Source organism: Streptomyces sp. NPDC001750, from assembly GCF_042892615.1.
GTDB lineage: Bacteria > Actinomycetota > Actinomycetes > Streptomycetales > Streptomycetaceae > Streptomyces.
Genome location: NZ_JBIAUE010000004.1, coordinates 1 through 114,782 on the forward strand (window position 1 = coordinate 1; position 114,782 = coordinate 114,782).

The window sequence follows — 114,782 nt, forward strand, 5'->3', positions numbered from 1 at the left end:
CGCATCCTCATGCGATCCCTCGACCACCGAACTACCAACCGGCAAACCACCCAAAGCGACCTCACTGAAGCCGCTTGACATCCATAGGAGCATCCCCACCGGCTCCGCGCAGGGGCCCCGCGACGGCACCTGAGCCACGAACGGACGAGGCCCGCACCCGGTCGAACCGGTGCGGGCCTCCCCCGTACGCACACACGGGCTACTCGGCTACTCGCCCGCCTCCTTCTCCTCGGCGGCCTGCTCCTCCGCGGCCTTCTTCTCGGCCGCATCCGCGATCAACGCCTCGGCGAGCTGCTGCATCGACATCCGCCGGTCCATCGACGTCTTCTGGATCCACCGGAACGCGGCAGGCTCCGACAGACCGTAGTCCGTCTGCAGAATGCTCTTTGCCCGGTCCACCAGCTTGCGCGTCTCCAGCCGCTGCGCGAGATCCGCGACCTCGCTCTCCAGCGCCTTCAGCTCCGCGAACCGCGACACCGCCATCTCGATCGCCGGCACCACGTCGCTCTTGCTGAACGGCTTCACCAGATACGCCATCGCCCCGGCGTCCCGGGCCCGCTCGACGAGATCACGCTGCGAGAACGCGGTCAGCATCAGGACGGGCGCGATGGACTCCTCCGCGATCTTCTCCGCGGCGGAGATCCCGTCCAGGACCGGCATCTTCACATCGAGGATCACCAGATCGGGGCGGTGCTCCCGGGCCAGCTCGACCGCCCGCTGCCCGTCCCCGGCCTCGCCGACGACCGCGTAGCCCTCTTCCTCCAGCATCTCTTTGAGGTCGAGACGGATCAGCGCCTCGTCCTCGGCGATGACGACACGGGTCGTCAGCGGCGGAACGTGCGACTTGTCGTCGTCGGTGGGCTGGGGCGACTCGGGGGTGGTCACGTGGCTCCTCGTTCCAGGACAGGTACGGCTGCGAAGCAGCCTACCTACCTGACGCTCGCTTCCGTCACCAGGTACACTGCTGACCGGTTGATGAGCCGGGTTGGCGCAACTGGTTGACGCGGAGGTCTCAAACACCTCTGTCCGAAAGGACGTGTGGGTTCGAATCCCATACCCGGCACCACCTCATAAAAGCGGATGTTCTCGTTCTCGTGAACATCCGCCTTTTGCTGCTCAGAGCCGCTCGAAGTGGCCCAAAGTGGCGACATGAAATACCACGGCTCAGAGGTGCGGCAAAAAGCACTCACCCTTCTCAGGTCAGGCGCGAAAGGCGCCGATGTCGCTCGTCAGCTGAATGTTCCTCGCGGCACTGTCTCCTACTGGCTCCACATGGACCGCTTCAAGCGGGGCGAATGTCCGGGATCACACCACCCGACGTGCCACCGCTGCGACGGCGCCGACCTCAATGGGTCGGCCTACGCCTACCTGCTGGGCCTCTACCTGGGCGACGGCCATGTAAGCCAGTACGCGCGACACCGAGTACCGAACCTCGTCATCACTCTGGACGACTCCTGGCCCGGCATTCAGGACGAGGCCGAGACCGCGATGCGCGAGGTGTTCCCGGACAATGCCACGTCCCGGGTCCGCAGAGCAGGCTGCCACAACATCAAGGTCCACTCGAAGCACCTGCTCTGCTTGTTTCCCCAGCACGGCCCTGGCAAGAAGCACGACCGCGAGATCGCGTTGGAACCCTGGCAGCAAATGGTCGTCGATTCCAATCCCTGGGCCCTCATCCGGGGGCTCGTCCACTCCGATGGCTGCCGTATCACCAACTGGACCACTCGCCTCGTCGCGGGTGAGCGAAAGCGTTACGAATACCCTCGGTATTTCCTTGCCAACAAGTCGGACGACATCCGCAAGCTCTTCGGCGACACTCTCACCGCTGTGGGCGTTCAGTGGACGACTCTCGCGCGCGGCAGCGATCCGTTCGCCATCTCCGTCGCCCGACGGGCGTCCGTCGCTCTCATGGACGCCCATGTCGGGCCGAAGCACTGAACGACCGGCCTACTTGCCCCCGTCGTCCTCGCCGATGCGGTGCACCCGCACCAGGTTCGTCGAGCCCGGGACCCCCGGCGGGGAGCCTGCGGTGATCACGACGACGTCGCCCTCCTTGCAGCGGCCGATCTTCAGCAGCTCCTCGTCGACCTGGGCCACCATCGCGTCCGTCGAGTCGACGTGTGGGCCGAGGAAGGTCTCGACGCCCCAGGTCAGGTTGAGCTGGGAGCGGGTCGCCGGGTCCGGGGTGAAGGCCAGCAGCGGGATGGGCGAGCGGTAGCGGGAGAGGCGCCTGACGGTGTCGCCGCTCTGGGTGAAGGCGACGAGGAACTTGGCGCCCAGGAAGTCGCCCATCTCGGCCGCCGCGCGGGCCACCGCGCCGCCCTGGGTGCGGGGTTTGTTGCGGTCGGTGAGGGGCTTGAGGCCCTTGGCGAGGACGTCCTCCTCGGCGGCTTCGACGATGCGGGCCATCGTACGGACCGTCTCGACGGCGTATCGTCCGACGCTGGTCTCGCCGGACAGCATCACCGCGTCGGTGCCGTCGATGACGGCGTTGGCGACGTCGGACGCCTCGGCGCGGGTGGGACGGGAGTTCTCGATCATCGAGTCGAGCATCTGAGTCGCGACGATGACCGGCTTGGCGTTGCGCTTGGCGAGGTTGATGGCGCGCTTCTGCACGATCGGCACCTGTTCCAGGGGCATTTCGACGCCGAGGTCGCCGCGGGCGACCATGATCCCGTCGAAGGCGGCGACGATGCTGTCGATGTTCTCGACGGCCTGGGGCTTCTCGATCTTGGCGATGACCGGGAGGCGGCGGCCTTCCTCGTCCATGATGCGGTGGACGTCCTCGATGTCGCGTCCGCTGCGCACGAAGGAGAGGGCGACGACGTCGGCGCCGGTGCGCAGGGCCCAGCGGAGGTCCTCGATGTCCTTGTCGGAGAGGGCGGGGACGGAGACCGCGACGCCGGGGAGGTTGAGGCCCTTGTGGTCGGAGACCATGCCGCCTTCGAGGACGGTGGTGTGGACGCGGGGGCCGTCGACTTCGGTGACTTCGAGGGTGACGCGGCCGTCGTCGACGAGGATGCGTTCGCCGGGGGTGACGTCGGTGGCGAGTCCGTCGTAGGTGGTGCCGCAGGTGTGGCGGTCGCCTTCCATGGGCTCGACGGTGATGGTGAAGGTGTCACCGCGTTCAAGGAGTACGGGTCCTTCGCGGAAGCGTCCGAGTCGGATCTTCGGGCCTTGAAGGTCCGCGAGGATGCCGACGCTGCGGCCGGACTCGTCGGAGGCCTTGCGCACGTGGCGGTACCGCTCTTCGTGGTCGTTGTAGGTGCCGTGGCTGAGGTTGAGGCGGGCGATGTCCATTCCCGCCTCGACGAGTGCCTTGATCTGTTCGTACGAGGTGGTGGCGGGGCCCAGGGTGCAGACGATTTTGGCTCGGCGCATGGTTCGACCCTAGACCTTACCTACGGGTAGTTGATTGGCCACGCGTGACTACCCAACGACCTTTGAATGAAGGGTTGTTGACAAGTGTTGAATTGGGCGCCGATGCGCTCGGATGAGCATTCCTCCTTTCGGTATTCCTTTTTGAGGGTCGCGCCTCACAGTTCGGGCGGCGACATGATGAAGCGGGCGTTCACCTGGGCGCAGACGGTCTGGCGTCGGGGTTCGAGGTCGAGGGCGGGGGCCGGCGCCGCCGCGGCGCCGTAGCCGGCGCTTCTCGGGAATCCCGCGGGCGGAGCGGGCAGGGCCGGGGCGACGTTCTCGGCTCCGAGGTCGGCGAGCTCGACGAGAGCTGTGAGGTGGGAGCCGAGGGCGTCGGCGTATTCGCGCGCTCGCTGGACGGCTTCGTGTACGGCCTGGCGGCGGGCGTTCGCGTGGGCGGGTGAGTCGGGGCGCAGGGCCCACCAGGGGCCGTTGACGCGGGTCATGTCGAGGGCTGCCACACGGGTGACCAGTTCGCCGAGGGCGGTGAAGTCGTTGACGACGGCGGTGATGTGGACGCGGCCGTGGTAGGCGCGGATTTTTTCGTCGCGGCCCTTCTCGGCGAGTTCGGGGTTGATGGAGAGGGCGCCGGTTTCGAGTTTCTCGACCGCCGGGCCGTAGGAGCGCAGGAGTTCGAGGACGGTTCCGTTGCGGCGGGTGAGGTCTTCGAGGGCGGTGCGGCGGTCCTTGCCGCGGGCGGTGACGGTGATGCCCAAGTGGGCGATTTCGGGGTCTACTTCGATGCGGGCTTCGCCCCGGACCGCGACGCGGGGGTGCTCGGGGGTGCCGTAGGGGGCCGTGGTGTCGGTCATGGTTCCACTGTGGCACGCGGGTATGACAGCGGCTGGTCACCGGATCGCAACCCTGTGGGGGGTGTTGCTCGGTGTGGCTCCTGCGCCATTATCTACGCGCGTTGTGCGCTGTATGTGCGCTGGGCGGGGTGCGGTGTGGGGGCGGTGCGGTGTGCCGGTCGTCCTCCGGGCCGTGCCGGGCGCGCTGTGGGGTGTGTCGCCGTGCGGGTGCCGGGCCGCACGGCGACGGGGCTGCACGAGCACCGCGCTGGACGAGGTCGAGCTGTACGAGAACCGAGATGTACGAGAACCGAGATGTGGGAGACGAAATGCCGCTGAATCGTAGGACGTTCCTGGGCACGTCGGCGGCCGTGGGTGCCGGGGCGGCGATGGCGGGTGGTTCCGCCGTCCCCGCCGCGGCCCATGGTCATGGGCACGGCCACGGTCACGGGCGTCCGCCGAAGCGGTACTCGTTCACCGTGATGGGCACGACCGATCTGCACGGGAACGTCTTCAACTGGGACTACTTCACGGACAAGGAGTTCGACGACAAGGATCACAACGATGTGGGTCTGGCGAAGATCTCCACGTTGGTGGAGCAGGTGCGTCGTGAGAAGGGCCGTGGGAACACCCTGTTGATCGATGCGGGTGACACGATCCAGGGCACCCAGTTGTCGTACTACTACGCGAAGGTCGATCCGATCACGGCGAGGCGTGGTCCGGTGCATCCGATGGCGCAGGCGATGAACGCGATCGGCTATGACGCGGCGGCTCTGGGCAATCATGAGTTCAATTACGGGATCCCGGTGCTGCGGAAGTTTGAGGAGCAGTGTGATTTCCCGTTGCTGGGTGCGAACGCATTGGACGCGAAGTCGTTGCGGCCGGCGTTCGCCCCGTATGTGATCAAGCGGATGCGTACGCCGTTCGGCCGGGATGTGCGGGTGGCGGTTCTGGGGTTGACCAATCCGGGTGTCGCCATCTGGGACAAGGCGAATGTGAGCGGGAAGATGGTGTTTCCCGGTCTGGAGGAGCAGGCGGCGAAGTTCGTGCCGAGGCTGCGTTCCATGGGTGCGGACGTGGTGATCGTTTCGGCTCATTCGGGGACGAGTGGTACGTCGTCGTACGGTGATCAGGTTCCGCATGTCGAGAACGCGGCGGCTCTGGTGGCCGAGCAGGTTCCGGGTATCGACGCGATTCTGGTGGGGCATGCGCACCTGGAGATTCCTGAGTATTTCGTGGAGAACGAGCGGACGGGCAAGAAGGTGGTGTTGTCCGAGCCGTTGAAGTGGGGGCAGCGGCTGACGCTGTTCGACTTCGATCTGGTGTGGGAGCGGGGTCGTTGGGTGGTGGAGCGGGCGGGTTCGCGGGTGCTGAACTCGAACGCCGTGGCCGAGGACCCGAAGATCACGAGGTTGCTGGCGGACGAGCACCGGAAGGTCGTGGCGTACGTCAACCAGGTCATCGGTACGTCGTCGGCGGCGATGTCGACGGCCGAGGCGGCGTGGAAGGACGAGCCGATCATCGATCTGATCAATGTGGTCCAGACGGAGACGGTGAAGGCGGCGCTGGCGGGCGGGGCTTATGCGTCGCTTCCGGTGCTCTCGCAGGCGTCGTGTTTCTCGCGTACGGCGCGGATTCCGGAAGGGGACGTGACGATCAGGGATGCGGCGGGGTTGTATCCGTTCGAGAACACCCTGGAGGCTCGGGTGTTGACGGGTGCGCAGGTTCGCGAGTATCTGGAGTTCTCGGCGCGTTATTACGTGCGGACGGCCGCGGGTGCTCCGGTGGACACGTCGAAGCTGACGAACGCGGAGAACATTCCGGATTACAACTACGACGCGGTGTCGGGTCTGACGTATGAGATCGATATCGCGAAGCCGAATGGTTCGCGGATCGTGAATCTGTCGTTCGAGGGGAAGCCGATCGATCCTGCGGCGGAGTTCGTGCTGGCGGTGAACAACTACCGGGCGAGTGGTGGGGGCAATTTCCCGCATGTGGCGGGTGCCAAGCAGGTGTGGGCGAATTCGGAGGAGATCCGTAACACGATCATCTCCTGGGTGCGGGCGAAGGGTTCGGTGGATGCCGCGCAGTTCGCTTCGGTGGACTGGCGTCTGACGCGGGACGGCTCGCCGGTGTTCTGAGGGCTGTTCGGTGGTCGGTGGTGGCGCGTCCCGTGCGGGGCGATCGTCGCCCGGGGACGTGGTGGGAGTTCTTCGGGCCGTATCCGCCGGTCGGCGGGTACGGCCCGTGGTCCGAGCGGCTGCGGCGGTGGTCCGAGGGGCTGGTCGGACGGTTCGGGAGGGGCGGGGGGCGGCGATCCGTCGTCGTGCGCCCGCCAGGATTGCGGGACAGCTCTTCAGGGCCTCTCCAGACGTGCTGCCAGCCGTTCCGGGAGGGTGTCGCGGTTCGCCGGGGTCACCTGGAGGAGTTCGATGTCGGTGCGGTGCTTGAGGGCGTCGGTGAGCGGGCCGTGCTGTGCCTGGACGGTGGCGACGACATCGATGTCGGCTGCGAACAGTGCCCGGACGGCGTCCTGGAACGGGCGGTGGGCCAGTTCCATCTTTCCGAGCTCGTCGATGAGGACGAGGCGTCCGGGGGCCGGCGTGGCGGTGGGGGTCGGAGGCGGCCAGGACAGGGACGGCAGGGCCAGTCGTTCCATGACTTCGAGGTCGACGCCGTAGCGTCCGACCCGTGGTGGGCCCGGGAGGTCGACGTGGGCGAGCACGGCCCGTCGGCCGGCCAGTGTCTCCAGGGCGAACCCCACCCGTGTACCGCCTTCGCGGATCTCCTGGGTGGTGAAGCCGGTGGCCGGCCGGGCGTGCAGCAGCTCCGCCAGTCGGCGGATGGCGGTGGTCTTTCCGCTGCCGGGGCGTCCTTCCAGCAGGATCCTCGTCGGCATCGTGTGCTCCGAGATGTGGGCGGGAGCGGGTGGCCGGGTGGTGCGGCCCTGCTGCCAGTGTCCCATCGGGGTGGGTGGCTGGGCCTCCGCGCGTGCCGGGCGGGGTGTTCCCGGGGCGTCCGGTTCGTGGGGCCCGGGCCTGCCCGGCCCGGGTGGTCGGATCGGCTCCGGCTCGTTCGGCGCGCGCGATCGGGCCGGAGCTGTTCTGCTGGGGAGGTGGGGGCGTCGCGTGTTTTCGGGAGTGTTGTGGATGAATACGTACCGAGTCGCTCAGGTCGCCACGGCGGGCGGACCCTTCGAGCTCGTCGAGCGTGAGGTGCCGCAGCCGGGGCCTTGTCATGTGCGGATCGCCGTGGACGCTTGCGGGATCTGCCACAGCGACGTGCTCTTCGTGGATGCCGGGGTGCCCGGCGTGCGGTTTCCGCTGGTGCCCGGGCATGAGATCGCCGGTCGGATCGAGGCGCTGGGCGAGGGGGCGCAGGAGAGTGGTTGGCGGGTGGGGGATCGGGTGGCCGTGGGGTGGTTCGGGGGCAGTTGTGGTCACTGCACGCCCTGTCGGCAGGGTGATTTCATCGTGTGCGAGAACCTCAAGGTTCCCGGGTGGGCGTACGACGGGGGCTTCGCCGAGTCCGTGATCGCTCCGGTCGATGCCTTGGCGCGGATCCCCGACGCGCTGGCGGCGACCGATGCGGCGCCCATGGCGTGCGCGGGGGTGACCACGTACAACGGGCTGCGGCGCAGTGGCGCCCGGCCGGGTGACCTCGTGGCCGTTCTCGGTATTGGTGGTCTGGGTCATCTCGGGGTGATGTACGCGGCCGCGATGGGTTTCGAGACCGTGGCCATCGCGCGTGGGGGCGAGAAGGCCGATCTGGCCAAGCGGCTCGGGGCCCGGCATTACGTCGACAGCACGGGGAGCACGGGGGTCGCGGATGCGCTGCGGGCTCTGGGTGGTGCCAAGGTGGTCCTGGCCACGGCTGCCAATGCCGATGCGATCGCGGCGACCGTGGACGGGCTGGCGCATCGGGGTGAGCTGGTGGTGATCGGTGTGAGTCCCGAGCCGCTGGGGATCAGTCCGGTTCAGCTGATCATGAGTGGCAGGGTCGTGCGTGGTCATCCGTCCGGGACGGCGCGGGACGTGCAGGACACGATGGAGTTCAGTGCTCTGCACGGTATCCGTCCGATGGTGGAGGTCGTGCCGCTGGACCGGGTTGCGGAGGGGTATCGGAAGATGGTTTCGGGTGCTGCCCGTTTCCGTGCGGTGCTCGCGGCTCGTTGATGCGGCTCTCCATCATGACCACGTCACGCGACCTGTTGTTCGTCAGCCTGGACCAGGTGTCCGGTGGTGCTGTGGAGCAGGGTGACTTGTCGCTCGCTCTGGCGGGGGCCGAGGTGATCGATCTGCTCGGTGTCGAGGCCGTCGCTCTGGATGGTGATCGCATCGTGCCGGGTCATGTCCCGTCCTTGCCCGATCCGTTGCTGGATCGGGCCGCGTCGTCGCTTGTTCGTGACGCGCCGTACGAGTCGGTGGGTGACTGGTTGTGGCGCAGGGGGCGGGGTTTGTTGGCGGCGTATCTGGCCGTTCTCGAGGCGGAGGGGAAGCTCGCTCGGCGGCACCGTCGCGGGGTGCGTTTCGGGGCGGGTCGGATCGTGCCGGAGGATTCGCCGGACCGCAGTGACGCGGCGAGTCGTTGGGCGTCGGGGGAGCCCGTCCTGGTCGGTCTGGCGGCGGCTCTCGGGATCCGTGGCGGGGACGGTGGGGAGGGTGAGGAGGATGAGGAGGGCGTGGGTGTTGCCGACTCCCCCGGCGTGGACGACGACGCCGTGGACACCGTGCTCGCCGCCGTCCATGAGGCGTTGACGCGGTTGGAGGCCGTGCGGTTGCGGCGTTCCGTCGAGCAGGCCGCGTTCGACAACATCTGGCGGGGCGAGTGATGCGGTGGGGGGTTCTTCGGTGGGTCGGTGCGGAGCGGCCGTCTGGAGCGGCCGTCTTCTCCTGGGGAGGGGCGGCCGCGTTGTGTGGCGTGGTGCGGGGTCAGTGGTTGTGGGTGAGGGGGATGCGGTCGGGGTTCTGGGTGGGGACGGGTGGGGGGGTGGGGGTGAGGCCGAAGGTGGTGAAGGCGGTGCGTTGTGGGAGTGGGTAGGGGGTGGTGCCGGTGAGGTGGTTGAGGATGGTGGCGCTGCGCCAGGCGGCGAGTCCGAGGTCGGGGGTGCCGACGCCGTGGGTGTGGCGTCCGGCGTTCTGTACGTAGATGTTGCCGGTAATGGTGGGGTCGAGGGTGAGGCGGAAGTGGTGGTCGATGCGGGGGCGGGCGGAGTCGTCGCGGTGGAGGTGGGGTGCGAGTCCGCCGAGGATGCGGTCGAGGGGGCGTTCGTGGTAGCCGGTGGCGAGGATGACGGCGTTGGTGGTGAGGGTGGTGCGGGTGTTTTGTTGGGTGTGTTCCAGGTGGAGTTCGATGCGGGTGTCGTCGATGCGCTCCGCGGTGCGGACGGTGACGCCGGGGGTGAGGGTGGTGCGGGGCCAGCCGCCGTGGAGGGTGCGGCGGTAGAGCTCATCGTGGATGGCGGCGATGGTGTCGGTGTCGATGCCTTTGTAGAGCTGCCATTGGTGGGGAACGAGTTCGTCGCGTACGGCTTCGGGGAGGGTGTGGAAGTAGTGGCTGTAGTCGGGGGTGAAGTGTTCGAGGCCGAGTTTGGAGTATTCCATCGGGGCGAAGGCGGGGGTGCGGGCGAGCCAGTGGAGGTTTTCTCGGCCGGTGGGGCGGGCGCGGATGAGGTCGAGGAAGATCTCGGCGCCGGATTGTCCGGAGCCGATGATGGTGATGTGTTCCGCGTCGAGGATGCTCCGGCGGTGGTGGAGGTAGTCGCCGGAGTGGAGGACGGGGACCGAGGGGGCTTCGGCGAGGGGTTTGAGGGGTTCGGGGATGTGGGGTTCGGTGCCGATGCCGAGGACGATGTTGCGGGTGTGGGTGCGGCCCAGGGCTTCGGCTTCTCCGTCGGCGTCGAGTTGGGTGTAGTCGACTTCGAAGCAGTCGTGCCGGTCGTTCCAGCGGATCGCGTCGACCTGGTGGTTGAAGTGGAGTCCGGGGAGTTGGTGGGTGACCCAGCGGCAGTAGGCGTCGTATTCGGCGCGTTGGATGTGGAAGCGTTCGGCGAAGTAGAAGGGGAAGAGGCGGTCGCGGGTGCGGAGGTAGTTGAGGAAGCTCCAGGGGCTGGTGGGGTCGGCGAGGGTGACGAGGTCGGCGAGGAAGGGGACTTGGAGGCTGGCTCCGTCGATGAGGAGGCCGGGGTGCCAGTGGAAGGCGGGGCGTTGTTCGTAGAAGGCGGTGGTGAGGGGGCGGGTGGTGGCGGGGATGCCGTGGGCGAGTGCGGCGAGGGAGAGGTTGAAGGGGCCGATGCCGATGCCGACGAGGTCGTGTGGCTGGTCGGTTCGGGGGGTGGGTCGGTCGGTCATCGGGGGGTGTTGCCTTTCGTGAGTTCGTCGGTGAGGTCGTCGACGAGGTCGAGGAGGGTGTGGAGGTCCTCGGGGGTGGTGTGGGGGTTGAGGAGGGTGGCTTTGAGCCAGAGGCGGTCGCCGGTGTGGGCGCGGCCGAGGACGGCGTGGCCTCGGGTGAGGAGGGTGCGGCGGATGGTGGCCACGGTGTGGTCGTCGGCGTCGGTGGGGCGGAAGAGGACGGTGGTGATGGTGGGGTGGTCGTAGAGGTCGAGGGTGGGGGTTTTGGTGATGAGGTCGGCGAGGTGGTGGGCGGTGGTGACGGTGCGGTCGATGAGGTCGGCGAGTCCGTCGCGGCCGAGGGCTTTGAGGGTGACGGCGATCTTGAGGGTGTCGGGGCGGCGGGTGGTGCGCAGGGAGCGGCCGAGGAGGTCGGGGAGGCCAGCTTCGGTGTCGTCGTCGGCGTTGAGGTAGGGGGCGTGGTGGTGAAGGGGGTGGAGGTGGGTGTGGTGGGGGACGGCGAGGATGCCCGCGGGTGCGGGTTGCCAGCCGAGTTTGTGGAGGTCGAGGGTGACGCTGTGGGCGCGGTCGAGGCCGTGGAGTTTGCCGCGGTGGGTGGGGCTGAGGAGGAGGGGTCCGCCGTAGGCGGCGTCGATGTGGAGTTCGGCGCCGTGGATGGCGCAGAGGTCGGCGATGTCGGTGAGGGGGTCGATCTGGCCGGTGTTGGTGGTGCCGGCGGTGGCGGTGACGAGGAGGGGGCGGTGGTGGTGTCGGGTGAGGGTTTCTTGGAGTGCGGCGAGGTCCATGACGCCGGTGGGGGCGGGGATGACGACGGGTTCGGGGAGGCCGAGGAGCCAGGCGGCCCGGGTGATGCTGTGGTGGGCGTTGGTGGCGTGGATGGTCTGGACGGGGCCGTTGCGTTCGCGGGCGAGGAGGAGGGCGAGTTGGTTGGCTTCGGTGCCGCCGGTGGTGAGGAGCGCGTCGGGTGAGGGGTGGTGGGGGTAGACCTCGGCGGCGAGGGCGGCGGTGGTGTCGGCTTCGAGGGTGGAGGCGGCGGGTGCCTGGTCCCAGGAGTCCATGGAGGGGTTGAGGGCGGAGGCGGCGAGGTCGGCGGCGGTGGCGAGGGCGAGGGGTGGGGTGTGGAGGTGTGCGGCGCAGAGGGGGTGTGCGGGGTCCGCGGCGCCTTCGGCGAGGGCGGTGACGAGGGTGCGGAGGGCTTCGTGGGGGCCGGTGCCGTGGTCGGGGATGAGGGGGTGGGTGCTGGTGCGGGTGTGGTGGGTGACGGTGTCGGGTCCGCCGGTCGGGAGGGGGCCGTCGCGTCGGTGCGCGCCGTCCTGGAGTGCGGTGAGGACGGTGTCGAGGAGGGGGCGGAGCGCGTCGGGGCCGGTGGTGGAGCCGGCGAGGGGTGGGGTGGGCATGACGGCGGGGCCCTTCGGATGTGGTGCGTGGCATGGGTGGACATGCCAGCTTGTCCGGGATTCGGAGGGCGCGGCCGCGGAGCGCGGTGATCTGAACTCGAAAGGGGGATGTGAGGTGCGTGTGGGGTCGATGTGGCAGGTGGTGGTGGTAGTGGGGGCGTGATGGTCGTGGGAGGCGCGGGTCATGGGTGTGCCCGGCGCCTCCGTGGGTGGAGGGTGCGCCGGGCACGGGTGGTTGGGCGGTGATGGGTGGTGCGGGTGATGTTGGTGATGTGCGGATGTGGGTGTTGTACGTGGTGTGGGTGGGGCGAGTGGGTCGGGTGCGGCTGGTGGGCTGCCGCGGGTCGGTGGGTGCCGGTGGTTGGGCGGTTGGTGCCTGCCGGCGGGCGACCGTTGATGGATCGGCGTCGGCCGGCACCAGTGGTGACGGGTTGGTGCCGGCCGGCGGGTGACGGTGGTGGGTTGGTGCGGATCAGTGGGCTTCGCGTACGGCGAGGGCGCGGCGGAGGTCGTCGAGCTGGTCGATGAGCTTGCGGCGCAGGGCCGGGATGAGGTCGGTGTCGTTCAGGGCCTGCTCGCCGAGGTGCAGGTTGTCGGCGTCGACGGCGTACCCGGGGAACGCGTAGCGGCCCGCGGCTTCGGCGATGGCGGGGCCGCGGCGGGAGGCGAGGCGGGTGGCCTCGGGGTAGTAGCGCGGCACGTAGTCCCGTACGAGATCGGCCTGTTCGGGCTGCCAGAAGCCTTGGGCGGTGGCGGTGAACAGGTAGTTGGAGAGGGTGTCGTCGTTGAAGAGGGTGTGCCAGGCGGCGGCCTTGGCCTCGGGGGTGGGGAGGGCGGCGCGGCAGCGGGCGGCGCCTTCCTGTCCGGTGGCGCTGGGGTCCTGTTCGAGTTCGGTGGCGATGTGGGCCTCGTCGATGGCGCCGAGGACGGCGAGACGGGTGAGGATGCGCCAGCGCAGTTCGGGGTCGAGTTCGGGTCCGCCGGGGACGGATCCGTTGGTGAGCCAGTCCTGGATGGTGTCGGGCTGGGTGGCGGCGTCGATGAGGTGGCGTACGGCGACGAGGCGGAGGCCGGGGTTGTGGCCGTCCTCGGTGCGGCGGATGAGGTCGCGGCAGAGTGCGGTGATGGTGGCGAGAGCGGCGGGCCGGTTCTCGGGGGTGAGGTAGTGGCCGGCGATGTGGGTGCCCGCGAAGGCGAGTACGCCCTGGGCGAGGGCGAGGTCGGTCTCGTGCGGAAGGTGGGTGCGGGCGGTGTCGAGATAGGTGGTGGGGGCGAGTTCGCCGTCGCGGACCATGTCGCGGGCGGCGTTCCAGACGACGGCGCGGGTCAGCGCGTCGGGGATGCCGGACAGGTGCTGAAGGGCGGTGTCCCAGGAGGTGGCGTCGAGGCGGACCTTGGCGTAGCTGAGGTCGCTGTCGTTGAGGACGACGAGTGCGGGACGGCGGCCGGGCAGCGGGTCGGCCGGGCCGTCGCCGGGGACGTCGGTCTCGAAGCGGTCGCGCAGGACCAGGCGGCCGGGTCCGGTGTGGGTGGGGGTTCCGGAGAAGTCGGGGGCGTGGTCGTAGGCGCCGACGGCGATGCGGTGGGGGCGGCTGCCGCCGTGGTCGACGGTGACGGACCAGGTGCCGTCGGACTCCTGGACGCGGGAGGTGAGGGTGTCGACTCCGGTGGTGCGCAGCCATGTCTCGGCCCAGGCGTGGACGTCGCGGTCGGTGGCCGATGCGAGGCTGTCGATGAAGTCGGCGAGGGTGGCGTTGGCGAACTTGTGGCGGGCGAAGTGGGTGTTGATACCGGCCAGGAAGTCCTTCTCGCCGAGCCAGGCGACGAGTTGGCGCAGGGCGGAGGCGCCCTTGGCGTAGGAGATGCCGTCGAAGTTGAGCATCGCGGAGGCGGTGTCGGGGACGGCGGCGGGATCGGGGGCGACGGGGTGGGTGGAGGGGCGCTGGTCGGCGTCGTATCCCCAGCCCTTGCGTGCGACGCCGAAGTCGACCCAGGTGTCGGTGAAGCGGGTGGCTTCGGCGAGGGTCTGGTAGCCCATGTACTCGGCGAAGGACTCGTTGAGCCAGATGTCGTCCCACCAGGCGAGGGTGACGAGGTCGCCGAACCACATGTGGGCCATTTCGTGGGCAATGACCATGCCGCGGGTCTGGCGTTCGGTGTCGGTAACGGCGGAGCGGTAGACGAATTCGTCGCGGAAGGTGACGAGTCCGGGGTTCTCCATGGCGCCCGCGTTGAATTCGGGGACGAATGCCTGGTCGTAGGAGTCGAAGGGGTAGGGCTCGTCGAACTTCTCGTGGAAGCGGTCGAAGCAGGCCCGGGTGATGTCGAGGATCTCGTCGGCGTCCGCGTCGAGGTGGGGGGCCAGCGAGCGGCGGCAGTGGATACCGAAGGGCAGTCCGGCGTGTTCGGTGGTCACGGAGTGCCAGGGGCCGGCGGCGACGGCGACGAGGTAGGTGGAGATGAGGGGGGTGGGGGCCAGGGTCCAGCGGCCGTCGCCGCGGTGTTCGGCGATGCCGTTACCGAGGACGGTCCAGCCTTCGGGGGCGGTGACGGCGAGTTCGAAGACGGACTTGAGGTCCGGCTGGTCGAACGCGGCGAAGACGCGCTGGACGTCTTCCATGAAGAGTTGGGTGTAGGCGTACGTCTCGCCGTCGGTGGGGTCGGTGAAGCGGTGCATGCCTTCGCCGGTGCGGGAGTAGCGCATGGCGGCGTCGACGCGCAGTTCGTGTGCGCCGGCGGTGAGGGCGGTGAGCGGGAAGCGGTTCTCGACGAGGTCGGCGGGGTCGAGTGGCTGTCCGTCGAGGCTGATCGAGCGCAGGACGGCCGGCTTGAGTTCGACGAACGTGTCTCCGGCCGCGGCTGCGGTGAACTGGATGACGGTGCGGGAGTCGAAGGTCTCCTCCCCCGCGGTCAGATCGAGGTCGATCGTGTACCGCTGTACGTCGAGGAACTGGGCTCGGGTCTGCGCTTCGTCGCGCGTCAGTACGGACATGCGTCCATGCTGCCGTACGGGCCGGGCGCCGCGCAGGCGGGTTCTCACAGGGCTGAGAAGTACGCCGGGGCGCGGTGTCACACCGGGGCGCGGGAATGTGCCAGGCCGGGCACGGGAGGCCGCGTGGCGGGTCCGTCGGCCGCCGTCGGTGCGCCCCGGTGGCGTACGGGCGATCAGGAGTCGCGGCGTTCGTGGGACCAGGGGTCACGAGTCGCGGCGCGGGACCAGGAGATCACAGGCCGGGAAGGCCACGGGGCGAGGAGGTCACGGACCGGGAAGGCCACAGGGCGAGGAGGTCACGGACCGGGAAGGCCACAGGGCGGGAAGGTCAGGGCGCGGTCCCTTTGCGGTCCGCCGGGGCTCCGGGGGCGGGCGTGACGCGGAGGAGAGCGGTGACGGTCTCCCGGTACCCGTCGTGTCCGCTCAGGACGGCGTGGCGCAGCGCCCAGGCGTCCGGGCCGAGTTGTGAGGTGCACTCCTCGGACCGTTCCCGGCATGTCGTGCACTCCACCTGTCGCACCGGTGGCGACGCATCCTCGCTCCGGTCCGGGCCGATCGACCAGCCGGTTTCCCGGATCGCCTTGCTCATCCGGTCGTTCCCCCGTCGTGTGCGGGTTTGGTGGCACAGCCCCCGTAGAGAGGGGCGTGCCCCGGGCAGGCGTACACCTTGGTGCCGACGCCGGACGCGGCGTACACCTCGTCGACCTTGATCGGGAGCCTTGTCACCTTTCCGTCGTGGCAACAGCGTTCCAGCCGTGCCGGCACATGGAAGATCTCCGTCATGATGACCCTCGTTCGCCGTTGAATCGGGTGGTAGGGAACCAGCGTGCCGGACGGTGGCGGGCTCAACACTCACACATCCGTGAGTGCCGGTGTCGTCGTCGGGACGGCCGGGTGGCCGAGGACTTCACAGGCCGATCCAGGCCGCCAGGTGTCCCAGGGTCTCGGGGGTGCGGCGCGACGTGTGCACCAGGCCCTTGACGGTCTCGCGCGCCCCGGGGTGGTAGCGCGTCTGCTCGGGAGCCGTGCGGCGGGCGGCGGCGATGCTCGCGAGGGCAGCTTCGGTCCGGCCGGTCTCCATCTCCGAGCGTGCCCTGTCGATCAGGAAGTGGGCGCGCCGGGACGTGGCCAGGGTGGGTGGCAGGCCGATGCGCCTCGCCTGGGTGAGTGCCTCGTCGTACTGGTGCATCTCGACGGCGGCGGACATGCGGTGCAGGGCCACGTTCGTCGGGCCGAAGGAGAGCCAGTGGATCTCCGGGACCTCCCCCACCAGCCCGGCGCAGCGTTCGGCTTCCGCGAGGTGGACGTCGACGGTCGTCGCCCGGCCGGCGCGGGCCGCGATCACGGAGGCGCCCAGGTGCAGTTGTCCGGTCACGGTGATGGTCTGCGTCGTCGGTGGGACGGAGGCGATCAGCCCGTGTCCGGCGCGGACGAGCCGCCGGCCGATGGCGTATTCGCCCTCCCGGAAGTACGCCAGTGCCCGCATGTACTGGCGGATGGCGGCCAGGCAGGGGTCGGAGGCGCGCTGGGCCGCCCAGTCCATGCGGTCGAGGGCCACCGAACTGAGGTCGTAGTAGCCGAGTTTGACCGCGATGTCGTGGGCGGTGCGGTAGGTGGAGGCGAGGGCCTGCCACAGCCGGGTGGAGGGGTCCCGTGAGACCGCGGTGGTCAGTTGCGCGATCGTCCCGGGCAGGCGTCGGGCGGCGCTGTGCAGCCTGGCCGCCCGGACGTCGGCGCACAGTCGGTCCGCGGCCGTGTGGAGTGCGTGGGCGGGTACGTGGGGCAGTGTTTCGTCGGCCCCGAGGTCGTAGAGGTCGAGTGCCTCGCGGATGGGGCGTACGAGTTCGGCGAGCCGGCCCTGTTGCGGTTCGGTCGCGTACGGCTCCCCCGTCAGGGTCGCGACGTCGATCCGCAGGGCGTGCGCGACGGCCGTGACGAAGTCGGCGCCCGCCGGTTTCGCGCCGCACTCGACCTGGTTGAGCAGGCTGTAGGAGTAGGGGATCCGCTCGGCCAGCTGTCTCTGTGTCAGTCGGGCCAGTCGGCGCTGTTCCCTGATCCGGTCTCCTACGGCATCGTCGTGCGGATTGCACACACTGGCCTCCGTTCCTCGCTCGTGAGCATGAGGAAGGTACACACGGAAGATCGTTCCGGGGTCGGGCATCGTCCCCAATCCACCCGTATCGGGGGTGGTCGGGGTGGTTGCGTGTGCTGTCGTCCTCGGTGTGGGATGGCGCCCATGACCGCCAGAACGCTGTACCTGTTCGGTTCCGCCGCACCCCCTGTTCTCGATGTTTCCCTGGTCATCGGCCTGTTGCGGGACCGGGGTTGGGATGTGTGTCTCGGTCTGACACCGACTGCGGCGCGGTGGCTGCGGGAGGAGTTGCCGGAGTTGGAGAAGTTGACCGGGCATCCCGTACGTTCTGAGTACAAGCGGCCGGGTGATCCGGACGTCTGGCCGCGGGCCGACGCGATCCTGCTGGCGCCGGCCTCGTTCAACACCATCAATCAGTGGGCGCTCGGTCTCACGTCCTCGTTCGTCGTCGGTGTCGTGGCCGAGGGGATCGGCAAGGGGATCCGGACGGTGACCATGCCGTGCGTGAACACCGCCTTCGTACGGCATCCGCAGTTCGAACGGTCGGTGGAGACGTTGCGGTCCGCGGGGGTGCACGTGCTGTACGGGAACGGCGGCTTCGTGCCGAACCAGCCGGGCGAACGGCGCCCCGGCGGGTATCCGTGGGAGATCGCCGTCGACGCGCTGGACGGTACGTCGAGAGGGGTGGAGTCCGGCTCGTCGTGAGCGCGTCGGTGTTGCCTCGGGCCGGATGCCGCGCCGCGTCGGCAGGGCGGCCGCGGTGTGGCCGAGGTCGTGACCGCGGTGCGCCGGGGTGGTGACGGCGGTGTGCCGGACGGCCGTGTGCGGGTGGCTTCTCGGGGCGGGGAGGGACGGCGGTTGAGTACCGCGCGGGGCGGGGGGTCGTGGCTCGCCCGCGCGGCGGGCGACGGCGATCACGTCGACGAATCGGCCTCGGCCGGGCTCGTGGTCCTGGCCACGGGGCTCGGGCTGCTGGTGAGTGCCTGGGTGGTGTGGTCGAGGCGTCGGCGGGCGGTCCCGCCCCGCGCCCTCGTGACTGAGCGACCCGCGCCCTCGTGACTGAGCCACCCGCGTCCTCGTGACCGGGCAACCCGCGCCCTCATGACCGAGCGAGCCGTGTTCTTGCGACCGAGCCACCCGTGGCCGGGCGACCGGGCGATCGTGTCCTCGTGGCCGGGCCGCCCGTTTCCTCGTGAGCGAGGACGAGGAGGGCGAAGGAAGGGCGGGCCCGGCCCAAAGGCTCAGGCGTTCTGGTCGGTCGCCGACTCCTCCGCGATCCGCTCGTGGTGCCGGATGACCTCGGCGACGATGAAGTTCAGCAGCTTCTCCGCGAAGGCCGGGTCGAGATGCGCGCTCTCCGCCAGTTGCCTCAGCCGGGCGATCTGCCGGGCCTCCCGGGCCGGGTCGGCCGGGGGCAGGTGGTGGGCGGCCTTGAGGTGGCCGACCTGCTGGGTGCACTTGAAGCGCTCGGCGAGCATGTGGACGACCGCCGCGTCGATGTTGTCGATGCTCTTGCGCAGGCGGTTCAGTTCCGTGCTCACGGACTCGTCGATGTCCTTCGTGGTCATGGTCAGCGAGCTTAGACGGTGTCCTGTGCGGGGTTCGGCCGTCGGTCCGGCTCGGAGCGCCGGACCGAGCGGAGGGATGGTCGGCGGGTTCTCCGGATCCGGCACCTGGTCGCTCCAGCCGCCCGGGACGTTGCGGCCCTGCTGTTCGCGGAACCGGACCGGTGCCGAGCCGACGCGGCGGGCGAAGAGCCTGGAGAAGTACGCCGGGTCGTCGTAACCCACGCGCCGGGCGACCGCGGCGACCGGCAGGTCCGTGGCGACGAGGAGTTCCTTGGCGCGGCCGAGGCGGATGCCGAGAAGGTAGTCCTTGGGGCTGCAGCCCGCCCCGCGCCGTACCGCCGTACGCAGTTCGGCGGGTGTCATGCCGTGCCGGGCGGCGTGCTCGGCGACGGACAGCGGCTGGAAGGCGTCCCGGGCGAGGGCCTGGAGCACGGGGTCGCCGTCGGGGCTGACATCGGCGCGGGCCCGGCGCAGGGCGACGAGGAGTTCGTGGACGGCGGCTCCGGTCTCGACCTCCAGCAGGGGGTTGTCGCGTCGGGCGGCCCGGACCATCCGGCCCACCGCGGCGCGGGGCCCGGCCGTGTCGGCGAGCGGGACGAGCGGGCGGTCGGGTTCGATGTAGCCGAGTTCGGTGTACGTGGTGGTGGCGGGGCCGGTGAAGTCGACGAAGCTCTCGTCCCAGCCGGTGCCCGGATCGGCGCCGTAGTGGTGCGGGGTGCCGGGGGTCAGCCAGATCAGACTGGGTGCGACGACGGGGATCCGGCGGCCGTCGGGCCCGCCGAACCAGCCGCTGCCGGAATGGACGACGACGGCCACGTGGTGGTCCAGGGTGCGCGGGCCGACCGTCGGCAGGGCGCCGTGCTGCAGCCCCACGCCGAGGCAGACGAGGCCCAGCCGGTGGTGGAGCGGGCTGGGGGTGAAGAAGCGCATCCAGGTGTGATACATCGGCCTTCCTTTCCTCCCCCTCGTCGTGCTGCCCGGTCGGACATCCTTCCTGGTCGGACATGGTGCCTGGTCGGACAGGGTCCGAACAATTGTGTCCAAACAGCAGTGATCTTTGTCCATGGACCGGTCGCTCGCCAGGGGGCGAGGCTTGGGTGCGACATTCCTCCCGGGTTCGCCCGCTCCGTGGTGCGTGCCCTCGTGCGACGGTCGGCATGCCGCGCCGGGACCGCACGTACAGGAGACGACGAGCACGATGGCTGACTTCACCGTGGGGGACGACCACTTCCGGATCGACGGGAAGCCCGTACGGCTGCTGTCGGGTGCCCTGCACTACTTCCGGGTCCACGAGGCGCAGTGGGACCACCGGCTGGCGATGCTGCGCGCCATGGGCCTGAACTGCGTCGAGACGTACGTTCCGTGGAACCTCCACGAGCCGCGTCCCGGCCGGTACCGGGACGTGGGGGCGCTGGGCCGCTTCCTGGACGCGGCGCAGCGGGCCGGACTGTGGGCGATCGTCCGCCCGGGGCCGTACATCTGCGCGGAATGGGAGAACGGGGGGCTGCCGGTCTGGGTGACCGGGCGGTTCGGGCGCCGGGCGCGGACCCGTGACGAGGAGTACCTGGACGCCGTGGAGCGGTGGTTCACGGCACTGCTGCCGCAGGTGGTGCAGCGGCAGATCGGCCGGGGCGGTCCGGTGATCATGGTTCAGGCGGAGAACGAGTACGGGAGCTACGGCACCGACCAGGTCTACCTGCGGCGGGTGGCGGGGATGCTGCGCGAGCTCGGGGTGACCGTTCCGCTGTTCACGTCCGACGGGCCGGAGGACCACATGCTCACGGGGGGTTCCGTGCCGGGGCTGCCGGCCACGGCGAACTTCGGTTCGGGGGCGCGGGAGGCTTTCGAGGTGTTGCGCCGCCATCAGCCGAAGGGGCCGCTGATGTGCATGGAGTTCTGGTGCGGGTGGTTCGATCACTGGGGTGCCGAGCCGGTCGTGCGCGATCCGGAGGAGTCCGCCCGGGCGCTGCGGGAGATCCTGGAGTGCGGGGCGTCGGTGAACATCTACATGGCGCACGGCGGGACGAACTTCGCCGGGTGGGCCGGGGCCAACCGTTCGGGCCCGTTGCAGGACCAGGGCTTCCTGCCGACGGTGACGTCGTACGACTACGACGCGCCGATCGACGAGTACGGACGTCCCACGGAGAAGTTCTGGCGGTTCCGGGAGGTGCTGGCCGAGTACGCGGACGGGCCGCTTCCGGAGCCTGCGCCGGAGCCCGCGCCGCTGGCCGCCCCGGTGCGCGCGGAGTTGACGGACTGGGCCCCGCTCGCCGCCGTGCTGGAGGCGCTGGGCGACGAGGAGCCCGCGCCATTGGGGGTTCCGCCGACGTTCGAGGAGCTCGGGGTCGACCGGGGGCTGGTGCGCTACCAGGTCGCGGTGCCGGGGCCGCGCATCCCGTACGCCCTGGGGACGGTGGGGCTGCGGGACCGGGCCGTGGTGTATGTGGACGGTGTCCGCGCGGGTGTGCTGAGCGAGGAGAACGGCACCCTGGACGAGCCGGTGGCCGGTCCCGCCGAGGTCGAGCTGTGGGTGGAGTCGCTGGGCCGGGTCAACTACGGGCCGCGGCTCGGTGAGCCCAAGGGGATCACGGGCGGGGTGGTGCACGAACGGCAGTATCTGCACGGGGTACGGGCGCGGGCGCTGCGGCTGGAGGCGTTCGAGGAGCCGGACGCGCTGGCCGGGGTGGCGTTCGAGGACATCCGATGTGCCGGGGAGGCCGGGGAAGCGGTGCGGGCCGGGGGTGTCGGCGAGGCGCGGCGTACCGGGTTGTTCCGGGGCACCTTCGAGGTCACGGGCGCGGCGGGCACGGGGCACGCGGGGCTGGAACTGCCGGGCTGGACACGGGGGTTCGTGTGGGTGAACGGTTTCGGCCTGGGCCGGTACTGGTCGAGCGGCCCGCAGCGGACACTGTACGTGCCGGGGCCGGTTCTGCGGGAGGGCGCCAACGAGGTGTGGGTGCTGGAGCTGGAGGACGCGGGCGCCCCGTACGCCGAACTGGGTCCGGGGGTGCCCGTCCGGGCCGCGGACGCCCCGGGGGACGCCCGGATGTGAGCCGGGGTCCAAAACGCGGCACCGGGGCCGGAACGTGATGCCTGGGCCGGGAGCGCGGCATCCGGCACCGGCCCATGGCCCCGGCGGATCGCCGGGACCGGGGCCGGTGCCGGGCCGATGGCCTGGAGCCCGTTCCGGAGCCCCCGTTCGCGGGTACCGGGCCCGGTCGGGCTCCGGGTTCAGGAGCCCCGGCTCACGGACTTACGGACGGACTCACAGCCTTACGGCTTACGGACGTGCAGGTTCCCGGATCAGAGCGTGGACGCGGCCGAGGCGATCTGGGACGCGAAGGTCGAGACCTCGGTGTAGACGCCCGGGTAGCCGGGCCTGGCGCACCCCTGGCCCCAGCTGACGATGCCGACCTGGATCCAGGATCCGGAGTCGTCCTTGCGGAACATGGGACCGCCGGAGTCGCCCTGGCAGGTGTCCACGCCGCCGGTGTCGATCAGACCGGCGCAGATCTCCTCGCCGGGGACGAGGTCGCCGCCGTACGCGGCCTGGCACTCGGCGTCGGAGACGAACGGCACGGTCGCCTTGAGCAGGTAGCGCTGCTGCGAGCCGCCCTCGGTGGCCGCGCCCCAGCCGGCGATGGTGAAGGTGCCGTTGTTGTACGCGGTGCTGGTGGCGATCTTGAGGGTGGGCTGGTCGATCGGCTTGGCCAGCTTGATCAGTGCCCAGTCCTTGCCCGTGCCGTTGTAGCCGGGGGCCTGGAGGACCTTGGTGGACTTGACCTTGATGGCGCTGGAGGACTGCAGGTCGACGACGCCGGCGGTGGCGGTGATGGAGGTGTCGTTGCCCGATCCGTCCACGCAGTGCGCGGCGGTGAGCACGATGTCCTTGGCGTAGAGAGCGCCTCCGCAGCCCATCGACAGCCGAACCATGAACGGGAATTCGCCCTGGGCCGCACGGGTCCCGCCGACGACGGGCGCGGGCGCCGCGGAGGCTCCGGCGGGCTGGAGGCTGACGGCCGCGAGGGCCACGGCGGCCATGACGGAACATCTTTTCAGGGCGCGCAGAAGCTGCTTCAAGGGACTGCCTTCTTTCGTGGGGGGTGTCGTAGGAGATCTCGTGAGGGATCTCCCGATCTCGCGGGGTGTGTCCGCCCTCGCCCGGGGCCCGGCGCACGGGCAGGATCACCCGGTTGGTCATGCTCCCGACAAAGGCATGCTTGGGATTATCGGGAAGCGATCACGACCTCCACAAGGTTCGCTTTTCAGCCAAGATCACCAATGCCCTCGCGGCTACAGTGGAGAGCGGTCGGACGTCGCGGACGGGGGTGGACACGTGGCGGACAGTCGGGGCGGCAGCCGGGCCGGTGGTGGGCCGGTCGTCCACGGTTTCCCTCATCTCGGGACCGTCCGTTCCGCGATCACGGCGCTGTACCGGAGGCTGTCGTACGACGGGGTGCACGGTTACGCCACGAGCCTCGCCGCGGCCGACGTCGCCTTCTTCGACCACGACGACCTGCACCTCGGAGCCCAGCGGGTGGCCCGGGCCGTGGTCCAGCACCTGCGCCTGCCCGACGCCCGGATGATCGTCGCGTTCCGGACCACGGAGCACGCCGCCACGGTCGAACTCACCGCGGGGCCGGAGTACTTCATCGAACTCAACGACCGGTTCCGCACCCACCGCAGGGACGTCGGCGCCGCTCTCTCGCACGAGATCACGCATGTCCTGCTGCACCGGCTCGGCCTGGAGTTCCCGGGGACGCGGGACAACGAGATCCTCACCGACACCGTGACGGTCTACCTCGGCGCGGGCTGGCTGCTGCTGGACGCCTTCCGCGAGGACGCCGTATCCAGCCAGAAGCTCGGCTACCTCACCCCGGAGGAGTTCGGGTACGTCCTCGCCAAGCGGGCGTTCGCCTTCGGCGAGGACCCCTCCCCCTGGTTCACCAGCCCGCAGGCGTACACGGCCTACACGAAGGGGCGCGCGCAGGCCCTGCGTGACAACCGGCAGCCCCCGCTCGCCTCCGCCGGCTGGGCGTCCCGGCACCACTACGCCCGCGACCGGCGGGCCGCCCAGGAGCTTCGCGACGCGCCCGCGTACCCGGCCCCCGACGTCCCGTACGCCTTCGAGAACGGCCCGCGGGGACTCCGGGTCTCCTTCCCCTGCCCCACTTGCCACCAGCGCCTGCGCGTTCCGGTGCGCGGCCGGATGCGGGCCCGGTGCGGACTGTGCCGGACGGTCCTGGACTGCGACACCTGAACGTACGGGCACCGCGGTGGCGGTGTCCTGGCCGGTACGACGGGGTATGGCGAAGTGCGGCAGGGGTGCACCGGCCGGCGGCACACCGCCCTACCCGGCCCCGTACACCGGCCGCGACGCCTCCGCGCGGGCGAGCAGCTTGCGGGCCGTCTCCCCCGCCTCGGCCGGCGCCCACCGGGCCCTGCGGTCCTCGGTGGGGCCGGGGCGCCAGCCCTCCATGACCGTGATGCGCCCGGCCTCCGCCTCGAAGACGCGCCCGGTCACCCCGTCGCTCGCGGCCGAGCCGAGCCACACCACCAGCGGGGACACGTTCTCGGGGGCCATCGCGTCGAACTCCCCCTCCCCCGGCGCCGCCATGGTCTCGGCGAAGGTCCGCTCGGTCATCCGGGTCCGGGCCGCCGGGGCGATCGCGTTGACCTGGACCCCGTACCGCCCCAGCTCCGCGGCGGCGACCAGGGTCAGGCCCACGATGCCGGCCTTCGCGGCGGAGTAGTTGCCCTGGCCGACGCTCCCGAGCAGACCCGCGCCGGAGCCGGTGTTGACGACCCGGGCGACCGGTGGACGGCCCGCCTTGGCCTCGGCCCGCCAGTGCCGGGCGGCCTGACGCAGCGGCAGGAAGTGGCCCTTAAGGTGGACCCGCATCACCGCGTCCCAGTCGTCCTCGTCCAGGTTCACCAGCATCCGGTCGCGCAGGAATCCGGCGTTGTTGACCAGGGTGTCCAGCCGCCCGAAGGTCTCCAGCGCGGAGGTGACCAGTGACGCGGCCCCTTCCGCGGTGGCGATGTCGCCGGTGTGGGCGACCGCCTCGCCGCCCGCCGCCGAGATCTCGTCGGCCACCTGCCGGGCCGGGCCGTCCGATCCCCCGGCTCCGTCGGCACCGACACCGAGATCGTTGACCACGACCCGTGCCCCTTCGGCGGCGAACGCGAGCGCGTGCGCCCGGCCGAGCCCGCGCCCGGCACCGGTCACGACCACCACCCGCCCGGCACACAGCCCCCTCTCGGCCCGCTCCGTCCGATCCGCCCGCCTCGCTCGCTCGGGTCGTGCCGCGCCGTATCCGTCCCTGCTCGTGGCCATCGCACCTCTTCCCTGTTGGCGATGCGGGGGCAGACTGCTACCTTCCACACCTAACAAATGTTTGGTGGAAAGGTAGCTGATTCGCTCATGGGTGTCTCCACCACAAGCCCGGACAAGGGCATCCGCCTGATCACGGTCGACCACCCGCCCGTCAATGCGCTGCCCGTGCGGGGCTGGTACGACCTCGCCGACGCCCTGCGCGCGGCGGGGCGCGACCCGGAGGTCCGTTGTGTCGTCCTGACCGCCGCAGGGCGCGGTTTCAACGCGGGCGTCGACATCAAGGAGATGCAGCGCGACACCGGACACGACGCCCTGATCGGCGCCAACCGCGGCTGCTACGAGGCGTTCTCGGCGGTGTACGAGTGCGAGGTGCCGGTCGTCGCCGCGGTGCACGGCTTCTGTCTCGGCGGCGGCATCGGGCTGGTCGGCAACGCGGACGCGATCGTCGCGAGCGAGGACGCCACGTTCGGCCTGCCCGAGCTGGACCGGGGCGCGCTGGGTGCGGCGACCCATCTCGCCCGGCTCGTGCCGCAGCACCTGATGCGCGCGCTGTACTACACCTCGCGCACCGCCACCGCCGCCGAGCTGCACTCCCACGGATCGGTCTGGAAGGTCGTCCCGCGCGAAGAACTCCTGGACGCGGCGATGGAGTTGGCGGGCGAGATCGCCGGCAAGGACGGATATCTGATCCGGCTGGCCAAGGCCGCCATCAACGGCATCGACCCGGTCGACGTCCACCGCAGCTACCGCTTCGAACAGGGCTTCACCTTCGAGGCCGGTCTCAGCGGTGCCGCCGGCCGGGTCCGTGACACCTTCGGCAGGGAGGCACGACCGTGACCGGAACCGACCCCAGGGCCACAGCCGGGACCGGCCCCGCCCCCGCCGCAGGGACCGAAACCGGGGCCGGCCCGGACGCGAGGACCGACAAGAGCATGACCGCGCGCGAGGTCGTCTCCCGCCTCTCCAGCGGGATGACGATCGGCATCGGAGGCTGGGGCTCGCGCCGCAAACCGATGGCCCTGGTACGGGAGTTGCTGCGTTCCGACGTCACCGATCTCACCGTGGTCTCCTACGGCGGCCCCGATGTCGGCCTGCTCGCCGCCGCCGGCCGGATCCGCAAGCTGGTCGCGGCCTTCGTCACGCTCGACTCGATCCCGCTCGAACCGCACTTCAGGGCGGCCCGCCAGCGCGGCGCGTTCGAACTGATGGAGCTCGACGAGGCCATGCTCATGTGGGGGCTGCACGCCGCCGCGAACCGACTGCCGTTCCTCCCCGTCCGCGCCGGTATCGGTTCGGACGTGATGCGGGTCAACCCCACGCTGCGCACGGTCACTTCACCGTACGCGGACGGCGAGGAGTTCGTCGCGATGCCCGCCCTGCGGATGGACGCGGCGCTGGTCCACATGAACCGCGCCGACCGGTTCGGCAACGGCCAGTACCTGGGCCCCGACCCGTACTTCGACGACCTGTTCTGCGAGGCCGCCGACACCGCGTACGTCTCCTGCGAACGCCTCGTGGAAACCGCCGAGTTGACCGAGAAGGCCGCGCCGCAGACCCTCCTCGTGAAACGGCACTACGTCACCGGGGTGGTCGAGACGCCCAACGGCGCGCACTTCACCTCCTGCGCGCCCGACCACCCCCGCGACGAGTCGTTCCAGAAGGCGTACGCCACCGCCGCCGCCGACCCCGCCGCCTGGGCGGAGTTCGGCGACCGCTTCCTGCCCGCGCACGGCGACGAGAAGAGCTATCAGGCGGCCGTCCGGACCTGGCACGAGGAGCAGCAGTGACCACGGATCGCACCACGGACCGCACGACGGCCGAAGCGGCCGACCGAGCCCCCGCCGGCACCGGCGCGCCCCCCGCCACCCGGGCCGAGTACTGCGTGATCGCCTGCGCCGACGCCTGGCGGGGCGACGGCGAGGTACTGGCCAGTCCGATGGGCGCCGTCCCGTCCATCGGCGCGCGGCTCGCCCGGCTCACCTTCGCCCCCGATCTGCTGCTCACCGACGGCGAGGCGCTGATCGTCGGCCCGGACGGCACACCGGAGGGCTGGCTGCCCTACCGTCAGCACCTCTCCATGGTCACGGGCGGCAGGCGTCACGTGATGATGGGGGCGAGCCAGCTCGACCGGTTCGGCAACCAGAACATCTCCTGCATCGGCGACTGGCACCGGCCCGACCGGCAGCTGCTCGGGGCGCGCGGCGCACCCGTCAACACCCTGAACAATCCAGTGAGTTACTGGGTTCCCCAGCACTCCCGCCGGGTCTTCGTCGAGCGTGTCGACATGATCTGCGGCGTCGGGTACGACAGCGCGGCGGCGGCCGGTCCGTCGGCGCGGCGCCACCACGGCCTCCGGCGTGTCGTCACCGATCTCGCCGTTCTCGACTTCGCGACCCCAAACCACTCGATGCGCCTGGTCTCGCTGCACCCGGGCGTCACCGTCGAACAGGTCCGCGCGGCCACCGGATTCACGCTCGTCGTCGCGCGGGAGGGCGTCCCGGCCACCCGGGAACCCACCGCCGCGGAGCTGCGCCTGATCCGCGAGGTCATCGACCCGGCGGGCGCCCGGAACCGCGAAGTGCGGGTCTGATGCGGACCGCGCTCACCGAACTCGTCGGTGTCCGCCACCCCGTCGTGCAGACCGGCATGGGATGGGTCGCGGGCCCCCGGCTGGTCTCCGCCACGGCCCGTGCCGGAGCGCTCGGCATCCTGGCCTCCGCGACGATGACACCGGAGCGGCTGCGGGAGGCGGTGCGCGAGGTCAAGTCCCGTACGGACGAGCCGTTCGGCGTCAATCTGCGGGCCGACGCCGGGGACGCGCGCGAGCGGGTACGGATCATCATCGACGAGGGCGTGAAGGTGGCGTCCTTCGCGCTGGCCCCCTCGAAGGACCTGATCGCCGAGCTGAAGGACGCGGGGGTGGTCGTCATCCCGTCGATCGGTGCCCGGCGCCATGCGGAGAAGGTGGCGGCGTGGGGCGCGGACGCGGTGGTCGTGCAGGGCGGCGAGGGCGGCGGCCACACCGGCGACGTCGCGACCACGGTGCTGCTGCCGCAGGTGGTCGACGCGGTGGACATCCCGGTGATCGCGGCGGGCGGATTCCACGACGGCCGCGGCCTGGTCGCGGCGCTGGCGTACGGGGCGGCGGGCATCGCCATGGGCACGCGGTTCCTGCTGACGTCGGACTCGACGGTGCCGGACGCGGTGAAGGCCCGCTACCTGGCCGCGGGCGTCAAGGACGTCACGCTCACCACGGCGGTGGACGGGCTGCCGCACCGGATGCTGCGTACGGAGATGGTCGCCTCGCTGGAACGCGCGGGCCGGGTACGGGCGCTGGCCCAGGCGGTGCGCCGGGCGGCGGGCTTCCGGCGGATCTCCGGCCTCGGCTGGCCCCGGATGGTGCGCGACGGTCTCGCCATGAGGCACGGCAAGGACCTTTCCTGGAGCCAGGTCTTGCTCGCCGCCAACACCCCGATGCTGCTGAAGGCGTCCATGGTCGACGGTCGCACCGATCTCGGCGTGATGGCGTCGGGGCAGGTGGCCGGGGTGATCGAGGATCTGCCCAGCTGCGCGGAGCTGGTGGAACGGGTGATGGCGGAGGCCCATGCGGCCCTGGGCACGGTGACACGCGCCTTGGCTCCGTCCCCCGAGGCACCGCCCCGGCCCTCACCCCCGCCGGGCGACGGAGCGGCGGTGCGGTGACCACGACGGTGGCCGTGACCGGGCGCACCGCGGTCACGGCCGCGGTCGCCGCACCTCGCCCGCGTGTGCGCCCGGACGTCTCGGCACGTCCCCCGTACGCCTCCGCGCGTGCGCCCCGGGCGTCTCGGCACGGCCCCCGCACACCTCCGCGCGTCTCCGCACGTGGCGTGTACGGGGGCGACGGCTACGCGGCCCGGCGGCCACGCCCCGTCCGCTCGGCGCCACCGTTCCCGGCACCGGCCCGGGTCCGGGAGCGCCCGGCACCGGCCGCGCGGGAGGAACCGCCGCCGGTGGAGCCGCCCGAGCCCCGGCGCTCGCCGTCCCCGGCACCCCGGCGCTCGCCGCCTCCGGAGACCCGGCCCGTGCCGTCGCCGCCCCGGCCGGTGCCACCGCGGCGGCGACGGCGCCCGCCCGAAGAGGTGCCGGAACCGCCCGGCTCGGCACCGCCGGACCGGGTGCGCTGCTTCGGCGGGGTGACCGGCTGGGGAACCTCGATGACGACCGCGACCCCGGACGGTTCCCGGGCTCCGGTGATCCGTACGAGTTCCTCGTCGCCGGAACGGACCCGGGTGGTGCGCGGGGAGATGCCCGCGTCGGCCATCAGCCGGTTCATCTCCCGCTTCTCCTCGGGGAGCACCAGGGTGACGACGCTGCCGGACTCACCGGCCCGCGCCGTGCGCCCGCCCCGGTGGAGGTAGTCCTTGTGGTCGGTCGGCGGGTCCACGTTCACGACCAGGTCGAGGTCGTCGACGTGGATGCCGCGTGCCGCCACGTTCGTCGCGACGAGGGCGGTGACCTGGCCGTTCTTGAACTGGTCCAGTGTCCGGTTGCGCTGCGGCTGCGAGCGCCCGCCGTGCAGGGCCGCGGCCCGTACCCCGTTGGCGAGCAGCCGCTTGGCGAAGCGGTCGGCGGACCGCTTGGTGTCCACGAACATGATCACCCGGCCGTCGCGGGCGGCGATCCGGATGGCGACGGCCTTCTTGTCCGTCTCGTCGGCCACGTGCAGCACATGGTGTTCCATCGTGGTGACCGCGCCCGCGGACGGGTCGACCGAGTGCACGACGGGATCGGTGAGGAACATCCTGACCAGCCGGTCGATGTTCGCGTCGAGCGTCGCGGAGAACAGCATCCGCTGACCGCCCGGCTCGACCTGCTTGAGCAGCGCCACGACCTGCGGCATGAAGCCCATGTCGGCCATCTGGTCGGCCTCGTCGAGAACGGTGACGGCGACCTGGTCGAGGCGGCAGTCCCCGCGTTCGATGAGGTCCTTCAGCCGGCCCGGCGTGGCGACGAGCACCTCGGCGCCCCGTCGCAGCGCGAGGGACTGCCGGTTGATCGACATACCGCCGACCACGGTCGCCAGGCGCAGATGTACGGAGGTGGCGTACGGCGTCAGCGCGTCGGTGACCTGCTGGGCGAGCTCGCGGGTCGGGACGAGGACCAGCGCGAGAGGCGCCCGCGGCTCGGCACGCCGCCCGGCGGTACGGGTCAGCAGCGCGAGGCCGAAGGCGAGGGTCTTGCCGGATCCGGTGCGACCGCGGCCGAGGATGTCCCGGCCGGCCAGCGAGTTCGGCAGCGTGGCGCCCTGGATCGGGAAGGGATCGGTGACCCCCTGCGCCGCCAGGGTCTTCAGCAGGGCCGCCGGCATGTCCAGTTCGGCGAACGCCTCGACGGCGGGCAGTGCGGGAGTCAGGGTCTCGGGCAGGGCGAACTCTCCCTGCGGCGGCATGGCCCTGCGACGGGACGACGCCTTGCCTGCACCCTTGGCGGCCGCCTTCGCCGGGGCCGTGCCGCGCCCCCTCGACGGGCGATTGCGGGCGGGGCGGTCCTGGCGTTCGGAGCGGGTCATACGGAATTGCCCTCCTGGGGATTCCTGGAATTTCCCAGGACCCCGGGGGAACTGCCGGGACCGCTGGGAACACGACGTGATGGGACGACGGACCGCGTGAGCGGGCCCGGGGCCACGGGGACAGCACAAGCCGGGACCCGCACCTCGACGGTGCGGGCCCCGGCTGCGGGTTGCGCGTCCGACGGTCAGGCCGGGACGATGTTCTCCGCCTGCGGGCCCTTCTGGCCCTGCGTCACGTCGAACGTGACCTTCTGGCCCTCGTGAAGCTCACGGAAGCCGGTGGCGCTGATGTTGGAGTAGTGGGCGAAGACGTCGGCGCCGCCGCCGTCCTGCTCGATGAAGCCGAAGCCCTTTTCCGAGTTGAACCACTTCACGGTTCCAGTGGCCATGTCATTCTCCTCAAGAGGTGCAGTGCCGGAAATCCGCACTTCACGAATTCCGCGTCGCCGCATTGAGCCCCATCCGGAGAAAGCCGGAAAACAATAATGCGCCCGACGAAGCATTCCCGTCAGGCGCACATCATGTTCATGGGTACCAAAACTGCAACGCGGCAACCGTAGCACGTTCCGCCGGCCGCGGCGGGGACGCGCCACGCCGCGGCCGGCGGATTCCGGCCCGGGCCGGAGGAAATCAGAGCCGTTCGATGATCGTCACGTTCGCCTGACCGCCGCCCTCGCACATGGTCTGGAGCCCGTAGCGGCCCCCGGTGCGCTCCAATTCGTGGAGCAGCGTCGTCAACAATTTCGCACCGGTTGCGCCGAGCGGGTGACCCAGAGCGATCGCGCCCCCGTTGACGTTCACCCGGTCGGGGTCGGCTCCGGTCTCCTTCAGCCAGGCCAGGACCACCGGGGCGAAAGCCTCGTTGATCTCGATCAGGTCCATGTCGTCGATGGTCATGCCGGTCTTCGCGAGCGCGCGGGCGGTGGCCGGGATCGGGGCGGACAGCATGCGGATCGGGTCCTCGCCGCGCACGGAGAGATGGTGGACGCGGGCACGCGGAGTGAGGCCGTGCTCGGCCACGGCGCGTTCGGAGGCCAGCAGTACGGCGGCCGCCCCGTCGGATACCTGCGAGGAGCAGGCCGCGGTGATCGTGCCGCCCTCCATGACCGGCTTCAGCGCGGCCATCTTCTCCAGGGTGGTGTCGCGGCGCGGGCCCTCGTCGGTGGTGACGTCGCCCACGGCGACGGTCTCGCGCGCGAAGCGGCCCTCGTCGATGGCGCGGAGCGCGCGCCGGTGGGAGCGCAGGGCGAACTCCTCCATGTCGAGGCGGCTGATGCCCCACTTCTCGGCGATGAGCTGGGCACCGTGGAACTGGTTGACCGGCGCGTCGCCGTACCGGGCGCGCCAGCCCTCGCTGCCCGCGTACGGCCCCTCCGTCAGGCCGAGCGGTGCGGCGGCCTGGCGTGAGGCGAAGGCGATCGGGATCTGCGTCATGCTCTGCACGCCTCCCGCGACGACCAGGTCCTGGGTGCCGGAGAGCACTCCCTGGGCGGCGAAGTGCACGGCCTGCTGGGAGGAGCCGCACTGGCGGTCGACGGTGACGCCGGGGACCTCCTCGGGCAGTCCGGCCGCCAGCCAGCAGGTGCGGGCGATGTCGCCCGCCTGCGGCCCCACGGTGTCGAGGCAGCCGAGGATCACGTCGTCGACGGCCGCCGGGTCGATCCCGGCCCGCTCGACGAGGGCCCTCAGGGCGTGGGCGCCGAGGTCGGCGGGGTGGATCCCGCCGAGGCCGCCCCCGCGCCTGCCGACCGGGGTGCGTACCGCTTCGATCACGTATGCCTCGGCCATGACTGCCACTCCTTCACGGGGCTCACGGGTTCGGGTCCGCCCAGGGGTCAGGTGTCCAGGGCGATGCCGTCCAGGACCATCGAGAGGTACTGACGGGCGATCTCGTCGGGGCTGTGCTGTCCGCCGGGCCGGTACCAGGAGGCCGCGACCCAGACGGTGTCGCGGACGAACCGGTAGGTGAGGCGGATGTCGAGGTCGGCGCGGAAGGTCCGGTCGGCGACACCGCGTTCCAGCGTGCCGAGCCACGCCTGCTCGAACTCGCGCTGGGAGTCGACGAGGTACTGGAAGCGCGGCTGGGTCGCCAGGTGCTTGGACTCCTTCTGGTAGATGGCGACGGCGGCGCGGTGCCGGTCGATCTCCCGGAAGGACTCGGTGACGAGGGCCTCGATGGTCTCCCGGGGGTCGAGTCCGGCGGCGAGCACCGCCTCGTAGCCCTCCCGGAGCTCGGTGAGGAAGGTCGAGAGGATCTCGTCGATCATCGACTCCTTGGAGTCGAAGTGGTAGTAGAGGCTGCCCGCGAGCATCCCCGCCGCGTCCGCGATCCTACGGACGGTGGTGGCGTTGTATCCCTGCGCGGCGAACACCTCGGCGGCGGTGTCGAGCAGTTCGCGGCGGCGCTCGGGCGAGGGGGTCACCTGGGGCTTCTTCTTGATAGGCACCTGCCCATTCTCCGCCCGCGGCCCCCTGCCCCGGGCGTCGCGGGCTCGGTGGCGGCCGTCCGCTCCGACGGGCTCTCAGGCACGCTGGCTGCTCACCGCGACGACCTCGCCCGTCATGTACGAGGAGTAGCCGCTGGCGAGGAAGACGATGACGTTGGCGACCTCCCACGGTTCGGCGTACCGGCCGAACGCCTCCTTCTCGGTCAGTTCGTCGAGGAGTTCGGCGGAGGTGACCTTCACCAGGTGCGGGTGCATGGCGAGGCTGGGGGCGACGGCGTTGACGCGTACGCCGTACTCGGCGGCCTCGATCGCGGCGCACCGGGTGAGCGCCATGACGCCCGCCTTGGCCGCCGCGTAGTGGGCCTGGCCGCTCTGGGCGCGCCAGCCGACGACGGAGGCGTTGTTGACGACGACGCCGCCGCGCCCCGCCGACCGCAGCGAGCGCAGGGCGGCCCGGGTGCAGCGGAAGGTGCCGTTCAGGGTGACGTCGAGGACCTTGGTCCACTGCTCGTCGGTCATCTCGGTGAGCGGCGCGGTGCCGCCGAGGCCGGCGTTGTTGACGACGACGTCGAGTCCGCCGTGGGTGCGTTCGGCGAGCGCGAGAAGGGCTTGGACCTGCGCCTCGTCGGTGACGTCGCAGGGCAGTGCGGCGACGCGGTCGGCGCCGAACTCCTCGGCGAGGGCGCGCTCCGTCTCGCCGAGGCGGCGGGCGTGCGCGTCCCCGATGACGACGCGGGCGCCCTCCTCCAGGAATCTGCGGGCGGTGGCGCCGCCGATTCCGGTGCCCGCGGCGGCGGTGACCACCGCGCTCCGGCCGGCCAGCAGCCCGTGTCCGGGTTCGTACTGCGGTGCGCTCACGCCCGTGCCTCCTCGGTCCCGGTCCGCGGGGTTCTCGACGGTGCCCAGCCCGTACGTTAACCTACCAAACACTTGTTAGGGAAGGATGAGCCGATGCCCGATGCCCACGACACGTCCGCCGGTCGTCCCCACACCGACACCGGCACCCACGGCCGGACCGGCACCGACACCGACGAGGTCGTGCTGTACGAGCGACGGGGCCCCGTCGCGTACGTGACGCTGAACCGCCCGCGCTACCGCAACGCGCAGAACTCGGCGATGACCTACGCCCTGGACGCCGCGTTCTACCGGGCCGCCGAGGACTCCGAGGTGAAGGTCGTCGTGCTGGGCGGTGCCGGGGACCACTTCTCGGCGGGCCACGACATCGGCTCCCCCGGGCGCGACGCCCACCTGCCGTTCCGGCGCCGGGCGGGGCTGTGGTGGGACCACTCCGACAAGGCGGGCGCGGAGAGTCGCTTCGCCCGTGAGTCGGAGGTGTATCTCGGCATGTGCAGGCGTTGGCGCGAACTGCCGAAGCCGGTCGTCGCCGCCGTCCACGGGGCGTGCGTGGCGGGCGGGCTGATGCTCGCCTGGGTCTGTGACCTGATCGTGGCGAGCGAGGACGCCTTCTTCGCCGATCCGGTGGTCCGGATGGGCATCCCCGGTGTCGAGTACTTCGCGCACCCGTGGGTGATGCCGCCCCGGATCGCGAAGGAGTTCCTGTACACCGGCGACCGGATGAGTGCCCGCCGCGCCTATGAGATCGGCATGGTGAACAAGGTGGTGGCGCGCGACGGACTCGCCGCCGCCACGGAGGAGCTTGCCCTCCGGATCGCGCGGATGCCGCGTCTGGGGCTGGCGCTCACCAAGCGCGCGGTCAACCAGGCCGAGGACCTCCAGGGGCTGCACACCGGCCTCGACTCGGTCTTCGGGCTGCACCACCTGGCGCACGCGCACAACGCGGAGACGGCGGCGGACCCGCTCGGCGGCATGGACGTTGCCTCGATGAAGCGGGCGGGGAATACGGAACCGCCGGAGACCGCGGGGACAAGGGGACGGACGGGCGCGGCGGGAGGGGCGGAGGGCTGATGGACCTCTCGTACACCGTCGACGAGGAGGCGTTCCGGGCCGAGGCCCGGACATGGCTGCGGGCCCACGTGCCCGACGAGCCGCTGCCGTCGCTGGAGACCGCCGAGGGCTTCGCCGCGCACCGGGAGTGGGAGGCGCGGCTGCACGCGGACCGCTGGTCGGTCGTCTCCTGGCCGCGCGCGTACGGCGGGCGGGGCCGCGGCCTCTTCCACTGGCTGGCCTTCGAGGAGGAGTACTACGCGGCCGGCGCACCCGGCCGGGTCTCGCAGAACGGCATCCATCTGCTGGCCCCGACCCTCTTCGACCACGGCACCGAGGAGCAGCGGGCCCGGATCCTGCCGTCGATGGCGAGCGGCGAGGTGATCTGGGCGCAGGCGTGGTCCGAGCCGGAGGCGGGCTCGGACCTGGCGTCGCTGCGGTCGCGGGCGGTGCGCACGGAGGGCGGCTGGCTGCTGTCGGGGCAGAAGACCTGGTCCTCGCGGGCGGCGTTCGCGGACCGGGCGTTCGGCATCTTCCGTACGGACCCGGGGGCCGCGAAGCCGCACCACGGGCTGACGTATCTGATGTTCGACCTGGCGGCGCCGGGGGTGACGGTGCGTCCGATCGGGAGGCTGGACGGCAAACCGGCCTTCGCGGAACTCTTCCTGGACGAGGTGTTCGTGCCGGACGAGGACGTCATCGGGGAGTCGGGGCAGGGCTGGCGCATCGCCATGGCGGCGACGGGCGCCGAGCGGGGGCTGACGCTCCGCTCCCCCGGCCGCTTCCTGGCCGCCGCGGACCGGCTGGCCGCGCTGTGGCTCGACCGGGGCGACCCGTCCGACTCCGCGCTGGGCGACCGGGTGGCGGACGCGGTGATCGGGGCGCGCGCGTACCAGCTGTTCACCTGCGCGGGCGCGTCACGGTTCGCGGCGGGGTCGGCCGTCGGCGCCGAATCGAGCCTCAACAAGGTGTTCTGGTCCGAGTACGACATCGCGCTGCACGAGACGGCGCTCGATCTGCTGGGCCCGGACGCGGAACGGGCGGACTCCGCATGGGCCGAGGGATACGTCTTCTCGCTCGCCGGCCCCATCTACGCGGGCACCAACGAGATCCAGCGCGACATCATCGCCGAGCGTCTGCTGGGCCTGCCGAAGGGACGGCGCTGATGCGTTTCCTCCTCGACGACGAGCAACGGGACTTCGCCCGCTCGCTGGACGCCATGCTGACGGCGGCCGGTACCCCGTCGGTGGTACGGGCCTGGGCCGCGGGGGACTTCGGGCCGGGGCGGGCGCTGTGGGGGCGCCTGGCGGAGGCCGGGGTGTTCGCGCTGGCGGTACCGGAGGAGTACGGGGGCGTGGGGCCGCTCCCGGTCGAACTGGCCGTCGCTTTCACCGAGTTGGGGCGGCACGCGGTGCCGGGGCCGGTGGTGGAGACGGCCGCGGCGGGGGTGCTGCTGGCGGGTGTGGGGGGCGCGGCGGCGAAGGAATGGCTGCCGCGTCTGGCGTCCGGCACGGCGTCGGCGACGTTGCGGGTGGACGGGTACGGACCGTACGCGCTGGACGCGGACGCGGTGGACGCCGTGTTCACGGTGACCGGTGACGTGTTGTGGTCGGCGCCGGGTCCGGGGGCGCTCTCGCCGTCGTCGGACCCGGCCCGGCGGCTGCTGAGCCCCCCGCCGGGCGGAGACGTCCTGGCGTCCGGGCCCGGGGTGGTCCGGGCGGCGGCGCGGGCCGGGCAGTGGGCGGCGTTCGCGACGGCGGCGCAGGCGCTGGGCACGGGCGAGGCGCTGCTCGGAGCCACGGTCGATCACGTGAAGCGGCGTTCCCAGTTCGGCACGGCCATCGGGTCCTTCCAGGCGGTCAAGCACCGGCTCGCGGATGTGCTGACCGGGCTGGAGTTCGCCCGTCCGCTGCTGTACGGGGCCGCGCTCGCGCTCGCCGAGCGGGCGCCGGACGCCGACGCCCAGGTGGCGGCGGCCAAGGTGAGCGCGGGCGAGGCGGGGTACGCGGCGGCGCGCGCGGCGCTCCAACTGCACGGCGCGGTGGGCTACACGCAGGAGCTCGACCTGTCGCTGTGGCTGCGCAAGGCGCGTCCGTTGCGGGACGCGTGGGGGACGCCGGGGGCCTGCCGGGCGCGGGTGCTGGCGGGGCTCGCGGACTCCTCCCGCGCGCCGCGGGGAGCGACGGGAGAAGCCTGAGCGGCCCGGACGGTCAGGTCTCGTACGGGGTGCCGTCGGAGGGCCGGTGGATGGTGCGCACCGGTGCCCCGGGCCGCCACACCCGCAGCACCATTTCGCCGGAGTCCAGGTTGGTCAGGACCACCTCGCCCAGTTCCGCGCGGAAGAGCTGGAACGGCTCCGGCGGTTTCGCCTCCTCGGTGAAGCGGGCCAGGAACGCGGGATCGGTCACCTCCACCGCCCGGCCGGAGACCCGGACGTCGCCGTCCGCCAGCTCCGCGTCCGGCCCCGGATTGGCCTGCACGGCGAAGCGCGGATCGCGCAGCAGGTCCAGCGCCTTGCGCGAGTCGGGCATCATGCCGAGCAGCAGCTCGCCGAAGCGGAAGTCCACCTCCAGTCCGGTGACCCGCGGCGCACCGTCCTTGCGGAGGGTGGCCAGGACGTGGTGCCGGTACAGCCCGAAGCGGGTCCGGACGGTGTCGGCGAAGGCGGGGTGGGCGGCCTCGAACGCCGCCCAGGAATTCCGTGGGGTCGATGTCATGGGGACAGGAAATCCGGGAAACCCGACATCCTCTGTCCGTTTTCCTGGCCGGCCTGCGGCCGACCCTCTGAACTCCCTGTGTCGCCCGACAGGGGCTCCTCCGCCTGTCGGGCGACACGTACGCCGCGGGCGCGCGATGACCCCGGCGGAGTTCAGGCCGCGTTCGCCCCGGCGGGCCGCTCCTCGCCGCGAGTGGAATCCGGCGCGGGGGCCGTGCGCAGGGTGAGCAGTGACCCAAGTGCGCCGACGGCGGCGAGGGCTGCCGAGCCGAGGAAAGCGGCGGAGAACCCGTCGGTGAGCGCGCCGGGGTTGCCGAGTTCGCGCGCGCCGTACGCCGCGGACACGGCCGTCATCGCGGCCAGCCCGAGAGCGGAGCCGACCTGGTAGCTGGTGTTGACGATGCCGGAGGCCAGGCCGCCTTCTTCGGGGCGCGCACTGGACAGTGCGGTACCGAGGGAGGGGATGAATGCCAGCGACATGCCGACCGCGGCCAGCAGGGAGGCGGGCAGGACATCGACCCAGAAGGTGCCCTCCGGCCGGGCGAAGGACAGCCACAGCATGCCTGCCGCGAGGGCCAGCAGGCCGGTGACGATCAGCGGCTTGGCCCCGAAGCGGGCCATCAGGCGGGGCGCCAGGACGATCATCATGATCATGATGGCGACCGTCATGGGCAGCAGGGCCGCGCCGGAGGCGAAGGCTCCCAGTCCCAGGACCTGCTGGAGGTAGAGGTTGAGGAAGAACCACATCGGGATCCACGCGGCGGCCATCAGCAGCTGTGCGATGTTCGCTCCGGCCAGGTTGGGGGCCCGCCAGATACCCAGCCGCATCAGCGGCTCGCGGCGCTTGGACTGGATGGCGACGAACGCGGCGATCAGGGCCACGCCGGCCAGAAGTACGAGCCAGGTCCGGGCCGAGCCCCAGCCGGTTTCGGGGGCGCGGACGATGGCGTAGACGGCGGTGGCCAGTCCCACGGTGACGGTGACCGCTCCCGCGAAATCGACGGAGCCGCGGCGGACTGGGGCCGAGGGCATGACAGCCGGGGTGGCAACCAGCACGACCAGGGCGATCGGGATGTTGATGTAGAACACCCAGGGCCAGCTGGCGTACTCGGTGATGACGCCGCCGAGGAAGACGCCGGCGGTACCGCCTGCTGGGGCCGCGGCGCCATACAGGGCCAGCGCCTTGGTCAGCTCCTTGGGGCGGGCACCGAAGAGCATCATCAGCAGAGTCAGGGCGGACGGGGCGATCAGCGCGGCACCGACGCCCTGCAGGGCACGGCCGGTCAGTTCGACCCAGACCTCGGAGGCGAGGCCGGCGACCAGGGATCCCGCGGCCATCACGGTCCAGCCGACAACGAAGATCCGCTTGGCGCCGAACAGATCGGACAGCCGGCCGCCGAGCAGGAGAAGCCCGCCGAAGGCAATGACGTAGGCGTTGAACACCCAGGACAGGCCCTCCTGGGAGAAGCCCAGGTCAACCTGCATCTTGGGGAGAGCCACACCGATTATGGACGTGTCCATGATGACCGCGAACTGGGCCAGGGCTATGACTGCGAGCGCCGTCCAGCGGCGCGGACCGGGAGGGGCGGTTGGGGTCGACACAACTATCTCCTATACCGGAGGGGGGTATGTTTCCGAGTCAGCAATATACCCCCCTCGGGTATACAGGCAAGTGTGTTCTTTCCCGGGAGGGGAGATCGCGAGAAGGCACAAAGCTCCGAGACGGAGCAGCGCGGCTGCGGCACCGGCGCCCGAAAACGGCAAGGTCGAACCGCACGGGCCGGACCACCGCCGGCCACGACCGCCCTTCATCGCCCAACTGGCGTCCGCGCACGCATACAGCGACGGGGAAGAAAGGGTCGAGATCTCGGCGGCCGGACGTCTCGCACGGCAATGGGCGCCACGCCGCGGGCGATGCGGCGGGTCGTGAGGGCGATGACTGCCCAGGCGACCAGGATCCCGGAGTGCCGGATGAGCCGTGCCGAGGAGCCGGTCGGCCAGGCGGAAGGCGCTTCCCCGCACGACACGAGCCCGAAGTACGGCCCGGTGACACAGTGCGGGCCCGTCGGCACGCCGTCGGCGCCGGGGAAAGCACCGCCGGCCGGGGTTCCTCGAAGGGGCCGCGCCGACCGACTGAAGGGCTTGGTCCTGACGCGATACCCCCAACCGCATGTCCACGGAGGTCGCATGTCTACGGATGTCGCGCGTCGCGACCGGCCCCGGGCCGACCGCTGCCACGGGTGGTGGCGGTCAGTGCTGGTGCCCGCCGCGCTCATCGGTGTCCGCCGTCTCCGGCGTGGCGGACTTTCCAGTCTGGACGGTGAAGGCCGCGGTGCGGACGGTGCCCTTGTGCTTGAAGTCCAGGAAGAGGCGGTAGCTGCCCGCACTGGGCACGGTGGTGCTGAAGGAGATGCCAGGGCCGGGCTTGGTGGTGCCGTCGCCGGGTTCACCGTTGGGGTGGACGTGGAGGTAGGCGAGGTCGCCGGAGCGCAGGGCGACCAGGTGGCCGTAGGCGCCGAGGTAGGGCTGCAGGTCGGTGACCGGGCGGCCGTTGCGGCTGACACCGAGGAGGACGTCGGACGTCTTGCCCGGGGTCAGGTCGGCGTCGAGGGTGACGGTGTAGCCGTCGACGGTGGTACTGGCGGCCGGCACGGGCAAGGAGGCGGCCTCGTAGGGGCCGGAGGCCGCGAGGTCGGCGCCCAGAGTGAGGTTGGGCGCGTTGTCGGCGGCCGGAGTGAAGTCGGCGAAGACGCGGTAGGAGCCGGCGGCGGGCACGGTGACGGGGGCGCTCCAGGTGCCGTCGGAGGCTCGGGTGGGGTGAAGGTGCCGGTAGGTGACCAGGTCACGCGAGGCGAGGATGAGATGCAGTTCCTTGCCGTGCTCACGCTGGAACGAGGTGACCTGCCGCCCCTGCTGATCGCGGATGGCGAAGCGGAGCCCGCTCTCTTCTCCCGCGACGACGCGGGGGGTTTTCAGGTCGAGGGTGTATCCGGCCCGGGAGACCTCCAGGCCTGCGGGCGTCGCGTCCGCCCGGCCGCTGTCGCGATCCGGGGCTGGCGACTTGTCATGCGCCGCATGGGCCGCCGGTTGCGGCTCCTGGTGGATGGGGCCGACCGCCGCACCGACGCCGTAGGCGGCACCGAAGGTCGCCGCGACCGCGGCGGCAAAAGCAGTGATCTTTACGCCCGTGTTCATGAGGGGCCCTTTCTCTGCGGTGTCGCGCCTTCCGCGACGAACACCCTCGACTGTATACCCCCCTAGGGTATAAGTGAGAACGTCGGAGGTGCATTTGGCAAAGATACCGCCAGGGGGTATACATGGAGGATCAACAACAGTACCCCCCTGGGGTACCGACTCGCATCCTTCAGGAGGAACCCATGTCCTGCTGCACCCCCGACGGCAGCTGCTCCACCGACACCGCCACGGTCGAGGCCGCCGAGGGCACCACCACCGTCTACAACGTCTCCGGAATGACGTGCGGGCACTGCAAGGCCACGCTCACCAAGGAGATCGGCGCCCTGGACGGCGTCCTGACGGTGGACGTCGACGTCGAGGCCGGCCGGGTGTCCGTGACCACCTCCGGCGAGCCCGACGACGCGCTGCTGACGAAGGTCGTCGACGACGCCGGATACGAGCTCAGCGGCCGCGCGGCCTGAAGACTCCGCCCACCGTCCGGGCCCGCCCTCGGGCCCGGCTCGTCAACGTGCCCGGCCTCGGTGTTCAGGGTGTGGTCGAGGGTCACGCGGTCCTGGTGGGGCGCACCAAGCTCCTCGCCGAGTGGGCCATGGACCTGCCGACGGGCCTGGCGCGGGCCAAGGCGGACGCCGAGGCCGCGGGCCGCACCGCGATCGCGGTCGCCTGGGACGGCGAGGCGAGGGCGGTCCTAGAGGTCGCCGACGCGGTCAAGGACACCAGTGCCGAGGCCATCACCCGCCTCAAGGCCCTGGGACTGTCGCCGATCCTGCTGACCGGCGACAACAAGGCCGTCGCCGAGGCGGTGACCGCGGAAGTGGGCATCGACGAGGTGATCGCCGAGGTCATGCCGGAAGACAAGGTCGACGTCGTCAAGCAGCTGCAGGGCGAGGGCTGTTCGGTCGCCATGGTCGGCGACGGTGTCAACGACGCCGCCGCACTCGCCCAGGCCGACCTCGGCCTTGCCATGGGCACCGGCACCGACGCCGCCATCGAGGCCGGCGACCTCACCCTCGTCCGCGGCGACCTGCGCGCCGCCGCAGACGCCATCCGCCTGGCCCGCAAGACGCTGGGCACCATCAAGTCCAACCTGTTCTGGGCCTTCGCCTACAACGTGGCCGCACTGCCGCTGGCCGCGGCCGGACTGCTCAACCCGATGATCGCCGGAGCCGCCATGGCGTTCTCCTCGGTCTTCGTCGTCAGCAACAGCCTGCGCCTGCGCGGCTTCAAGGCAGCCGCCTGAGAACCGCCCGCGCCACACAGGAACGAGGGGCGGACCCACTGGGCCCACCCCTCGTTCGCGCACTGGCTCCCCGGAGGGCAGCCGGTCGGTCGACAAGGAGTCCGCATGCGCGACTTCATCCGCCACGGCAGCGACGGCCGCCGACTGCACGCCACCGCACTGGGCCAGGGACCAGTACTGATCCTGCCGCACGGCGGCGGGGCGGGTCTTCGGTCGCTGCGCCCGGCGGCCGCGGGCATCATGACCGGCGGGGCGAGGCCGAACCGCTTGCTCCTGTTCGGCCCGGACCGGCCGTGACATGGATCCAGAACTTCAGCCGGCGGCCCGCCGGACCCTCATTCTCAGGTCCGGCGGGCCGCCGGTGCCCGCTACCACCAGAAGATCCGCCCGTGACCCACGAGGAGGTTCCCCATGGCCGCATCGTCATGGACCAGCACGGTACGCCGGGTAGCCGGCCATCCTCTCGTCAGGATGACAACCGCCGCGGCACTACAGGCCCTGGCGTCCCATCTCACGCAGCAGGACAGGCCCCGCCCGTCCTGCACGGACGCGTGCGCCCGCGTGCCCGCAGACCGCTTCGAGGTGCCTGCTGTCCGCGCGCGGACGCACTGACACGTTCACGCCGCGCGGTGGCGGCGCCGTCACCGGCCCAGCCCGCGGGTGCGGCGCCGCACCCTGTGCGGGTTCCCATGACGGCATGCCATCCGTCGGAACAGCCCTTGCGCCTGTACTCGCGGGGCACGGCCGCCGCCCCGCGGCCGTGCCCCGCCGCATGGATACGGAGGGAGCCCGCCATGCGCCTGTTCGCCGTCCGCGACTACCGCCACCTGGCCACCCCCGCCGGATTCCTCATGCCCGCCCCGCTCGTCCTGTCGACGCGCCACATCCGAGGCCGCACACCGGTCCGCCACTGATGACGGGACAGTCCTCGAGACACCCGCGCGCCCCCCGCCGGCGGCCGTTCGCTATTTTGATCGCCGCCGCCCCCACCGGCCGCTTCATGTCCGCCCACCGTGAGGAGCCCGCCGTGGATGCCGCGGCCACCACCTGCTTCCGTCATCCGTCCTACGAGACGTATGTGAGCTGCGTCCGCTGCGAACGGTTCATCTGCCCCGACTGCATGCGGGAGGCGGCCGTCGGCCACCAGTGCGTGGAGTGCGTGAAGGAGGGGCAGCGGTCGGTCCGGCAGGCCCGTACGGTCTTCGGCGGTGTGGTGGCGAGGACCGCCGTGCCACTCGTCACGTACGTGCTGATCGGCCTCAACGTCCTCGCCTACCTGGTCGAGTTGGTCCGTCCGGAGGTCGTCGACCGGTTCGCGATGCTGGGCGCCGGGCTGACCGCGCCCGACGGGAGCCAGTACCTGTACGAGAACGGGGACTTCACCGGCTTCGACGTGATCGGGGTGGTGGACGGGGAGTGGTACCGGCTGCTGACCGGGGCGTTCCTGCATCTCCCGCCGACCGGCACGTCGTTCGGCGCGCTGCCGTTCGGGATCCTGCACATCGTCTTCAACATGTACGCGCTGTGGAACCTGGGCCGGGTCGTCGAGGATCAGCTGGGCCGGGCCCGGTATCTGGCGCTGTACCTGCTGTCGGCGCTGGGCGGCTCGGTGCTGGTGTATCTGATCGCGCCGTTCGACGGCACGGTGGGGGCCTCGGGCGCGGTCTTCGGTCTCGGGGCGGCGTTCTACGTCATCAACCGGCGCCTGGGCCGCGACATGGGGGCGGTCAACCGGTTCATGGCCGGGTTCCTGGTCTGGATGCTGATCTCGGCCGGATTCACCTCGTGGCAGGGCCACTTGGGCGGGCTGCTGACCGGTGGCGTCGTCACGGTCGCGTACGCGTACGCCCCGGCGAAGGGCCGCACGGCGGTCCAGGCCGCCGCGTGCGTGGTGCTGCTGGCCGTGCTGGCGCTGCTGGTGGTGCTCAAGACGTCCGCGCTGCTGGAGTGAGCCGGGCCGCGGCCCGTTCGCGGCAGCGGCGCACGAGGCACGGCGGACACCCCCGACGCACCGCGCCAACCGCCCCGGACGCAGCGCGCCCCGCCCCGGGACATGCCCGCGTACGGCGTCGGACGCCCCGGGCACGCCGCGGCGCCCGCCGATGGTCCGGGTCGGGGACAGGCGGACGCCGCGTTCGGTTCCGCACGCCGTCGTACGGGACACCCTCGGGGTGATCAGACCGCCAGGGCGCGGTCCGTCGGGCGGATCGGGGCCGGCAGGGCACTGGCACCGGTCAGGTAGCGGTCCACACCGCGCGCCGCGGAACGGCCCTCGGCGATGGCCCACACGATGAGGGACTGGCCGCGCCCCGCGTCACCGGCGACGAAGACCCCGTCGACGTTGGTGGCGAAGTCCGCGTCGCGCGCGACGTTGCCGCGCTCGTCGAGCTCCACGCCGAACTGCTGGACCAGGCCGTTGGAACGGTCGGTGCCGGTGAAGCCCATGGCCAGGGTGACCAGCTGGGCGGGGATCCGCCGCTCGGTGCCGGGCTTCGGCGTCGGCCTGCCGTCCTTGAACTCCACCTCGACCAGGTGCAGGGCCTGGACGTTGCCGTCCTCATCGCCCTCGAAGTGGGTGGTGGAGACGGAGTACACCCTCTCCCCGCCCTCCTCGTGCGCGGAGGTGACCTTGTAGAGCATGGGGAACGTCGGCCAGGGCTGGTTGGTGTTCCGTTCCTCGCCCGGCCTCGGCATGATCTCCAGCTGGGTGACGGACAGCGCGCCCTGGCGGTGGGCGGTTCCGACGCAGTCGGCGCCGGTGTCGCCGCCGCCGATGACGACGACGTGCTTGCCCTCGGCGCTGATCGGGGAGACCGTCAGGTCGCCCTCCTGCACCTTGTTCGCGAGCGGCAGGTACTCCATCGCGAAGTGCACACCGTTCAGCTCGCGGCCCGGGACGGGCAGGTCGCGGGAGACGGTGGCACCGGCGGCGATGACGACCGCGTCGTAGCGGCGGCGGAGCCCCGCGGCGTCGATGTCGCGGCCGATCTCCACCTCCGTACGGAACTTGGTGCCCTCCGCGCGCATCTGCTCGATGCGGCGGTTGATGTGCGACTTCTCCATCTTGAACTCGGGGATGCCGTACCGGAGGAGCCCCCCGATGCGGTCCGCGCGCTCGAAGACGGCGACGGTGTGACCGGCCCGGGTCAGCTGCTGGGCGGCGGCGAGACCCGCCGGGCCCGAACCGATCACGGCGACGGTCTTGCCGGAGAGCCGCTCGGGCGGCTGCGGGGTGACGTCTCCGTTGCCCCACGCCTTGTCGATGATGGAGACCTCGACGTTCTTGATGGTGACGGCCGGCTGGTTGATGCCGAGCACGCACGCCGACTCGCACGGCGCCGGGCAGAGCCGCCCGGTGAACTCCGGGAAGTTGTTCGTGGCGTGCAGGCGCTCGGACGCGGCCGTCCAGTCCTCGCGGTAGGCGTAGTCGTTCCACTCGGGGATGAGGTTTCCGAGCGGGCAGCCGTTGTGGCAGAACGGGATGCCGCAGTCCATGCAGCGGCCGGCCTGCTTGCTGATGATCGGGAGCAGCGAGCCGGGGACGTAGACCTCGTTCCAGTCCTTGACGCGCTCGGCCGCGGGACGGGTCTCGGCGACCTCGCGCCCGGTGGTCAGGAAGCCCTTGGGGTCAGCCATGAATCGCCGCCTCCATCATCTTCTCGGTGGTCTCCTGTTCGGAGAGACCGGCGAGCTCAGCGGCGTCCTTGGCGGCGAGCACGGCCTTGTAGGTGGACGGGATGATCTTGCTGAAGCGGGTCACCGAGGTGTCCCAGTCGGCGAGCAGCTTCTCGGCGACCGTGGAGCCGGTCTCCTCGTGATGGCGGCGCACCACGTCGTGCAGCCACTGCCGGTCGGTGTCGAGGAGCTCCTCGATCGCGCCGTGGTTGCCGGCGTTGACGTGGTCGAGGTCGAGGTCGACGACGTAGGCGACACCGCCCGACATGCCCGCGGCGAAGTTGCGTCCGGTCTCGCCGAGGACCACGGCGTGGCCGCCGGTCATGTACTCGCAGCCGTGGTCGCCCACGCCCTCGGAGACGACGGTGGCGCCGGAGTTGCGGACGCAGAACCGCTCACCGGTCCGGCCGCGCAGGAACATCTCGCCGCCTGTGGCGCCGTAGGCGAGGGTGTTGCCCGCGATGGTGGAGTACTCGGCGAGGTGGTCGGCGCCCCGGTCCGGGCGGACGACGATCCGGCCGCCGGAGAGGCCCTTGCCGACGTAGTCGTTGGCGTCGCCCTCCAGGCGCAGGGTCACGCCGGCGGGCAGGAACGCGCCGAAGGACTGGCCGGCCGAGCCGGTGAAGGTGAGGTCGATCGTGTTCTCGGGCAGTCCGGCGCCGCCGAACCGCTTCGTGACCTCGTGGCCGAGCATGGTGCCGACGGTGCGGTTGATGTTGCGGATCGGGAGCTGGGCCCGGACCGGCTGGGCGTTCTCGGCGTCGTCCGCGTCGAGGGCGTCGGCGGCCAGCCGGATCAGCTCGTTGTCGAGGGCCTTGGCGAGGCCGTGGTCCTGTTCGACGCGCTGGTGGCGGACGGCGCCCTCGGGCAGTTCGGGGACGTGGAAGAGGGGGGCCAGGTCGAGGCCCTGTGCCTTCCAGTGCCCGACCGCGCGGTCGGTGTCGAGGAGTTCGGCGTGGCCGACGGCCTCCTCGATCGAGCGGAAGCCCAGCTCGGCGAGGAGTTCGCGGACCTCCTGGGCGATGAACTCGAAGAAGTTGACCACGTACTCGGCCTTGCCGGAGAAGCGGTCACGCAGCACCGGGTTCTGGGTGGCGATGCCGACCGGGCAGGTGTCCAGGTGGCAGACGCGCATCATGACGCAGCCGGAGACCACGAGCGGCGCGGTCGCGAAACCGAACTCCTCGGCGCCCAGCAGCGCGGCGATGACGACGTCGCGGCCGGTCTTCAGCTGGCCGTCGGTCTGCACGACGATCCGGTCGCGCAGGCCATTGAGCAGCAGGGTCTGCTGGGTCTCGGCCAGGCCGAGCTCCCAGGGGCCGCCCGCGTGCTTCAGGGAGGTGAGCGGGGAGGCGCCCGTTCCGCCGTCGTGGCCGGAGACCAGGACGACGTCCGCGTGCGCCTTGGAGACACCGGCGGCGACCGTTCCGACACCGACCTCGGAGACCAGCTTCACGTGGATGCGGGCCGCCGGGTTGGCGTTCTTGAGGTCGTGGATCAGCTGGGCCAGGTCCTCGATGGAGTAGATGTCGTGGTGCGGCGGCGGCGAGATCAGCCCGACGCCCGGGGTCGAGTGCCGGGTCTTCGCGACCCACGGGTAGACCTTGTGGCCGGGCAGCTGGCCGCCCTCGCCGGGCTTGGCGCCCTGGGCCATCTTGATCTGGATGTCGTCCGCGTTGACCAGGTACTCGCTGGTCACACCGAAGCGGCCGGAGGCGACCTGCTTGATGGCCGAGCGGCGCTCCGGGTCGCGGAGGCGCTCGGGGTCCTCGCCGCCCTCGCCGGTGTTGGACTTGCCGCCCAGCCGGTTCATGGCGATGGCGAGGGTCTCGTGCGCCTCGCGGGAGATCGAGCCGTACGACATGGCGCCGGTGGAGAACCGCTTGACGATCTCGGAGACCGGCTCGACCTCGTCGACGGGAATCGGCGCACGGTCCGACGCGAAGGCGAACAGGCCGCGGAGCGTCATCAGGCGCTCGGACTGCTCGTTCACTCGGTCGGTGTACTTCTTGAAGATGTCGTAGCGCTTGGTGCGGGTGGCGTGCTGGAGGCGGAAGACGGTCTCCGGGTCGAACAGGTGCGGCTCGCCCTCGCGGCGCCACTGGTACTCGCCGCCGATCTCCAGCGCGCGGTGCGAGGGGGAGATGCCGGAGGCCGGGTACGCCTTGGCGTGGCGGGCGGCGACCTCGCGGGCGACGACGTCGAGGCCCGCGCCGCCGATCTTGGTGGCGGTGCCGTCGAAGTACTTCGTGACGAAGTCCTCGTCCAGGCCGACGGCCTCGAAGACCTGGGCGCCCCGGTAGGAGGCGACCGTGGAGATGCCCATCTTGGACATGACCTTCAGGACGCCCTTGCCGAGCGCGTGGATCAGGTTGCGGATGGCCTTCTCGGGCTCGACGCCCTCGATGAACGTACCGGCGCGGACCAGGTCCTCGACGGACTCCATCGCCAGGTACGGGTTGACGGCGGCGGCCCCGTAGCCGATCAGCAGCGCGACGTGGTGGACCTCGCGGACGTCCCCCGCCTCGACCAGCAGCCCCACCTGGGTGCGCTGCTTGGTGCGGATGAGGTGGTGGTGGACGGCCGAGGTGAGCAGCAGCGACGGGATCGGCGCGTGCTCGGCGTCGGAGTGCCGGTCGGACAGGACGACGAGGCGGGCGCCGTCCACGATGGCGGCGTCGACCTCGGCGCAGATCCGCTCGATGCGTGCCGCGAGGGCCTCGGCGCCGTCGGCGACCCGGTAGAGCCCGGAGAGCGTGGCGGCCTTCATGCCCGGCATGTCGCCGTCGGCGTTGATGTGTATCAGCTTGGCCAGCTCGTCGTTGTCGATCACCGGGAACGGCAGCGTGACGCTGCGGCAGGACGCGGCGGTCGGCTCCAGGAGGTTGCCCTGGGGGCCGAGCGAGGAGCGCAGCGAGGTGACGAGTTCCTCGCGGATGGCGTCCAGCGGCGGGTTGGTGACCTGGGCGAACAGCTGGGTGAAGTAGTCGAAGAGCAGCCGGGGGCGCTCGGACAGCGCGGCGATCGGCGAGTCCGTGCCCATGGAGCCCAGCGGCTCGCCGCCGCTGCGGGCCATCGGCGCGAGGATGACGCGCAATTCCTCCTCGGTGTAGCCGAAGGTCTGCTGGCGGCGGGTGACGGAGGCGTGCGTGTGCACGATGTGCTCGCGCTCCGGGAGGTCCCCGAGCTCGATGACCCCGGCCTCCAGCCACTCCTGGTAGGGGTGCTCGGCGGCCAGCGACGCCTTGATCTCGTCGTCCTCGATGATGCGGCCCTCGGCCGTGTCGACGAGGAACATGCGGCCCGGCTGGAGGCGGCCCTTGCGGACCACCTTCGCGGGGTCGATGTCCAGGACGCCGACCTCGGAGGAGAGCACGACGAGTCCGTCGTCGGTGACCCAGTAGCGTCCGGGGCGCAGCCCGTTGCGGTCGAGGACCGCGCCGACCTGGGTGCCGTCGGTGAAGGTGACACAGGCCGGGCCGTCCCAGGGCTCCATCATCGTGGAGTGGTACTGGTAGAAGGCTCGGCGGCCGGCGTCCATGGTGTGGGTGGCCTCGGGGCTCTCCCACGCCTCGGGGACCATCATCAGCACCGCGTGCGGCAGCGAGCGGCCGCCGAGGTGGAGCAGCTCCAGGACCTCGTCGAAGGAGGCGGAGTCGGAGGCGTCGGGGGTGCAGACGGGGAAGATCCGGTCGAGCCGCGCAAAGTCACCGTGCCCGTGGTCGGCGGAGCCGCTGTACCCATGATCGGCGGAGCCGCTGTACCCATGGTCGGCGGAGCCGAACAGGTCGGAGGCCAGCTGCGACTCTCGGGCGCGCATCCAGTTGCGGTTGCCCTTGACGGTGTTGATCTCGCCGTTGTGCGCGACGAAGCGGTACGGGTGGGCGAGCGGCCAGCTCGGGAAGGTGTTCGTGGAGAACCGCGAGTGGACCAGGGCGACGGCGGTGGCGAAACGGCGGTCGGAGAGGTCGGGGAAGAACGGCTCCAGCTGTCCGGTGGTGAGCATGCCCTTGTAGACGATGGTCCGGGCGGAGAGCGAGGGGAAGTACACCCCGGCCTCCCGCTCGGCGCGCTTGCGCAGCACGAACGCCTTGCGGTCGAGAGCGATGCCGGTGGACTCGCCGTCCGCGACGAAGAACTGGCAGAACTCGGGCATGGTGGCGCGGGCGCCCCTGCCGAGGATGTCGGGAGCGACCGGGACCTCGCGTCGGCCGAGGACCGTCAGGCCCTCCTCGGCGGCGATCTTCTCCAGCTTCCGGAGGGCCTCGACGGACTCTCCAGCCGGGAGGAAGGCGATGCCGACGGCGTAGGCACCGGCCTCGGGGAGGTCGAAGGCGACCACCTCGCGCAGGAAGGTGTCCGGCACCTGGAGCAGGATCCCGGCGCCGTCGCCGGAGTCGGGCTCGGATCCGGTGGCACCGCGGTGTTCGAGGTTGCGCAGTACGGTCAGCGCCTGTTCGACCAGCTCATGGCTGGCCACACCGGTGAGGGTGGCCACGAACCCGACACCGCAGGCATCGTGTTCGTCACGGGGGTCGTACAGCCCCTGCTGGGCGGGGCGACCGTCCATGGGCGACCAGGCGTCGGTACGCATGGGCTCTCCCGTCGTCGTCGTGGCATGTGCTGTGCCGAGGGACGACGTTGGCCCTCTGCGAAAGTGCGTGGAATTACATAATGGGGCGCTTCTCAAGAGGCGAAAAGTTCATTCCAACATGCGGACATCAGGTGCTATGTGATGACGTGATGAGGGGGTATGTCGCAGTCGGAGATCGGCGCCCGGAAGGGGGACCGCAGAGAGCAGGCGTCGTTGCCCGCGGTGTCTACGGCTCTTGCCCGGCGGCGGAGAAAACAAAACCGCCGGGTAACGGCTGCTGATGAGCAGCTCTGTCGTGGAGGACGATTTTACGCCGGGCGGAGCCGTCCCGCCCAGAGTCGGTTCCCAGGACGTACATCACACGACCGGCCGAAGCCGGTCACACGGACGGAGGTCGGCCGACCGGGTCCGCGGCGGACGGCCCGGGACCGGACGCGGAACGGCCTCGTAACAGACGCGGAACGGCCGCGCACCGGGCGACGATCGGTCCGTACGCCGGGCTGCCGGGCGGGCGCACGCCCGACGCCGAACGGTCCCCACGCCCCACGCGGAAGGGGCGGGCATGCTCGCCCGCCCCCTCCGTTCCGGGTCTCCCCGGCGCCCGAGGACCCGTCAGCCGCCGACGGCCACCCCGAACAGCGTGCCCAGACCGTAGGTGACCGCCGCGGCGGCCCCGCCCAGCGCCAGCTGACGCAGCCCGCTGTACATCCAGTTGCGTGCCGTCACCCTGGCCACCACCGCACCACAGGCGAACAGTCCGATCAGCGCCAGCAGCACGGCCGGCCACAGCGCGCTCGCCCCCAGCAGATACGGCAGCACCGGCAGCAGGGCGCCCAGCGCGAACGAACCGAAGGACGAAACGGCGGCGACGAGCGGCGAGGGCAGGTCGCCGGGATCGATGCCGAGCTCCTCGCGGGCGTGGATCTCCAGGGCCTGCTCGGGGTCGCGCGACAACTGCCGTGCCACCTCGCGGGCGAGCCCCGGCTCGACACCCCGGGCCTCGTACAGCGCGGCGAGCTCCCGCTCCTCGTCCTTGGGGTGCTTGCGCAGCTCGCGCCGCTCGACGTCCAGCTCCGCCTCGACCAGCTCGCGCTGCGAGGCGACGGAGGTGTACTCACCGGCCGCCATGGAGAACGCGCCCGCGGCGAGACCCGCGAGACCGGTGATCACGATCGTCTGCTGGGAGACCGCACCGCCCGCGACCCCGGTCATCAGCGCGAGGTTGGAGACCAGGCCGTCCATCGCACCGAAGACCGCCGGGCGCAGCCAGCCACCGTTCACATCCCGGTGGGTGTGGTTGTCGCGGTGTGCCTCGTGCAGTACGGCGTCGGTCTCGATGATGGCCACGGTTCTCCCCTTCCGGCGGCGGGTTCATGTGCTCCACCCCGCCCAGCACCATCGAAAATACGCACGAAAAATGGCTCCCGCCAGCAAGGAAGGCCGTACTTACCACCCTGTGTGACCGAGTAAGTACGGCCTTCCTTGCTATATGAACCCCCTCATCCGACTGGACCTTTTGTCTTGAATATCAGCCTTTGTCGGATCGTGATGTGGCACAGATCGATCAAGTACCAGAACCGGTCCGGTACGAGTGAAGGGTCGGTGCACGATGGATTCGACTTCAGGAAATCCGGCGCGGACGCGGGCGCGGGGCGCCCCGGGCGAGGGGCCACGCGTCGACCGGGCCGACCGGGCCCGCGGCTGTCTGCTCGGCCTCGCGGTCGGTGACGCGCTGGGCGCACCCGCGGAGAACCTCCGGCCGTCCGAGATCCGTTGTCGCTGGGGCCGCATCGAGGGCTTCGTGCGGGACGACCCGGCGGGCACGGACGACACGGAGTACGCGATCTTCTCCGGGCTGCTGCTCGCCCGGCACGGTTCGGCGCTGACCGTGACCCACGTGGAGCGGGCCTGGCACCTGTGGATCGCCGATCTCGACGAGGGGCCGTTCCGGGGCGCCGGGTTCAGCGAACGGGGCACGCTGGAGAACCTCCGCCGGGGTCTGGCCGCCCCGATCTCCGCCCAGCACCGGCACGCCTGGAGCGACGGGCTGGCGATGCGGGCCGCGCCCTTCGGCGTCTTCGCGGCGGGCCGGCCGGACGAGGCGGCGCGACTGGTCGCGGTGGACGGACAGGTCAGCCATGACGGGGAGGGCATCTACGGGGGCCGGGCAGTGGCCGCGGGGGTGGCCGCCGCGATGGCGGGCGCCGGGGTCGTCCCGGTGATCGCCGCCGCGCTGTCCGTCGTCCCCATGGACTCGTGGACGGCGCGCTCGCTGCGGCGCGCGGTGACAGCCGCGCAGCGCGTGTACCCCGACCGGCTGACCATGGAGCGCGCGGTGCGTTCCGCGGTGGTCGTCGGCGGCTACCCGTGGACGGACCTGGCGCCCGAGGCGGTCGGCCTGGCCTTCGGCGCGTTCGCGGCGGCGCGCGGCGACTTCCGTACGGCGGTGCTGACCGCCGTCAACATGGGCCGGGACGCGGACACCACGGCCGCGGTGGCGGGGGCCCTGGCCGGTGCGCTGAACGGGGCGTCCGCGATCCCCCGGCCCTGGGCGGAGGCGATCGGCCCGGTCCGGGGCAGCTGTCTGCCGTCGATGCGGGGCCACCACGTCCTGGACGTCGCGGAACTCCTCACCCCGCCGGACACGGCGCACGAGAAGGGCGCCGGGGAGCCGCCCGGCACCGTACGGGGGGACGAGGCAGCGGGCGGTGCCCGACGGGACACACCCCGCGCGCCGGCCGGGGCGCACACCCCCCGCCCGGTCGCGCCCCCCGCGACCACCAGCACGCCGCGCACGGGGACAGGCACGGCCCCTACCGGAGTCGGTACGGCCCCCACGACCGCCGACGCGTCCCGTGCGACCGACGACAGACCCCGCACCGAAGCCGACACGACCCGCACGGAGTCAGGCACGCCCCGCACGACCACCGACACGACCCGCACGGAAGCAGACGCGGCCCCCGGGACGGACCGGCCGGACGCCGTACCCGCCCCGTGCGCCACCACCCGCCCGGAGACGCCCCCTCCCCCGCCCCGGCCCCCCGCACCGCCGCCGCACGGCGCCCGGACCGAGCGCGACGCCCCGGTCGTCCGGTACCGGACCGGCTCCGGGCGCGCTCCCGGGCACCGCGCCCGGGTCGAGGGGCTGCTGCTCGGCCTCGCCGCGGGGGACGCCGCGGGCTGGCCGGCCGCGCGGCACCGGGCGGCCCGGATGCCCGAGTGGACCCGCCGCCTCACCCGTGAGCTCGACACCTTCGCCGAGCAGAACGCCACGACCACGCTGCCCGTCCCCATCGCGCTCAACCAGCCGCCCGAGCCCCTGCGGCTCGGCCCCTCCGACGACGCCGAATGGGCGGCGTTCGCCGCCGGGACCGTGCTCGCGTCGGCGGCCGGACCGCCGCACGGGCCGTCCCCGGGGCGACGGCTGCGCGCCGCCGTCGACATCGCCTGGAACGCGCTGGCCGCCGAGGTCGCCGAGGCCGCCGCCCGGGCCCCCGAGGTCGAGTCGGCCGTGCTCCCGCTGCGGGCCCGGATCTCGGTGCGGGCCGGGCTCGGCAATCTCGCCGCCGGACTGCGCCCGCCCGCCACCGGCCACGACAACCCGCACTACTTCGACGACGCGGCCTGCGTGCGGGCCGCGGTCCTCGCCGTCGCCCACCCGGGGGACCCGTCCGCCGCGGCCGACCTCGCCGAGTTCGACGCCCGCTACACCCAGGACGGCGACGGGGTGCACGGTGCCCGCGCCATGGCCGCCGCGATCGCCTCGACACTGGGCGGCGCGGACGTGGACGGGGCGGTGGACGCCGCGCTCGCGCAGCTCCCCGACGGCACGGAGATCGCCCGCAACGCCGCCCACGCCGTCCGGATCGCGCGCGGCTTCGTCGGCGAGGACGCGGGCGTGTTCTCCCTCGTACCGGTGCTGGAGCACCAGATCGTCGACCACGTCTACAGCTACGGGATCGCCGCCGCCGAGACCGTCCCGGTCGCCCTCGCCCTGGCCACCGCCGCACGCGGCCGGATCGCCGAGGCCGTCCCCGCGGCGGCGTGCCTGTCGCGGGTGGCCGACTCCGCGCCCGCCCTGGCCGGTGCGCTGACCGGTGCGCTCGGCGGGATCGGAGCCGTACCGGACGGATGGCGCGAGGCGTGCCGCACCCTCGCCGGATGCGCACTGCCCCGGCTCGCGGGGACCGATCTCGTCGAACTCGCCGGGCTGCTGGCAGACACGGAACCGAGGCCCCGGGGTGGACAATTCGGACATGACGTTCCCGGCGTTCCCGAGGCCCATGACCTTCCCCGCGTCCACGACGGCCGTGACGGCACCGGGGTCCGGAGCGGGAGCCGCGGCACCCGCTCCCACTGAGCGCCGCACCGGGACGCCCTCCGACGACGCACTCACCGGGCCGGCCACCGGACCGGCCCACCGGACCGACCCCGAGGAGGCACACCGCCCATGACCGGCATCGCGGTGCTCGGCAGCACCAACATGGACCTTGTCGTATACGTCGCACGGGCCCCGCGGCGTGGAGAGACCGTCACGGGACGGGAGTTCCGCACCATTCCCGGCGGCAAGGGCGCCAACCAGGCCGTCGCGGCCGCACGCGCGGGCGGCGACGTGACGATGATCGGAGCGGTCGGCGACGACACGTACGGCACCCTGCTCCGCAGCGGACTGGAACACGCGGGCGTCGACACCGATCTGCTGCACACCGCCGAAGGACCCAGCGGCACCGCGCACATCGTCGTCGACGACCTGGGCGGCAACTCCATCGTGGTGATCCCCGGCGCCAACGGCACCGTCACCGCGCTCGGCCACGGCGAGACGGCCGCGATCGCCGCCACCGAGCTGCTCCTCCTCCAGCTGGAGCTGCCGCTGTCCGTCGTGACGGACGGGGCGCGGGTCGCCCGCACCCACGGCGTGCGCACCCTGCTCACCCCCTCCCCCGTACGGCCGCTCCCCTCCGAACTCCTGGACTGCGTCGACCTGTTGATCCCCAACGAGCACGAGGCGTCCGCCCTGACCGGCGTCACCGACCCGCACGCGGCGGCCCAGATCCTGCTCGGCCGGGTCCCCGAGGTCGTCGTCACCCTCGGCGCGAAGGGCTGTCTGTACGCGGCCCGGGACGGCGAACCCGTCGTCCTCCCCGCCCCCGAGGTCACCGTCGTCGACACCACCGGTGCCGGGGACACCTTCGTCGGCACCCTGGCCGTGGCACTCGGCGAACGACGGCCCGTGTCCGAGGCACTGGCCTGGGCGACGTCCGCCGCCGCGCTGTGCGTGCAGCGGCCGGGCTCGTCGGTCTCCATGCCGTACCGCAGCGAGATCGACGCCGCGTGAACGCGCCCGCGCAGCCACCCCTGACCGGTCTGCGGGTCGTCGACCTCGCCACGCTCTTCGCGGGTCCGCTCGCCGCCACCATGCTCGGGGACTTCGGCGCCGAGGTGATCAAGGTGGAGCACCCGCGCAGGCCCGACCCCTCGCGCGGGCACGGCCCCTCGAAGAACGGTGTCGGCCTGTGGTGGAAGATCCTCGGCCGCAACAAACGCAATCTGACCCTCGATCTCTCCGCCCCCGCCGGGCGCGACCTTCTGCTCCGGCTGGCCGCAGGCACCGACGTGATCATCGAGAACTTCCGGCCCGGGACGCTGGAGCGCTGGGGCCTGGGTCCGGCCGAGCTGCACGCCGCCAACCCCCGGCTGGTGCTGACCAGGGTCACCGGCTTCGGCCAGTTCGGCCCGTACGCGCACCGCCCCGGCTTCGGCACCCTGGCGGAGGCGATGAGCGGTTTCGCCGCGATCACCGGGGAGCCGGACTCCCCGCCCACGCTGCCGCCGTTCGGACTCGCCGACTCGATCGCGGCACTCGCCACCGCGTACGCCGTGATGACCGCGCTCGCCGGCCGCGACCGGACCGGCGAGGGGCAGGTCGTCGACATGGCGATCATCGAGCCGATCCTGACCGTGCTCGGCCCGCAGCCCCTCTGGTACGACCAGCTCGGCCACGTCCAGCCGCGCACCGGCAACCGCTCCCGCAACAACGCCCCGCGCAATACGTACCGCACCTCGGACGGGCAGTGGGTCGCGGTCTCCACCTCCGCGCAGTCGGTCGCGGAACGGGTCATGCGGCTGGTCGGCCGCCCGGAGCTGATCGACGAGCCCTGGTTCGGCTCCGGCACCACCCGCGCCGAGCACGCCGACGAACTCGACGAGGCGGTCGGCGACTGGATCGCCCGGCACACCCGCGCCGAGGCGCTCCGCGCGTTCGAGAAGGCGGAGGCGGCGATCGCGCCCGTGTACGACATCCGCGACGTGATGGAGGACCCCCAGTACCGGGCGCTGGGCTCCATCGCCGAGGTCGACGACCCGGAGCTGGGACCGCTACGGATGCAGAACGTCCTGTTCCGCCTCTCCGGGACACCCGGCGCGATCCGCTGGGCGGGACGGCCGCACGGCGCGGACACCGACGAGATCCTCACCGGGCTCGGCCTGTCGGCCCCGGAGATCGCCGCGCTGCGGGCGGAGCACATCCTGTGACGGCGGTGGTCGTCCCGCTCACCCTGCTCTACGTCCCCGGCGACCGGCCGGAGGTGGTGCGCAAGGCGCGCGACGCGGGCGCGGACGTGGTGATCGTCGACCTGGAGGACGCGGTCGCCCCCGACCGCAAGGAGTACGCCCGGTCGGCCACCGCCGAGCTGCTGTCCGAGGCGTCCGGCGACACCGCCGTGCCGCTCCACGTCCGGGTCCACACCGAGGCGGACGTGCGCGCCCTGGCCGGCCTGCCGGGTCTCACCGAGCTCCGGCTGCCCAAGATCACGCACGCGGCCACCGTCCACCACCTCGCGGCCGTGGCCCCGGGGGTGGCATTGTGCCCGCTGCTGGAATCGGCCCTCGGCATCGAGCACGCGTACACGATCGCCACCGCCCATCCCCAGGTACGCTCCGTCGCCCTGGGCGAGGCCGACCTCCGGGCCGATCTGGGGGTACGGGACGACTCCGGGCTCGACTGGTCGCGCAGCCGGGTCGTGGTCGCCGCCCGCGCGGCCGGGCTCGCTCCCCCCACCCAGTCGGTCTTCCCCGACGTGCGCGACCTGGACGGGCTGCGCGCGTCCTGCGCGCACGGCCGGTCCCTGGGCTTCCTGGGCCGGGCGGCGATCCACCCCCGCCAACTCCCCGTCATCGAGCGGGCGTTCCGGCCCACGGCCCAGGAGGTCGAGGCGGCGGAGGAGATCGTGGCGGCGGCGGTGGCGGAGCAGGGCGCACTCGCCCTGCCGGACGGCCGGTTCGTCGACGCGGCCGTGGTGGCCTCGGCCCGCCGCACCCTCGCCCTGGCACACCGGGCGCGCTGACGGTCCGGGTCCGGGGCGGACCCGGACCGAGACGGCCACGTCCGTGCCCCGGGCCGAACGACACGTCGGTTCCGAGCGGCGTGGCACCCGTGAGCAGAGAGCCGGCCCGGCCCGCCGGTTCCAACGACGTGTCACGTCGCCGGAGTGCCGTCGGGGTGCTTCTCGGAACGGCCGGAGGCGGGGCGGAGGAGTGGGACGGCCGGCGGTTCCACGACGGGGGAAGACGGTCCGGCCGGTGTCATCCGCCTGGTCCGCGCAGTGATCGTGCACACCCCACGTAACCTCTCTTACGTGCCAGCCTCCCGCCTGTCTCGCGTCGCCGTCCTCGTACTCGAAGGTGCGAAGCCGCTCGATGTCGGAATTCCCGCGCAGGTTTTCGCGACCCGCGCGAGCATGCCGTACGAGGTGCGGGTGTGCGGGGCGGCGCCCGGTCCCGTGACCGGCGGCGACGGCCTGTCGTACGGCGTCGCCCACGGCCTCGACGCACTCGCGTGGGCCGATATCGTCTTCGTCCCCGGCTACCGGTTCCCGGACCGCGACGACCCCCCGCAGGCCGTCCTCGACGCACTGATCGCCGCCCATGGCCGGGGCGCCCGGCTCGCCGCCATCTCGACGGGCGCCTTCGCGCTCGCCGCCACGGGCCTGCTCGACGGCAAGCGCGCCACGACGCACTGGCACTACACGCGGGCACTGGTGACACGGCATCCGCTCGTTCAGGTCGACGAGAACGTTCTGTTCGTCGACGAGGGCAGCGTCCTGACGTCGGCCGGCGCCGCCTCGGGCATCGACCTGTGCCTGCACATCCTGCGCGGCGACCTCGGAGTGGCCGCGTCGAACCATGCGGCCCGGCGCCTCGTCGCGGCCCCCTACCGCAGCGGCGGTCAGGCGCAGTACGTGCCGCGCAGCGTGCCCGAGCCACTCGGCGAGCGGTTCGCCGCCACCCGCGAGTGGGCGCTCCACCGGCTCGACCAGCCCCTCACCCTGGAGGCGCTCGCCCGGCAGGCGGCGGTGTCGCCGCGCACGTTCTCGCGGCGCTTCGTCGAGGACACGGGATACACGCCGATGCAGTGGGTCATGCGGGCCCGCGTCGACCTGGCCCGCGAACTGCTCGAGCGTTCGGAGCGGAGCGTCGAGCAGATCGCCACCGACGTCGGTCTCGGCACCGGTGCCAATCTGCGGTTGCACTTCCAGCGGATCCTCGGCACGACGCCCAGCGAGTACCGGCGCACCTTCACACAGGGAGAGTAGCCCGCTGTCACCTGGCGAGATGCTTTTGAACCGTGGCGATCATGCCGCTGTCGCGGGCGGACGAAGCGGGCGACATTGATGGCGAACCGAAGGGACACCATTCATGACTCGCATCGCCATCAACGGATTCGGCCGCATCGGACGCAACGTGCTCCGCGCACTGCTCGAGCGCGACAGCGACCTGGAGGTCGTCGCCGTCAACGACCTCACGGAGCCCGTTTCCCTGGCGCGGCTGCTCGCCTACGACACGACGGCCGGTCGGCTCGGTCGCCCGGTGACCGCCGACGGGGATGCCCTCGTCGTGGACGGCCGTCGCATCAGGGTGCTCGCCGAGCGCGAGCCGGCGCAGCTGCCGTGGGCCGAGCTCGGCGTGGACATCGTGCTCGAGGCGACCGGCCGCTTCACGTCGGCCGAGGCCGCTCGCGGCCACCTCGACGCGGGCGCGAAGAAGGTGCTCGTCAGTGCTCCGTCGGACGGCGCCGACGTCACGCTCGCGTTCGGGGTCAACACGGATGCATACGACCCGGACGTGCACACCATCGTCTCGAACGCCTCGTGCACGACCAACGCGCTGGCGCCGCTGGCCTCGGTGCTCGACGACCTCGCCGGCATCGAGCACGGCTTCATGACGACGGTGCACGCCTACACGCAGGAGCAGAACCTGCACGACGGTCCGCACCGTGACGCCCGCCGGGCTCGTGCCGCCGCTGTCAACATCGTGCCGACCACGACGGGCGCCGCCAAGGCGATCGGCCTCGTGCTGCCGAACCTCGACGGCAAGCTGTCGGGCGACTCGATCCGCGTCCCGGTTCCGGTGGGCTCGATCGTCGAGCTCAACACGACCGTCACCCGCGACGTGACGCGCGACGAGGTGCTGGCCGCATACCGCGTCGCGGCGGAGGGGCCGCTCGCCGGCGTGCTCGAGTACTCTGACGACCCCCTCGTGTCGTCCGACATCACGGGCAATCCGGCTTCGTCGATCTTCGACTCGGCCCTCACCCGGGTCGACGGGCGCCACGTCAAGGTGGTCGCCTGGTACGACAACGAATGGGGCTTCTCGAACCGCGTGATCGACACGCTCGAACTCCTCGCCACTCGCTGACCCGCCACCTCCGGCGGCCACCCCGCCCCTCCTGTGAGCGCTTCAGCCGGCCAGTCGGGCCGACTGAAGCGCTCCTTGCCTTGTCGGCGGATCGATTCCGGCTCTTCGGCCGCACTCCCCGGCCACGCCGCGCCGCAGCGCACCGGCGCTCGTCCCGCTGAACGTCGCAGCAGGCGGACGGCGCCCAGGCCCGCGCCCCCGCTCGCGGTGCCTCCGATGCCCCGGGGCTCATGACCAAAGGCTCCGCGGCCATCGGCCAATAAATCCTTGACTACTCAAGGACCTGTTGAGCTTGAGGAGTCAAGGAGGTGTCAATGAGTGACGCCACCCGGGTCGGTCACCGCGGTGACCGACCCGGGTCGGGACGTGGACCGGCTGCACAACGGACTCGAAGAGCTGCGCCGCGACGTTCAGGAGGTGCTGTCGCTACTGCGCACCATGGCATTGGTGGCGGTCAAAAGCGCGGGGACACCGGGCCGTTCGGCCCGGTATCCCCGCGTCCGCGCACAAGGCTCAGGCCTTCTCGGCCGCCTCCGCGGCGGCGTTCTTCTCCGACGGCTTCGCGTCGGTCGCGGCCGCGGTGTCCGAGCCGCCCGCCGTGCCCGGGGCGTCACCGGCCTCGACGTTCTTGCCGTCCGTCGCGTCCTTCGCGGCGTCGGCGTCCGGCGCCGCCTCCTCGGCCGCCGCCGGCTCCACGATCTCCTCGCGGCCCGGTCGCAGCTTCGCGGAGAGCACCATGTAGACCACCGCCAGCACGAACACGATCAGCGCGGTCCACACGTTCAGACGCAGGCCCAGGATGTGGTGGGCCTCGTCGACCCGCATGTACTCGATCCAGCCGCGCCCCGCGCAGTACGCGGCGACGTACAGCGCGAACGCCCGGCCGTGTCCGAGCCGGAATCGGCGGTCCGCCCAGATCACCAGCAGGGCGACGCCGATGCACCACAGCGACTCGTACAGGAACGTCGGGTGGTACGTGCCGGCGACGCGGTTGGGGCCCTCGCTGATCTTCAGCGCCCACGGCAGATCGGTCGGCCGGCCGTACAGCTCCTGGTTGAACCAGTTGCCCCAGCGGCCGATCGCCTGGGCCAGCGCGAGGCCGGGGGCGAGGGCGTCCGCCCAGGCGGGCAGCGGGATGCCGCGACGGCGGCAGCCGATCCAGGCGCCCACGGCACCGAGCGCGACCGCGCCCCAGATGCCGAGGCCGCCCTGCCAGATCTTGAAGGCGTCGACCCAGTTCTCGCCCTCGCCGAAGTACAGCTGGTAGTCGGTGATGACGTGGTAGAGCCGGCCGCCGACGAGGCCGAAGGGCACCGCCCAGACGGCGATGTCGGCGACGGTGCCGACGCGGCCGCCCCGGGCGACCCAGCGCCTGTTGCCGAACCAGACGGCGACGAAGACACCGATGATGATGCAGAACGCGTAGCCGCGGAGCGGGATCGGGCCGAGATTGATCACGCCGGTCGACGGGCTGGGAATGTAGGCAAGGTCCATGGCAAGGTCGACGCTACCCTGCCGGGTGGGGCCCGGGGCAAGCCACTCGGCAACGTCTGCGTAACAGGCACGTCGTCCCCGCGCCCCGCGACCCTCGCCCTCCCCGGCCGTTTCCCGCGGCCCGCGCCCTCCCGGCTCACGCCTTCGCGACCCGCCTTCCCGGCCCGGAAGGCGGCTCTCCGCGGGCCCGGGAAGGCGGGGCGCTCCCCGGGCCGTCAGCGCGCAGCGGTCAGGAACCCTACGGAGCGGGCGGTGCCACGGCGGGCGGGGGCGCGGCCGGCTGGGTCGTGGCGGAAGCGCCCGCGGTGTGCGTCGGTGCGGCGGACGCGGGGGCGGACGTGTGGGCCGCGGACGCGCCGGAAGCAGGTGTGCCGGACGCGGGGGCGCCGGACGCGGGCGTGGGCGTGCCCGTGACGGGCTTCCTGCCCTTCTCGGCCTCGGCGACCCACTTCTTCAGGTTCGCCACGGTGATCGGTTCGTTCCCCTTCTTCGGGAAGATCGGTTCGCCGTTGAGCAGCACGGTCGGCGTGCCGTTGAATCCGCTGCTCTGGAAGGCCGCGTTGGACTTCTGGACCCAGCTGTCGTGCTTCCCGTCGTTCACACAGCTGCGGAAGGCCGGGGTGTCGAGGCCCGGGACCTTGCCCGCGAGATCGATCAGCTTGCCGTTGTCGGCGAAGGCGTCGACGGACTCCTGCGGCTGGTTGCGGTAGAGGATGTCGTGGTAGGCGGAGAACTTGCCGACGTCCTGCGCGCAGGCCGCCGCGTTGGCCGCCCGCAGCGATCCCGAGCCGCCGAGGTTGCCGTCGATGATCGTGGCCAGGTGGTACTCGGTCCTGATCCGGCCGGCCCGCTCCAGCTCGTGGAAGGTGTCCCGGAAGGCGTTCTCGAACTGGGCGCAGACCGGGCAGCGGAAGTCCTCCCAGATGGTGAGCGTGGACGGGGCGTCGTCCGGGCCGGACCGGATGGCCAGGCCGTCCTTGCCGGTGGCGCCGGACGGTGCGACGAGAGGGCCCGCCGCCTTCTCCTTCTCCCCCTTGCCGCCGGTGTTCGCGGCGATCACTCCGACGACGGCGGCCAGCCCGAGCACCCCCACCACAGCGCCGCCGACGATCATCGACCGCCTGCGGCGCTCGCGGGCCTTCTCGCGCTCGCGCTGCTGGACGAGCCGGTCTCGCGCGGCCCTTTTTCCCTGTTCGTTCTTCTCGCTCACACCCGCAGCAACGAACCGGGGAGGCACACGCGTGCCTCCCCGGTCCAGGTCCACCCGTTCGGATGACTCCCGATGCGGGTCGTCCGGGCGGGTTGTCCGGCCGCGGATCTCGCGGCCGGAACCGGCTCAGCGCTTGCGGACGCCCTCGGCGAGTTCACCCGCCAGCGTGCGCACCGCGGCCAGGCCGGCCTCCTCGTCCGGGGCGTCGAGCATCCCCTTGACGAAGGCGGAGCCGACGATCACCCCGTCCGCGAAGCCCGCCACCTCGGCGGCCTGCCGGGCGTTCGAGACGCCGAGGCCGACACAGACCGGGAGCGACGTGGTGGCGCGGGTGCGCTCGACCAGGTCCTGGGCCTGCTCGCCGACGGACTCGCGGGTGCCGGTGACGCCCATCAGCGAGGCCGCGTAGACGAAGCCGGAACCGGCCGCCGTGATGGTGGCCAGGCGCTCGTCCTTGCTGCTGGGGGCGACCACGAAGACGGTCGCGAGACCGCGCTTGTCGGCGTGCTCGCGCCACAGCGCGGACTCCTGGACCGGCAGGTCGGGCAGGATGCACCCGGCGCCGCCCGCCTCGGCGAGCTCGGCGGTGAAACGCTCGACACCGTAACGGTCGATCGGGTTCCAGTACGTCATGACGAGGATCGGGGCGCCGGTCGCCTCGTGCGCCTCACGGACCGTGCGCATCACGTCCGCGATCCTGACGCCGCCGCGCAGGGCGATGTCGTCGGCGGTCTGGATGACCGGGCCGTCGAGGACCGGGTCGCTGTGCGGCAGCCCCACCTCGACGATGTCCGCGCCGCCCGCCACGACCTCCTTCACCGCGGCGATCGCGCCGTCGACGGTCGGGAAGCCCGCCGGGAGGTACGCGATGAGCGCCGCCCTGTTCTCGGCCTTCGCCCGCGCGAGGGTGGAACTCAGCAACTCGACCTTGCCGCTCACTTGGTGACCTCCTCTTCCCCGTCGGCCACATCGGCCTCGACGACCCCGTCGGTCTCGTCGTACAGCCCGAAGTAGCGGGCCGCCGTGTCCATGTCCTTGTCGCCGCGGCCGGACAGGTTGACCACGAGCAGTCCGTCCTTGCCGAGCTCCTTCCCGACCTCCAGGGCCCCGGCCAGCGCGTGGGCGCTCTCGATCGCCGGGATGATCCCCTCGGTGCGGGAGAGGAGACGCAGCGCCTGCATGGCGGCGTCGTCGGTGACCGCGCGGTACTCGGCGCGGCCGGTGTCCTTCAGGTACGCGTGCTCCGGGCCGATGCCCGGGTAGTCCAGACCGGCCGAGATGGAGTACGGCTCGGTGATCTGGCCCTCGTCGTCCTGGAGGACGTAGCTGCGCGAGCCGTGCAGGATGCCGGGCTCGCCCGCGGTCAGGGTCGCCGCGTGCTCCCCGGTCTCCACGCCGTGCCCGGCGGGCTCGCAGCCGATCAGCCGGACGCGGGCGTCCGGGATGAAGGCGTGGAAGAGGCCGATGGCGTTGGAGCCGCCGCCGACGCAGGCGATCGCGGCGTCCGGCAGCCGGCCGGTGTGCTCCAGGATCTGGCGGCGCGCCTCGACGCCGATGACCCGGTGGAAGTCTCGGACCATGGCGGGGAAGGGGTGCGGTCCGGCGACGGTGCCGAAGAGGTAGTGCGTGTGGTCCACGTTGGCGACCCAGTCGCGGAACGCCTCGTTGATGGCGTCCTTGAGCGTCCGGGAGCCGGACTTCACGGCGATGACCTCGGCGCCGAGCATCCGCATCCGCGCCACGTTCAGCGCCTGGCGCTGCGTGTCGATCTCGCCCATGTAGATGGTGCAGTCGAGTCCGAAGAGCGCGCAGGCGGTGGCGGTGGCGACGCCGTGCTGGCCGGCCCCGGTCTCGGCGATGACCCGGGTCTTGCCCATGCGCCGGGTGAGCAGCGCCTGGCCCAGCACGTTGTTGATCTTGTGCGAGCCGGTGTGGTTCAGGTCCTCGCGCTTCAGGAAGATGCGGGCCCCGCCCGCGTGCTCGGCGAAGCGCCGGACCTCGGTCAGCGCGCTGGGGCGGCCGGTGTAGTCGACCATCAGCGCGTTCAGTTCGGCGGCGAAGGAGGGATCGGCCTTCGCCTTGTCGTACTCGACGGCGACCTCGTCCACGGCGGCGACGAGCGCCTCCGGGATGAACTTGCCGCCGAAAGCGCCGAAGTACCCCTCGGCGCTGGGGATCAGACCCTCCGGGTCCGGGATGAAGAAGTCAGATGACATCCGACATGCTCCTCGACATCGCAACAGGTGGGAACACCGTATGCGCCGTGAGCGGAGCGCCGCCGCGACCGGGAGCGGTCGGGCGGTGCGGTCATACGTACAGAGGTGGTGCGGGTACGTCGGCCGGGGCTCGCTACGGCGCGGACCCCGTGCGCCATCGCATCCCGTTGACCTGACCGGGCTCGTCGCCGATCACGTACCGCACCCTTCGGCCGTGCACCCGGCGCGCCGGTGCGCGGCAGCCCCGGTGCCAGAAGGGCGGCGCGCAGCGCCTCGGCTGGGGATGGTCGAGAGGGACGAGCGGGTGGCCGCCGCGCGCCGGCGGCGCGTACGGGCCCCGGACAGCCGTCGCACCGGCCGGGCGCGGGGCCTGCCGGGTGCGGGACTGCTCGGGACGGTCGGCGGTCACGGTCGCGGTCAGCCCCGTCCGTGCCGCAGCGCCGGGTGGGCGCCCGCGGCGACCAGGTCGGCGACGGCGCCCCGGGGGTCGCGGCCGGTGACCAGGGACTCGCCCACGAGCACCGCGTCGGCGCCCGCGTTGGCGTACGCGATCAGGTCGTGCGGGCCTCGGACACCGGACTCCGCGATCTTGACGATGTGGTCCGGGATCTCGGGGCCGACGCGCTCGAAGGTGGAGCGGTCGACCTTGAGGTCCTTCAGGTTGCGCGCGTTGACGCCGATCACCTTCGCCCCGGCGTCCACGGCACGCTCGACCTCCTCCTCGTCGTGCACCTCGACGAGCGGGGTGAGGCCGATGGACTCGGCCCGCTCGATCAGGGAGACCAGGGCCTCCTGGTCGAGGGCGGCGACGATCAGCAGGGCGAGGTCGGCGCCGTAGGCGCGGGCCTCCCAGAGCTGGTACGAGGTGACGATGAAGTCCTTGCGCAGGATCGGGATGTCGACCTTGGCACGGACGGCCTCCAGGTCGGCGAGCGAACCGCCGAACCGGCGCTCCTCGGTGAGGACCGAGATGACGGACGCGCCGCCCGCCTCGTAGTCCGCGGCGAGCGCGGCCGGGTCGGCGATCGCGGCGAGCGCTCCCTTGGAGGGGCTGGAGCGCTTGACCTCGCAGATGACGCTGACGCCCTCGCCGCGCAGGGCGGCGGCCCCGTCCTTGGCCGCGGGAGCGCGCCGCGCGCGTTCCTTCAGCTCGTCGAGGCCGACACGCGCCTGCCGCTCCGCGAGGTCGGCACGTACGCCGTCGATGATCTCGTCGAGCACACTCACGCGAGCGGCCCCCCTTCCGGGAAGGTGATGAGGGAACAGGATCAGCCATGTCAATGCTATCCGCAGGAGGGCCGAGGCCCGAATCCGGTCGGCGGGCGTCCCACCAGCTGAACGGTCAGGGCGCCAGCGCCGCCCCCAACGGGAGGTTCCGGACGACCGAGAAGACGATCAGCACGGCCCCGATCCCCCACCAGAGAGCGGGGCCCGCGGCGATGCTCATGGGCCTTCCCCGGGCGGCGCGGGCCGTCCAGACCACCCACAGGACGGCGAAGAGCACGTATCCGGCCACGGCGAGGGCGTTGGAGCCGAGGGCGGCGGCGATGTCGCCGTGCGCGAAGGCGTGGGCGCTGCGCAGACCGCCGCAGCCCGGGCAGTACAGGCCGGTGAGCCGGAGCAGCGGGCAGACCGGGTAGTGGCCCGGCTCGTTGGGGTCGACGGCACCGACGTAGCCGAAGGCCCCGACGACGGCGGCCATGACGCCCACGGGGACGGCGAGCCGCCGCAGGCGTGCGCCGGGCCCGGGGGCCGGGGCAGCGGCAGGGGGGAGGAACGGCGGCCGACCGGGCGTCGGCGGGCGGGGGGCGTCGGCGGGCCCGGGGCCGTGCGACGGCGGTGCGGCGGAAGTCGGCGATGCGTCCACCCGGTGATTGTCCCCGCTGACACGGAAAGGCGCAGCCCGTTCCCGGGCTGCGCCTCGCGTTCGTGCGGCTTTCGCGTGTGTCAGGAGATCTGCGCCTGTGCGGCGCGTGCCCGGGCGGCGGCCACCTCCGGCGTCTCCTTCGGCGTGCCGAGGCCGGCCATCTTCATCGCGAGGCCGACGATCCCCCCGAGGAGGATGACGCCCATGCTGGCCCAGAACCCGACCGGGTTGGCCGCGACCATGAAGACGCCCCCGGCGCAGAAGCCGATGAAGGAGATGATGACACCGGTCCAGGCGGCCGGGGTGTGTCCGTGGCTGCTGCCCGCCATGAGTTGCTCCTTGTTGGTGTTGCGCTGTTGGTGTCGCTGTACGCAAAGCTGGTGGCGCTGTGGTGCCGCTGTGCAGAAAGCTCCGCCCCATTGTCCCGTACGTGCGGGTAGGGCGTGAGCTGGGGGTCTAGCCCGTCGGGTCCTCGCCCCGGTCCAGGGCCTTCCAGAGGTCCTCGGGCCGGTCCGGGTCCGGGGCCCTGCTCGCGGCGCGACGCGGACGGGGTGTGCCGTCCCGCTCGTACCGGCCCGACATGCTGGGCCAGAGCCTGCCGTAGCGCAGGGCGAGCAGCCCGGCGAGAAGGATCAGCAGGCCGCCCGCGGCGGTGACGTAGGGCCACGCGGTGTGGGCGAGTGCCTGCACGGTGGCCGAGGTGTCGCCGGTGGCCTGCGCGGCCTTCTCGTCCAGCGCGGAGCTGTCGGAGGCGCCGAGGCCGGCGCTCAGTGCGGCGCCGAGGCCGCTGAGCGCGAGCAGCCCGGCCACGACCAGCCGTCCGCCGCCGCGGACGGCGAAGACGGCGACGAGGGCGGCCAGGCCGACGACCGCGAGGGCCGCCGGGAGACCGGTGACGTCCTGGCCGTCGGCCGTCAGGGGCAGGGAGCCGCCGACGACGGCCGCCCGGCCCTCGGCCCAGGTCTGGCCGGAGGCGAGCAGGACGACGGTGGCACCGGCCGCCCCGAGGAGCAGGCCGGCGGCCAGGCTGCGGCGGCTCACCGCGGCGCCGGGTGCGGCGGCCGTGCGGGTACGGGGCTGGGGTACGGGGGCAGCACTCACGTACCCCACTATCCCTCACGGCCCGGTCCGCGGCCGGACGCGGGGTCCCCGCCCGCCCGCGGGGGCCGTCACCGCCTCATGCGCCGCCGAGCCGGTTGGCGGTGTGGACGGCCCGGAGCACCGCCGCTGCCTTGTTGCGGCATTCGGTGTCCTCGGCGACCGGGTCGGAGTCGGCGACGACGCCCGCCCCGGCCTGGACGTACGCCGTGCCGTCACGGAGCAGCGCCGTCCGGATCGCGATGGCGGTGTCGGAGTCCCCGGCGAAGTCGAGGTAGCCCACGCAGCCCCCGTACAGGCCGCGGCGGCTCGGTTCCAGCTCCTCGATGATCTGCATCGCGCGGGGTTTGGGGGCGCCGGAGAGGGTACCCGCGGGGAAGCAGGCGGTCAGCACGTCGAAGGCGGTGCGGCCCTCGGCGACCCGGCCGGTGACGGTGGACACGATGTGCATCACGTGCGAGTACCGCTCGATCGACATGAAGTCGACGACCTCGACGGTGCCGGGTTCGCAGACCCGCCCCAGGTCGTTGCGGCCGAGGTCGACGAGCATGAGGTGCTCGGCGCGTTCCTTCGGGTCGGCGAGGAGTTCCTCGGCGAGGGCCTGGTCCTCCTGCGGGGTGGATCCGCGGTGCCTGGTCCCGGCGATCGGGTGCAGCATGGCCTGTCCGTCCTCGACCTTGACGAGGGCCTCCGGGCTGGAGCCCACGACGTCGAAGCCGTCGAACCGGAAGAGGTACATGTACGGGGACGGGTTGGTGGCGCGCAGCACCCGGTAGACGTCCAGCGCGCTCGCCGTGCACGGGGTCTCGAAGCGCTGGGAGGGCACGACCTGGAACGCCTCGCCGGCCCTGATGCGTTCCTTCACGTCGTCGACGGCGCGCTGGTACGACTCGCCGCCCCAGCGCGCGGTGTACGGCGGCAGCTCGGAGGGCGGGAGGACGGCGGGGGCGTTCTCGACGGGGCGCGAGAGGTCCCGTTCCATGGCGTCGAGGCGGGCGACGGCGTCCGCGTACGCCTCGTCGACGCCGGTCACGAGGTCGTTGTGGTTGATCGCGTTGGCGATCAGCAGGACGCTGCCGTCCCGGTGGTCGAGGACGGCCAGGTCCGAGGTGAGCAGCATGGTCAGCTCGGGGAGGCGCAGGTCGTCCGTCGCGCTGTCGCCGATCCGCTCCAGGCGCCGCACGACGTCGTAGCCGAGGTAGCCGACCATGCCTCCGGTGAACGGGGGCAGCCCCGCGTCGGCGACCAGGTCGCGCGGGGTGTGGAGGGTTTCGACGGTGGCGCGCAGGGCCTCCAGCGGATCGCCGTCGACGGGGACGCCGACGGGCGGGGTGCCCAGCCAGTGCGCCCGACCGTCGCGTGCGGTGAGGGTGGCGGCGCTGCGCACGCCGATGAAGGAGTAGCGCGACCAGGTGCGGCCGTTCTCCGCGGATTCGAGGAGGAAGGTGCCGGTGCGCCCGCCCGCGAGTTTGCGGTACAGGCCGACCGGGGTGTCGCCGTCCGCGAGGAGTCTGCGGCTGACGGGGATGACGCGCCGTTCGATGGCCAGCTTGCGGAACGTGTCGAGATCCATGGCGCCGAACCCTACTGGGCGAGCGGGAGGACGTCGGCGTCGAAGCAGGTGCGGTCGCCGGTGTGGCAGGCGGCACCCGTCTGGTCGACCTTGACGAGGACGGTGTCGGCGTCGCAGTCGAGGGCGACGGACTTGACCGTCTGGATGTGGCCCGAGGTGTCGCCCTTGACCCAGTATTCGCGGCGGCTGCGGGACCAGTAGGTGCAGCGGCCGGTGGTGAGGGTGCGGTGCAGGGCCTCGTCGTCCATCCAGCCGAGCATCAGCACCTCGCCGGTGTCGTACTGCTGGGCGATGGCCGGGAAGAGCCCGTCGGCGCCGCGCTTGAGGCGGGCGGCGATGTCCGGGTCGAGGTTGCTCTGCGGCGTGGGGGTGCCTGGGGCGGGCGCGCTGGTCATGCGCCCATTGTGCCGTGGCCGGGGGTCGGTCCGGGGCGGCGTCCGCTGGGCGGACCGGGCGCGGTGGTCGTACGCTGGCGGGCATGTCGACCCATGCGAAGCGTGAACGACTCCTGCTCGCCGATCTGTTGGAAGCGGCGGGACCGGAGGCCCCGACCCTGTGCCGGGGCTGGACGACCCGTGACCTGGCCGCCCATGTGGTGGTGCGGGAGCGCCGGCCGGACGCGGCGGGAGGTGTGCTGCTGGGCGTCCTGAAGAACCGGCTCGACCGGGTGCAGGCGGAGTACGCGGCGAAGCCGTACGAGGAGCTGATCCAGCTGATCCGCACGGGGCCGCCGCGGATGTCCCCGTTCGGCCTGAAGCAGATCGACGAGGCGGCCAACACCGTCGAGTTCTACGTCCACGCGGAGGACGTGCGCCGGGCCCAGCCGGACTGGTCGCGGCGCGAGCTGGACCCGGTCTTCGCCGATCTGCTGTGGTCGCGGTCCGAGCGGACGGCCCGGGTGCTGGGCCGCAGGTCCCCGGTGGGACTGGTGCTGCGCCGCCCGAACGGCCAGACGGTGGTGGCCCACAAGGGCGCCCCGGTGGTGACGGTGACCGGCGAACCCGGCGAGCTGCTGCTGTTCGCGTTCGGCCGCCAGGACGCGGCGGTGGTGGAGCTGGACGGCGACCAGGAGGCGGTGTCCCGGCTGCGGACGGCGGAGCTGGGGATGTAAGGCCCGGGACTGCCCCGACGGCGTTCAACAGGAGCCGTCCGCCGTACCGGCCGATGCGCGGCGGGTACGGCGGACGGGGCCCGCACGGTCAGCGGACCGGGTGCCCGGCCTCTCTGAGCGCTGCCTTGACCTCGGAGATCCGCAGGTCGCCGAAGTGGAAGACGGACGCGGCGAGCACCGCGTCGGCTCCCGCGGCGATGGCCGGCGCGAAGTCCGCGAGCCGGCCGGCGCCGCCGGAGGCGATGACGGGGACGGTCACGTGCTTGCGCACGGCCGTGATCATCTCGGTGTCGTAGCCGTCCTTGGTGCCGTCGGCGTCCATCGAGTTGAGCAGGATCTCGCCCGCGCCCAGCTCGGCGGCCCGGTGCGCCCATTCGACGGCGTCGATGCCGGTGCCCCGGCGCCCGCCGTGCGTGGTCACCTCGAAGCCGCCGGTGGGGGTGCGCCGGGCGTCCACGGAGAGCACCAGGACCTGGCGGCCGAAGCGCTCGGCGATCTCCCGGACGAGGTCGGGGCGGGCGATCGCGGCGGTGTTGACGCCGACCTTGTCCGCGCCGGCCCGCAGCAGCCTGTCGACGTCGTCGGCGGTGCGGACGCCGCCGCCGACCGTGAGCGGGATGAACACCTGTTCGGCGGTGCGCCGCACCACGTCGTAGGTGGTCTCGCGGTCGCCGCTGGACGCGGTGATGTCCAGGAAGGTCAGCTCGTCGGCGCCCTCGGCGTCGTACAGCTTCGCCATCTCGACGGGGTCGCCCGCGTCGCGCAGATTCTGGAAGTTGACACCCTTGACGACCCGGCCGGCGTCCACGTCCAGGCACGGGATGACGCGTACCGCGAGGCTCATCGCGCACCTCCCCGGTACGCCTCGACCTCGACCTCGACGACCAGGCTCGGGTCCACGAGGCCCGCCACGATCAGCATCGACGCGGCGGGGCGGACGTCGTCGAACAGCTCCTTGTGGGCGCGGCCCACCTCGTCCACGTCCCGGGCGTGGGTGACGTACATCCGGGTGCGGACGACGTCCTCGCGGCCCAGGCCGAGCTGCTTCAGCGCGTCGAAGGCGACCCTGAAGGAGGTGACGGTCTGCTCGTACGGGCCGCCCGCGGAGATCTGCCCGTTCTCCACCGAGGTGCAGCCGGAGACCAGGACGAGGCCGTTCGGCAGCTGGACCGCGCGGGAGTAGCCGAACCTCTCCTCCCAGGGGGCGCCGGAGGAGACGCGGTTGACGGATTCGGTCATTCCGAGACCACCCTCAGTGCTTCTTCGAGGGTGAACGCCTTCGCGTACAGCGCCTTGCCGACGATCGCGCCCTCGACGCCGTCCGGGACGAGCGCGGAGATGGCGCGCAGGTCGTCGAGCGAGGAGACGCCGCCGGAGGCGACGACGGGCTTGTCGGTGGCGGCGCAGACGTTCTTCAGGAGGTCCAGGTTGGGGCCCTGGAGGGTACCGTCCTTGGCGATGTCGGTGACGACGTAGCGGGCACAGCCCTCGGAGTCGAGGCGGGCGAGCGTCTCGTAGAGATCACCGCCGTCGCGGGTCCAGCCCCGGCCGCGCAGCGTGGTGCCGCGCACGTCGAGGCCGACGGCGATCTTGTCCCCGTGCTCGGCGATGACCTTGGCGACCCACTCGGGGGTCTCCAGGGCGGCGGTGCCGAGGTTGACCCGGGTGCAGCCGGTGGCGAGGGCGGCGGCGAGCGAGGCGTCGTCGCGGATGCCGCCGGAGAGCTCGACCTTGATGTCCATGGAGCGGGCGACCTCGGCGATCCGCTCCCGGTTGTCCCCGGTACCGAAGGCGGCGTCCAGGTCGACGAGGTGCAGCCATTCCGCGCCCGACCGCTGCCAGGCGAGGGCCGCCTCCAGCGGGTCGCCGTAGGAGGTCTCGGAACCGGACTCGCCGTGGACGAGGCGGACGGCCTGGCCGTCGCGGACGTCGACGGCGGGGAGGAGTTCAAGCTTCGGCATTACAGCGTCTCAATCCAGTTGGTCAGCAGCTGGGCGCCGGCATCGCCGGACTTCTCGGGGTGGAACTGGGTGGCCCACAGGGCGCCGTTCTCCACGGCGGCGACGAACGGCTTGCCGTGGGTGGCCCAGGTGACCCGGGGCGCGCGGATCTTGGGGTTGGTGACCTCCAGGGTCCATTCGTGCACGGCGTAGGAGTGCACGAAGTAGAACCGGGCGTCCGGGTCGAGCCCGGCGAACAGCTGGGAGTCCTCGGGCGCCCGCACGGTGTTCCAGCCCATGTGCGGCACGACCGGGGCCTTCAGCGGGCCGACGGTGCCGGGCCACTCGTCCAGCCCCTCGGCCTCCACGCCGTGCTCGATGCCGCGCTCGAAGAGGACCTGCATCCCGACGCAGATGCCCATGACGGGCCGGCCGCCGGCCAGCCTGCGGCCGATGACCCATTCGCCGCGGGCCCTGCGCAGCCCCTCCATGCAGGCGGAGAACGCGCCGACGCCGGGCACCAGCAGCCCGTCGGCGTTCATCGCAGCGTCGTAGTCGCGGGTGATCTCGACGTCCGCGCCGACGTGGGCGAGGGCCCGTTCGGCGGACCGGACGTTGCCGAAGCCGTAGTCGAAGACGACGACCTTCTTCTTCCCGCTCTTCGTGTTGTCGCTCACCAGTCGTACCTCAGTCCCAGAGTCCCTGGATCCGCATGACGCCCGCGACCAGGCACATCGCGGACCCGAGCCCGAGCAGGACGATGACGCCCCTGGGCATCTTCTGCTTCGAGAAGGAGTAGACGCCGCCGGCCAGGAACAGGCCGACGACGATCAATATGGTGCTGAGGCCGGTCACAGCGCGCCCTTCGTGGAGGGGATGATCCCGGCGGCCCGGGGGTCGTGCTCGCTGGCGTAGCGCAGGGCACGGGCGAGCGCCTTGAACTGGCACTCCACGATGTGGTGGGCGTTGCGCCCGTACGGGACGTGGACGTGCAGGGCGATCTGCGCCTGGGCGACGAAGGACTCCAGGATGTGCCGGGTCATCGTCGTGTCGTAGGTGCCGATCATGGGCGCCATGTTCTCCGGCTCGGTGTGCACCAGGTAGGGGCGTCCGGAGAGGTCGACGGTGACCTGGGCGAGCGACTCGTCCAGCGGGACGGTGCAGTTGCCGAAGCGGTAGATGCCCGTCTTGTCGCCGAGGGCCTGCTTGAACGCGGCGCCGAGCGCGAGGGCGGTGTCCTCGATGGTGTGGTGGGTGTCGATGTGCAGGTCGCCGTCGGTCTTGACCGTGAGGTCGAACAGCCCGTGCCTGCCGAGCTGGTCGAGCATGTGGTCGTAGAAGCCGACGCCGGTCGACACGTCGACCGAGCCGGTGCCGTCGAGGTCGATCTCGACGAGCACCGAGGTTTCCTTGGTGGTGCGTTCCACTCTGCCTACGCGGGCCGCGCGGGTCATGCGTCGTGCTCCTTCTTGATCTCACGTGCGGCCGGCGCCGTCGGTGCGTCGGCCGCGGGTCCGTCGAGCAGTCCGTCGACCGCGTCGAGGAACGCGTCGTTCTCCGCCGGGGTGCCCGCGGAGACCCGCAGCCATCCCGGTACGCCGTTGTCCCTGACCAGGACGCCCCGGTCGAGGATCCGACGCCAGGCGGTGTGGCTGTCGGCGAAGCGGCCGAACTGGACGAAGTTGGCGTCCGATTCGACGACCTCGAATCCCTTGGCGCGCAGCTCCTCGACGATCCGGTCGCGCTCGCTCTTGAGCTGGGCGACGTACCCGAGCAGCGTATCGGTGTGCTCCAGGGCGGCGAGGGCGGTGGCCTGCGTGATGGAGGACAGGTGGTACGGCAGCCGCACGAGCTGGACCGCGTCGACGACGGCCGGGTCGGCGGCGAGGTAGCCGAGGCGGAGCCCTGCGGCGCCGAACGCCTTCGACATGGTGCGCGAGAGCACCAGGTGCGGACGGCCCTCGATCAGCGGGAGCAGCGAGGGGTGGTGACTGAACTCGCCGTACGCCTCGTCGACGACGACCATCGACGGCCCGGCCGCCTGGGCCGCCTCGTACAGGGCGAGGACGGTCTCCGCGTCGACGGCGGTGCCGGTGGGGTTGTTGGGCGAGGTGATGAAGACGATGTCGGGCCGGTGCTCGGCGATCGCCTTCCGGGCGGCCTCGACGTCGATGGTGAAGTCCTCGTTGCGCGGACCGGAGATCCAGCCGGTGCCGGTGCCGCGGGCGATGAGGGCGTGCATGGAGTACGAGGGCTCGAAACCGATCGCGGTGCGGCCGGGGCCGCCGAAGGTCTGGAGCAGCTGCTGGAGCACCTCGTTGGAGCCGTTGGCGGCCCAGACGTTGGCGGGGCCGACCTCGTGCCCGGCGGTGCGGCTGAGGTAGCGGGCGAGCTGCGTGCGCAGCTCGACGGCGTCCCGGTCGGGGTACCGGTTGAGGTCGCGGGCGGCCTCGCGGACGCGTTCGGCGATCCGGTCGACGAGCGCCTCGGGCAGCGGGTAGGGGTTCTCGTTGGTGTTCAGCCGTACGGGCACGTCGAGCTGCGGCGCGCCGTAGGGGGACTTGCCGCGCAGTTCGTCCCGGACGGGGAGGTCGTCGATGCGCACGGGGCGTTCGGAGGAAGTGCTCACCGGTTCGGCACCTTCCATCCGAAGCGGGCCTTGACGGCCGCGCCGTGGGCGGGCAGGTCCTCGGCCTCGGCGAGCGTGACCACGTGGTGCGCCACGTCGGCGAGGGCGTCGCGCGTGTAGTCGACGACGTGGATGCCGCGCAGGAAGGACTGCACGGAGAGCCCGGAGGAGTGGCAGGCGCAGCCGCCTGTCGGCAGCACGTGGTTGGAGCCCGCGCAGTAGTCGCCGAGCGAGACCGGGGACCAGGGGCCGACGAAGATCGCGCCCGCGTTCTTCACGCGCTCGGCGACGGCGGCGGCGTCGGCGGTCTGGATCTCCAGGTGCTCGGCGCCGTACGCGTCGACCACGCGCAGCCCCTCGTCGAGGCCGTCGACCAGGACGATCGCGGACTGCCTGCCGTTCAGGGCGGGGAGGATCCGGTCCTCGACGTGCTTGGTGGCGGCGACCTGCGGCTCCAGCTCCTTGGCGACCGCGTTCGCGAGTTCCTCGGAGTCGGTGACGAGCACGGCGGCCGCGAGCGGGTCGTGCTCGGCCTGGCTGATCAGGTCGGAGGCGACGTGCACCGGGTCGGCGGTGTCGTCGGCGAGGACGGCGATCTCGGTCGGTCCGGCCTCGGTGTCGATGCCGATGCGTCCCGTGAAGTAGCGCTTGGCGGCGGCGACCCAGATGTTGCCGGGGCCGGTGACCATGTTGGCGGGCCCGCAGGTCTCGGTGCCGTACGCGAACATCGCGACGGCCTGGGCGCCGCCGGCCGCGTACACCTCGTCGATGCCGAGGAGGGCGCAGGCGGCGAGGATCGTCGGGTGCGGCAGGCCGCCGAACTCCTTCTGCGGCGGGGACGCGAGCGCGACGGAGGCGACGCCGGCCTGCTGAGCGGGCACGGCGTTCATGATCACGGAGGACGGGTAGACGGACCGGCCGCCGGGCGCGTAGAGCCCGACCCGCTCGACCGGGACCCACTTCTCGGTGACGGTGCCGCCGGGAACGACCCGGACGGTGTGCGGGGCGCGGCGCTGCTCGGCGTGGACGAGGGTGGCGCGCGCGATCGACTCCTCCAGGGCCGCGCGTACGAGCGGGTCCAGTGCGGCCAGCGCCTCGGTGAGCGCGGCGGCGGGGACGCGCACCTGGTCCAGGCGCACGCCGTCGAACCTCTCCGCGTACTCGATCAGCGCCGCGTCGCCCCGATGATGCACGTCCTCGCAGATGGGCCGCACCTTCTCCAGGGCGGCTTCCACGTCGAACTCGGCACGGGGCAGCAGGTCGCGCAGTGTTCGGCCCTCGGGGAGGGCGTCGCCGCGCAGATCGATTCGAGAGATCACACCGCAATTCTCGCAGACCGCACCCGTCGTCCCGGTGTCCGTATCACTGGCTGATACGTGTCCCCCGCCGTCACCGCTTCACTGGCTGATACGCGTCCCGGCCGTGACCGCTGCCCATAGCGTTCGCCTCGTCACTCAGCGGGAAGAACAGCTCCGTGAGCGGAAGGGGGTTACACCCGTGACCGAAGCGCATGACGGCGATTTCCCGGACGGTCTCAGCGCGGCGGAGCTGGGCATGTGGCAGGCGTTCCGGAACGGCAGCACCTACGATCTGCGGGCCCGCGACCCGGCGCGGGACGACCCGTTCGCCCCGTGCGTCTGGGGTCCGGAACGGAGTGTGGACGGGCGTGTCGTGGCCCGGCTGCTGCTGTCGGGGCCGCCGCCGCGTCCCGGGCGGGTCGCGGCGCTGAAGCTCCGCGGGGTGCGGATCAGCGGCACGCTGGATCTGGCGGGCGGGCGTGTCGCGCCGTACGTCGAGCTGACCGGCTGCCGCTTCGAGAACGAGGTCGTGTTCCCGGAGTGCCACTTCACGACCCTGCGGATCGTCGGCTGCGCGATGCCCCGGCTGGAGGCGGCGCGGCTGCGGACCGAGGGCGATCTGCATCTGCCGCGCTGCCGGGTCCGGCGCGGGATCCGGCTCACCGACGCCCAGATCGGCACCGATCTGCTGATCAACCAGATCGAGATCGGCCCCGACCGCAACGGGCGCGCCCTGGCCGCCGACGGTCTCGCGGTCGCCCAGGACCTCCAGGCGGAGCTGGTGGAGGCGCGCGGCGAGCTGAGCCTGCGCGGGGCGAAGGTCGGCGGTTCGCTCAGTCTGCGCGGCAGCCGGCTGCGCGGCCGGGAGGGCCGGCGCGCGCTGAACGCGCCGCAGCTGACGGTGGAGCGGTCGCTGTACATGAGCGAGGCGTGGGTGAGCGTCGACACCGGGATCCAGGGCACCACTCCCCCGTACGGCATCGTCATGGCGCCGACCCCGGCGCGCGGCACGCGTTCGCAGACCTTCGAGTGCCGGGGCGGGGTGCGGCTGGACGACGGGCGGTTCGGGGACGCGGTCGACCTGCACAAGGCGCGGTTCGTGCTGGCCCGGCACGAGGAGCTGTCGCTGCGCCGGATCGTGACCCCGGAGCTGCGGTTCAACGCGGAGCGGCCGGAGGAGGGCCGGGTCGTGCTGAACGGCGCGCGGGTGGTCACGCTGATCGACGTGTCGACCAGCTGGCCGGGACCCGGCGGTCTGGCGATGGGCGGGTTCGTGTACGAGAACCTCGTCCCGTACGGGCACTTCCCGCTCGCCCGGCGCCTGGAGTGGGTGGCCGCCGCGACCCCGGAGTACGTGCCGGAGCCGTACGAACGTCTGGCGACGGTGCTGCGGAACTGCGGGGAGGACGCCGACGCCCGCGAGGTGCTGCTGGCCAAGCAGCGGCGGCGGCGCGAGACGCTGCCGCTCGCCGCGAAGCTCTGGGGGTTCCTCCAGGACTGGACGGTGGCGTACGGCTACCGGCCGGGGCGGGCCGCGGTGTGGATGGCGGTGCTGTGGGCGGCGGGGACGCTGGCCTTCTCGCGGCACGCCCCGGCACCGATCAAGGAGGACGAGCACCCGGAGTGGAACCCCGCGCTGTACGCGCTCGACCTGCTGATACCGGTGATCAACCTCGGCCAGGACGGCTACTGGCGGATGAAGGACGGCTGGCAGTGGGGGTCGGCCGCGTTGATCCTGCTGGGCTGGATCCTGGCCACGACGGTCGCGGCGGGCGCCTCCCGGCTGCTGCGCCGCGGCTGAGCCGCCCGCGGGGCCGGGTCGCCGTGCCGCGCCCCTCGCCGTGGACCGGCCGCCCGACCCCGCGTTCCTTTGCTTTCTATTGACCTTGCCCGGTACAACTCGTCCACTCGGCACCAAAGCTTCACAGCGCCCCACTGGCGCCGTCCCGACCAGCGCTTTTCAATGGTCCGCACCATGTCACTCCTTCGTTCCCTGCTCCGTGCCACGCGCACGGCCCGGCGCTCCCCGCAGGACTCCGCCGGGCCGACGGCGGACGGCGCGGTGCTGCTCGACGCTCCCGACGAACGGCTCTCCCCCGCGCTCGTCGCCGCCGCCGTCGGGGCGTACGAGCCGGCCGCGGAACTCCTCGCCGCCACCCGGGACGGCGCCGAGTGGGAGAACCGCGACCGGTACCTCGGCCGGCTCGCCACGTTCGCCCGCAGCCGTGACGGCTGGCTGACCGCGTGGCTGGCCGCCGCCCCGCACGATCCCGACGCGCTGCTCGTCAAGGCCGAGCTGGCGGTCCGCAGAGCCTGGGAGTCGCCCGTACGGGCCGAGCAGCTGCGCGAGGTGACGCCGCTCATCACCGCGGCGGCACAGAGCGATCCGCGCGACCCGGTGCCGTGGCGGCTCGCGCTCGACCACGCCCGCGGCACCCGGGCCACGCACACCGCCTTCGAGGCGCTGTGGGAGCAGGCGGTCCGGCGTTCCTCGCACCACTACGGCTGCCATGTCGCCGCCCTGCGGTACCTCTCGGCCGCCTGGTACGGCTCGCACCGCGAGTGCTTCGACTTCGCCGAGCGGGCCGCCGAGGACGCGTTGCCCGGCTCGCTGGTGCGGGCGCTGCCCCTGCGCGCGGCATACTCCCTGCTGGTCGAGGGGCCGGGGGCACGGACCACCCCGGTGCAGGAGGAACGGATCGACGCGGCGGCGGACCTGGCGGCCACGCTGTCCGCCTCGTTCGCGCCGGGCGACCCCTGGCCCGCCGAGGTCCGCAACCTGCTGGCGTACGTGCTGGTGGCCCGGGGCCGGTGGGACGCGGCGCTGGAACAGTTCCGGCGGATCGGGCCCCACGCGACGTCGTTCCCGTGGGCGTCGGTCTCCGAGGACCCGCTGGGACGGTTCCTCGAAGCGCGGGAGGAGGCACGGTTCCAGGCGCCCGGTGCGGGGCCCCTGCCGGGGCGGGCCCGCAGGGGCCGTCCGCGCGGCCATTACGCTTGACCGCTGTGACCACCGCTCGCCTGCCCCTGTTCCCGCTGAACGCGGTGCTTTTCCCGGGCCTCGTGCTGCCGCTGAACGTCTTCGAGGAGCGATATCGCGCCATGATGCGCGAACTGCTCCGGATCGACGAGGACGAACCCCGCCGTTTCGCGGTGGTCGCGATCCGGGACGGCCACGAGGTCGCCCCGACGGCCACCGGAATGCCGGGAGAGGCACACGACTCCCCCGGGCGCGGCCCGGCCGACGGCTTCGGTCCCGACCCGATCCGGGCCTTCCACCCGGTGGGCTGCGTCGCCGACGCGGCGAAGATCCGGGAACGGCCGGACGGCACCTTCGAGGTCCTCGCGACCGGCACCACCCGCGTCGAGCTGCTCTCCGTCGACGCGAGCGGCCCCTACCTGACGGCGGAACTCCGCGAACTGGACGAGGAACCGGGCGACGAGGCGGGCGCGCTCGCCGAGGGCGTGCTGCGGGCGTTCCGCGGCTACCAGAAGCGCCTGGCCGGGGCGAGCCGGCGTTCGCTGACGACGGGGGCGGAGCTGCCCGACGATCCCTCGGTCGTCTCCTACCTCGTCGCGGCCGCGGCCGTGCTGGACGTCCCGGCGAAGCAGCGGCTGCTCCAGGCCCCCGACACCGCGACCAGGCTGCGCGAGGAACTGAAGATGCTGCGCGCCGAGAGCGCCGTCATACGGCATCTCCCGTCGCTGCCCGCCGTGGAACTGACGCGCGCCCCGACCCACCCCAACTGACCGGCGGACCACCGGGGCCCGGGCACTCCGGCCGACGAACCGGATCGCTCCTACCGACGAACCGACCACCCGAGGAATCCTCACCGTGGCGAAGAAGCCGAAGAAGCAGCAGCAGTCCGGCGGCACCCCGGCGACGGTCGCGCTGACCGCGGCCGGTGCGGCGTTCACCGTCCACTCCTACGACCACGATCCGGCGTCGGCCTCCTACGGCGAGGAGGCCGCCGAGGCCCTGGGCGTCTCCCCCGACCGGGTCTTCAAGACCCTGGTCGCCGACGTGGACGGCACCCTCACCGTGGCGGTCGTCCCGGTGGCCGGCACCCTCGACCTCAAGGCGCTGGCCTCCGCCGTGGGCGGCAAGCGGGCCGCGATGGCCGACCCGGCCGCGGCGGAACGCACCACCGGTTACGTGCGGGGCGGCATCTCGCCGCTGGGCCAGCGCAAGCGGCTGCGCACGGTGCTGGACGCGTCGGCCCGCGCGCACGGGACGATCTGTGTGTCGGCGGGCCGCCGCGGGCTCGAAGTAGAGCTGTCCCCCGACGATCTGGCGTCGCTGACCGGGGCGGTGTTCGCGGAGATCGGCCGCGGGTAGCGCCTGCCCCGGCCGACGCGGGGCGGCATGGGCCGCACGAACGGGCGGCGCCTGCGCGTCGGCGGGTGCGGGCAGGTGCCGCCCGCCCCTTCGTCCGCGCCTACGGGCCGGCCGGCGGAACCGGCGGGACATTTCCGCCGGGGGCCGTCCCCGGCCCTGCGGCCCCGTGTCCCGCGCCCGGGACCGGGCCGCCGGCCGCCCACCCCGGGTGGGTGCCCCACTCCGGCTCCGGGTCCCTCGGCCCGAACAGCGCCGTCAGCGCGAGGTGCACCACCATCGCCGCCACCGGCCAGGCCAGCCATGCCGCGGCCGCCGTCCTCAGCTGGAGCGGCGCGTCGAAGACCACGCCCTTGCCGACCGCCCGCGCGTGGGCGACCACGTCCTGGTCCGGCCCGAGCCACTCGCCGAGCCGCCAGGCGAGCAGCGATCCGAGCACCCCGCCCACCGCGAGCGCCACCACCATGGCGACACCACCGCGGCGCCGGAGCCAGAAGACCAACGCGGCGCTCAGCGCCCCGAAACCCAGGGCCAGCAGCACGAACGTGCCGTCGGCGCCGATCGCCTCCTCGCCCTCGCTGTCCTGGAGGAAGACGGCCGTACCGTCGGAGATCAGCGGAACCTTCGGCGCGAGCCACACCCACAGGAGCCCGAGCCCGGCACCGGCCACGGTCACCAGCAGGGCGACGGCCACCGCGCGCAGCAGCTCCGGTCCGGGATCCCCCTCCCCCTCCGCAGCCGGCCCGGATCCGGGGCCGGCCTTCCCGGGACCGTCCCAGTGCTGCGGGGTCTGCCAGGGGTTGTCGGACGAGGGCCGGTGAGGCGGCGTCAGAGGTGCGGTCACCGTGCCATCGTGCCAGGCATCCCCGCGCACCGCCTCATCGGACCGCCGCCCTGCGGTACGCCCAGGTGGCCGCGGCCAGCGAGAGGACGCCGACGACCGCGCAGACCGCGAGGTCCAGGGCGACGGCCGCCCAGTCCGGGTGGGCGTCGAAGGACCGTGCGAGCGCCTCGACCCCGTACGTCGACGGCAGCAGATCGCGCGCCCAGTCGACGGGGGTGGGCAGCCGGTCGGCCGGCAGGACGCCGAGCAGCAGCGCCGCCGACATGCCGAGCTGCCCGAGCAGCGTGGCCAGCTCCTGCCGGGGCGCGAGCAGCCCCAGCGCGGCGCCGAGCCCGGAGAGCGCCGCCCCGGACAGCGGGATGACGGCGACGAGCACCCACAGATGCGTCAGCGGAAGCCCGAACAGCACGCTCCCCGCGACCGCCGTGACGATCGTGCCGGGCACGGTGAAGGAGGCGTACGCCCCCGCCGCGCCCAGCACCACGGCGGCGGGCGGCACCGGCAGGGTGGCATAGTGGTCGAGCCCGCCCCCGGCCCGCAGCTGCCCGAAGTACTGGGCGAGCAGGTTGAGCGCGACGAACGCCACCACGAGGACACTGGAACCGGCGACGACCGCCCGTGCCTCGGAGCCGCCGTCGACGACCCCGCGCATCAGCACCATGATCCCGACGGACTGGAACGTCGCGACGAACAGCAGCGGAATACGGGCCACCCGGGCCCGGGACAGCTGGGCGCGGTACACGGCCGCGAGCGAGGGGAACAGCCGGGCCCGCGGCGCGAGCGGCACGGGGGCCGCCCCGTCGTCGCCGTCGGCCCGGGCGTCGGCGGCGGGCCGGACCGGTCCGGCCACCGCCTGCGCGGGAACGATGCTCGTCACCTGGCGCTGCTCCTGTCCACTCGCCGCCCGGCCACGCGCGCGCACCCGGCCTCCGCTGCCACCCCCGGCACCCCGGCCTCCTCGGCCGCCCCCGCCGTCGCACCCGTACCGGTCACGACTTCACCAGCCCCTTGCGCACGTCCCCGCCGAGCGCGAGATAGACGTCCTCCAGGCTGGGCGTCGCCAGGGTGAAGTCGTCGAGCGCGGCGAACGCCGCGCCGCCGGTCACCGCGGCGACCGCGGCCCGTGCCTCGTCGGGCCCGAGCCGCAGCACCCAGCGCCGCCCCGACTCCTGCGCCGAGCCGCGCAGCGCGGCCACCTCGGGGACGTCCAGTGGCGCCCGTTCGCGCCACACCAGCTCCACCCGGACCTCACCGGCGACGCGCTCCTTGAGCCCGTTCGGCGTGTCGCAGGCGATGACCCGGCCGTGCTCGATCACCGCGACCCGGTCGAGGACCGTCTCGGCCTCGATGACGTTGTGGGTGACCAGCAGGACGGTCGTGCCGCGCTCGGCCCGGCGCCGGTCCACGGCGGCCCACACCGCGCGGCGCGCGACCGGGTCCATTCCGGTGGTCGGTTCGTCCAGGACGAGCACGGGCCGCTCGCCGACCAGCGCGGCGGCGAAGCAGGCGAGCCGCCGCTGTCCCCCGGAGAGCTTCTTCAGCGGGCGTCCGGCGATGCCGGTGAGGCCCAGTTCGTCGAGCACGTCGTCGCGCTCGGCCCGGGCCTCGGCCACCGCGAGACCGCGCAGCCGGCCGGTGGTCTCGGCGGCGAGCGACACGGTCAGCTCGTCGAGGGCGGTGGACTCCTGCCCGAGGTAGCCGATCAGCCGGGAGGCCCGTTCGGGGTGGCGCACCAGATCGTGGCCCAGCACGGTGACGCTACCGGAGTCGGGTCGCATCAGCCCGGTGAGCTGCCGTACCAGGGTGGACTTCCCGGCGCCGTTGGGGCCGAGCAGTCCGAAGATCTCGCCGCGCCGCACGTCCAGGCTGATGCCGTCGGTGGCGCGGACCTCCGGTGTGGCCGGTGCGCCGCGACGGCCGCGTGCGGCGGGGTAGGTCTTGACCAGGTCACGCACCGCGCACACGGTCCCGGTCCCCGTCTGCGCCTGTGCTGTGCCCGTACTCACGAGGTACGAGAGTACGGGGTCGCACGACCCGGATCACGCCCGGGGCCGGGCCCGGGCGACGTCGGCGCCGCTCCCACCGGCCGCTTCGTCCGTCCCCGCGCCCGGTGCGCCTCCGGGCGTGCGGACGGGGCGCGTCCGGTACCGGGCCGGGCGCCCCGGACGCCGTCAGTCCCCGGAAGAACCCGTGCGCTCCGGCACCGGGGTACGCCCCGCCGCCGCGCGTACGTCGATCTCCCGCCAGAATCCCGCACGGATGGCATAGCGGTCGTGCTCGTCGATCTGGTCGTCCTTGTGGGCGAGCAAGCCGAAGCGTGCCGCGTAGCGCAGCAGTTCGCCGTCGATGCGGTGCGGGATGCGCGGGTACATCGTCGACAGCTTCTGCAGATGGGTGTGGTCGGACAGCCGCTCCATCCAGCGGCGGGCGAAGACCTGGCCCACCTCGAAGGGGTCGCCGCCGACGGTGGTGATGTCCTCCTCCCGGTCCGCCCAGCGCTGCTCGGCGCTGGTGAGCTGGGCCAGCGTGGGGAGGGACGCGGTGTCGGCGGGTTCGCCGAGTGGTCCGCCCCGCTCGATCCAGCCCTTGTCGGAGGACCAGCGCAGGGTGGCGCCCGCCGACGTGGACGGGGCGGAGGGCTGGGTGCCGGGACCGCGCAGGCTGCCCGCCAGATCCTTCGGGGTGGGGACGCCCCTTCCGCCGGGGCCGGGCCGCCCGGCGGCGCCGTCCTCCTCGGGCTGCGGGGCGCTCCCGTCGGCCTCGGCCGCCGTCCGCGCCTCCGACGCCCGCTCGGCGGACGCCGCGAGGGCCGCTTCCGGGAGCGGCGCGGAAAGGATCGCGGCGATCTCCGGACCGGGTGCGGGCGGTGGGGCGCAGACGCCGCCGGTCTCCTTGGCCCGTACGGCCTGGGTGATCCAGGTCCGGTCGAGCACCCGGCGTTCGTCGGCCTCGGCGACCAGGTCCTCGGACTGGTTGTAGTCGCCGTCGGCGGCCTGCACGGCCCACAGATGGACGGCGACGCCGTGTTCCTTCGCCGACATCAGGCCCGGCAGCAGGTCCCCGTCGCCGGTCACCAGCACCACGTCGGAACAGGCCCGGTTCCTGGCCAGTTCGGTGAGCTCCGCGTGCATCGCGGCGTCGACGCCCTTCTGCGCCCAGCGCCCGTCGCTGCGGGTCAGGGCGCCGAGCCGGACGGTCACCCGGGGCATCACGCGCAGTCTGCGGTGCTCGGGCTGCGGCACCCGGTCGGGGGCGCCGTCGAACCAGTAGATCCGCAGCAACGGCTGCCGCGTATCGGCCTCCGCCAGCTCGCGCAGCCCCCGGATGAGGGCCGCGTGGTCGACGGTGATGCGGGAACGGGCAGGTTCCCCGGCCAGCAGGCTCGCGGCCGCACCCAGCAGGTAACCGGCGTCCACCAGGACGACGCAACGGTCCACGCGTTCCACCCTCTTCCAGGAGTTCGGGTGTGATCTTTGCGAAGAGTTTCCTTCGAGTCTGCCCGAATGCGCGGTGGTAAACGGCCGGAACTCGATCATCGGCGTGGCGAACCCGGGAAGGCGCGAATTATACACCCCGACCACATCGCCATTACGCATGGTAATGATCCAACATGCACGGTTCATCCCATTATGTGAGCCTGAACGCGGTCCTGGCCCCGAGAGTCCCCCCAGGAGGAACACCATGGCCAAGAACAAGAACCGCAAGCAGAGCAGCCGGCAGAACCGCACGTCCGCACCCCAGCAGGGCACGGAAGAGGCCAAGCAGACCTCGTACGAGTCGCAGATACGGCAGTCGCAGGCCCAGGGCACCCCTTCCGATGTCGCCCGTAAGCACCAGCGCCGCTTCGGCCACAACTGACCGACGATTTCCGGTCGTCCGGCGACAGGCCGCGGGACCGACTGGGGCGCCCCCCGCCAGGTGCGGGGGCGCCCCTGTGTGCGCCTTCCGTGCACGCCCGCCTTCCGTGCGCGCCCGCCCCGGCGCGATGTGTCCCGGTGCGCACGTGCCCGAGGCGCGTGTCCCGGTGCGCGCGTCCCGCCGTCGCGGGACCGGTTGTTCAGCCGGCCAGGCAGGACGGTCCGAGCAGCACCTTCAGGTCGCCGTAGAGCGCCGGGTCGGGCTTCACCCGGTGCCGGTCGAGCCGGAGCACCGTGGTCTTGCGGGGGCCCTGGAGCCTGATCCGCACCTCGGTGTCGCCCCGGTGGTTGCTGAGCACCTCGCCGAGGCGGCTGACCATGGGCGGGGTGACCTTGACGGTGGGGATGGTCAGGATCACGGGGGCGTTGGTGCCCGCCGCCGAGACGTCGGGGACCTGCATCTCCATCGCGACCAGCCGGGGCACGTCCTCGCGCTTGTCGAGGCGGCCCTTGACGAACACGATGGTGTCCTCGACGAGCTGGGTGGACACCAGCTGGTAGGTGGCCGGGAAGAACATGCACTCGATGGAGCCGGCCAGGTCCTCGACGGTGGCGATCGCCCAGGCGTTGCCCTGCTTGGTCATCTTGCGCTGGAGGCCGGAGATGATGCCGCCGACGGTGACGATGGCGCCGTCCGCGTGCTCCCCGCCGGTCAGCTGGGAGATCGAGGCGTCGGCCTTGTCGGACAGCACGTGCTCCAGGCCGAAGAGCGGGTGGTCGGAGACGTAGAGGCCCAGCATCTCGCGCTCCTGCGCCAGCAGGTAGGACTTCTCCCACTCGACGTCGGAGAACTCCACGTCGAGCCCGAAGCCCGGCTCGTCGCTGTCCTCGTCGCCCATGCCGCCGAAGAGGTCGAACTGGCCCTCGGCCTCCTTCCGCTTGACCTGCACCACGTTGTCGATCATCGGTTCGTGGTGGGCGACCAGGCCCTTGCGGGTGTGCCCCATCTCGTCGAAGGCCCCGGCCTTGATCAGCGACTCGACGGTCCGCTTGTTGCAGACCACGGCCTCGACCTTGTCCAGGAAGTCCGGGAAGCTGCTGTACTTCCCCTTCGCCTTGCGGCACCGGATGATCGAGTCGACCACGTTCTGGCCCACATTGCGCACGGCCGTCAGGCCGAAGAGGATCACGTCGTCGCCCTGGGCCGCGAAGTTCGACAGGGACTCGTTCACATTGGGCGGCAGCACCTTGATGCCCATGCGGCGGCACTCGTTGAGGTAGACCGCGGACTTGTCCTTGTCGTCCTTGACCGAGGTCAGCAGCGCCGCCATGTACTCGGCGGGGTAGTTCGCCTTCAGATACGCGGTCCAGTACGTGACCAGGCCGTACGCGGAGGAGTGCGCCTTGTTGAACGCGTATCCGGCGAACGGGACCAGCACGTCCCACAGCGCCTGGATCGCCGCGTCGGAGTAGCCCTTCTTCTTGGCGCCGGCCTGGAAGAGGACGAAGTTCTTCTCCAGCTCCTCGGGCTTCTTCTTGCCCATCACACGGCGCAGGATGTCGGCCTCGCCGAGCGAGTAGCCGGCGACGATCTGGGCGGCCTTCTGCACCTGCTCCTGGTAGACGATCAGGCCGTAGGTCAGGCCGAGGGTCTCCTTGAGCGGCTCCTCCAGCTCCGGGTGGATCGGCGTGATCTCCTGGCGGCCGTTCTTGCGCTCGGCGTAGTTCGTGTGCGAGTTCATGCCCATCGGGCCCGGCCGGTACAGGGCCGAGACGGCGGAGATGTCCTCGAAGTTGTCGGGCTGCATCTGGCGCAGCAGGGAGCGCATCGGGCCGCCGTCGAACTGGAACACGCCGAGCGTGTCGCCGCGGCAGAGCATCTCGTACGTCTTGGGGTCGTCCAGCGGGAGGCCGAGCAGGTCCAGCTTGACGCCCTTGTTGCTCTCCACCATCTTGACGGCGTCGTCCATGATGGTGAGGTTGCGCAGGCCGAGGAAGTCCATCTTCAGCAGGCCGAGCGACTCGCACTGCGGGTAGTCCCACTGCGTGATGGTGACGCCGTCGGTGTGCCTCACCCAGACCGGTGCGTGGTCGACGATCGGCTCGCTGGACATGATGACGCCGGCGGCGTGCACGCCCATCTGCCGGACCAGGCCCTCCACACCCTTCGCGGTGTCGATGACCTTCTTCACGTCCGGTTCGTTCTCGTACATCGCCCGGATCTCGCCCGCCTCGCTGTAGCGCGGGTGCTTGGGGTTGGTGATGCCGTCGAGGTCGATGCCCTTGCCCAGGACGTCGGCGGGCATGGCCTTGGTGAGCCGGTCGCCCATCGCGTACGGGTAGCCGAGGACGCGCGCGGAGTCCTTGATGGCGTTCTTCGCCTTGATCTTGCCGTACGTGCCGATCATGGCGACCTTGTCGGCGCCGTACTTCTCCGTCACGTACCTGATCACCTCGACGCGCCGACGCTCGTCGAAGTCGATGTCGACGTCGGGCATCGAGACGCGCTCGGGGTTGAGGAACCGCTCGAAGATCAGTCCGTGCTCGATCGGGTCGAGGTCGGTGATGCCCATCGCGTACGCCACGATCGAGCCGGCCGCGGAGCCTCGGCCGGGGCCGACCGCGATGCCGTTGTTCTTCGCCCACATGATGAAGTCGGCGACCACGAGGAAGTAGCCCGGAAACCCCATCTGGATGATGACGTCCATCTCGTACTCGGCCTGCTTCTGCCGGTCCTCGGGGACGCCGCCCGGGAAGCGGCGGGCCATGCCGCGCCGTACCTCCTCCTGGAACCAGGTGACCTCGGTGAAGCCCTCCGGGATCTCGAACTTCGGCATCAGGTCGCGCTTCTCGAACATGCCGCTGGTGTCGATCTGCTCGGCGACCAGCAGCGTGTTGCGGCACCCCTCCTGCCAGGCGTCGGAGGAGTCGACGGCGTACATCTCGTCGGTCGTCTTGAGGTAGTAGCCGGTGCCGTCGAAGCGGAAGCGGTCCGGGTCGGAGAGGTTCTTGCCGGTCTGGATGCACAGCAGCGCGTCGTGCGCGGTGGCCTCGTGCGCGTAGGTGTAGTGCGAGTCGTTGGTCACCAGCGGCGGGATGCCGAGCTTCCGGCCGATCTCCAGGAGCCCGTCACGGACCCGGTGCTCGATGTCGATGCCGTGGTCCATCAGCTCCAGGAAGTACTTGCCCTCGCCGAAGATGTCCTTGTAGTCGGAGGCCGCCTGGAGCGCCTCGTCGAACTGGCCCAGCCGCAGCCGGGTCTGCACCTCTCCGGAGGGGCAGCCGGTGGAGGCGATCAGGCCCTCGGACCACTGGGCGATGGTCTCCTTGTCCATGCGCGGCCACTTCTGCAGCCAGCCCTCGGCGTACGCGTCCGAGGACAGCCGGAAGAGGTTGTGCAGGCCCGTGCTGTTCGACGCCCAGATCGTCTTGTGGGTGTAACCACCCGAACCCGAGACGTCGTCGCGCTTCTGGTGCGGCTGTCCCCAGAGGATCTTCCGCTTGTGCTTGCGGGACTCCGGGGCGACGTACGCCTCGATCCCGATGATCGGCGTCACCCCCGCCTTCTTCGCCGAGTGGAAGAAGTCGTACGCCCCGTGCAGGTTGCCGTGGTCCGTCATCGCGATGTGCGACATGCCCATCTCGTTGCACGCCTCGAACATGTCCTTGAGCCGCGCGGCACCGTCCAGCAGCGAGTACTGGGTGTGGACGTGCAGGTGCGTGAAGGGCGGCTTGCTCACGGCGGTGGGCCTCCGAAGTGCAGGCGCGGCGCGTAGCGCCTCGATGAGGGGCGGCGGTCGGGCGACGGGCGGGCGGGCTGCGGGTGACGGGTGGGGACAGCGTGGAAGTCTACGTCTCCCGGAGGGGGAGACGCCGGGCACTCCCGGACCCGGTCGCGCGTTGGAGGTGCTGGGAAAACCGTCCCGTTCGTCCCGGTGCCGTGACCGGCACCGACGCGTCAGGCACCAGGAGGCACCCAGAGATGTCGGAACCGCAGACCGGCGCGGCGCAGCGCGGGGAGCAGATTCTCGAGGTCTTCGACACCGCTTTCGGAGAACTGCTGGCGGCGGACCCCGCCGCCTTCCGGGTGAAGTTCCGCAGGATGGCGGGGTCGGCGTTCGCCTTCTACCGGGGCACGGCGTGCCTGTTCTACCGGGACCTGGAGCGGGAGCGCAACGGCGGCCCGTATCTGGACGAACGGACCGGACGGGTGTGGATCCACGGCGATCTGCACGCGGAGAACTTCGGCACGTACATGGACGCCAACGGCCGGCTGGTCTTCAACGTGAACGACTTCGACGAGGCGTACGTCGGCCCGTTCACCTGGGATCTGAAGCGGTTCGCCGCCTCGGTCGCGCTGCTCGGCTACGCGAAGGCGCTGAGCGACGACCAGATCACGGAGCTGGTCCGGATCTACGCGGCGGCCTACCGGGAGCGGATCCACGCCCTGGCGACGGGCGCGAAGACCGACGAGCTGCCGCCGTTCACGCTGGACACGGCCGAGGGCCCGCTGCTGGCCGCACTGCGCGACGCGCGGTCCCAGACGCGGTTCTCGCTGCTGGACTCGATGACGGAGATCCGGGACTTCGAGCGTCGGTTCGCGGCGGGCGGCGGCGCGATCGACCTGGACGCGGCGACGCGCTACAAGGTACTGGCCGCGTTCGACGGGTATCTGGAGACGCTCCCGGAGTCGAGCCTGGCCCGCCCCGACTCGTACCGGGTGAAGGACGTCGTGGGCCGTCGCGGCATCGGTATCGGTTCGGCCGGGCTGCCGTCGTACAACATCCTGCTGGAGGGCAACAGCGACGCCCTGGAGAACGACGTGGTGATCTATCTCAAGCAGGCGCAGACCCCGGCGGTCTCCCGGCACATCACCGACCCGGCCGTGCGGGGGTACTTCCACCACGAGGGCCATCGCACGGTCATCTCGCAGCGCGCCCTCCAGGCGCACGCCGACCCCTGGCTGGGCTGGACGGAGCTGGACGGCGCCGGGCAGCTGGTGGCCGAGGTGTCGCCGTACGCGGTGGACCTGGACTGGTCGGACATCGACGAGCCGGAGGAGATCGCGGCGGTCGTCGCCGATCTGGGCCGGGCGACGGCGACGATGCACTCCGCGGCGGACGACGAGAGCGGGCACTCGCTGGTGCCGTTCTCCACGGAGCGGGCGATCGACGCGGCGATCGCGGCGGACGAGGAGGGCTTCGCCGAGCTGCTGGTGGACTTCGCCCACGCGTACGGCTCGCGGGCCCGCGCCGACCATCAGATCTTCGTGGACCTCTTCCGCAACGGTCGCATTCCGGGGCTGTAGGCGCCTCGCGAGCCGCAGGCCGCCCACCCCTTCGGGCTCACAGATTCGCATGGGACACTCCTCGACGATGGACATATCCGGGACGCACCTCAGAGTCGTTCGCGCGGCGCTCTTCACAGCGCTCGTCGTGACGCTCTCCACCGCGTCCCACGTGCTGCTCTCCCGGGTGCCGCTGCCGCTGACCGCCGTGGCCGTGCTGGCCGGGGCGGTCTTCGCCGTGGCGTACGCGCTGGCAGGCCGGGAGCGCGGCTTCTGGGCCATCGCCGGGCTGCTGGTCCCGCTGGAGCTGGCCGCCGACACCTTCTTCACCACCGGTCAGCACCTCTGTTACGGCGCGGCGGGCGGCCCGATCGCGGGGCCGCTGCGCTCGGTCGGGGTGGACGTGCTGTGCGGCGGCGACATCGGCGTCGGCGCGTCACCGGCCGGTGACATCGGCGCCCCGCTCGCCTCGGTGACCGGCGCCGGGCACACCGCGGCGGCGCTGCTGGCCTCCCCCGGCCCCGCGGTGCCGTGGCTGCTGCTCGCCGCCCATGTGTCGGTCGGGCTGCTCGCCGCGGCCTGGCTCCGGCGCGGCGAGTCCGCGCTGGTCTCCCTGCTGGGGGCGGCCGCCGCCCTGGCGTTCCGGCCGCTGCTGGTCGCGGTCGCCGTCGTGGGCGCGGCCTGCCGGGCCGTACGCCTCAAGGTGCGCCCCGCCGGGCACGGCCCGCACCCGCTCCTGCACGCCCGCGTGCTCGTGCACTCCGTGGGACGGAGGGGACCACCGCGCTCGGCCCGCGCCATCGCCTGAGCACGTACGTCCCCAAGACCTCACACCACGGAGAGAACAACATGAGCAAGCGCAACAACCAGGCCAACAAGGCGGCGGCCCGCGAGCGTCTGCGCGCCGAGCGCGAGCGGCAGGCGAAGCGGGAGAAGACCCGTCGGCAGGTGGTCGTCGGCCTCTCGATCGTCGCGGTGCTGGCGATCGCCGGCGGCGTCGGCTGGGGTGTCATGGAAATGAACAAGCCGTCCCACTGGGAGGCGGCCAAGGACGAGAAGAACGTCACGGCCCCGAAGAACACCTCGGGCGAGAACGGCACGACCGTCGTGATCGGCAAGTCGACCGCCAAGAAGACGCTGGAGGTGTACGAGGACTCGCGCTGCCCGATCTGCGGCACGTTCGAGCAGACCATCGGCGAGACGGTGCACAAGGACATCGACGCCGGCAAGTACAAGCTCAAGTACGTCGGTGCCACGTTCCTCGACGACGCCACCAACGGCGAGGGCTCGAAGAACGCGCTCAGCGCGCTCGGCGCGGCGCTCGACGTCAGCCCGGAGGCCTTCCTCGACTACAAGTTCGCGCTCTACTCCGCGAAGTTCCACCCGGAGGAGAACGACGACAAGTTCAAGAAGGACTCCTACCTGATCGAGATCGCGAACACGGTCGACGCCCTGAAGGGCAACAAGGAGTTCCAGAAGAACGTCGAGGACGGCACGTTCGACGCCTGGGCGATGAAGATGTCCGAGGCGTTCGACAAGAGCGGCGTGCGGGGCACCCCCACGCTGAAGATGGACGGCAAGCTGATCACCGGGGCGGGCAGCGAGAACGCGCCGATGACGGTGGAGGAGTTCAACACCGCGGTCGACGCCGCGCTGAAGGGCTGAGACCCGCCCGCCGCACCGGAGCCGCGTGTTCCGGGCGGAACGGCTCCTGCCGTATGGCCGATTCCTGACGACTGTTCAGCAACGGGCAGGCGAACTTCCTCCGTTCGCCTGCCCGTTGGGCTTACCGGTCAGTAAGGTCCTGGCCCATGACCTCTCGACACCTTCCGCCGCAGTCGGCCGCCCCCAGTCGCCGCACGGTCGTCAAGGCCGCCGCCACCGCCGCCGCCGTCGCGCTCCCCGTACTCGGCTCCGCCGGCGCCGCGCGCGCCGCCGACGGGCCCGCCTTCCTGCACGGCGTCGCCTCCGGCGACCCGCTCCCCGACGGCATCCTCCTGTGGACCCGCGTCACCCCCACGCCCGACGCCGCGCCCGGTTCCGGCCGCGGTGCCGACACGACGGTGAGCTGGGAGGTCGCCGAGGACAAGGGCTTCTCCCGGATCGTCTCCCGCGGCTCCACCGTCGCGCGGGCCGCCTCCGACCACACCGTCAAGGCCGACATACGCGGGCTGCGCCCGGCCACCACGTACTGGTTCCGTTTCTCGGCGGGCGACGGCTCGGCGGTCCTCTCGCCCACCGGCCGCACCCGCACCGCGCCCGCCGCCGGGGCCACCGTCGCCGGTCTGCGCTTCGGCGTGGTCTCGTGCGCCAACTGGGAGGCCGGTTTCTTCTCCCCGTACCGGCACCTCGCGGCCCGCGCCGACCTCGACGCGGTACTGCACCTGGGTGACTACATCTACGAGTACGCGTCGGGCGTCTACCCGGCCGCGAAGTACGTCGTGCGGCCGCACGAGCCCCGGCACGAGATCCTCACCCCCGCCGACTACCGCACCCGGCACGGTCACTACAAGACGGACGCCGACCTCCAGGCCCTGCACGCCACCCACCCGGTGATCGCGATCTGGGACGACCACGAGATCGCCAACGACACCTGGTCGGGCGGGGCCGAGAACCACACGCCGGACACGGAGGGCTCCTGGGCCGACCGCGCCGCGGGCGCCAGGCAGGCGTACTTCGAGTGGATGCCGGTCCGCCCCGCCACCGAGGGCACCGTCTACCGGCGGCTGCGCTTCGGCGACCTGGCCGACCTGCACCTCCTGGATCTGCGCACCTTCCGCTCGCAGCAGTCGGCGGTGGGCAGCGGCTCGGTCGACGACCCGGCCCGCACGATCACCGGCCGGGCGCAGCTGGACTGGCTGAAGGCGGGCCTGGCCGGTTCGGACGCCGCCTGGAAGCTGGTCGGGACGTCGGTGATGATCTCGCCGGTCGCGTTCGGCTCGCTGCCCGCGCACCTGCTGGAGCCGCTGGCCGAGCTGCTGGGGCTGCCGAAGGAGGGGCTCGCCGTCAACGTCGACCAGTGGGACGGCTACACCAGCGACCGCAAGGAACTGATCACGCATCTGCGGGACCGGTCGATCACCAACACGGTGTTCCTGACCGGCGACATCCACATGGCCTGGGCCAACGACGTGCCGGTGAAGGCGGCCACGTACCCGCTCTCGGCCTCGGCGGCCACCGAGTTCGTGGTGACGTCGGTGACCTCGGACAACCTGGACGACACCCTGCACGTGGCGCCGGGGACCCTCTCGGCGGTCGCGAGCACGGCGGTGAAGGCCGCCAACCGCCATGTGAAGTGGGTGGACATGGACTCGCACGGCTACGGCGTCCTGGATGTGACCGCGGAGCGCTCGCAGATGGACTACTACGTCGTGTCCGACCGTTCGAAGCGGGACGCGACCTCGTCCTGGGCGCGTTCGTACCGGACGCTGAACGGAACGCAGAAGGTCGAACGGGTGAACCAGCCGGTGCGCTGAGGGTTCATTTTCAGCCACCCAGACTCGCGTTGACGAGGCGCTGCCTCACTACGGCGGGTGGTGTGCCTCCATTCACTAATGGGGACACACCGCCCGCCGGGGTAACGCGCGACGTCGCGTCCGCGTCTCAAACCCTGGAACGCGAGGATTCTTTCCTCCCTGTTCCGACCGGTTCGCCCCTCGGTCGATGCGGCTTGATCATCTCTGCTGCCGCCCTGACATGCGCACGTAATCTCCCTGGCGGCGAGGAGGAAGTACCTCCTCCACATATCCGCGAGGAGACCCCGTGCAGGCTCTTGCCCGTATTTCGCCGCGTATGCGCAACCGCGCGCTCGGCACCGCCGTCCTGGCCGGAACCCTGGCCCTGGCACCGCTCTTCGCCGCCCCCGGCTCCGCCTCCGCGAAGGCGTCCACCACCTCCGCCACCTCCGCGACCGCCGCGTCCGCCCAGGAGTGCGCGGACGGCACGGCCACCGACGCCACGGCGCGCAGGGCGCACCCCGAGAAGACCACGAACGCCCACGACCCCAACGAGCTGTCCGCCGCCCAGGCCAAGGCCATGGACGCGCAGCTGCGGCAGAGACTCGCGGACCGCCGGGTCAGCGGCTCCGCGCTCGCCGCGGGCGCCACGATCCCGGTGTACTTCCACGTCATACACTCCGGGACGACCGGCAAGCTGAGCGCGACCGCCATCAACAACCAGCTGAACGTCCTGAACGCCGCCTACAGCGGCCAGGGCACCGGCAACACCGACTCCGGCTTCCGTTTCACGCTGGCCGGCACGGACTACACGGACAACAGCTCCTGGTACGGCGTCTCGCCGGGCTCCTCCGCCGAGAAGTCGATGAAGTCCGCGCTCCGCAAGGGCGGCGCCAACGCCCTCAACGTCTACACCGCCAACCTCGGCGGCGGGCTGCTCGGCTGGGCGACCTTCCCCAGCTCGTACAAGTCCAACCCGTCCGACGACGGCGTCGTCATCCTGAACTCCTCGCTGCCCGGCGGCTCGGCCACCAACTACAACGAGGGCGACACCGCCACCCACGAGGTCGGCCACTGGCTGGGTCTGTACCACACGTTCCAGGGCGGCTGCACCGGCAACGGCGACTACGTCTCCGACACGCCCGCCGAGAAGAGCGCCGCCTCCGGCTGCCCGACCGGGCGGGACACCTGCACCAGCCCGGGTCTGGACCCGGTCCACAACTTCATGGACTACTCGTACGACTCCTGCATGTACCAGTTCACCCCGGGCCAGGTGCAGCGGATGAGCGACAGCTGGCTCGCCTACCGCGCCTGACCAGCCCGGTTCGCCGAGTGTCCGCCGAGGGGCCCGCGCACCGCGCCGGGCCCCTCGCGCGGGCGCCCCCGGCGAGGTCACCCTTCCCGCGCGGTCACAGGGTGGCGAGGAACCCGAACGCGACCTTCCAGGCCAGTTCGGCCGACGCCGCGTCGTGGTCGGGCAGTTCGTGGTCGGTGAAGAGGTGCCCCGCGCCCGGGTAGCGGTATACCTCGACATCGGCACCGGTCCGCTGCATGCGCAGATACCAGGAGTTCAGCCAGTCGTGCGTCTCGAACGGGTCGGGATCGGCGACGTGCAGCTGTACGGGCAGTTCGTCCACCGAGGCGTTCTCGGCGATGTCCGAGGTGCCGTGGAACAGCAGCAGGCCGCGCGCCTTCTCGTCACCGAGCGCCAGCGTCTGCGCGGTGGCCGCCCCCAGGGAGAAACCGGCGTACACCAGGCCCCGGTCGGAGTAGGGCGCGGCGGCCAGCACGGCCCGCCGCAGCAGTTCGTCCTTGCCCAGCTCCTCCTTGAACGCCAAGCCTTCCTCGACGGTGTCGAAGGTGCGTCCCTCGAAGAGATCGGGCACGTGCACCTCGTGCCCGGCGGCGCGCAGCCGGGCCGCCGCCGCGTGCACCGCGGGGCGCAGACCGTACGTCGAGTGGAAAAGCATGATGTCCATGGGGCCATGGTGCCAGTTGCGGCCGTGCCTCGCGTCGCACGGGGCCCGGCCGCGGGGTGCCCGCGCAGCGGTCAGGTCCGGCACCCTGATCACCGGAACAGCGCTCCCGGGCACCGCCGCGCACCGCACCTACCGGACCGCCGCCGCTCCGGTCCGGCGCCGGCGTCACCGCAGGCTGCGCACGTCCAGCTGTCTCAGCACCCGGTCGACCACCTCCGGGTCGTTGCCCGCCTCGTTGCGGGCGGACAGCACCGCGTGGCGCGCGGCGGACATCATCTCGCGCTGGACGCGGTTGACCGCCCTGAAGCGCTCGGCGCGCTGCGCGTACGCCTCGCGGCGCTCCTCGTCGACCATGTCGGGGCTGATCCGGGCCCCCATGTCATACGCCAGCCGCTGCAGCCGCTCGGCGACCTCCTCCGGGAACTCCTCGTCCTCCCGGATCTCCCTGAGCCGCTGCTTCGCGGCCTTGGCGGCACGGATCGCGAGGTCCTTCTCCAGCGCCTCCTCGGCCGCCGTGTCGGCCTTGACATGGAGCCTGCGGACCAGCCACGGCAGGGTGAGCCCCTGGACCACGAGCGTGGCCATGATCACGGCGAAGGCGATGAAGATGATCTCCTCGCGCCCCGGGAAGGGCTGCCCGTCGTCCGTCTTCAGCGGGATCGCGAGCGCCAGGGCCACCGAGGCGACCCCGCGCATTCCGGACCACCACATGACGACGGTCTCCCGCCAGCTGGTGGGGATCTCCTCGCTGACGTCGCGCCGGGTGTGCAGCCGCTTGGCGAGCCAGGTCGCGGGCAGCAGGTAGAGCAGCCGTACACCGACGACGACCGCGACGACGGCCAGGCCCCAGCCGAGCATCTGGAGCTCGCGGCCGTCCGACGTGCCGAAGACGTTGTGGAGTTCGAGGCCGATCAGCCCGAAGGCGACCCCCGTCACGAGGGTGTCGACGATCTCCCAGAAGGAACGGCCGGTGAGCCGGCCGAGCACGTCGTCGGCGTCGGCGGTGCGCTCCGCGAGGAAGAGTGCGGTGGTGAGCACGGCCAGGACGCCCGACCCCATCAGCTCCTCCGCGAGCACGTAGCTCACGAACGGCACCAGCAGGGTGAGTCCTACCTGGAGGGTGGCATCGCCGAGCAGGCCCATGAGCTTGATGGTGAGCCAGCCGAGCGCCAGCCCCACCACCACGGCGACGACCGCGGACAGGATCAGCTGCCCGAACGCCTCGGGGAGCGAGAAGGTGCCGCTCACCGCGGCGGCGATCGCCACGTGGTACAGCACGATCGCGGTCACGTCGTTGAACAGCCCCTCGCCCTCCAGGATGGAGACGAGCCTGCGCGGCAGTCCGACCGAGCCCGCGACGGCCGTCGCGGCGACCGGGTCGGGCGGGGCGACGAGCGCGCCGAGGGCCACGGCGGCGGCGAGGGGCAGTCCGGGGACTATCGCGTTGGCCACGGCGGCGACGGCGGCCGTGGTGACGAAGACCAGTGCCACGGCCAGCAGGAAGATCGGCCGTTTGTTGGCGGCGAACTGCCGCCAGGAGGTGCGCTGCACGGAGGCGTACAGCAGCGGCGGCAGAACCGCCGGCAGGATGATCTCCGGCGGGATGTCCACGTTCGGCACGAAGCTGAGGAACGCCATGCCGACCCCGGCGAGCGTCATCAGCACCGGCGCGGGCAGCCCGAGCCGCTCCCCCAGTGGGACCGTGACCACGGCTCCGAGCAACAGCAGGAGGAGCAGTGCCATTTGGTCCACGAGGTGCCTTCCGGAGCGCGGCGGACCGGCCGTCGTGGCCGGGCGGTCTGGGACTTCAAGCCTGCCACGTACCGGTCGCTACCCGGACAACACCCCCCTTCTCACCCCTGCGGGCACCCCGCCCCGCCGACCGCGGCCCGCGGGGTACCGGCGCTCACCGGCTGCTCACCGGCTCTCGGCCGCGATCTTGTCCAGGGCCCGCTGGAGGTCGTCCGGGTAGTCGCTGGAGAACTCCACCCAGCTGCCGTCGGACGGGTGCTCGAAACCGAGCCGGACGGCGTGCAGCCACTGCCGCGTCAGTCCGAGGCGGTTGGCCATCGTCGGGTCGGCGCCGTAGGTGAGGTCCCCGACGCAGGGGTGGCGGTGGGCGGACATGTGCACCCGGATCTGGTGCGTGCGGCCGGTCTCCAGCTTGATGTCGAGGAGACTGGCGGCCCGGTACGCCTCGATGAGGTCGTAGTGCGTCACGGAGGGCTTGCCGTCGGCGGTGACGGCCCACTTGTAGTCGTGATTGGGGTGGCGCCCGATGGGGGCGTCGATGGTGCCGCTCATCGGGTCCGGGTGGCCCTGCACCAGCGCGTGGTACTTCTTCTCGACGACCCGGTCGCGGAACTGCGCCTTCAGCAGGGTGTAGGCCCGCTCCGACTTGGCCACGACCATCAGGCCGGAGGTGCCGACGTCGAGGCGGTGGACGATGCCCTGGCGCTCGGCCGCGCCGGACGTCGAGATCCGGTACCCGGCCGCGGCCAGCCCGCCGATCACCGTCGTACCGGTCCAGCCGGGGCTCGGGTGGGCGGCGACCCCGACCGGCTTCACGATGACCACGATGTCGTCGTCGTCGTGCACGATCTCCATGCCCTCGACGGGCTCGGCGACGACCTGCACCGGCGCGGGCGCCTGCGGCATCTCCACCTCGAGCCAGGCGCCGCCCCGCACCCGCTCGGACTTCCCGACCACCGCACCGTCCACCTGCACCTTTCCGGCGGCGGCCAGATCGGCGGCCTTGGTGCGGGAGAAACCGAACATCCGGGAGATGGCGGCGTCGACGCGCTCGCCCTCCAGGCCGTCCGGTACGGGCAGGGTGCGGACCTCGGGATACGTACTCACCCGATCGAGTATGCCTTGCGGCGGCCGGTCCTCGTGCACGGTCCCGCCCGGTCCTCGTGCACGGCCCCGTCCGTCCGGCGCCGCCGGTCCCGTGCGCTGTCAGTCCTCGTGCACGGTCCCGTCCGGGTCCAGGCCGCGGAAGGAGAGAAGCACGATCAGGATGCCGCCGCAGACGATCGCGGAGTCGGCGAGGTTGAAGACGGCGAAGTGCTCGACGGAGATGAAGTCCACCACCGCGCCCTCGAAGACGCCGGGGGTACGGAAGAGGCGGTCGGTCAGGTTGCCGAGCGCCCCGCCGAGCAGCAGTCCGAGCGCGATGGCCCACGGCAGGCTGTAGAGCTTGCGCGCCAGCCGGGCGATCACCACGATCACCGTCGCCGCGATGGCGGTGAAGATGATCGTGAACGCCTCGCCGAAGCTGAACGCGGCGCCCGAGTTGCGGATCACCTCGAACTTCAGCCAGTCGCCGATGACCTCGATCGGCTGGTGGTGCTCCAGCCTCGCGACCACCAGCAGCTTGCTGACCAGGTCCAGCAGATAGGCGAAGGCGGCCACGCCGAAGAGCACCGCGATCTTCCGCTTGCCCCTGGCCCGGGGAGTCTCCTCGGCCGGGCTCCCGGTCCCCTCCCCTTCGGTCCCCTCAGCGTCGGGGATGTCCGGCGTACCGATGATGCGCTCCGCCTCTGCCACGTGAGTCCCTCAACCTAGGTTCCTGACTGAGGACGAGGGTACGGCACGGTGCGCCGGATCAGCCGCGTCGCTCCTGCTTCTGTTTGTCCTCGACACAGAGGGTGGCGCGGGGGAACGCCTGCATCCGGGCCTTGCCGATCGGCTTGCCGCAGACCTCGCACAGTCCGTACGTCCCGGCGTCGAGCCGGGCCAGCGCCCGCTCGGTCTGGTCCAGCATCTCCTGGGCGTTGGCGGCGAGCGCCATCTCGTGCTCGCGGGTGATGTTCTTGGTACCGGTGTCGGCCTCGTCGTCGCCCGCCCCGTCGCCGGAGTCGCGCATCAGCCCGGCGAGCGCGATGCCCGCGGCCTCCAGTTCGTTGCGCAGCCGCGTGCTCTCGCCGCTCAGCACGGCCCGCGCCTCGTCGACCTCCTCCGGGGTCCAGGGGTCCTCGTCCGGCCGGACCGCCAGCTCGCCGGGGGCCGCCGTGACGGCTCCCCCGCCCGACGGCGTGACGGACGCCGCGGCCTCGCCGGCCATGCGGGTCCGGGCCTCGCTCTTCTTGGCTACCACCGTGTGGGCTCCCGTCTGCTCGGCGGACTCGGCCGCCTCCGTGGCCGCCTCGGCGGCCTTCTTCGAGGACTTCCTGGCCACGCTCTTCTTCGCGGGGGCCTTCCCGGCCGGTGCCGCGTGCCCGGCATCCGTGCGCGCGGCGGACACCGCCTTCGAGGCCGCGGCCTTCTTCCCCGTGGTCTTCTTCACTGCGGTCTTCTCCGCCGCGGCCTCCTCAGCCGTGGACGCCTTCGACGTGCTCTTCCTCGCCACGGCCTTCTTCGCCGTGGTCTTCTCCGCGGCCGCCTTCTTCCCGGCCCTTCCGGTCGCCTTCCTCGCGGTCGTCCTCTTCTCCGCCGCGGCCTCGGGGCCGCCCTCCGCGCCCGATTCCGCGGCCGCCGCACCCGTGGATCTCGTCGACGCCGTCTTCTTCGCGGCGGTCTTCTTCGCCACCATGGCCGCGGCCCCTTCACATATTGTGATCTTGCACGCGAATCGTGCTGGGACGATAAATCGGCCCCGGCCCCGCGGCAACGGGGCACGCCGCCGATTCGCCACCGCCCGCGTCCGGACGCCGACCTGCCTGAATCCGTTGTGCCCAGCTCACAGCCCGATAATCCGACTCCCGTGACGCCCCGGCCGGCTCCCCGGACCCGTCCGTCCCCCTCTCCCCATTCGGGTCACGCCCCGCACCGCCCGATATCCGGTCGGCCGACGCCCCGACGGGCCCGTACACTGGCCTGAGCGAGAGGCGTGGATGGGACGAGTAGCGTCGTACGCAGCCAGGAGCGACCCGGGGACGGTGGAAGCCCGGGGGCGAGCGCGTCGTGAAGATCACCCGGAGCCGCCGGAAGAACGCCACGAGGCAAGTAGAACCGGCATCGCGACCCCAATGAGGGGGCCACGGGTGCGTGCCCGGGGCCAAGGAGGGTGGTACCGCGGGAGTCGACGAGGCTCTCGTCCCTCCGACGGAAGTGGAAATCGTCCGCCGGAGGAAGTCCGCCCATGACATCGCCGCAGTACCGCCAGGTACCCGCCCAGGTCGACCTGCCCGCGCTGGAGCACGCCGTGCTCGATTTCTGGCGCGAGAGCAAGGTCTTCGCCAAGAGCCTCGAACAGTCCGAGGGCCGCCCCGAGTGGGTCTTCTACGAGGGCCCGCCCACCGCCAACGGCATGCCCGGCGCCCACCACATCGAGGCCCGCGTCTTCAAGGACGTCTTCCCCCGCTTCCGCACCATGCAGGGCTACCACGTCGGCCGCAAGGCCGGCTGGGACTGCCACGGCCTGCCGGTCGAGCTCGCGGTCGAGAAGGAGCTGGGCTTCAACGGCAAGACGGACATCGAGGCGTACGGCATCGCCGAGTTCAACGCCAAGTGCCGCGAGTCGGTGACCCGCCACACCGACGCCTTCACCGAGCTGACCACCCGGATGGGCTACTGGGTCGACCTCGACGACGCCTACCGCACCATGGATCCCGAGTACGTCGAGTCCGTGTGGTGGTCGCTGAAGGAGATCTTCGGCAAGGGCCTCCTGGTGCAGGACCACCGCGTGGCCCCCTGGTGCCCCCGCTGCGGCACCGGCCTGTCCGACCACGAGCTGGCGCAGGGGTACGAGACGGTCGTCGACCCGTCGGTCTTCGTCCGCTTCCCGCTCACCTCCGGCCCGCTCGCCGGCGAGGCCTCCCTGCTCGTCTGGACGACCACCCCCTGGACGCTGGTCTCCAACACCGCCGTCGCCGCGCACCCCGACGTCACCTACGTCGTCGCGACCGACGGCAGCGAGAAGCTCGTCGTCGCCGAGCCGCTCGTCGGAAAGGCCCTGGGCGAGGGCTGGGAGACGACCGGGCAGACCTTCACCGGCCGCGAGATGGAGCGCTGGACCTACGAGCGCCCCTTCACGCTCGTCGACTTCCCGAGCGCGAGCGAGGGAAGCGACGAACACGGCACGGCCGGGGCCCACTACATCGTCAACGCCGAGTACGTGACCACCGAGGACGGTACGGGTCTGGTCCACCAGTCCCCCGCGTTCGGTGCCGACGACCTCCAGGTCTGCAAGGCGTACGGTCTTCCCGTCGTCAACCCGGTCCGCCCCGACGGCACCTTCGAGGAGGACCTGCCACTGGTCGGCGGCGTCTTCTTCAAGAAGGCCGACGAGGCGCTCACCGAGGACCTGGCCGCTCGCGGCAAGCTCTTCCGGCACGTCCCGTACGAGCACAGCTACCCGCACTGCTGGCGCTGCCACACCGCCCTCCTCTACTACGCGCAGCCGTCCTGGTACATCCGCACGACCGCGATCAAGGACCGGCTGCTCGCGGAGAACGAGAAGACCAACTGGTTCCCGGAGTCGGTCAAGAACGGTCGCTTCGGCGACTGGCTGAACAACAACGTCGACTGGGCGCTGTCCCGCAACCGCTACTGGGGCACCCCGCTGCCGATCTGGCGCTGCGAGGACGGCCACCTCACGTGCGTCGGCTCGCGCGCCGAACTGGGCGAGCTCGCCGGCACGGACCTGTCCGGTCTCGACCCGCACCGCCCGTTCATCGACGAGATCACGTTCACCTGCTCGCACGAGAACTGCCAGCTGGAGGCGTACCGCGTCCCGGAGGTCATCGACGCCTGGTACGACTCGGGCTCCATGCCGTTCGCTCAGTGGGGCTACCCGTACAAGAACAAGGAGCTGTTCGAGAGCCGTTACCCGGCGCAGTTCATCTCCGAGGCCATCGACCAGACCCGCGGCTGGTTCTACACGCTGATGGCGGTCGGCACGCTGGTCTTCGACAAGTCGTCCTACGAGAACGTGGTCTGCCTGGGCCACATCCTCGCCGAGGACGGCCGCAAGATGTCCAAGCACCTCGGCAACATCCTCCAGCCGATCCCCCTCATGGACCAGCACGGCGCCGACGCGGTCCGCTGGTTCATGGCGGCCGGCGGCTCGCCCTGGGCGGCCCGCCGCGTCGGCCACAACACGATCCAGGAAGTCGTCCGCAAGACCCTCCTGACCTACTGGAACACGGTGGCCTTCCAGGCCCTGTACGCCCGTACGTCGGGCTGGGCCCCCTCCCCGGCCGACCCGGCCCCGGCGGACCGCACGGTCCTGGACCGCTGGCTGCTGAGCGAGCTGAACGCCCTGGTGGACCAGGTCACGCAGGCGCTGGAGGGGTACGACACCCAGCGCGCCGGCAAGCTTCTGTCCGCCTTCGTCGACGACCTGTCCAACTGGTACGTCCGCCGCTCGCGCCGCCGCTTCTGGCAGGGCGACAAGGCCGCGCTGCGCACGCTGCACGAGGTCGTCGAGACCGTGACCCGGCTGATGGCCCCGCTCACCCCGTTCATCACCGAGCGGGTCTGGCAGGACCTGGTGGTCCCGGTCACCCCGGACGCCCCCGAGTCGGTGCACCTCTCCGCCTGGCCGAAGGCCGACCTCACGGCCGTCGACCCGGGGCTGTCGGTCCAGATGGCGCTGGTGCGCCGACTGGTCGAGCTCGGCCGGGCGACCCGCGCCGAGTCGGGCGTCAAGACCCGCCAGCCGCTGTCCCGCGCCCTGGTCGCTGCGGCCGGCTTCGAGTCCCTCTCGCCCGAGCTGCACGCCCAGATCACCGAGGAGCTGAACGTCGAGTCCCTGGCCTCGCTCACTGATTCCTCCGCTGGTCCAGCGGGCGGCGGCTCGCTGGTCGACACGACCGCGAAGGCCAACTTCCGCGCCCTCGGCAAGCGATTCGGCAAGGGCGTCCAGGCGGTGGCCAAGGCGGTCGCGAACGCCGACGCGGCGGCCCTCTCGCTGGCCCTGCGCGAGGGGACGGCGTCGGTCGAGGTGGACGGCGAGACCGTCACCCTCGCTCCCGACGAGGTGATCATCACCGAGACGCCGCGCGAGGGCTGGTCCGTGGCCTCGGACTCGGGCGCGACCGTCGCCCTGGACCTGGAGATCACGCCGGAGCTGCGGCGCGCGGGCCTGGCCCGTGACGCCATCCGCCTCATCCAGGAGGCCCGCAAGAACAGCGGCCTGGACGTCGCGGACCGCATCGCCGTCCGCTGGATGTCCACCTCCCCCGCCACGGTGGAGGCACTGACCGAGCACGCGGCCCTGATCGCGGACGAGGTCCTGGCACTGGACTACGCACAGGGCGAGGCGGACGCGGCCTTCGGCGAGCCGTTCGAGGACGAGGGCCTGGCCCTGACGTTCCGGCTCCGCAGGACGGAGCGGTAGGGCCTGTCTTCGAACTGCCGCCGCAGGCCGGAGGCCGGGCCGTTCGGCGTCCGGTGCTTCCCCGAGTTCTCGGCTCCGCTCGAGCAGGGGAGACTCCATTGATCGCAAGGCGGAGGACCGTCCTCGTACCGGACGTACGAGGACGACTCCGAGCGCACCGCGAACGTGCGTGACCGGCGTCGCACGGCAGGCGGCGGTTCGACCGCAGGACCTGGGACCGAGCCGGGTCAGCGGCCCCGGCTCCTCGGCGGGCCCGTCCGGAACCAACCCTTCCGGACGGGCCCTCCGACATGTGCCCCGGCCCGCGGCCGTATCCCCCGCACCCACCGGAACACGCAAAGGGCCGGGCCCCGGGGAAAACCCCGGGGCCCGGCCCTCAGCCTGCCGACGGCTACGCGCTCACCGCGCGCACCCGGCTCAGTTGTCGTCCTCGTCGATCAGGAAACCGCGCATCGGCGACGGGGCCTGCTGCATCGGCTGCGGCGCCTGCGGCCGCACCGGCGCCATCGGCTGGGTCATCGCCGGCGACATCTGCTGCTGACCGCCGTACGAGGGCCCACCGCTCATGGACGGGTTGCCGCCCATCGGCTGGTTGCCGTGGTTGCCGCCCATGCTGTGGCCCATGGCGCCTGCACCGGCCGGGGCCAGCGAGGGCGACGGCGGCAGCGAAGCGGTCGCCGGGGTGCGCGGCGGGGCGAGCGAGTCGTCCGCCTGGGTCTCCAGCTGACGCAGCTGGCTCTCCAGGTAGGACTTCAGCCGCGTGCGGTACTCGCGCTCGAAGCCGCGCAGGTCCTCGACCTTGCGCTCCAGCGTCGCGCGGGCCGACTCCAGCGAGCCCATCGCCACGCGGTGCTTCTCCTGCGCGTCCCGCTCCAGCGCGTCCGCCTTGGCCCGCGCGTCGCGCTCCAGCCCCTCGGCACGGCTGCGCGCCTCGCCGACGATCTTGTTGGCCTCGGAACGGGCCTCCGCGATCGCCTGGTCGGCCGTCTGCTGCGCGAGCGAGAGAACACGGGCGGCGCTGTCGCCGCCGGGACCCTGACCGGGCTGCTGCATCTGCGGCGGCTGCTGCATCTGCTGCTGCGGGGCGTGACCGCCCATGGGGCCGCCCATCGGACCACCCATGGGGCCGCCCTGCATCGGGCCGGGGCCGTGCGGGCCCTGCGGACCGGGACCGTGCTGACCCTGGGGGCCGGGGCCGTGACCACTGGGGCCGGCGGGCAGCTGCGGAGCGCCACCGGGCAGCTGGGGCGGACCCATCTGCGGGGGCTGCTGCTGGACCGGCGGTCCCGATATGGCGGCGGGCACGGGGGCCCCGGGCCGGTCCTGCGGCTCCGGCTTGCGCATGCCCTGCTGCTGGTTCTGCGCGGCGGCACGCGTGGCGGCGGCCAGCTTGGCGCGCAGGTCCTCGTTCTCACGGAGCAGGCGGGTCAGCTCGGCCTCGACCTCGTCGAGGAAGGCATCGACCTCGTCCTCGTCGTAGCCTTCTCGGAGACGGACGGTTGTGAACTGCTTGTTCCGCACGTCCTCGGGGGTCAGCGGCATCTCTTCTTCACCTCTACGTAGTCGTCGGCAGTCGGCAAGACCGTATCGCTCACAACCCGATCACGATGCCTCTCAGGATGAAAACGATGATCATCAGAACGAAGAAGGACAGGTCGAGTGCCACGCCCCCGATACGCAGCGGCGGGATGAACCGCCGCAGAAGCTTGAGCGGTGGATCGGTGACCGTATAAGTGGCCTCGAGTATGACCACCATCGGCTTGCCGGGCTGCCATGAACGCGCGAACTGGAAGACGTAGTCCATGACCAGCCGGAAGATCAGCACGATGAGGAAACACGTCAACGCGATATAGACAACCTGCAGTGCGACGCCCATTTCGCGCTTCCCTCTCCCCTGGCTCTCTGGCTCCGGCCTCCCGGCCGGGTCGTTCTCGGTGTCGTGTTCTCAGCTCTGGTTGAAGAATCCGCCCTCAGCGATGCGGGCCTTGTCCTCCGCCGTGACATCGACGTTAGCAGGAGACAGCAGGAACACCTTCTGCGTCACGCGCTCAATGCTGCCATGGAGTCCGAAGACGAGTCCTGCCGCAAAGTCGACAAGTCGCTTCGCGTCCGTATCGTCCATCTCCGTGAGGTTCATGATCACCGGAGTGCCCTCACGGAAGTGTTCACCGATGGTACGGGCCTCGTTGTAGGTCCTGGGGTGCAGCGTGGTGATGCGGTACGGCTCCCGCTCGGACACGACCTTGGGCATGATCACCGGTGCGTTCTTCTCCATGTTCGGGCGTTCGGGTGTGATGGATGCCACGGGTGCGATCCGGGCGGGTCGCTCCCTTTCCACCGGGATCTGCACCGGCTCCCGCTGCGCGGGAGGCTGCACCGCTCGCACCGGTTCGTCCTGTTCGCGCTCCCGCTCGCGGTCCCGCTCCCGTTCGACCTGATGCGCGGGCTGATGCCGCCGCCGGTCGCGCTCGGGCTCCGGCTCGGGTTCGAATTCGTCATCGGGGTCGAACCCCGGACCGTCGTACCCATCGTCCTCCACGAGGCCGAGGTAGACCGCCATCTTGCGCATCGCGCCGGCCATGCTCTGAATCCTCCGCTCTGTGGTGGATCGGCATCTGTCACCAAGTGCCCCGCGATCCACTGTGGTCTGCCCGCCATCAGCGGGATTGACCATATTTTCTGCTGTGGTCCGACTCGTTTGGCGACGTTACCCGAGGCTCGGTCGGACTCCGAGTACCGCCGTACCGACGCGTACATGTGTCGCTCCGGCCGCGACAGCGTCCTCGAGGTCCGAACTCATCCCGGCGGAGACCATGTTCGCAGCCGGATGGTCCGCGCGCAGGCGGGACGAGAATTCCATCAGCCGATCGAAGGCGGCACGCCGCCGTCCCGCGTACGGTCCGGCGAGCGGCGCCACGGTCATCAGACCGGCGAGCCGCAGTCCGGGCGCCGCGGCGACCGCGGCGGCCAACTCCTCGATCCCGTCCGGCGCGACACCGCCCCGGACACCCCGCTCGCCGCTCTCCGCGTCGAGCGCCACCTGTACGAGGCAGCGGAGTTCGCGACCTTCGCGCACGGCCGCCCCCGAGAGTGCCGTGACCAGTTTGACCCGATCCACCGATTGCACAAAATCGGCATAACCGGCCACAGAACGAACCTTATTCGTCTGCAACTGACCGACAAAATGCCACCTGAGTGGCAGATCCGCACACGCGGCGGCCTTGGGGGCGGCGTCCTGGTCGCGGTTCTCGGCGACATGGCGCACACCGAGTTCACTCAGAATCCGCACATCGCTCGCGGGATAGGTCTTGGTGACCACGATGAGGGTCACCTCCTCCCGCGCGCGGCCCGCGGCGGAGCAGGCGGAGGCGATACGTTCTTCCACCCGTGCCAGATTTCCGGCGAGTTGGGTTCTACGGTCCGTCATGCCCTATCAGTCCAACCAGACATATCCGGCGAGCCGCCCGGTGGTGCGGTCGCGGCGGTACGAGAAGTGATCGCCCGATTCGAGGGTGCAGATCGTCGATGCCTGCCGGTCCTCCACCCCGAGCGCTTCGAGCTGCGCGTGGACCCCTGCGGTGACGTCCACGGCGGGGGTGCCCCAACTGGTCTCGGACCAGGAGGCCGGAACGGTCTCGGCGACCTCTTCGCGCATCGCGGCGGGGACCTCGTAGCACCGTCCGCAGACGGCCGGTCCGGTCCGGGCGACGATCCGCGAGGTCTTCGCGCCGAGCGTGGTCATCGCCTCGACCGCGGCGGGGACGACTCCGGCGACCAGTCCGGGGCGGCCCGCGTGCGCCGCGGCCACGATCCCGGCGTCGGGATCGGCGAGGAGTACGGGGGTGCAGTCGGCGGTGAGCACGGCGAGCGCGAGCCCGCGCCGCGCGGTCACCAGCGCGTCCACGGCGGGGATCTGCGAGGCGTCCCCCCAGGGGGCGTCGACGACCGCGACGTCCCGTCCGTGCACCTGGTTCATCCAGACGACCCGCACCGGGTCCAGGCCGAGGGCCCCGGCGGCGCGCTCCCGGTTCGCCAGAACGGCGGCGGGGTCGTCACCGACCGCGCCGCCGAGGTTGAGCTCCTCGTACGGAGCCGCGCTCACCCCGCCCCACCTGTCGGTGAAGGCGAAGTGCGCGCGGCCCGCCGAGGTCTCCGAGGCCACCGCAGGAACCGAGCGGTGCGGGACTATCACTTCAAGAAGTCCGGGACATCCAGCTCTTCGATCTGGGAGTCCGGGTAGGGCCGGGCCGGCGGGATGTGGGGCGCGGCGGTGACCGGCGGCAGGTGCTTCTCGGCCACCGGAGCGGGTTCGGCCGGCGGCGCGGGCTCCTCGCGCGGGGGCAGGGAACCCAGCCCGCCGGTGTGGCGCACGTGCTCGGACCTGACCGACGGTGCCGGCTCCTCGCGCTTGGCGGAGTTCGCGCCCAGGACGTTCTCGCGGCGGGTCGGCGGTTGTCCGCCGTCGAAGCCGGCCGCGATCACGGTGACGCGCACCTCGTCGCCCAGCGCGTCGTCGATGACGGCGCCGAAGATGATGTTCGCCTCGGGGTGCGCCGCCTCGCTCACCAGCTGGGCGGCCTCGTTGATCTCGAAGAGACCGAGGTCGCTGCCACCGGAGATGGAGAGCAGGACACCACGGGCGCCGTCGATGGACGCCTCCAGGAGCGGCGAGGAGATCGCCATCTCCGCTGCGGCCACCGCGCGGTCGTCGCCGCGGGCGGAGCCGATGCCCATGAGCGCCGATCCGGCCTCGGACATGACCGACTTGACGTCGGCGAAGTCGAGGTTGATCAGGCCGGGCGTCGTGATGAGGTCGGTGATGCCCTGGACGCCCGAGAGCAGCACCTGGTCGGCCGACTTGAACGCGTCGAGCACGCTGACCTGCCGGTCCGAGATGGACAGCAGCCGGTCGTTGGGGATGACGATGAGGGTGTCGACCTCTTCGCGGAGCTCGGCGATGCCGTCCTCGGCCTGGTTCGCGCGGCGCCGGCCCTCGAAGGTGAACGGGCGGGTGACCACGCCGATCGTCAGGGCGCCCAGGGAGCGCGCGATGTTCGCGACGACGGGTGCGCCGCCGGTGCCGGTGCCGCCACCCTCCCCGGCGGTGACGAAGACCATGTCGGCCCCCTTGAGGACCTCCTCGATCTCCTCGCGGTGGTCCTCTGCCGCCTTGCGACCGACGGCCGGGTTGGCCCCGGCGCCGAGTCCGCGGGTGAGTTCGCGGCCGACGTCGAGCTTGACGTCGGCGTCGCTCATCAACAGGGCTTGCGCATCCGTGTTGATCGCGATGAACTCGACGCCCTTGAGACCGACCTCGATCATTCGGTTGATGGCATTGACACCACCGCCGCCGACACCGATGACCTTGATGACTGCGAGGTAGTTCTGCGGTGCTGCCACGTCGAAGGCCTCTCGCCTCGAGTTACGTGTCGTCGCTTGACGGTGTTCCCGCCGCGACGACGGATGCCGATTGGGGCGGTCCGAAACGCCGACCCAAACCCTAACGTTGAAGTTTAGGGTTACCAGTGTGCCTGTTTCATGGACTCTTCCGAACAGGACACTAAGTCGACAAGTGGCGCGTGTTCAACGAACACGCCGAACCTCCCGTTTTTCTTTTCACCCTATGTGATCACCCGTAGCGCTGACCAACCAGGGTGCTGGCCAGGCCACATGCGCGTCAACCGTCCGATACCGCAGGGGCGGTGGGCGCACTCACATCGAAGTGTCCCGCTTTGGGGGCGGCTTTCATCAGAGCGGTGAGGACCTCGGCCTTCACCGACCCGTCCTCGCCGCTGCCCCAGTTCACCGTACGGCCCCGGGTGAGCTCCAGGGAGATCGCATCGTACGAGGTGACCCGTACGACCTCGGTGTCCTTGGCGACATCGCCCGGGAGTCCGCCCGCGACCCGGACCGCCTCCCGTACCAGCCGATCGCTGCCGAAGCGGCGCAGACCGGCCGACTGACGAGGAGTCAGTTCCAGGATCGGTACGCGCCTGGGCGCTTTGTCCACGGTCGCGAAACGCACGCCCTTCGCGTCCACTTCGACGAACTTCGCACCCTTTTTCATCAGCAGGACCGGCTGCCGTTCGGTCACTTTAAGTCCGATTCCGTGCGGCCATGACCGCACGACATCCACCGAGTCGATACGACGCACCTTCTGGCGCAACCGGTCGGCGATGGCGTCGGTGTCCACGGAGATGAGCGGGGCGCCGATCGGCACCGCCGCGGCGGCCTCGACCTCGGCCGGGGTCAGCACGTCGACACCAGTCGTCCTGACCCGTTCGACCCGGAGCCAGGACGAGCCGTAGAGCGCCCAGACGGCTCCCGAACTTAGCAGCAGGACCAGCACGCCGGTCACGATCGACTGGACACGGCTGGGCCGCCAACGCCCTTCGGGGCTCGGCGGGTCGGCCGGGGAGTCCTTCTGCTGCGCTGCACCGCGCTGGGCGGTCGTCGGTCCGGCCACGCTCGCTCCTCACACCGGGTCCGGGAGCCGTGCCCCCGGACCCGTCCGCCTCACACGCCTCGGCGTGCGGCAATCGCCTCGTACACCATCCCGACGAGCAGGTCGTCGGCGTCCCTGCGACCGAACTCGGCGGCGGCGCGGGACATTTCGTACAGCCGGTGCGGATCGGCGAGCACCGGGAGGACGTTGCCCTGCACCCACTCGGGGGTGAGCGCCGCGTCGTCCACCAGCAGGCCGCCGCCCGCGTTCACCACCGGCTGCGCGTTGAGCCGCTGTTCGCCGTTGCCGATGGGCAGCGGCACATAGGCGGCGGGCAGCCCGACGGCGGAGAGCTCGGCGACGGTCATCGCGCCCGCGCGGCAGAGCATCATGTCGGCCGCCGCGTACGCGAGATCCATCCGGTCCACGTACGGTACCGGGATGTACGGCGGCATACCGGGCATGTTGTCGACGTGCGGCAGTTCGTTCTTCGGGCCGACCACGTGCAGGATCTGGATCCCGGAGCGCTGGAGCAGCGGGGCGACGCGCTGGACCACCTCGTTGAGGCGGCGCGCGCCCTGGGAGCCGCCGGAGACCAGCAGCGTCGGCAGGTTGGGGTCCAGGCCGAAGGTGGCACGCGCCTCGGGACGGACCCGGGCGCGGTCCAGGGTGGCGATGGTCCGGCGCAGCGGGATGCCGATGTAACGGGCGCCGCGGAGCTTGCTGTCGGGGGTGGAGACGGCGACCCCGTGGGCGTACCGCGAGCCGATCTTGTTGGCCAGACCGGGCCGGGCGTTGGCCTCGTGGACGACGATCGGCACACCGGCGCGCTTGGCCGCCAGATAGCCGGGCAGGGCGACGTAGCCGCCGAAGCCGACCACGCAGTCCGCCTTGGTGCGCTCCAGGACCTGCTCGGCGGCCTTGATGGTGCCGCGCAGCCGTCCCGGGACGGTGATCAGTTCCGGGGTGGGCTTGCGCGGCAGCGGTACGGCCGGGATGAGGGCGAGTTCGTACCCCCGCTCGGGTACGAGCCTGGTCTCGAGTCCGCGCTCCGTGCCGAGGGCAGTGATCCCCACGGTCGGGTCCTGCCTGCGCAGGGCGTCCGCGAGGGCGAGCGCGGGCTCGATGTGGCCGGCGGTCCCCCCGCCGGCGAGTACGACATGCACCGAAATTCACCGCTCTCCGGACGGACGCTTCTTGACGCGCCGTCTCATCGTCTTCCATCTCACCCCGGGCCTCCGCATGGCCAGGGCCGCCTTCGCGGCGGGTTCCTCTCGCGCGAACGCGATCAGCAGCCCGACGGCGAACATGGTCGGCAGCAGGGCCGACCCTCCGTAGGAGAACAGCGGGAGCGGGACACCGGCGATCGGCAGCAGGCCGAGCACCGCACCGATGTTGATCACGAACTGCACCATGATCCAGGTGGTCACGCCTCCCGCGGCGTACCTCACGAAGGGGTCCTCCGTGCGTCCGGCCACGCGGATACTCGCATAGCCTAGAGCCGCGAAGAGAGCGAGCACCGACAGCGTCCCCGCCAGCCCCAGTTCCTCCCCGGTGATGGCGAAGATGAAGTCGGTGTGCGGTTCAGGCAGTTGACCCCATTTTTCCACACTCGCGCCGAGCCCGGAACCGAACCATCCGCCGGAGGCCAGGGCGTAGATGCCGTGCACGGCCTGCCAGCAGGAGTCGTCGGGGCCCGGGTCGGTGGCGCCCACGCAGGCGAGCCGGGACATCCGGTTCGGGCTGGTCTTGATCAGCACGAAGGCGATCACGGTGGCGAAGGCGAGCACCCCGCCGAAGAGCCGGGTGGGGGCGCCCGCCAGCCAGAGCAGTCCGAACAGGATCGCCGTGAGAATGATCGCAGTGCCCATGTCACCGCCGAGCATGATCAGCCCGAGGAGCAGGAAGGCGACCGGGACGAGCGGCACGAGCATGTGCTTCCACTGCGTGAGCAGTTGCTTGTCCTGTTTGCGGGCGAGCAGGTCGGCGCCCCACAGGACCAGCGCGAGCTTGCCGAACTCGCTGGGCTGGAGCTGGAAGGGGCCGCCCAGCGAGAGCCAGTTCTGGTTGCCGTTGATCGACATCCCTATCCCCGGCACCTGGACCAGCGCCATCAGGAAGACGGCTCCCAGGAGCAGCGGGTAGGACAGCGCCCGGTGGAGCTTGACGGGCATCCGGGCGGCGACCGCCATCAGAACGGCGCCGATGACGGCGGCGAGGAACTGCTTGCGGAAGAAGTAGCCGCCGGGCTTGTTCAGCTCCAGGGCCTTGATCATCGAGGCGGAGTAGACCATCACCAGGCCGAGCACGGTGATCAGCAGGCCTGCGCCCAGGATCAGGTAGTACGCGGTCAGGGGACGGTCCCAGGCCCGCCGTGCCCGCTCGTACAGCCGCCGTGCCGCGCCGCCGCGAGGGGCGCGGGGCGAACCGGCGGTACGGCCCTTGGGGCGGGGTGCGGCGGGGCGCCGGGGACCGGTGGCGGAGCGGACCCGCAGGAGGGGTCCGAGGGGTGCCCCGGCGCCCGCGGGCAGGGGCGGGGCGAGTGCCCGGCTGATCGCCGCGGGGACCCGTGGGCGGTTCCCACGGGCCACTGCGGCAGAGCTCTCTTCGGCCGGCATTGTCGCTGTCCCCTCCACTGTGCGTGCCCGGGGCCGCCGCCGAGGGCCGGGCTCCCGCGCCCGGTCGTGCGGACACAACACGGCGCGGAGGCCGGCCCCGTCAGTCGCTCTCGGCTGCGAGCGCGCGGACCGCGTCCGCGAACGCCTCGCCCCGCTTGTTGTAGTTGACGAACATGTCCATCGAGGCGCAGGCCGGGGCGAGCAGGACGGTGTCCCCCGGCCCGGCGAGCCGGGCCGCCTCGCGGACCGCCTCGGGCATCGCCCCAGTGTCGGTCCGGTCGAGGTCGACCACCGGGACCTCGGGGGCGTGTCGCGCGAGGGCTTCGCGGATCAGCGCCCGGTCCCGGCCCATCAGCACCACGCCCCGCAGCCGCCCGGCGGCACCGGTCACCAGTTCGTCGAAGGAAGCGCCCTTGGCAAGGCCGCCGGCGATCCACACGATCGGGTCGTAGGCGGCGAGGGACGCCTCCGCGGCGTGCGTGTTGGTGGCCTTGGAGTCGTCGACGTAGGCGACGTCCGCGACGTCCGCGACGTGCTCGATGCGGTGCGGGTCGGGACGGAAGGCCCGCAGGCCGTCCCGCACCGCCGCGGGCTCGACGCCGAAGGCGCGGGCGAGGGCCGCAGCCGCCAGGGCGTTGGCGACGTTGTGCGGGGCGGCCGGGACGACGTCGGAGACCTCGGCGAGCTCCTGGGCCTGCTCGTGCCGGTTCTCCACGAAGGCCCGGTCGACGAGGATGCCGTCGACGACACCCAGCTGGGAGGGGCCCGGCGTGCCCAGGGTGAAGCCGATGGCGCGGCAGCCCTCCTCGACGTCCGCCTCGCGGACCAGGTCCTCGGTCGCCTTCTGAGCCGCGTTGTAGACGCAGGCGACGCGGTTGCCCTCGTAGATCCGGCCCTTGTCGGCGGCGTACGCCTCCATGGAGCCGTGCCAGTCGAGGTGGTCGGGGGCGAGGTTGAGGACGGCCGCGGAGTGGGCGCGCAGCGAGGGCGCCCAGTGCAGCTGGTAGCTGGACAGCTCGACGGCGAGGACGTCGTACTCCTCGTCGCCGAGGACGGCGTCGAGGAGGGAGACGCCGATGTTGCCGACGGCCGCGGTGCGCAGCCCGGCCGCCTCCAGGATGGAGGCGAGCATCCGTACGGTCGTGGTCTTGCCGTTCGTGCCGGTGACCGCGAGCCAGGGCGCGGCGCCGGGGCCGCGCAGCCGCCAGGCGAGTTCGACATCGCCCCAGACCGGGACGCCCGCCTCGGCGGCCGCGGCGAACAGCGGCTTGTCGGGCC

Annotated in this window: 97 protein-coding genes, 1 tRNA gene and 3 pseudogenes (1 of these 101 running past the window's edge); 38 read left to right on the top strand and 63 right to left on the bottom strand. The window is 71.7% G+C overall.

Annotation, left to right across the window (positions count from 1 at the left end):
* Window positions 1-207 precede the first annotated feature (207 nt).
* Window positions 208-885 (bottom strand): response regulator, encoded by a 678-nt coding sequence (locus ACFYY6_RS08275; RefSeq protein ID WP_351517886.1) that lies wholly within the window; start codon window positions 883-885, stop codon window positions 208-210.
* A 94-nt stretch (window positions 886-979) separates the two neighbouring features.
* Between ACFYY6_RS08275 and ACFYY6_RS08280 the strand changes: the two genes are divergently transcribed.
* Window positions 980-1,066 (top strand) — tRNA-Leu (locus ACFYY6_RS08280).
* Window positions 1,067-1,149: 83 nt separating this feature from the next.
* Window positions 1,150-1,938 (top strand): helix-turn-helix domain-containing protein, encoded by a 789-nt coding sequence (locus ACFYY6_RS08285; RefSeq protein WP_351517884.1) that lies wholly within the window; start codon window positions 1,150-1,152, stop codon window positions 1,936-1,938.
* 9 nt (window positions 1,939-1,947) lie between these two features.
* On the opposite strand, the gene pyk is transcribed toward ACFYY6_RS08285, so the two are convergent.
* Together pyk and ACFYY6_RS08295 are read right to left on the bottom strand one after the other, a co-directional pair.
* Window positions 1,948-3,381: a pyruvate kinase gene (pyk, locus tag ACFYY6_RS08290; RefSeq protein ID WP_389192233.1), complete on the bottom strand. Its 1,434-nt coding sequence runs from the start codon at window positions 3,379-3,381 to the stop codon at window positions 1,948-1,950.
* 155 nt (window positions 3,382-3,536) lie between these two features.
* The gene (locus tag ACFYY6_RS08295) at window positions 3,537-4,232 is read right to left on the bottom strand and encodes an SIMPL domain-containing protein (RefSeq protein WP_389192236.1); all 696 of its coding nucleotides are present in this window, start codon (window positions 4,230-4,232) and stop codon (window positions 3,537-3,539) included.
* 308 nt (window positions 4,233-4,540) lie between these two features.
* On the opposite strand from ACFYY6_RS08295, the gene ACFYY6_RS08300 reads away from it, so the two are divergent.
* A complete protein-coding gene (locus tag ACFYY6_RS08300; protein WP_386609881.1) occupies window positions 4,541-6,352 on the top strand; it encodes a bifunctional metallophosphatase/5'-nucleotidase in 1,812 nt (603 codons plus the stop codon).
* Window positions 6,353-6,567: 215 nt separating this feature from the next.
* Here the strand turns inward: ACFYY6_RS08300 and ACFYY6_RS08305 are convergent, their stop codons facing one another.
* On the bottom strand, window positions 6,568-7,110 hold the full coding sequence (locus ACFYY6_RS08305; RefSeq protein WP_351623534.1) for a nucleoside-triphosphatase: 543 nt from the start codon (window positions 7,108-7,110) through the stop codon (window positions 6,568-6,570).
* A 250-nt stretch (window positions 7,111-7,360) separates the two neighbouring features.
* Here ACFYY6_RS08305 and ACFYY6_RS08310 point away from each other — a divergent pair, with 250 nt between their 5' ends.
* Together ACFYY6_RS08310 and ACFYY6_RS08315 are read left to right on the top strand one after the other, a co-directional pair.
* A complete protein-coding gene (locus ACFYY6_RS08310; RefSeq protein WP_389192239.1) occupies window positions 7,361-8,386 on the top strand; it encodes an alcohol dehydrogenase catalytic domain-containing protein in 1,026 nt (341 codons plus the stop codon).
* A 14-nt stretch (window positions 8,387-8,400) separates the two neighbouring features.
* The gene (locus tag ACFYY6_RS08315) at window positions 8,401-9,042 is read left to right on the top strand and encodes a GPP34 family phosphoprotein (RefSeq protein WP_389192553.1); all 642 of its coding nucleotides are present in this window, start codon (window positions 8,401-8,403) and stop codon (window positions 9,040-9,042) included.
* Between the two features lie 100 nt (window positions 9,043-9,142).
* Here the strand turns inward: ACFYY6_RS08315 and ACFYY6_RS08320 are convergent, their stop codons facing one another.
* The 6 genes from ACFYY6_RS08320 to ACFYY6_RS08345 form a co-directional block, all read right to left on the bottom strand.
* Window positions 9,143-10,561 carry a lysine N(6)-hydroxylase/L-ornithine N(5)-oxygenase family protein gene (locus ACFYY6_RS08320; RefSeq protein WP_389192242.1) on the bottom strand — a complete coding sequence of 473 codons (1,419 nt, stop codon included), beginning with the start codon at window positions 10,559-10,561 and terminating at the stop codon, window positions 9,143-9,145.
* The gene (locus ACFYY6_RS08325; RefSeq protein WP_389192245.1) at window positions 10,558-11,958 is read right to left on the bottom strand and encodes a pyridoxal phosphate-dependent decarboxylase family protein; all 1,401 of its coding nucleotides are present in this window, start codon (window positions 11,956-11,958) and stop codon (window positions 10,558-10,560) included. Before ACFYY6_RS08325 ends, ACFYY6_RS08320 begins: the two co-directional genes overlap by 4 nt.
* A gap of 472 nt (window positions 11,959-12,430) precedes the next feature.
* Window positions 12,431-14,950, bottom strand: coding sequence for an aminopeptidase N (gene pepN, locus ACFYY6_RS08330; protein WP_351623537.1), 2,520 nt, complete (start codon window positions 14,948-14,950; stop codon window positions 12,431-12,433).
* Between the two features lie 328 nt (window positions 14,951-15,278).
* Window positions 15,279-15,539: a hypothetical protein gene (locus ACFYY6_RS08335; RefSeq protein WP_351517873.1), complete on the bottom strand. Its 261-nt coding sequence runs from the start codon at window positions 15,537-15,539 to the stop codon at window positions 15,279-15,281.
* Window positions 15,536-15,733: a hypothetical protein gene (locus tag ACFYY6_RS08340; RefSeq protein WP_351517871.1), complete on the bottom strand. Its 198-nt coding sequence runs from the start codon at window positions 15,731-15,733 to the stop codon at window positions 15,536-15,538. Before ACFYY6_RS08340 ends, ACFYY6_RS08335 begins: the two co-directional genes overlap by 4 nt.
* Before the next feature lie 124 nt (window positions 15,734-15,857).
* Window positions 15,858-17,042: a helix-turn-helix transcriptional regulator gene (locus tag ACFYY6_RS08345; RefSeq protein WP_351517869.1), complete on the bottom strand. Its 1,185-nt coding sequence runs from the start codon at window positions 17,040-17,042 to the stop codon at window positions 15,858-15,860.
* A 144-nt stretch (window positions 17,043-17,186) separates the two neighbouring features.
* Between ACFYY6_RS08345 and ACFYY6_RS08350 the strand changes: the two genes are divergently transcribed.
* On the top strand, window positions 17,187-17,747 hold the full coding sequence (locus ACFYY6_RS08350) for a flavoprotein (RefSeq protein WP_351517868.1): 561 nt from the start codon (window positions 17,187-17,189) through the stop codon (window positions 17,745-17,747).
* A gap of 536 nt (window positions 17,748-18,283) precedes the next feature.
* On the opposite strand, the gene ACFYY6_RS08355 is transcribed toward ACFYY6_RS08350, so the two are convergent.
* Window positions 18,284-18,610 (bottom strand): chorismate mutase, encoded by a 327-nt coding sequence (locus ACFYY6_RS08355; protein WP_351517896.1) that lies wholly within the window; start codon window positions 18,608-18,610, stop codon window positions 18,284-18,286.
* 69 nt (window positions 18,611-18,679) lie between these two features.
* A pseudogene (locus ACFYY6_RS08360) lies at window positions 18,680-19,555 on the bottom strand (helix-turn-helix domain-containing protein); the annotation flags it as partial.
* 253 nt (window positions 19,556-19,808) lie between these two features.
* Between ACFYY6_RS08360 and ACFYY6_RS08365 the strand changes: the two are divergent.
* Complete coding sequence (locus tag ACFYY6_RS08365) at window positions 19,809-21,662, top strand: beta-galactosidase family protein (protein WP_351623541.1); 1,854 nt, start codon at window positions 19,809-19,811, stop codon at window positions 21,660-21,662.
* A gap of 251 nt (window positions 21,663-21,913) precedes the next feature.
* Here ACFYY6_RS08365 and ACFYY6_RS08370 read toward each other — a convergent pair whose 3' ends face one another.
* Window positions 21,914-22,690 carry a serine protease gene (locus tag ACFYY6_RS08370; RefSeq protein WP_360109089.1) on the bottom strand — a complete coding sequence of 259 codons (777 nt, stop codon included), beginning with the start codon at window positions 22,688-22,690 and terminating at the stop codon, window positions 21,914-21,916.
* Window positions 22,691-22,946: 256 nt separating this feature from the next.
* Between ACFYY6_RS08370 and ACFYY6_RS08375 the strand changes: the two genes are divergently transcribed.
* Complete coding sequence (locus ACFYY6_RS08375; RefSeq protein ID WP_386609863.1) at window positions 22,947-23,870, top strand: hypothetical protein; 924 nt, start codon at window positions 22,947-22,949, stop codon at window positions 23,868-23,870.
* Between the two features lie 90 nt (window positions 23,871-23,960).
* Here ACFYY6_RS08375 and ACFYY6_RS08380 read toward each other — a convergent pair whose 3' ends face one another.
* Window positions 23,961-24,863, bottom strand: a complete 903-nt coding sequence (locus tag ACFYY6_RS08380; RefSeq protein ID WP_389192556.1) for an SDR family oxidoreductase — start codon at window positions 24,861-24,863, stop codon at window positions 23,961-23,963.
* Between the two features lie 171 nt (window positions 24,864-25,034).
* Between ACFYY6_RS08380 and ACFYY6_RS08385 the strand changes: the two genes are divergently transcribed.
* The 4 genes from ACFYY6_RS08385 to ACFYY6_RS08400 all read left to right on the top strand — a co-directional run bounded on the left by ACFYY6_RS08385 (window position 25,035) and on the right by ACFYY6_RS08400 (window position 28,649).
* Window positions 25,035-25,784 carry an enoyl-CoA hydratase family protein gene (locus ACFYY6_RS08385; RefSeq protein WP_389192250.1) on the top strand — a complete coding sequence of 250 codons (750 nt, stop codon included), beginning with the start codon at window positions 25,035-25,037 and terminating at the stop codon, window positions 25,782-25,784.
* A 95-nt stretch (window positions 25,785-25,879) separates the two neighbouring features.
* Complete coding sequence (locus ACFYY6_RS08390) at window positions 25,880-26,734, top strand: CoA transferase subunit A (protein ID WP_386609865.1); 855 nt, start codon at window positions 25,880-25,882, stop codon at window positions 26,732-26,734.
* A 95-nt stretch (window positions 26,735-26,829) separates the two neighbouring features.
* Complete coding sequence (locus ACFYY6_RS08395) at window positions 26,830-27,537, top strand: CoA-transferase (RefSeq protein ID WP_351517892.1); 708 nt, start codon at window positions 26,830-26,832, stop codon at window positions 27,535-27,537.
* The gene (locus ACFYY6_RS08400; protein ID WP_386609866.1) at window positions 27,537-28,649 is read left to right on the top strand and encodes an NAD(P)H-dependent flavin oxidoreductase; all 1,113 of its coding nucleotides are present in this window, start codon (window positions 27,537-27,539) and stop codon (window positions 28,647-28,649) included. Before ACFYY6_RS08395 ends, ACFYY6_RS08400 begins: the two co-directional genes overlap by 1 nt.
* Before the next feature lie 184 nt (window positions 28,650-28,833).
* On the opposite strand, the gene ACFYY6_RS08405 is transcribed toward ACFYY6_RS08400, so the two are convergent.
* The 5 genes from ACFYY6_RS08405 to ACFYY6_RS08425 form a co-directional block, all read right to left on the bottom strand.
* A complete protein-coding gene (locus tag ACFYY6_RS08405) occupies window positions 28,834-30,498 on the bottom strand; it encodes a DEAD/DEAH box helicase (RefSeq protein ID WP_351517857.1) in 1,665 nt (554 codons plus the stop codon).
* A gap of 185 nt (window positions 30,499-30,683) precedes the next feature.
* A complete protein-coding gene (locus tag ACFYY6_RS08410) occupies window positions 30,684-30,887 on the bottom strand; it encodes a cold-shock protein (RefSeq protein ID WP_351517856.1) in 204 nt (67 codons plus the stop codon).
* A gap of 241 nt (window positions 30,888-31,128) precedes the next feature.
* Entirely contained in the window at window positions 31,129-32,286 is a 1,158-nt protein-coding gene (locus ACFYY6_RS08415) for an acetyl-CoA C-acetyltransferase (protein WP_389192253.1), read from the bottom strand.
* Between the two features lie 47 nt (window positions 32,287-32,333).
* On the bottom strand, window positions 32,334-32,945 hold the full coding sequence (locus tag ACFYY6_RS08420; RefSeq protein WP_388649436.1) for a TetR/AcrR family transcriptional regulator: 612 nt from the start codon (window positions 32,943-32,945) through the stop codon (window positions 32,334-32,336).
* A 75-nt stretch (window positions 32,946-33,020) separates the two neighbouring features.
* The gene (locus ACFYY6_RS08425) at window positions 33,021-33,803 is read right to left on the bottom strand and encodes an SDR family oxidoreductase (RefSeq protein WP_388649439.1); all 783 of its coding nucleotides are present in this window, start codon (window positions 33,801-33,803) and stop codon (window positions 33,021-33,023) included.
* Window positions 33,804-33,896: 93 nt separating this feature from the next.
* Between ACFYY6_RS08425 and ACFYY6_RS08430 the strand changes: the two genes are divergently transcribed.
* The 3 genes from ACFYY6_RS08430 to ACFYY6_RS08440 are packed head-to-tail and all read left to right on the top strand — an operon-like array spanning window position 33,897 to window position 37,047.
* The gene (locus ACFYY6_RS08430; protein ID WP_351623552.1) at window positions 33,897-34,871 is read left to right on the top strand and encodes an enoyl-CoA hydratase; all 975 of its coding nucleotides are present in this window, start codon (window positions 33,897-33,899) and stop codon (window positions 34,869-34,871) included.
* The gene (locus ACFYY6_RS08435) at window positions 34,871-36,016 is read left to right on the top strand and encodes an acyl-CoA dehydrogenase family protein (RefSeq protein ID WP_389192256.1); all 1,146 of its coding nucleotides are present in this window, start codon (window positions 34,871-34,873) and stop codon (window positions 36,014-36,016) included. The genes ACFYY6_RS08430 and ACFYY6_RS08435 overlap by 1 nt, the downstream gene beginning before the upstream one ends.
* Window positions 36,016-37,047: an acyl-CoA dehydrogenase family protein gene (locus ACFYY6_RS08440; protein ID WP_388649443.1), complete on the top strand. Its 1,032-nt coding sequence runs from the start codon at window positions 36,016-36,018 to the stop codon at window positions 37,045-37,047. Before ACFYY6_RS08435 ends, ACFYY6_RS08440 begins: the two co-directional genes overlap by 1 nt.
* A gap of 13 nt (window positions 37,048-37,060) precedes the next feature.
* On the opposite strand, the gene ACFYY6_RS08445 is transcribed toward ACFYY6_RS08440, so the two are convergent.
* The 3 genes from ACFYY6_RS08445 to ACFYY6_RS08455 all read right to left on the bottom strand — a co-directional run bounded on the left by ACFYY6_RS08445 (window position 37,061) and on the right by ACFYY6_RS08455 (window position 40,761).
* Window positions 37,061-37,567, bottom strand: a complete 507-nt coding sequence (locus ACFYY6_RS08445) for a pyridoxamine 5'-phosphate oxidase family protein (protein WP_386609877.1) — start codon at window positions 37,565-37,567, stop codon at window positions 37,061-37,063.
* 152 nt (window positions 37,568-37,719) lie between these two features.
* Window positions 37,720-39,168, bottom strand: a complete 1,449-nt coding sequence (locus ACFYY6_RS08450) for an MFS transporter (RefSeq protein WP_388649446.1) — start codon at window positions 39,166-39,168, stop codon at window positions 37,720-37,722.
* Between the two features lie 648 nt (window positions 39,169-39,816).
* The gene (locus ACFYY6_RS08455; protein ID WP_351623560.1) at window positions 39,817-40,761 is read right to left on the bottom strand and encodes a hypothetical protein; all 945 of its coding nucleotides are present in this window, start codon (window positions 40,759-40,761) and stop codon (window positions 39,817-39,819) included.
* Between the two features lie 182 nt (window positions 40,762-40,943).
* On the opposite strand from ACFYY6_RS08455, the gene ACFYY6_RS08460 reads away from it, so the two are divergent.
* From ACFYY6_RS08460 to ACFYY6_RS08475, 4 genes and pseudogenes are all read left to right on the top strand, one after another.
* Window positions 40,944-41,222, top strand: coding sequence for a heavy-metal-associated domain-containing protein (locus tag ACFYY6_RS08460; protein WP_351517843.1), 279 nt, complete (start codon window positions 40,944-40,946; stop codon window positions 41,220-41,222).
* A gap of 44 nt (window positions 41,223-41,266) precedes the next feature.
* Window positions 41,267-42,001, top strand: a pseudogene (locus ACFYY6_RS08465) (HAD-IC family P-type ATPase); the annotation flags it as partial.
* 105 nt (window positions 42,002-42,106) lie between these two features.
* Window positions 42,107-42,298: a hypothetical protein gene (locus ACFYY6_RS08470; protein ID WP_351623563.1), complete on the top strand. Its 192-nt coding sequence runs from the start codon at window positions 42,107-42,109 to the stop codon at window positions 42,296-42,298.
* A gap of 730 nt (window positions 42,299-43,028) precedes the next feature.
* Window positions 43,029-43,952 (top strand): rhomboid family intramembrane serine protease, encoded by a 924-nt coding sequence (locus ACFYY6_RS08475; protein WP_351623692.1) that lies wholly within the window; start codon window positions 43,029-43,031, stop codon window positions 43,950-43,952.
* 224 nt (window positions 43,953-44,176) lie between these two features.
* Here ACFYY6_RS08475 and ACFYY6_RS08480 read toward each other — a convergent pair whose 3' ends face one another.
* From ACFYY6_RS08480 to ACFYY6_RS08490, 3 genes are all read right to left on the bottom strand, one after another.
* Window positions 44,177-45,637: a glutamate synthase subunit beta gene (locus ACFYY6_RS08480; RefSeq protein WP_351623565.1), complete on the bottom strand. Its 1,461-nt coding sequence runs from the start codon at window positions 45,635-45,637 to the stop codon at window positions 44,177-44,179.
* Window positions 45,630-50,270, bottom strand: a complete 4,641-nt coding sequence (gltB, locus tag ACFYY6_RS08485) for a glutamate synthase large subunit (protein WP_389192261.1) — start codon at window positions 50,268-50,270, stop codon at window positions 45,630-45,632. The genes ACFYY6_RS08480 and gltB overlap by 8 nt, the downstream gene beginning before the upstream one ends.
* 612 nt (window positions 50,271-50,882) lie before the next feature.
* Window positions 50,883-51,617 carry a VIT1/CCC1 transporter family protein gene (locus tag ACFYY6_RS08490; RefSeq protein ID WP_351517839.1) on the bottom strand — a complete coding sequence of 245 codons (735 nt, stop codon included), beginning with the start codon at window positions 51,615-51,617 and terminating at the stop codon, window positions 50,883-50,885.
* A 262-nt stretch (window positions 51,618-51,879) separates the two neighbouring features.
* Here ACFYY6_RS08490 and ACFYY6_RS08495 point away from each other — a divergent pair.
* From ACFYY6_RS08495 to gap, 7 genes and pseudogenes are all read left to right on the top strand, one after another.
* Window positions 51,880-52,959: pseudogene (locus ACFYY6_RS08495) on the top strand (ADP-ribosylglycohydrolase family protein); the annotation flags it as partial.
* 456 nt (window positions 52,960-53,415) lie between these two features.
* On the top strand, window positions 53,416-54,630 hold the full coding sequence (locus ACFYY6_RS08500; protein WP_351517890.1) for an ADP-ribosylglycohydrolase family protein: 1,215 nt from the start codon (window positions 53,416-53,418) through the stop codon (window positions 54,628-54,630).
* Window positions 54,631-54,720: 90 nt separating this feature from the next.
* Entirely contained in the window at window positions 54,721-55,605 is an 885-nt protein-coding gene (rbsK, locus tag ACFYY6_RS08505; protein ID WP_389192264.1) for a ribokinase, read from the top strand.
* A complete protein-coding gene (locus ACFYY6_RS08510; protein WP_351517836.1) occupies window positions 55,602-56,801 on the top strand; it encodes a CoA transferase in 1,200 nt (399 codons plus the stop codon). The genes rbsK and ACFYY6_RS08510 overlap by 4 nt, the downstream gene beginning before the upstream one ends.
* Complete coding sequence (locus ACFYY6_RS08515) at window positions 56,798-57,613, top strand: CoA ester lyase (protein ID WP_351517835.1); 816 nt, start codon at window positions 56,798-56,800, stop codon at window positions 57,611-57,613. The genes ACFYY6_RS08510 and ACFYY6_RS08515 overlap by 4 nt, the downstream gene beginning before the upstream one ends.
* A gap of 291 nt (window positions 57,614-57,904) precedes the next feature.
* The gene (locus ACFYY6_RS08520; RefSeq protein WP_389192267.1) at window positions 57,905-58,861 is read left to right on the top strand and encodes a GlxA family transcriptional regulator; all 957 of its coding nucleotides are present in this window, start codon (window positions 57,905-57,907) and stop codon (window positions 58,859-58,861) included.
* A 103-nt stretch (window positions 58,862-58,964) separates the two neighbouring features.
* Window positions 58,965-59,963 carry a type I glyceraldehyde-3-phosphate dehydrogenase gene (gene gap, locus ACFYY6_RS08525; RefSeq protein ID WP_351517831.1) on the top strand — a complete coding sequence of 333 codons (999 nt, stop codon included), beginning with the start codon at window positions 58,965-58,967 and terminating at the stop codon, window positions 59,961-59,963.
* Between the two features lie 513 nt (window positions 59,964-60,476).
* On the opposite strand, the gene lgt is transcribed toward gap, so the two are convergent.
* The 10 genes from lgt to hisI all read right to left on the bottom strand — a co-directional run bounded on the left by lgt (window position 60,477) and on the right by hisI (window position 69,816).
* Complete coding sequence (gene lgt, locus ACFYY6_RS08530) at window positions 60,477-61,457, bottom strand: prolipoprotein diacylglyceryl transferase (protein ID WP_389192270.1); 981 nt, start codon at window positions 61,455-61,457, stop codon at window positions 60,477-60,479.
* A 238-nt stretch (window positions 61,458-61,695) separates the two neighbouring features.
* Window positions 61,696-62,667, bottom strand: a complete 972-nt coding sequence (locus tag ACFYY6_RS08535) for a DsbA family protein (RefSeq protein WP_389192272.1) — start codon at window positions 62,665-62,667, stop codon at window positions 61,696-61,698.
* Between the two features lie 126 nt (window positions 62,668-62,793).
* A complete protein-coding gene (gene trpA / locus ACFYY6_RS08540) occupies window positions 62,794-63,606 on the bottom strand; it encodes a tryptophan synthase subunit alpha (RefSeq protein ID WP_351517827.1) in 813 nt (270 codons plus the stop codon).
* Entirely contained in the window at window positions 63,603-64,883 is a 1,281-nt protein-coding gene (trpB, locus tag ACFYY6_RS08545; protein WP_351517826.1) for a tryptophan synthase subunit beta, read from the bottom strand. The genes trpA and trpB overlap by 4 nt, the downstream gene beginning before the upstream one ends.
* A gap of 417 nt (window positions 64,884-65,300) precedes the next feature.
* A complete protein-coding gene (gene trpC / locus ACFYY6_RS08550; RefSeq protein WP_073788761.1) occupies window positions 65,301-66,110 on the bottom strand; it encodes an indole-3-glycerol phosphate synthase TrpC in 810 nt (269 codons plus the stop codon).
* Between the two features lie 115 nt (window positions 66,111-66,225).
* Window positions 66,226-66,750, bottom strand: a complete 525-nt coding sequence (locus ACFYY6_RS08555; protein ID WP_351623572.1) for a DUF2752 domain-containing protein — start codon at window positions 66,748-66,750, stop codon at window positions 66,226-66,228.
* Between the two features lie 80 nt (window positions 66,751-66,830).
* Complete coding sequence (locus ACFYY6_RS08560; RefSeq protein ID WP_351517824.1) at window positions 66,831-67,079, bottom strand: HGxxPAAW family protein; 249 nt, start codon at window positions 67,077-67,079, stop codon at window positions 66,831-66,833.
* A 127-nt stretch (window positions 67,080-67,206) separates the two neighbouring features.
* On the bottom strand, window positions 67,207-67,860 hold the full coding sequence (locus tag ACFYY6_RS08565; protein ID WP_351517823.1) for a TIGR02234 family membrane protein: 654 nt from the start codon (window positions 67,858-67,860) through the stop codon (window positions 67,207-67,209).
* A 67-nt stretch (window positions 67,861-67,927) separates the two neighbouring features.
* Window positions 67,928-69,421: an anthranilate synthase component I gene (locus ACFYY6_RS08570; protein WP_389192275.1), complete on the bottom strand. Its 1,494-nt coding sequence runs from the start codon at window positions 69,419-69,421 to the stop codon at window positions 67,928-67,930.
* 11 nt (window positions 69,422-69,432) lie between these two features.
* Window positions 69,433-69,816, bottom strand: coding sequence for a phosphoribosyl-AMP cyclohydrolase (gene hisI / locus ACFYY6_RS08575; protein WP_351517821.1), 384 nt, complete (start codon window positions 69,814-69,816; stop codon window positions 69,433-69,435).
* 83 nt (window positions 69,817-69,899) lie between these two features.
* Between hisI and ACFYY6_RS08580 the strand changes: the two genes are divergently transcribed.
* A complete protein-coding gene (locus ACFYY6_RS08580) occupies window positions 69,900-70,532 on the top strand; it encodes a TIGR03085 family metal-binding protein (protein WP_351517819.1) in 633 nt (210 codons plus the stop codon).
* Window positions 70,533-70,620: 88 nt separating this feature from the next.
* Here the strand turns inward: ACFYY6_RS08580 and hisF are convergent, their stop codons facing one another.
* From hisF to hisD, 8 genes are read right to left on the bottom strand one after another with little or no spacing between them, the layout of a single operon-like run.
* Window positions 70,621-71,376: an imidazole glycerol phosphate synthase subunit HisF gene (hisF, locus tag ACFYY6_RS08585; RefSeq protein WP_073788768.1), complete on the bottom strand. Its 756-nt coding sequence runs from the start codon at window positions 71,374-71,376 to the stop codon at window positions 70,621-70,623.
* Entirely contained in the window at window positions 71,373-71,771 is a 399-nt protein-coding gene (locus ACFYY6_RS08590; protein WP_073788769.1) for a RidA family protein, read from the bottom strand. The genes hisF and ACFYY6_RS08590 overlap by 4 nt, the downstream gene beginning before the upstream one ends.
* Window positions 71,768-72,493 carry a bifunctional 1-(5-phosphoribosyl)-5-((5-phosphoribosylamino)methylideneamino)imidazole-4-carboxamide isomerase/phosphoribosylanthranilate isomerase PriA gene (gene priA / locus ACFYY6_RS08595; RefSeq protein WP_351517817.1) on the bottom strand — a complete coding sequence of 242 codons (726 nt, stop codon included), beginning with the start codon at window positions 72,491-72,493 and terminating at the stop codon, window positions 71,768-71,770. The genes ACFYY6_RS08590 and priA overlap by 4 nt, the downstream gene beginning before the upstream one ends.
* Complete coding sequence (gene hisH, locus ACFYY6_RS08600; RefSeq protein ID WP_389192278.1) at window positions 72,493-73,149, bottom strand: imidazole glycerol phosphate synthase subunit HisH; 657 nt, start codon at window positions 73,147-73,149, stop codon at window positions 72,493-72,495. Before hisH ends, priA begins: the two co-directional genes overlap by 1 nt.
* A gap of 10 nt (window positions 73,150-73,159) precedes the next feature.
* A complete protein-coding gene (locus tag ACFYY6_RS08605; RefSeq protein ID WP_351517814.1) occupies window positions 73,160-73,327 on the bottom strand; it encodes a hypothetical protein in 168 nt (55 codons plus the stop codon).
* Complete coding sequence (hisB, locus tag ACFYY6_RS08610) at window positions 73,324-73,926, bottom strand: imidazoleglycerol-phosphate dehydratase HisB (RefSeq protein ID WP_073788772.1); 603 nt, start codon at window positions 73,924-73,926, stop codon at window positions 73,324-73,326. Before hisB ends, ACFYY6_RS08605 begins: the two co-directional genes overlap by 4 nt.
* Entirely contained in the window at window positions 73,923-75,101 is a 1,179-nt protein-coding gene (locus ACFYY6_RS08615; protein ID WP_351517812.1) for a histidinol-phosphate transaminase, read from the bottom strand. Before ACFYY6_RS08615 ends, hisB begins: the two co-directional genes overlap by 4 nt.
* Complete coding sequence (hisD, locus tag ACFYY6_RS08620) at window positions 75,098-76,420, bottom strand: histidinol dehydrogenase (protein ID WP_351517810.1); 1,323 nt, start codon at window positions 76,418-76,420, stop codon at window positions 75,098-75,100. Before hisD ends, ACFYY6_RS08615 begins: the two co-directional genes overlap by 4 nt.
* A 178-nt stretch (window positions 76,421-76,598) precedes the next feature.
* Between hisD and ACFYY6_RS08625 the strand changes: the two genes are divergently transcribed.
* The 4 genes from ACFYY6_RS08625 to ybaK all read left to right on the top strand — a co-directional run bounded on the left by ACFYY6_RS08625 (window position 76,599) and on the right by ybaK (window position 80,738).
* A complete protein-coding gene (locus ACFYY6_RS08625) occupies window positions 76,599-78,200 on the top strand; it encodes an oxidoreductase (RefSeq protein WP_351517808.1) in 1,602 nt (533 codons plus the stop codon).
* A gap of 162 nt (window positions 78,201-78,362) precedes the next feature.
* Entirely contained in the window at window positions 78,363-79,400 is a 1,038-nt protein-coding gene (locus tag ACFYY6_RS08630; protein WP_351517807.1) for a hypothetical protein, read from the top strand.
* Between the two features lie 5 nt (window positions 79,401-79,405).
* On the top strand, window positions 79,406-80,149 hold the full coding sequence (locus ACFYY6_RS08635; protein WP_351517806.1) for an LON peptidase substrate-binding domain-containing protein: 744 nt from the start codon (window positions 79,406-79,408) through the stop codon (window positions 80,147-80,149).
* Between the two features lie 85 nt (window positions 80,150-80,234).
* Window positions 80,235-80,738, top strand: coding sequence for a Cys-tRNA(Pro) deacylase (ybaK, locus tag ACFYY6_RS08640; protein ID WP_351517805.1), 504 nt, complete (start codon window positions 80,235-80,237; stop codon window positions 80,736-80,738).
* Between the two features lie 100 nt (window positions 80,739-80,838).
* Here ybaK and ACFYY6_RS08645 read toward each other — a convergent pair whose 3' ends face one another.
* From ACFYY6_RS08645 to ACFYY6_RS08660, 4 genes are all read right to left on the bottom strand, one after another.
* Window positions 80,839-81,579: an ABC transporter permease gene (locus ACFYY6_RS08645; protein ID WP_351517804.1), complete on the bottom strand. Its 741-nt coding sequence runs from the start codon at window positions 81,577-81,579 to the stop codon at window positions 80,839-80,841.
* 34 nt (window positions 81,580-81,613) lie between these two features.
* Window positions 81,614-82,366, bottom strand: coding sequence for an ABC transporter permease (locus ACFYY6_RS08650; protein ID WP_351517887.1), 753 nt, complete (start codon window positions 82,364-82,366; stop codon window positions 81,614-81,616).
* Window positions 82,367-82,568: 202 nt separating this feature from the next.
* Window positions 82,569-83,543, bottom strand: coding sequence for an ABC transporter ATP-binding protein (locus ACFYY6_RS08655; RefSeq protein WP_073788785.1), 975 nt, complete (start codon window positions 83,541-83,543; stop codon window positions 82,569-82,571).
* Window positions 83,544-83,750: 207 nt separating this feature from the next.
* Window positions 83,751-85,025, bottom strand: a complete 1,275-nt coding sequence (locus ACFYY6_RS08660; RefSeq protein WP_389192281.1) for an NYN domain-containing protein — start codon at window positions 85,023-85,025, stop codon at window positions 83,751-83,753.
* 235 nt (window positions 85,026-85,260) lie between these two features.
* Between ACFYY6_RS08660 and ACFYY6_RS08665 the strand changes: the two genes are divergently transcribed.
* The gene (locus tag ACFYY6_RS08665; protein WP_351517801.1) at window positions 85,261-85,437 is read left to right on the top strand and encodes a hypothetical protein; all 177 of its coding nucleotides are present in this window, start codon (window positions 85,261-85,263) and stop codon (window positions 85,435-85,437) included.
* A gap of 199 nt (window positions 85,438-85,636) precedes the next feature.
* Here the strand turns inward: ACFYY6_RS08665 and dnaE are convergent, their stop codons facing one another.
* Window positions 85,637-89,176, bottom strand: coding sequence for a DNA polymerase III subunit alpha (gene dnaE, locus ACFYY6_RS08670; RefSeq protein WP_351517400.1), 3,540 nt, complete (start codon window positions 89,174-89,176; stop codon window positions 85,637-85,639).
* 242 nt (window positions 89,177-89,418) lie between these two features.
* Between dnaE and ACFYY6_RS08675 the strand changes: the two genes are divergently transcribed.
* The 5 genes from ACFYY6_RS08675 to ACFYY6_RS08695 all read left to right on the top strand — a co-directional run bounded on the left by ACFYY6_RS08675 (window position 89,419) and on the right by ACFYY6_RS08695 (window position 95,493).
* Window positions 89,419-90,744 carry a DUF2252 domain-containing protein gene (locus ACFYY6_RS08675; RefSeq protein ID WP_351517399.1) on the top strand — a complete coding sequence of 442 codons (1,326 nt, stop codon included), beginning with the start codon at window positions 89,419-89,421 and terminating at the stop codon, window positions 90,742-90,744.
* Between the two features lie 67 nt (window positions 90,745-90,811).
* The gene (locus tag ACFYY6_RS08680) at window positions 90,812-91,531 is read left to right on the top strand and encodes a hypothetical protein (protein WP_351517397.1); all 720 of its coding nucleotides are present in this window, start codon (window positions 90,812-90,814) and stop codon (window positions 91,529-91,531) included.
* Window positions 91,532-91,572: 41 nt separating this feature from the next.
* Entirely contained in the window at window positions 91,573-92,388 is an 816-nt protein-coding gene (locus ACFYY6_RS08685) for a DsbA family protein (protein WP_351517395.1), read from the top strand.
* Between the two features lie 146 nt (window positions 92,389-92,534).
* A complete protein-coding gene (locus ACFYY6_RS08690; RefSeq protein ID WP_389192284.1) occupies window positions 92,535-94,199 on the top strand; it encodes an alkaline phosphatase D family protein in 1,665 nt (554 codons plus the stop codon).
* Window positions 94,200-94,515: 316 nt separating this feature from the next.
* On the top strand, window positions 94,516-95,493 hold the full coding sequence (locus ACFYY6_RS08695; protein ID WP_351517393.1) for a zinc metalloprotease: 978 nt from the start codon (window positions 94,516-94,518) through the stop codon (window positions 95,491-95,493).
* Between the two features lie 94 nt (window positions 95,494-95,587).
* Here ACFYY6_RS08695 and ACFYY6_RS08700 read toward each other — a convergent pair whose 3' ends face one another.
* The 5 genes from ACFYY6_RS08700 to ACFYY6_RS08720 all read right to left on the bottom strand — a co-directional run bounded on the left by ACFYY6_RS08700 (window position 95,588) and on the right by ACFYY6_RS08720 (window position 100,691).
* The gene (locus tag ACFYY6_RS08700) at window positions 95,588-96,157 is read right to left on the bottom strand and encodes a dienelactone hydrolase family protein (RefSeq protein WP_351517392.1); all 570 of its coding nucleotides are present in this window, start codon (window positions 96,155-96,157) and stop codon (window positions 95,588-95,590) included.
* Window positions 96,158-96,322: 165 nt separating this feature from the next.
* A complete protein-coding gene (locus ACFYY6_RS08705) occupies window positions 96,323-97,909 on the bottom strand; it encodes a Na+/H+ antiporter (RefSeq protein WP_351623588.1) in 1,587 nt (528 codons plus the stop codon).
* Window positions 97,910-98,074: 165 nt separating this feature from the next.
* Window positions 98,075-99,016 (bottom strand): RluA family pseudouridine synthase, encoded by a 942-nt coding sequence (locus ACFYY6_RS08710; RefSeq protein WP_351517388.1) that lies wholly within the window; start codon window positions 99,014-99,016, stop codon window positions 98,075-98,077.
* Window positions 99,017-99,115: 99 nt separating this feature from the next.
* The gene (gene lspA, locus ACFYY6_RS08715; protein ID WP_351517387.1) at window positions 99,116-99,706 is read right to left on the bottom strand and encodes a signal peptidase II; all 591 of its coding nucleotides are present in this window, start codon (window positions 99,704-99,706) and stop codon (window positions 99,116-99,118) included.
* Between the two features lie 58 nt (window positions 99,707-99,764).
* Window positions 99,765-100,691 carry a TraR/DksA C4-type zinc finger protein gene (locus ACFYY6_RS08720; RefSeq protein ID WP_351517386.1) on the bottom strand — a complete coding sequence of 309 codons (927 nt, stop codon included), beginning with the start codon at window positions 100,689-100,691 and terminating at the stop codon, window positions 99,765-99,767.
* 549 nt (window positions 100,692-101,240) lie between these two features.
* Between ACFYY6_RS08720 and ileS the strand changes: the two genes are divergently transcribed.
* Window positions 101,241-104,441 (top strand): isoleucine--tRNA ligase, encoded by a 3,201-nt coding sequence (ileS, locus tag ACFYY6_RS08725; protein WP_389192287.1) that lies wholly within the window; start codon window positions 101,241-101,243, stop codon window positions 104,439-104,441.
* A 417-nt stretch (window positions 104,442-104,858) separates the two neighbouring features.
* Here ileS and ACFYY6_RS08730 read toward each other — a convergent pair whose 3' ends face one another.
* The 10 genes from ACFYY6_RS08730 to murD all read right to left on the bottom strand — a co-directional run.
* On the bottom strand, window positions 104,859-105,983 hold the full coding sequence (locus ACFYY6_RS08730; RefSeq protein WP_351523866.1) for a DivIVA domain-containing protein: 1,125 nt from the start codon (window positions 105,981-105,983) through the stop codon (window positions 104,859-104,861).
* Window positions 105,984-106,032: 49 nt separating this feature from the next.
* Window positions 106,033-106,317 carry a YggT family protein gene (locus ACFYY6_RS08735; protein WP_351523868.1) on the bottom strand — a complete coding sequence of 95 codons (285 nt, stop codon included), beginning with the start codon at window positions 106,315-106,317 and terminating at the stop codon, window positions 106,033-106,035.
* Between the two features lie 69 nt (window positions 106,318-106,386).
* Entirely contained in the window at window positions 106,387-107,022 is a 636-nt protein-coding gene (locus ACFYY6_RS08740) for a cell division protein SepF (RefSeq protein ID WP_073788811.1), read from the bottom strand.
* A gap of 126 nt (window positions 107,023-107,148) precedes the next feature.
* The gene (locus ACFYY6_RS08745; RefSeq protein WP_351523870.1) at window positions 107,149-107,868 is read right to left on the bottom strand and encodes a YggS family pyridoxal phosphate-dependent enzyme; all 720 of its coding nucleotides are present in this window, start codon (window positions 107,866-107,868) and stop codon (window positions 107,149-107,151) included.
* 6 nt (window positions 107,869-107,874) lie between these two features.
* A complete protein-coding gene (gene pgeF / locus ACFYY6_RS08750) occupies window positions 107,875-108,633 on the bottom strand; it encodes a peptidoglycan editing factor PgeF (protein ID WP_386609075.1) in 759 nt (252 codons plus the stop codon).
* Window positions 108,630-109,841, bottom strand: a complete 1,212-nt coding sequence (gene ftsZ, locus ACFYY6_RS08755) for a cell division protein FtsZ (protein ID WP_351523873.1) — start codon at window positions 109,839-109,841, stop codon at window positions 108,630-108,632. Before ftsZ ends, pgeF begins: the two co-directional genes overlap by 4 nt.
* A 277-nt stretch (window positions 109,842-110,118) precedes the next feature.
* Window positions 110,119-110,907, bottom strand: coding sequence for a cell division protein FtsQ/DivIB (locus tag ACFYY6_RS08760; RefSeq protein WP_389192291.1), 789 nt, complete (start codon window positions 110,905-110,907; stop codon window positions 110,119-110,121).
* 50 nt (window positions 110,908-110,957) lie between these two features.
* A complete protein-coding gene (gene murG, locus ACFYY6_RS08765; RefSeq protein ID WP_351523877.1) occupies window positions 110,958-112,052 on the bottom strand; it encodes an undecaprenyldiphospho-muramoylpentapeptide beta-N-acetylglucosaminyltransferase in 1,095 nt (364 codons plus the stop codon).
* 6 nt (window positions 112,053-112,058) lie between these two features.
* A complete protein-coding gene (gene ftsW / locus ACFYY6_RS08770; RefSeq protein WP_351523879.1) occupies window positions 112,059-113,504 on the bottom strand; it encodes a putative lipid II flippase FtsW in 1,446 nt (481 codons plus the stop codon).
* A gap of 100 nt (window positions 113,505-113,604) precedes the next feature.
* On the bottom strand, window positions 113,605-114,782 hold the 3' portion of the coding sequence (gene murD / locus ACFYY6_RS08775; RefSeq protein WP_351523902.1) for a UDP-N-acetylmuramoyl-L-alanine--D-glutamate ligase. It continues 292 nt past the right edge of the window; the window shows 1,178 of its 1,470 coding nt (coding positions 293-1,470); the start codon falls outside the window, past its right edge — the gene reads right to left on this strand; it ends in the stop codon at window positions 113,605-113,607.

Bases quoted from the DNA above. Each gene is read 5' to 3' on its own strand.
- ACFYY6_RS08285 (WP_351517884.1), top strand. From the start codon at position 1,150: ATGAAATACCACGGCTCAGAGGTGCGGCAAAAAGCACTCACCCTTCTC.
- pyk (WP_389192233.1), bottom strand. From the start codon at position 3,381: ATGCGCCGAGCCAAAATCGTCTGCACCCTGGGCCCCGCCACCACCTCG.
- ACFYY6_RS08295 (WP_389192236.1), bottom strand. From the start codon at position 4,232: ATGACCGACACCACGGCCCCCTACGGCACCCCCGAGCACCCCCGCGTC.
- ACFYY6_RS08300 (WP_386609881.1), top strand. From the start codon at position 4,541: ATGCCGCTGAATCGTAGGACGTTCCTGGGCACGTCGGCGGCCGTGGGT.
- ACFYY6_RS08305 (WP_351623534.1), bottom strand. From the start codon at position 7,110: ATGCCGACGAGGATCCTGCTGGAAGGACGCCCCGGCAGCGGAAAGACC.
- ACFYY6_RS08310 (WP_389192239.1), top strand. From the start codon at position 7,361: ATGAATACGTACCGAGTCGCTCAGGTCGCCACGGCGGGCGGACCCTTC.
- ACFYY6_RS08315 (WP_389192553.1), top strand. From the start codon at position 8,401: ATGACCACGTCACGCGACCTGTTGTTCGTCAGCCTGGACCAGGTGTCC.
- ACFYY6_RS08320 (WP_389192242.1), bottom strand. From the start codon at position 10,561: ATGACCGACCGACCCACCCCCCGAACCGACCAGCCACACGACCTCGTC.
- ACFYY6_RS08325 (WP_389192245.1), bottom strand. From the start codon at position 11,958: ATGCCCACCCCACCCCTCGCCGGCTCCACCACCGGCCCCGACGCGCTC.
- pepN (WP_351623537.1), bottom strand. From the start codon at position 14,950: ATGTCCGTACTGACGCGCGACGAAGCGCAGACCCGAGCCCAGTTCCTC.
- ACFYY6_RS08335 (WP_351517873.1), bottom strand. From the start codon at position 15,539: ATGAGCAAGGCGATCCGGGAAACCGGCTGGTCGATCGGCCCGGACCGG.
- ACFYY6_RS08340 (WP_351517871.1), bottom strand. From the start codon at position 15,733: ATGACGGAGATCTTCCATGTGCCGGCACGGCTGGAACGCTGTTGCCAC.
- ACFYY6_RS08350 (WP_351517868.1), top strand. From the start codon at position 17,187: ATGACCGCCAGAACGCTGTACCTGTTCGGTTCCGCCGCACCCCCTGTT.
- ACFYY6_RS08355 (WP_351517896.1), bottom strand. From the start codon at position 18,610: ATGACCACGAAGGACATCGACGAGTCCGTGAGCACGGAACTGAACCGC.
- ACFYY6_RS08365 (WP_351623541.1), top strand. From the start codon at position 19,809: ATGGCTGACTTCACCGTGGGGGACGACCACTTCCGGATCGACGGGAAG.
- ACFYY6_RS08385 (WP_389192250.1), top strand. From the start codon at position 25,035: ATGGGTGTCTCCACCACAAGCCCGGACAAGGGCATCCGCCTGATCACG.
- ACFYY6_RS08390 (WP_386609865.1), top strand. From the start codon at position 25,880: ATGACCGCGCGCGAGGTCGTCTCCCGCCTCTCCAGCGGGATGACGATC.
- ACFYY6_RS08400 (WP_386609866.1), top strand. From the start codon at position 27,537: ATGCGGACCGCGCTCACCGAACTCGTCGGTGTCCGCCACCCCGTCGTG.
- ACFYY6_RS08405 (WP_351517857.1), bottom strand. From the start codon at position 30,498: ATGACCCGCTCCGAACGCCAGGACCGCCCCGCCCGCAATCGCCCGTCG.
- ACFYY6_RS08410 (WP_351517856.1), bottom strand. From the start codon at position 30,887: ATGGCCACTGGAACCGTGAAGTGGTTCAACTCGGAAAAGGGCTTCGGC.
- ACFYY6_RS08415 (WP_389192253.1), bottom strand. From the start codon at position 32,286: ATGGCCGAGGCATACGTGATCGAAGCGGTACGCACCCCGGTCGGCAGG.
- ACFYY6_RS08430 (WP_351623552.1), top strand. From the start codon at position 33,897: ATGCCCGATGCCCACGACACGTCCGCCGGTCGTCCCCACACCGACACC.
- ACFYY6_RS08435 (WP_389192256.1), top strand. From the start codon at position 34,871: ATGGACCTCTCGTACACCGTCGACGAGGAGGCGTTCCGGGCCGAGGCC.
- ACFYY6_RS08440 (WP_388649443.1), top strand. From the start codon at position 36,016: ATGCGTTTCCTCCTCGACGACGAGCAACGGGACTTCGCCCGCTCGCTG.
- ACFYY6_RS08445 (WP_386609877.1), bottom strand. From the start codon at position 37,567: ATGACATCGACCCCACGGAATTCCTGGGCGGCGTTCGAGGCCGCCCAC.
- ACFYY6_RS08455 (WP_351623560.1), bottom strand. From the start codon at position 40,761: ATGAACACGGGCGTAAAGATCACTGCTTTTGCCGCCGCGGTCGCGGCG.
- ACFYY6_RS08460 (WP_351517843.1), top strand. From the start codon at position 40,944: ATGTCCTGCTGCACCCCCGACGGCAGCTGCTCCACCGACACCGCCACG.
- ACFYY6_RS08470 (WP_351623563.1), top strand. From the start codon at position 42,107: ATGCGCGACTTCATCCGCCACGGCAGCGACGGCCGCCGACTGCACGCC.
- ACFYY6_RS08480 (WP_351623565.1), bottom strand. From the start codon at position 45,637: ATGGCTGACCCCAAGGGCTTCCTGACCACCGGGCGCGAGGTCGCCGAG.
- gltB (WP_389192261.1), bottom strand. From the start codon at position 50,270: ATGCGTACCGACGCCTGGTCGCCCATGGACGGTCGCCCCGCCCAGCAG.
- rbsK (WP_389192264.1), top strand. From the start codon at position 54,721: ATGACCGGCATCGCGGTGCTCGGCAGCACCAACATGGACCTTGTCGTA.
- gap (WP_351517831.1), top strand. From the start codon at position 58,965: ATGACTCGCATCGCCATCAACGGATTCGGCCGCATCGGACGCAACGTG.
- lgt (WP_389192270.1), bottom strand. From the start codon at position 61,457: ATGGACCTTGCCTACATTCCCAGCCCGTCGACCGGCGTGATCAATCTC.
- trpB (WP_351517826.1), bottom strand. From the start codon at position 64,883: ATGTCATCTGACTTCTTCATCCCGGACCCGGAGGGTCTGATCCCCAGC.
- ACFYY6_RS08560 (WP_351517824.1), bottom strand. From the start codon at position 67,079: ATGGCGGGCAGCAGCCACGGACACACCCCGGCCGCCTGGACCGGTGTC.
- ACFYY6_RS08570 (WP_389192275.1), bottom strand. From the start codon at position 69,421: ATGGATCTCGACACGTTCCGCAAGCTGGCCATCGAACGGCGCGTCATC.
- hisI (WP_351517821.1), bottom strand. From the start codon at position 69,816: ATGACCAGCGCGCCCGCCCCAGGCACCCCCACGCCGCAGAGCAACCTC.
- ACFYY6_RS08580 (WP_351517819.1), top strand. From the start codon at position 69,900: ATGTCGACCCATGCGAAGCGTGAACGACTCCTGCTCGCCGATCTGTTG.
- hisF (WP_073788768.1), bottom strand. From the start codon at position 71,376: ATGAGCCTCGCGGTACGCGTCATCCCGTGCCTGGACGTGGACGCCGGC.
- ACFYY6_RS08590 (WP_073788769.1), bottom strand. From the start codon at position 71,771: ATGACCGAATCCGTCAACCGCGTCTCCTCCGGCGCCCCCTGGGAGGAG.
- priA (WP_351517817.1), bottom strand. From the start codon at position 72,493: ATGCCGAAGCTTGAACTCCTCCCCGCCGTCGACGTCCGCGACGGCCAG.
- hisB (WP_073788772.1), bottom strand. From the start codon at position 73,926: ATGACCCGCGCGGCCCGCGTAGGCAGAGTGGAACGCACCACCAAGGAA.
- ACFYY6_RS08630 (WP_351517807.1), top strand. From the start codon at position 78,363: ATGGTCCGCACCATGTCACTCCTTCGTTCCCTGCTCCGTGCCACGCGC.
- ACFYY6_RS08665 (WP_351517801.1), top strand. From the start codon at position 85,261: ATGGCCAAGAACAAGAACCGCAAGCAGAGCAGCCGGCAGAACCGCACG.
- ACFYY6_RS08675 (WP_351517399.1), top strand. From the start codon at position 89,419: ATGTCGGAACCGCAGACCGGCGCGGCGCAGCGCGGGGAGCAGATTCTC.
- ACFYY6_RS08680 (WP_351517397.1), top strand. From the start codon at position 90,812: ATGGACATATCCGGGACGCACCTCAGAGTCGTTCGCGCGGCGCTCTTC.
- ACFYY6_RS08685 (WP_351517395.1), top strand. From the start codon at position 91,573: ATGAGCAAGCGCAACAACCAGGCCAACAAGGCGGCGGCCCGCGAGCGT.
- ACFYY6_RS08690 (WP_389192284.1), top strand. From the start codon at position 92,535: ATGACCTCTCGACACCTTCCGCCGCAGTCGGCCGCCCCCAGTCGCCGC.
- ACFYY6_RS08695 (WP_351517393.1), top strand. From the start codon at position 94,516: ATGCGCAACCGCGCGCTCGGCACCGCCGTCCTGGCCGGAACCCTGGCC.
- ACFYY6_RS08700 (WP_351517392.1), bottom strand. From the start codon at position 96,157: ATGGACATCATGCTTTTCCACTCGACGTACGGTCTGCGCCCCGCGGTG.
- ACFYY6_RS08720 (WP_351517386.1), bottom strand. From the start codon at position 100,691: ATGGTGGCGAAGAAGACCGCCGCGAAGAAGACGGCGTCGACGAGATCC.
- ileS (WP_389192287.1), top strand. From the start codon at position 101,241: ATGACATCGCCGCAGTACCGCCAGGTACCCGCCCAGGTCGACCTGCCC.
- ACFYY6_RS08730 (WP_351523866.1), bottom strand. From the start codon at position 105,983: ATGCCGCTGACCCCCGAGGACGTGCGGAACAAGCAGTTCACAACCGTC.
- ACFYY6_RS08735 (WP_351523868.1), bottom strand. From the start codon at position 106,317: ATGGGCGTCGCACTGCAGGTTGTCTATATCGCGTTGACGTGTTTCCTC.
- ACFYY6_RS08740 (WP_073788811.1), bottom strand. From the start codon at position 107,022: ATGGCCGGCGCGATGCGCAAGATGGCGGTCTACCTCGGCCTCGTGGAG.
- ACFYY6_RS08745 (WP_351523870.1), bottom strand. From the start codon at position 107,868: ATGACGGACCGTAGAACCCAACTCGCCGGAAATCTGGCACGGGTGGAA.
- ftsW (WP_351523879.1), bottom strand. From the start codon at position 113,504: ATGCCGGCCGAAGAGAGCTCTGCCGCAGTGGCCCGTGGGAACCGCCCA.